This window comes from Corynebacterium sp. HMSC064E10, from assembly GCF_001812505.1.
Classification (GTDB): Bacteria; Actinomycetota; Actinomycetes; order Mycobacteriales; family Mycobacteriaceae; genus Corynebacterium; species Corynebacterium amycolatum.
The window spans coordinates 1,273,434-1,387,414 of the sequence record NZ_KV809173.1; the positions used below are offsets into that span (position 1 = coordinate 1,273,434).

The window sequence follows — 113,981 nt, forward strand, 5'->3', positions numbered from 1 at the left end:
GCCACCTCCACAGCTGGCACGAGGTGACATGGCTGTCGTGAAGTGCGAAAAGGTAGAAGCCTAGCCCCACCCCCAGCCCTCAGCCGCTAATTCCCCACCGCACGGCCACCATTGGCGTAGTAGCGGCCCATGAACTCATCGCGGTACTCGAAGAACCGGTCCTCCAGGATCGCCTCTCGGATGTTCTCCACCAGCTGCACCATGAAATACAGGTTGTGAATCGTGCACAGCGTGCCGGCCAGGTACTCCTTGGCCTTCAACAGATGATGCAGGTAGGCCCGGGAATAATTCAGCGAAGTGTAGGAGGGCACCTCCGCGTCCACGGGGCGGAAGTCGTTCTTGAAGCGGGCATTCGTCAAGGTCATTCGGCCATCGAGCGTGTACACACCACCGCGGCGGGCGAGCCTCGTCGGAGCCACGCAGTCAAAGGTGTCAGCACCGGCCTCGACAGCGGCAAAAATATCGTCCGGCTCAGAGATTCCCAGCAGGTGACGGGCGCGGTCGTCGGGAAGCTCGTCGTTGACCCAACCGCAGATCAGGCCCAGATTCTGCTTCTCAATCGCCCCACCAATGCCATAGCCGTGGAAGCCGAGCTGGCCCGCGTCCTCGAACTCGCGGGAGAGCTCCACCAGCCCGCGGGCGGCCTTGCGACGCAGGTCTTCGTACTGCGCACCCTGCACGACACCGAATAACTGCTGGATGGGCAACTGGCCGTCGTCAAGCGAATGGACGTGCGCGTCGACCTGACCGCGCGAAACTGTCAGCTCGTTGTGCGCCTCCAGGCAGCGGCGCGCCCAGCGGTGCGTGCGCTCGACGGATGCCTCCTGGTAGCCGCGGGTGTTCATCAGCGTGGTGAGCTCGTCAAACGCCATCATGATGTCAGCGCCCAGCGCGTGCTGAATACGCATGGATACTTCCGGCGTGAAGCGGTGCTCGGAGCCATCGATGTGCGAGCGGAAAGTCACGCCGTCCTCGTCGACGAACGCGTTGCGCTCCTTGCCCTCGGCGACGATGTCGTCTTTCTGCATGCCGGTGACATCCATCGCGAGGGTCTTCTTAAAGCCCGCGCCGAGGCTGAGCACCTGGAATCCGCCGGAGTCGGTGAACGTCGGGCCGTTCCAGCTGGAGAACTTGGCCAACCCGCCGGCCTGGTCGACGATTTCCTCGCCGGGCTGCAAGTACAGATGGTACGCATTCGACAACATCGCCTGCGCGCCGGTGGACCGCACCTGTTCGGGCGTGAGTGTCTTCACGGTCGCCTTCGTACCGACCGGAATGAACGCCGGCGTAGCAATATCGCCATGCGGGGTGTGGATTGTGCCAGCACGTCCGCGGGCGCCTTCGATTTGCTTTACGACGTCAAAGCCCGTCGTCCTCGACTGCGACATGAAGCTCCTTGGTTGTGGTCCAATGCTAATGCCTTGAGGTTACCTGGGGTGACCTTCGGTGTTAGTCAGCGCTGTCGGTTTCCTCGGGCTGGGTAGCGTTTTCCGGATCCCACACGGCACGGCTACGACGTGGCGCTTCCTCACCGAGGCCTTCGCGCTTCATCAGTTCCGCAACCGTAATCTTCTTCCGCTTGCGAGCCGGGCCGTAGTACGGGCGGACCTCGATGTCCTTGGCATTTTCCGGGTTCGGCTGGGCGTCGGTTGGTTCAGCGGGCGCGGACTGCGTGGGCTGTTCGGTTGGCTCAGCCTGCTCAGGCTGCTCAGTCGGTTCGGTTGGTTCGGTCCACTCAACTGTCTCAACCTGGTCAGCGGGCTGGGCACTCGGCTGCTCAGCCTGGTCAGCAGGATCGATTTCCTCCAGCTTTGTCTTCTTCCGCTTCGGAATCCAGCGGTTACGCTTCTTGGTCGCAACAGCCACCGCAGTGCCACCTGCTGCACCCGCCGCAGCCGCCGCACCCGCTGCAGCGGCTGCGCCCTCTGTACCGGCACCGGCTTCACCATCGGCACTGTCTGCTTCGTCCTCGTCCGCGTCCGTGTCGCCAAAGCCACGCCCGGCGCCTTCGCTTTCGGGCAACAGGGACTCACCTCGAGCCATACGCTCGCGGCGGCCCTTCTCCACCAGCTCCTCGGAAATCTCTTCCAGGGCAGAACCTTCGACATCCACAGACGGCAACACCTTGTCCAGCCACTTCGGCATGTACCAAGTAGCGCGGCCAAGCAGGAACATAGATGCCGGGATGAACGTCATGCGAATAACGAAGGCGTCGAAAAGCACTGCGGCACCCAGCGCGAAGCCGAATACCTTAATAATCGCCAGGGGCTGCCCGGCGAAAGCTGCGAAGACGGAAATCATAATAATCGCAGCGGCAGTGACCACACGAGCGCCGAGAGTAAAGCCCTCAACGACCGATTCTTCGACCGCGTTGTACTTCGACTCTGGTGAGGATTCACCCTTGTTGTGGGTGTAGTGCTCGCGCATTCGAGAGACTAGGAAGACCTGATAGTCCATGGCCAGGCCGAATGTCACGCCGATGAGGAAGATCGGCACGAAGCTGACCAGCGGACCCGGCGTGCTAATCACACCCCAGAGGCCGTCTTGGAAAAATGTCACGGTGACACCGAATGCTGCAGCGACAGAGAGCAAGAAGCCCACACCGGCAGTTACCGGCACCATCAGGGAACGGAAAATCATCAGCAGCAGAATCACGGCGAGGCCCACGACAACACTCAGGTACAAAGGCATTGCGCCCTGGAGGCGGTCGGTGATGTCAATTTCAATAGGAACCAGGCCAGTGACACCGGTGAATAGGCCGGTGGTTTGCTCAATCTGCTTCTGCTGATCGCGCACCGCGTTCATCAGCTGCTTGGTCGCGGGATCGAGCGGACCCGACTTCGGGGTCATAATCATCTTGACCGCAGTGCCGTCGTGATTCATGCCAATCATCTGGATGTGCTCGACACCGATGTTGGACTTGAACTGGTCGACAGCGTAACTATAAGAAGCTTTGCGGGCAGCCTCGATGTCAGAGAGTTCCGGGTTGGTCTGCCTCAGGGACTCGATAAGTGGTTTGAGCACCGGTGCATCGGGCTTCACATCGTCCGACTTGGCAATAATGATGAGCTGAGAATTACGTCCCGCACCGAAGCCCTCTTCAATCATGGTGATGGCCTTGCGGTTCGTGCTGTCCTTAGCCGCAGTAGAGTCGGACGGCAGCGCCAGCTTCAAGTGCATGGCCGGGTAGGCCAATGCCAACAACAGGACGATACAGCCGACCAAGAACAACCCTGGGGCCTTGTGCACGAAAGTGACCCAACGTCGCCCCATCGTCATCTCACCGAAGAAGGAAGAGCGGCGTTCCTTGCGCGGATTACGCGAGGGGTTGCCAGCAACACCGGGCACGCGACCAGCGAAGACCCTGTCCCCCAGCAGAGACATAACTGCCGGCAGCAGGGTCAGAGAGACCAGCACTGTGAAGGCCACCGTGATTGCCGCCGAGATACCCATAAGGGACATGAACGGCACCTTGGCAACCGTCAGCGCTGCCAACGCGACAATCACGGTGAGGCCAGCGAAAACCACGGCGGAGCCCGCCGTACCGGTAGCCATGCCGATGGCATCTTCGTTGGTCATCCCTCGGGCTCTTTCGGCTCTGTAGCGAGAGAGGATGAACAGCGCGTAGTCAATACCGACTGCCAGTCCGAACATCACGGCCAGCACCGGGGTAATCGAGTTGACGTCAGTAAATGCGGTCATCAGCGTCACGCTGAAGACACCGATGATGATGCCCACTACCGCCGTCACAATGGGCAGGAACGAAGCCACCAAAGAACCGAAGGTGACAACCAGCACGATAAACGCCACGGTCACACCGATGATCTCTGAGGTCGGGGCTACTTCAATCGGGGGCTGCATGCCCGGGCCAGAGGCCTCGACCTTGATACCGGCGTCACGACCGGCCTGCATGGCGTCGAGAAGCGCCTGCATATTCTCCGGTTCGATGTCCTGCGGCATCTTGGCGTCGAAAACGAAGGTGGAAATGCCGTAGCGACCGTCCTCGGACACGGTACGCAGGGCATTGGCGTCGGCCTCGGCAACATCCTTGGGCAGGCCGGCAGCCATGCCCTGTTCCTTGACCATCGCCTGCATCTTCGGATTGAGGTCTACCGGGTTGTGGAGTTGCAAATCATCGGAGATTTGGCCGACATTGTCGCGAATGCCATTAATAACCTGGTCAACAGCTTCTTTATTTTGTGGGTCATCGAGCCTCTGCCCCTCGGGAGCCTCGAAGGCGACATAGACACGCTGCTCTCGAATTGGGTTCGGAACATCGGGGAACTTTTCCTCAATCACGTGAGAAGCCGTTGCCGACGGCATGCCGGGGATCGAGAACTGGTCGATGAACCCCTTCTGGAATGCGGCAACTGCACCGCCCAGCCCCGCCAAAATCAGCAACCACGCGATGATCACAGTCCATTTATGCAGGTAGGAGAACCTGCCGAGTTTGAACAAGGCCTTTGCCATGTCAAGTTTCCCTTACGTCTAATATTCGCCTGGACCGCCCCAACTGCCGCTTCCCCCGAGTTCGCGCTAACCAAGCACTCCCTCGGACTTCACCTGCAGTTCGAAGCCTCTTCGCTACTCCGATGCTAGCGACCACCCCGGATTGACCGACGTCAACTCTGGCGCTGGCGTAGTCACTGGGGGCGGGCACGACATAAAAACCGGAAATACTTTTGCTAAGAGTAGCGGACTTCCCGGATAAACGTGAACAATGGGGTGCGTGTTACTGATGTTATTTTTGTGATTTCGGCGCTCCAGGTCAGACGCCTCGCCATTTACCGCTTTACGACGGACACCTCCTGCACCCCCGCCACACCCAGGCAATCTGGGCCGATTAAATGCAAAACCCCCGGGGCTCCTACTTAAAGGAACCACCGGGGGTCTCATTGGCGGTGACGGAGGGATTTGAACCCTCGGTACGGGGTTACCGCACAAAGCATTTCGAGTGCTTCACCTTCGGCCGCTCGGACACGTCACCGCTAGAAAACGTTACAGGTAGCCCCTTTATCTACCAAATCCCCAGGTCAAAAGGCTCAGCTGTCCGCACAGTCGACACCGCCGGTCCTTCGCCAAGCCGTTCACACAGAACCACAACCCCCGCCACCCCAAATCACTCCATCTACTGCACTATCCACTTAAATCACCGCGCTATTCGGGGCAGCCAAAGCCGGCTGAGATATGAAGGAATAGTCTGTAGCTTGAAATCTAGAAACTGAATACACAAGTACAGCCTCACAGAAAGGGTTCTCCCTCATGATTCGTTCCGCCATCATCGGCTACGGCAACTTGGGCCGTAGCGTCGAAAAGGTTATCGCTGATCAGCCGGACATGGAGCTCGTCGGTGTCTTCTCCCGCCGCGATTCGCTGGACACGGAGGCCCGCGTACTCCCGGCGGCGGATGTCGAAAAGTACAAGGACGAGGTAGATGTCCTGTTCGTGTGCCTCGGCTCGGCCACCGATGTCCCGGAGCAGGCCCCTGAGCTGGCAAAGAGCTTTACGACGGTCGACACTTACGACAACCACCACGAGATTCCGAAGCACCGTGCGGCCATGGACGCCGCCGCGCGCGAAGGTGACAACATCGCGATGATTTCGACTGGTTGGGACCCGGGCCTGTTCTCCCTGAACCGCGTCCTGGGCGCTGCCATCCTGCCGGGAGCAGACCAGATGACCTTCTGGGGACCGGGCCTGTCACAGGGCCACTCCGACGCCGTGCGTCGCGTGCCGGGAGTGAAAAAGGGTGTCCAGTACACCAAGCCAAACCCGGAAGCCATCGAGGCCGTAAAGAAGGGCGAGGGTGCAGACCTGAAGGGTAACGAGTGCCACCTGCGCCACTGCTTCGTCGTCGCTGAGGAAACCGGCGACGCCGACGAGGATGCCAAGCTCAAGGAGCAGATTCGCGAAACTATCGTGACCATGCCGGATTACTTTGCCCCATACGAGACCATCGTGGACTTCATCTCTGAAGAGGAGTTCGACCGCGACCACCAGGGCATGCCGCACGGCGGCCAGGTCATTACCCGTGGCCAGGCCGGTACCTCCGGTCACGTCATCGAGTTCGGTCTCGAACTGGAGCGCAACCCCGACTTCACCGCTGCCGTCCAGGTTGCCTACGGTCGCGCTGCCTACCGCCTGAAGCAAGCTGGCGAGACTGGTGCCCGCACCGTCTTCGAGATTGCCCCGTACCTTCTGTCCGCCGAACCACTGGATGACCTGGTAGCTCAGAAGCTGTAGCCAGCCCCAACGCTGACAGCCGGCCAGCGAAACACAAAGAACCCCAACCATCTCCGCATATCAGAAGCGGAAATGGTTGGGGTTATCTCTTCCCGAGAGCTAAAAGCTTTACTTGTCGGTCAGCTTGCCCAGGGCCTCAGTAGCCTTGTCCTTCAGGTCCTCAGCACCCTGCTTGACCTTCGAAGCAGTCTGCTCGCCCTTGCCCTGGTTCTCCAGGTCCTCGTTGCCAACGGCGTCGCCAGCAGCTTCCTTAACCTTGCCGCCCAACTCGTCGGCCTTGTTCTGCAGCTCGCTCATAATGTAAGCCTCCTATGTAAACGACTTAATCTATTTCTATAGAGCCACCGTCTAGCAGCTCCACTGGTTTCGACAGTACGTGAAAATGAAGGTCCGGCACGGCCACAGCGGGAATTGTGACCTAACTGTGATTCCGTTCACTCATCCAACTGCCGTTGCCTTTCGAAGAATTCCCGCAGGTAAACAGAGCATTCGTCGGCAAGCACACCCCCGCGCACCTGTGGCGTGAATGCGTGGGCGGGATCGCGGATGACATCGGCGATAGAGCCGCACGCGCCGGTTTTGGGCGACCACGCGCCGAAGACCACACGCCCCACGCGCCCCATGACGCACGCGCCGGCACACATCACGCACGGCTCGAGCGTGACGACCAACGTGCACTGCTCCAGACGCCAGCCGTCACCGACGGCACGGGTGGCCTCGCGCAGTGCGATGACTTCGGCGTGGGCAAGCGGGTCACCATCCGCTTCCCGACGGTTCGAGCCCCGACCCACAACCCTGCCCTCGGCATCCACGACCACTGCTCCCACAGGTACATCCCCGGGTGCCGTGTGAGCAGCTTCAGCGATAGCCAGGCGCATCCACTCCTCGTCGAGAATGTCCTGTTCGCGGCGGGGAAGAGCACTTGGCCGACCAGCTGGTTGGCCGGCCGCAAGGTCGGTTGGTCGCTCGGTCAGATGACCTTTCTCAGAGTTAGTCGTCATAGGGGTCGTAGTCGTCGTCATCGCCGTCATAATCCAGGTCGGCGACATCGGCGAGCTCCTCGGCACACCCCAGTTCCTCGGCAATGGCCAAGATCTGCTCGGACGCCCACAGCGACTGATCGTCACAGATGGACTCCAGGGCTTCCTCCGAACAGCCCAGGTCAGCGAGGATATCCATATCTCCTTCGGCCCAGGCGTCGACATCGTCGAGCTCGTCCTCGTCGAGGTCGGGGATATCCAGATCCAGCTCGTCGAACACATCTGCCGCAATGTCGTCGGTGACGGCGGCGGTGGCGTCGGAAAGCACAACGCGCAGCGACCCAACGCCCTGGCGCACGAGAATAAAGTAATCGTCGTCGATATTGAGCATTCCGACAGCGGCGCGTTCCGAACGCAGATTGCGCAGCGCCTGTGCAGCGTCGGCGAGGGAATCGGTGGCGTCGTCCCCAAGATCGACGACGCGCCAACCGCGCTCCCCCATAGTTACGGCAACCGCGAAGGAGCGGTCGTCATCGGAGGTGTACCCTCCGGAAAAGGTCGTGCTCATAACCCACAACGCTAGTCGCTGTATGTCATGCTTGTCAGGTGAGCAATTTCGAGTCCCCCTCCCCTGCTTCGTCCTCCCTGTCAGCTGCACAACTACCCGCGGTATGCATCCTCGGTTTGGGCCTCATCGGTGGCTCCATGATGCGCGATCTGCGGGCCCATAACGTCGAATGCTTCGGTTGGAATCGCTCGTCTGCAACGGTCGAGGAAGCCACGAAGGAGGGATTCGATGCCAGCACGGATTTTCAGGCCACTCTCGAACGCGCTGAGGCCAGCGGCGCACTCATCGTGATCGGCACCCCCATGACGGTCGTCGGCGCGATGCTGGATGCCATCAACGAGCACGCCCCCAGCTGTGGCATCACGGATGTGGTCTCCGTGAAGGCCGCCGTCGCCGCCGAGGTCGCCGCGCGTGGCATGGAGGAACGCTTCGTCGGCGCGCACCCGATGGCGGGTTCTGCGCAGGCGGGCTGGTCCGCCACGCTCGAAGGGCTTTTCGACGGCGCCCCCTGGGTCATCACCTACGACCTGGCAGCTGCTACCGATGCTGCGGGCGAGCCCGTCCCGGAGCGCTGGATTGAAGTCTTTTCGCAGGTCGCCAACTTGGGAGCAGCTCTTGGCAGTCAACTCATTCCAGCGCTGAGCGATCACCACGATGCCAGCGTCGCCCGCATCTCCCACATGCCACACCTAGCGGCCTACGCAATTGCCGCCGCCGGTGAAGCCGGTGGCCCCCTGGCCATTTCGCTTGCAGCCGGCTCTTTCCGCGACTGCACCCGCGTCGCCGCCGCTGCTCCTGACATGGTCATGTCCTGGTGTGAGAACAACACCGAACCCGTGCTCACCGCGCTTGACGACGTCATCGAGCGCCTCACCGCCGCGCGCACCCAGTTGGCCACCGAGGGAACCGCTATGGACCTGGCCAAAACCGGTCAGATTGCCCGTGTCCGCTACGAGGCCCGCCCTGCTCACCGCCCGATTTTCCGACTGCGCGTCGGCGAGGGCGGCTGGATCAACCAGTTGAAGTTGGCCGAAAGCGTCGGCGGGCAGATAGATGTGTTCTAGTGTGGAACTATGTTTTCCCCCGAGCTGCACACCAGCCTCGCAGGCATCACTGTCGTCAACTTCGCCATTAACGTACCGGGACCACTGGCCGCTCAGCACTTGGGCCAGCTAGGCGCCCGGGTGATTAAGGTCGAACCACCCACAGGCGACCCGCTCGGTTCCTTCGGCCGCTCCTGGTATGAAGCTATGTCCGCAGGTCACGAGATTATCCAGGCGGATCTGAAGAGCGATGAGGGTCGCGCACAGCTGAGCTCGCTGATCGATGAGGCCGATGTGGTCATCACCTCGGTTCGCCCCTCCGCGCTGGAACGCATGGGGCTGGCGGGCCTCCACGAGCGCCCGAATGGGCCGGTACATATCGACATTGTCGGTGATACCGAAGCTCCAGAAACGCCTGGCCATGACCTGACCTACCAGGCGGAGGCCGGAACCCTCACGCCTCCGGCCATGCCCCCGGTGCTGTTGGGCGACATTCTGGGCGCACACTTTGCGGTCACCGCTGCCCTTGCCGGGTTGATTAAGCGGGCAGGTGCTGGGGCGGACGTCGTAAAGCAGTCTGGACTGCACTGCCGCATCGGCCTGAAGCAGGCTGGTGAGACCGGTACCGCGCCGCTGAAGTACGGCATGACGGCGCCCGGCGGACTACTCGGTGGCGGCCTGTGGACGTACGGCCTCTACCCCAGCGCCGATGGCTACGCGGCCGTGGCAGCGCTGGAGCCGCACTTTGCCGCCGCCCTGACCGAGGCCACTGGCGCGAGCAACCGCGAGGAACTCGCAGCCTTCCTCAGCGAGCGCACCAATGCCGAAATAATGCAGTTTGCCAGCGAAAAAGCGCTACCGCTGGCTGTGGTGGAGTAAGCGGAAAGCTAAAGCCCCGCGCCTCGAGGCGCCGGGGGCCTGGAGCCTTACGCGGTCAACCCCGCGGCCTCCGCGGTGAGCTCTACCGAACGCAGTCGGTCAGGAACCTTCAACGACTGATGAGCCACGATTAGCTCATCCGCCGTCGAGTACTCACCGAACTGCGCAATCTGCTCACGCACCTGCGCCACCGTGCCGACTGCCGTATGACGGAACATATTCTGCACCTGGCGCCCCTGCGGAGTATCCATCAGAATCTCCGCCTCATCGTCAGTGAGATGATGCCCACCGCGGCTGAGGAAACGCCTGACCATGTTCCTGCGGGTAGCGAAGTACTGCTGCTGCGCATCCTCTTCGCTTTCCGACGCAATCACATTCATAGCCGCAAAAGCGTACGGCTTATCCAGCTGCTCAGAAGGCTGGAACTGCTCGCGGTAGACCGCGATGGCATCGCGAAGCGCGTCCGGCGCGAAGTGCGAAGCAAATGCGTACGGCAAGCCGAGCGCCGCCGCGAGCTGAGCACCAAAGAGCGAGGAGCCCAGGATGTACAGCGGCACATGGGTGCCGCGGCCCGGAATCGCGTTGATGCCCTTGATCAGCGACTCGTCGGAAAGGTAACCGCGCAGCTCCTGCACATCCTGCGGGAAGGAATCGGAAGAGCGCGGGTCACGACGCAGCGCACGCATAGTGGCCTGGTCAGTGCCCGGCGCGCGGCCAAGCCCCAGCTCGATGCGATCCGGGTACAGGTTCGCGAGCGTGCCGAACTGCTCCGCGACCGTCAGCGGTGCATGATTCGGCAGCATGACGCCGCCGGAGCCGAGGGTGATGCTCTCAGTTTTTGCAGCCACGGCTGCGATAAGAACGGCCGGCGACGAGGATGCGATGGAGTTCATATTGTGGTGCTCTGCGTACCAAATACGCTGATAACCGGCCTTTTCCGCTGTCTGCGCCAAATCGATGGAGCCCTGTAGGGCGTCGGCGTGGGACTGCCCCGAGGCTACGGTAGCAAGGTCAAGAATGGACTCAGTACGAATCATGGTTCCACAGTCTAGACCGTTAGGCAGATATTGCGAGTTTGAGATGTTTCGAATACTGAGGCGCTGGGGTTTGGGGGTTTGGGGGTTTGGGGTGGCTCGTGGGTGGACGGGCACATGGGTGCGGGTGGCGGTGGCGGTTTGCGGGCACATGGGTGCGGGTGCGGATGGCGGGTGGCGGTGGCAGTTTGCGGGTGCGGGTGCGGATGGCGGGTGGCGGGTGCGGTTTGCGGATGCAGGTGGGCGGAAATGCGAACTTCGTGTCGACTTCACTTACGAAAAAGGCACGAATATTCTAGTTCCCTGCTTGATTCTCCGCTCCGCCCCTCACCTGTCAATTCCGCCCCTCACCTGTCGATGAGATATTCACATATCGATGAGCTATAGCCTGGCCACAAGTGAATAGCTCATCGACATGAGCGCAGGCAGAGCCAATACCGCGCGCATAAGTGCCCGAAAACCATCGACAAGTCGGGCAGACAAAAAGACCCGCACCTTATCGGTGCGGGTCTGCTTTGTGCGCCCGAAGGGATTCGAACCCCTAACCTTCTGATCCGTAGTCAGATGCTCTATCCGTTGAGCTACGGGCGCATTTTGTTGTTATTCAGCGGCTCTGGGGTAATTCCCTCGGCCCCTGCAACGAATAGATACTTTACTCATCCTGCGAAGTTTTACAAAATCGCCTGTTCACGCAACCTTTTTGGGCACTTATTCAAGTACATATTCGTTGCACATTAACAACAGGTTTCGTTGCGGTTACCCCGGTCTAACCGGCCCCCGGAGGCCAGCACCGGCGCGAACCGGAGAAACCGAGGAACTACTCGCCGCGGACCCAGCGGACAGCGTTGCCGAAGATATCCTGCTCACCGATGCCCGGAATGTTGCGCATCAGGCCCTCGCGGAAACGCTCCGGGTGGCCCATCTTGCCCAGAATCCTGCCGTCAGCACTGACAATGCCCTCAATGGCGTAAGAAGAACCGTTCGGGTTGGCTGGCGCTGCCATCGTCGGCACGCCCTCGGCACCACCGTCGGCATCGCCATCAGTATCGACGTACTGGAAAGCGACCTGACCGGCCTCAAACAGTCGGCGAGCCTCGTCCTCGGAAACCACGAAACGGCCCTCACCGTGAGAAACCGGCATGAGGTGGGTCTGGCCCGGCTCGAAACCGCGCAGCCACGGGGAATTCACGGTTGCCACGCGGGTGGTGGCGATGCGGGAAACGTGGCGCAGCTGGCGGTTGTGGGCCAGGGTCGGCGAGTCCTCGCGGAGCTGCGCCGGGTCACCATACGGCAGGAAACCGGACTTGACCAGCGCCTGGAAACCGTTACAAATACCGAGCACGAGACCGTTTCCGGCCACGAACTCCTTGACGGCGGCTGCGACATCGTCGGAACGCAGGAACGCGGCGATGAACTTAGCCGATCCGTCCGGCTCATCACCCAGGGAGAAGCCACCGGAGAACGCCAGGATGTCAGCGTCCTTGAGCTTCTCGATGAACGCCTTCGTGTCCTCCGCCAGCATTGCCGGGGTCAGGTTGCGGATCACGTGGAACTCGTAGGTAGCGCCAGCTGCGACGAATGCCTCGGCCATGTCGTATTCGGAGTTGGTACCCGGGAAGACCGGCAGCAGTACGTGGACATCCTTCTTGCCCGGGCTCTGCAGGTCGGTCTCGGTCTCGTTGACCTGGTTGGCGAACTCCGGCAGGGGCTCGCCCTCGTACTCATTGAGCGGGAAGACCTCGCGGTAACCGGACTCCATCGCCTCCAGGGCCTCCGAAACAGTGAAGGACTCCGCACCGAAGCGCAGCGTGCCCGACTCGTCGGTGGCACCGATCTTCACGGCCCCCGCACCAGCCCCCGCACCAGCACCCTCAACAGCCTGACCAGCCGGAACAGTCACAACGATGGAACCCAGCGGAGCCTCCGTCAGCGATACCTCAAGGCCCACGCCATTGCCCACAGCCATGTTGACCAGAGTCGCGGCCAGATCCGCGTTGGTAACAGCCGAGGCCGCAGCCGGACGCAGCTCACGCACAGCAGCAAACAGTTCATTGAGCTGCTCGTAGTTCGGTTCCCCGGACTCGAGCGGCTTGTGCGCAAACAGGTAGAGGTCGAAGTTACCGGCCGGGATTGCAGCGGACACAGCGTCGGTTTCGTCCATTGCAGCGACCGCAAAGGTCACCAGTGTCGCCGGCACGTGCAGGTCCTCGCCGTAGGTGCCGGACATGGAGTCCTTACCGCCAATGGCCGCAACCTGGAAGCCATCCTGAGCCTCGAGCAGACCGAGCAGAGCCTGCGCAACTTCGCCCCAGCGCTGCGGATCCTGGTCCAGGCGCTGGAAGTACTCCTGCACACTCAGCCAGGCGCCGCGCGGATCGCCACCGGCCGCTGCGAGCTTAGCCAGTGCCTCCACGACGGAGTAGGAGCCCATGAGGTACGGGGACTCGTCGGCAAGCGATGGCGAGTAACCCCAAGTCATGACGGACGCGGTGCTCGTGCCGCCATCGACCGGCAGCGTCTGGATCGACGCCTGCTCGTCGGTTTTCTGCGTCGCACCACCGTATGGCATGAGCACGGTGGAGCGGCCGACGGTCGAGTCGAACTGCTCGATCATGCCCTCCTGGGAGCCCGCCGTCGCCGCACGCAGCGACTCCAGCACGCTCGCCGGTGCCTGCTTTACGACGCCGCCCTCCGCAGCAACCATCTCGACGTTCTGGGCGCGGTCAGCGCCGTTGGTGTCGATGAACTCACGGGAGAGGTCGAAGACAACCTCGTCGCCCATGAACATGCGCAGACGGCCGGTGTCGGTGATATCTGCCAGCGCGACTGCCTCGATGTTCTCTTCGGCAGCGGCGGCGATGATGAAGTCGGCGTCCTCCGGGCGCACGACCAGCGCCATGCGCTCCTGGGACTCGGAAATTGCAATCTCGCGAGCATTCAGACCGGCGTACTTCAGTGGCACGCGCTCGAGGTGAATGTCAATGGAGTCAGCCAGCTCACCGACCGCAACGGACACGCCACCAGCGCCGAAGTCATTACAGCGGACAATCTTGGTAGCGACATCCTCGCGGCGGAACAGGCGCTGAATCTTGCGCTCGTTGACCGGGTTACCCTTCTGCACCTCGGCGCCGGAGCGGCCCAGCGAGTCCTCATCGTGGGCCTTCGACGAGCCGGTCGCACCGCCGACGCCGTCACGGCCGGTGCGGCCACCGAGCATGATCACCACATCGCCCGGCGCAGGCTCAAGGCGCTTGACGTTGTCTGCCGGGGCAGCGGCGACGACGGCACCGAGTTCCATTCGCTTAGCGACGTATCCCGGGTGGACCAGCTCGCGCACACCAGTGGTGGCCAGACCGATCTGGTTGCCGTAAGAGGAGTAGCCGGCTGCGGCACGAGAGGAAATATCGCGCTGTGGCAGCTTGCCCTCGAGGGTCTGCTCGCGCGGGGTGTTGATGTCACCTGCGCCGGACAGACGCATGGCCTGATAGACCCAGGAACGGCCTGACAGCGGGTCACGGATCGCGCCGCCGAGACAGGTGGAGGCACCACCGAACGGCTCGATCTCGGTCGGGTGGTTGTGGGTCTCGTTCTTGAACATGAGGAGCCACTTGCGGTCATCGCCCTCGACGTCGACATAGACGGAGCAGGCGTTGATTTCCTCGGAAACTTCCTGGTCATCCATAACGCCCGTGCGACGCAGTTCGCGGCCCATGATGGTGCCCATATCCATCAGGGTGCGTGGCTTGTGAGTGCGGCCGTTGAGTTCACGCAGCTCGTCGTAGCGACGCAGCGCGCGATCCAACTGCGCGGCAAAGCGCGGCTCGTTGTTCTCGATGGAGGTCAGCTCGGTGTTGAAGGTGGTGTGGCGGCAGTGGTCTGACCAGTAGGTATCCAGTGCGGACAGCTCCACCTCGGTCGGAGTGCGGCCCTCGGAGCGGAAGTAGTCCTGGATGGTCTTCAGATCGGCCAGCGACATGGCCATGCCGTCGGCTGCGAGCAGCTCGGCCAGGCCTTCGTCATCCAGCTCTGTGAAGCCCGGGTACTCCTTCAGCGGCTCAATCTCGCCCATGCTCGGACGGCGCAGGACGCTCAGGTTCTTCTCCCCCGACTCGACCGGGTTAATGAGGAAGGAGCGTACGGCGTCATTCACCGGAGAGTCGAAAACATACAGCGTTGCCGAGGTGATCTGCGCGCGGGTTTCCGGGCGGAGTAGACGCAGGGCCTGCTCGGCGGCATCGGCACGCTGGTCGTACTGGCCAGGAAGAGGCTCGACAGCAAGGTAGTTCCCCAGCTCGGCGGGGGCCGGGAGCTCGACCAGCTCGTCGACACGCGAATCAGCAACTACCGACTCACGCAGCGCGACGAGGTCCTCCTCCGTCGCATCGAAAGCATCGTAGAGATAGTAGATTGCCACCTCACCGTCCTGGCCGATCGAGGACAGCAGCGTAGCTTCCTCATTGCGGAACTCGGGCTTACGGCGAACGGCTAGACGGGCGTCCATCAAGGCTCCTATCGAAATACGGGGAGGGCAACCGGGGTTCAAGTCTATTCCAACTGTTCAGGATAGGAAAATGTCCCTCGGTACGCGAGGCGGCGCGGGGCGGAAGCCCCGATTGACCAAGTACAAGGCCAGGCTAATCGGATTCGGCCAGGCAAAGGCTGCGCGGGGGTGTTGGAGGTACGGCCGTGGCGGCTCAGGGAGGTGGTGAGTCGGGCGGCAGGTCCGGGTTGGTGCCTGTTGCTGCGCGTTGCTGAAGCAAGGGAGCTGGTTCGTTGTCTTATCGATGCATAGTTCACCCATCGATTCGCTATAGCCTGGCCACAAGTGAACAGCGCATCGACAAGTGCACACGTAGCACCCACAGCGCGCGCATAAGTGGCGCAAAACCATCGACAGGTCACGAGAAACCATCGATAAGTGACCGAACCCTGGCCACAAGTGAAGGATCGCGCTGCCCCGCCCCGCAATGCCTCGGCTCGCGCTGCACTGCCAGGTAATAAAAACAAAAAGACCCGCACCTACAAGGTGCGGGTCTACATGGTGCGCCCGAAGGGATTCGAACCCCTAACCTTCTGATCCGTAGTCAGATGCTCTATCCGTTGAGCTACGGGCGCGTGTGGCGGAGGCGAGAGGATTCGAACCTCCGGCCCGTCGCAAGACAGGCAACTCCTTAGCAGGGAGCCCCATTCGGCCGCTCTGGCACGCCTCCAAAACCACTGGCATCGATCCCGCTTCAGCAAAGCTGTTCGCCATTGCGTTGACAAGACCAAATAACCGCAGCCAATCCTACAGAACACAAGAATTGAAAAGCAAAACACCCGCGAAGCCACCGAATACGGCACCACAAATAGCGACCACACCTTGGGATTTTGCGGGGATTTTGTACTGCCCAATCCGGACCATGTTCTACAGTTAGGCCTATGACCAACGATGCATCTTCAGTTCAGCCCAAAACCCGTGCCGACCTCGAACAGGTTCCGGCCTATGTTCCGGGCAAGACTGTGCCCGGCGCGCTGAAGATTGCGTCCAATGAAATGACCCAACCGCCGCTGCCCTCGGTGGTGGAGGCCATCTCGCAGACCATCTCTGACCCAACTACCAGTCCGAACCGCTACCCGGACATGGGCGCGGTTGACCTGCGCATTAAGCTCGGCGAACACCTGCGCCTGCCCATGGAGCAGGTCGCGGTCGGCTGCGGCTCCTCCGCTCTGTGCCTGCAGCTTGTGCAGGCCACCTGTGCGGATGGGGATGAGGTCGTGTTCCCGTGGCGCAGTTTCGAGGCCTACCCCATTCTCGCTCGCGTCGCCGGGGCTACTCCGGTGCCGGTGCCGCTGGATGCGCAGGGTCGCAATGACCTCTCAGCTATGGCTGCCGCTATCACCGACCGCACACGTCTGGTTTTCGTCTGTAACCCCAACAACCCAACGGGCACGACCGTCACTCGCGAGGCATTCGCGGAATTTATGGCGCAGGTTCCGGGCGATGTTGTGGTTGCTCTCGACGAGGCCTACATCGAGTTGGTGGACGAGGCCACTCACGCCGCTACCCCGTTGGCTCATGAGCTGCTGGATACCTACCCCAACCTGGTTGGCTTGCGCACATTCTCCAAGGTCTACGGCCTGGCCGGGCTCCGCGTGGGCTACATGTTCGGTCCGGAGAAGCTTGTGGAGGCCGTGAATAAGGTCGCTATCCCCTTCTCCGTAAACACTCTTGCGCAGATCGCCGCGCTCACCTCGCTAGACGCACAGGAAGAGCTCACCGCCCGCATCGCCGAGGTCCGCGCACAGCGCGTCGCTGTCACCGAGGCCATCAACGCCGCCACCGGCCGCGAGACGGTGCTGCCGAACTCGCAGGCCAACTTCATTTGGATTGCTGAGGATCGGATTGCCGATCTCTCTTTGCTTGACGACGTCTCGGTGGCCACCACCACGGATCTCGGTGACTTCTTGGCGCAGCGCAACATTCTCATCCGCTGCTTTGCCGGCGAAGGTGCTCGCATCACCATCACTACCGAGGAAGAGACCTCGCAGCTGCTGGCTGCGCTAGGAATTGAGCACTAGCAGCTATCGCTCAGCTAGCAGGTGCCGGCGCGGCCAGTGGTTGCGCCACCACTGCGCTCAATCGCCTTTGCGATGCGGTCGAGCATCTGCTGGCCGGTCTCATAGGTGCCGTCGTCAGGCTGGGCTGCGATAGCGACACCAACGAAGGTGCCCGGCTTCTTGCCCGGCAGATAGCCGAACTGCCGCACAAGGTAGACGCCTTCATCATCGGGGCCCCAACCGCCCTTGAAGTGGGCACCGCGGATGCGTCCGAGGCCGTAGGACTGCTCGTCGGCAATCTGCCCCATGAGGTCAGCAACCTTTGGGCCCTCCTCGATGCACTGCAAATTGGCGCCGAAAACGGCTTGGTCGCGCAAATCCCACTGCGTCTGTCCGAAGACGGTGTATTGCGCGCGGATGCGGTCAGTGCCCATGACGGTGCGGGTGTCGTGGCCCTCTCGAAGGATTTTATTGGTGGTCTCGCCTGCGGTCGCGTCATCTCCCAGGGAGTACCACATGGACTCAGCCGCGTCGTTGTCGGAAACCGTGATTGCAGATTCCACCTGCGCGTCCACGCCCAATTGGCGCACATAAGCCACTGCGATTGGCACCTTGGAGGTAGACCAGGCCGGACCAGTTTTGAAATCCCCCGTGGAAACCACTTCGGAATCTTTATCCGGCGTTGCCAGAGCGGCGCCGGCCAAACCACCGAATTCCTTTTGCGCGGACTTCACGGCCTCGACAACTTCGCGAGGCATCTCACCGGGCACAACTTTCCCGCCGGAGGATGCGCCTCCGGGGCCGTCGTCAAGCGAATTGGACAGCGTCGGCGAGGGCATCGACGAGTCGGAGTTGGTGCCGATGGTGCAGGCGCTAAGACCGAGCGTGACGACGGCGGTTGCGGCCAGAGCTACTCGGAGACGTTTAGACAATGTGCACCGTCGCATTCGTACCGCCGGTGCAGGTGACAACCTCACCGTTATCGCGGCAGGTCATGGTGTAAGTCTTGCCAGTTGTTGGGCTGCTAGCGGTGACAGTACCGTTGAGCTTCTTCGTAAGTTGGTACTGCTCAACGAAGGAATTGCGCACGTTGGTGGCAAACGGGCAGGTTGTCGTGTTACCTCCGACATTTTCTGCATATACCAAGTTCAAATCACCCGAATCACCCGAGCCGGAGCAGTGGCGCCAACTCGATGGCGGCTGGAATTCCTCAGCGCGACGCTTCTTCTCAGCGGTCGACGACGTGGAGGAATCCTCAGTTCTAGCGGACTGAACCGACTGGGATGAGTTGCTGCCGGCTGAATTCACTCCCTTCGAATCGGAGAAGTAGAAGAAGGCCATTGCGCCGGCGAGGAGGGAAACCGCAACGAGCGCCAGGACAATAACCGCGATGGTCAGCCCCTTATTGTCATTGCTCGGTGCAGCAGCCGGCCCAGCTTGCGGGCCAGGGACATAGGGGGCGGGGCGGTACGGCTCAGGCTGCTGGGACTGTTGATACTGCTGCAGATACTGCGCTTGCCCCTCAGCCTGCTCCCACTGTGCCCCATCCACAGCGCTCCACGCATTTGCCGGCGTATCTGCAGAGGGCTGATCATCTGACGCGTCCGGATTTATGCTCCACTCACCGAACGAGTCGTCCGAGTGGTTGCTCCGATTCGTTGCCATTGTTCGACCTTTTCCCTCAATACCGTCCGCCAGTTTGACGCTGGGTTTGTATTACAGCAAGACCGAGCTTACCGGTTTTGGCAAATTGCCCGTATTGTTTCAGGCCACAACGGTTTCGGGTCCATGTCATGCAGCTTTTCCACCGAGTGCCCCGGGTTGAAGTGGATTTCAGTTCCTGTATTCAACGAACCGTCGGCAATCGCGTCGGCGCCCCCTTGGCGATGGTGTCATTGACCACCAGTTCCTGAGCATGTGCGATACTGCCGAATCCCGCACATGTCCGCGCATGTCATACCTGCGGCCGGAGAGAATGCAGCAATGCGCGCAATACCGCGGTTACGTACGGTACGACTATCCGTCGCTGACCCCACCACATACGCCAATTTTGAAGACAAATGAAGAAACCCCCCAGTAGAACAACTACCGAGGGTTTCCATCTGCGGAAGCAGGGGGATTCTGCCCCTTTTCTGCGTTGCAGCTGGTCAGCGCATGTATTCAACCCGCCTACCGTGCGTCGTGACAAGGTTCGTGACAAGGCCATCATCACACAGCACGAAAACAGCAAAGGAAAAAGCATGTCCACCTACACCGCCCACGCACTCCGAGAACTACAAGAACTCACCGCAAGTATCGTGTGCCCCGAGCTTCCACTAACCGACGAGATCGACGACGGCACACCGCTCACCATTGAGCATGTGAACACCCTCACCGACGCGCTTAGCCGTATTGCAGGCCGTGACGTACACAAGGAAGTTCAGACCGCCCTTGAATCAGCTAGGGATAGGCACCAAGCCGCGCCTGGCGATACCAACAACAGCTAAGTCATTAAGCGACCGGCCCGGCCATGCTAAGTGTAAGAATCACCCGGTTTTACATAATCGCAGGCTAGGGCCGGTGCTGTAGAACGCCCTGTAAGCGATTAAGGGGTGTTAGGGTACGCGCTCCCGCCCTTTAACCGCTTAGAATCGATTTGCGAACAGGGGTTTTGCGCAGGTCAACGAGGATATGCCCCACGAGTGCACGGAAACTACGAGGTGGTGAACCACCACCCCGCGGCATTTCGAGCACGAAAGCTAACACGGAATCCCGTGTGTAAGCTACTGACAAAAGTTGCCAGCAGACAGACCCCATGCGAGCGCGGGTGGATATTTTACGCCGGCGTAAATTCCCGCAATCCCTCCCCTATGCGGAAGCCGTCTATTACGAACATCGTAACGGTTGGTGCGGACGGTAAGCCCACATTTGAGTAGACTATCCGTGGTCCCCCTGGCGTAAGTCAGTAGCCAAAGTGACACGCCCGGCTTGGCCGGTTTTGACTACTAGCGTTGGCCACTAGCTAGGCACCTAGCTACTCGAGATAGACCACCGCCTAAGGCGCTCACACCTAGAGCGTTAGGGGCGGTGGTTAACCCAGCTATTAAAAATACCCCCACATAGGGGAACGGCCTCCCGCCCAATTATTCGTCAATAGCCAAGGTCATCTCGTGGTTAGGGCTTTTGCGTCTTACAGTTGCAGAAGAATTGCGTCTTACAGTTGCAGAAGAATTAGGCGCGCCGTGTGAGAATGGTTCAAGGGTCAGCGTGGTTACTGGTTACGTAATCACCTAATGGACAAGGATTAAATCCCTTGCACATATCGGACCTCAGCACTATTCAGCGACGAAAAGGGAAGGACCGCAGATATGAGCGCGACTCTGTACAAGAACTCGTTCGACTGCGGCGAGATGCTGGCCTTTAGGGATGCAGCAGGTCGCATTTCTCACGTACACAAAGAAGACATGAACTCGGAGCTCGCAACGATTTACTCCAACCCGGAGGTGCTATCCGTAATGAACGACAGCATCGACGATTACCTCGACGGCCGATTCACCGACTTCGAGATCTAATATCCGAGCTATTTCATGGCCGATAAGCAGTACCGTTTTCAGATCGCTGTCAGCGCTCAACGCCAGTACGACAAGGCCATAAAAAAGCGCCCGGAGAAACGAGAAAAGGTACGCAAAGCCGTAAAGCTCATGGAGACTTATGGCCCGTCCTATCCATCGTTTAGAACTCACATGCTCGAGGGCGTTAAAGCGGAGAGTGAGCCGATTTACATCTCGTACATCGAAAACAACACGCCATCGGCTTGGCGTATCCACTGGTCTTGGTGGGGCGATAACAAAATTGTCGCCCTTTACGTAGGGCCCCACCCGTAGAAACCCCTCACCAAACGGCGAGGGGTTTTTCGTATTTCCACGCTAATAGGTACACCAAGCGGGGGTGTGGATCACCGAATCCGTTATGCCCAAATCCGGGCATTTACCAAATTGGTATTTCCTCCCCGGTCATTATTGACCGTGCACGCGCTCACCGCGTAACCCTATAATCCAGAATCCGGGATTATGCCCAAGGCTCACGGACCTCACCGAGATATTTACAAGTTGTAAACAACAGGCGATTGGGCCACTGCCACCAGCGCCGAATCTTAAAAGTTTTAAAATCCTAAACATTCACGGCTTCACGTGTCACATTTGTTACACCTGCCGGGGCCGCCGGATTTCCCACCGGCGGGAATTTCACCGAGACAAAAGCGCCCTACCACCAGCACGCGCGGGGAGGGAATGCGCCGCCAGCAGTAGGGCCAATGCCACAGTCTCACAGTCAAACTGGAGCACCGACAGAATAACCCGCTATACGGATTACCGCGCGCCAAGACACCTAGCCCCTATCAGCGCTTACCAAACGGGGATTTCTCCAATTCCTCAATCGCACGCGCCCGCTGCGCATACGCCGCCACAATCTCTTTCGCAGGCTTAGGCTCCATTGCTTCCAGCGACCGGATCAGCGCCGTAAGCTCATCAAACTGCAGTTGCCACTTACCAGCTTCCAACTTCATGCAAACACCTCACATACCCTTTACGTTTTGACACCGATAGTTTACGGCAACCCCCACCCTTAAAACAGCCCGCCACCTGCAGCAACCACCACCGAGCAGCAGCGACCCAACCCCCTGATTTTGGGCTCGTTCGACACCACCGGCCACCGGGGGAGGTACCGCAACAACGCAGTGCCCTTTAGCGCCATGGACACCGCCAGGGTTACCTCCCCACCCCACTAATTAGCACCACAAAACAAAAGGAGAGAGAGACAAGCAAGCACAGCGAACCGAGAGAGTCGCGGGCGAGCCACCGCCCTAAGATTTCCCGGGGGCCGCACACCTCAAGGACACATGCACCGATTACGGACTGCAGCACACGCCCGGATTATCTAGCACCGACTACCCTGCCCGACGCGCCGCCATTTCTTCTTTCACCCTCAGCACGTCGCTAGTCCTGTAGGTCCACTTTTTGCCGTTCCAGAATCCTTGTAGTTTTCCAGCGCGCCGCCAATTGCGGACCGAGGTAGCGGACACGCCGCACCAGGTTGCGACCTCTACCGTGCTGCCTGCTGGTGGGTGCTTTTCAGGTGGATTAATGGCGTTCTGCAGGGTATCGGCATACAGCTCTACCTCATCGAGCCAGGACACCCCATTGCTACCCGAGCGCAGGGACCACCAGGAAGCTGAGGTAACCCACTGCAGGGCTGCTAGTTGGCTGCTGTGGCCTGCTAGCCACCAAGCAAGTGCTTCACCGCTGCGATCGCGTGGAACGCCTGTAGAGCCGTCAGCGCGCGCCTGTGCCACACCGCACCGCAACACATCTTGTAACTCAACCCCGAATTGCAACCAGCTCAAATTACATGGCGGTTGTGACCGTGGATTACGCCGCCTGATTTCCCCGAACCGAGCGACACGGCCATGACCGCCGATTAAGTCATCAAGGTTTTCCGCCATGCGCGCAATAGTGGTTAGTACTGTGGTGAGTCTGGTTTCAATGGCCTGTTGTTCAGATGTGTTTGACGTGTGAACCATCATGTTTTCATACTAGTTCACTTCACAAACGTTTTCTCGTGGCGTTGAACCGCCTCACACTGCGATCTGCTGCCACTCACCGGAAAAATGCGAAAACGGTCAAACCCGTACACAAACAGCGCAGCAATGCCCTCCGGCCGACAAGGCAGACTGGGGAGGGGGCCATCCCCTGGGCCAGGAATCCCACGGCCAGGCTCAGCCCTAGCGCCATTGCCAACCGGGGGCCATGCGCCCCGAGGGAGGGGGTTGCCCCCTGGGGTATAAAACTCCAGACCTGTAACCGCCCCTCACACCTACGCCACCGGGGGCCGGGATTAATCTCACGGAGGGGATAGCCCCCAGGGGTCTTTAACCACAGAACCGCCAGGCGCGTCGGGCTGTTTATACCCCGTTCTCCAAAGCCCCAAAACCCCAATGCAGGTCAGGGCATGTTTTTGGGCCCCAAACTGGTGCCCCAAAACCCCAAAACCCTAACGGTAGATTCATTGAGTTTGGAGGATTGGGGTTTGATTTTGGGGGCGTAAAACCCCCGCTGACCAGGGTTGGGGCGTTGGGGGATTGGAGTCCCACCCTATCCAGCTACCGACCTAGCTTCCGGTACTGGTATTCCGGCAATCCGTCTTTGTCGCGTGCCTGATTCTTGCCGGTGCCGTCCATGAGTGGAACGCGCTCAAGTAGCTTGTCATGGTCAACGACGTAGTGCAGCGCGTCAGGGAACTGATCGCGCAATCTACTATCAGCACTATTGCGTGCAGCACCGCCGATAACCCAACCGTCAAAGAATCCGTGGCGAACTCTGCGGCGAACCCAATTGATTGCTGTCTGCCGCCGCGCGTCGTCACGGGCAACCTCGTCTTCAACAATGCGGCGTGTCTTGTCCCGTGATTGTGCTGCCTTGAGTGCGGTTTCACACCGCTGCCGTGCCTGATCTGACTTATCCATGACCAGCCCGGCAATGCGCCATTCATCGAGGGTTACCGCAATGCGACCGCTGCTGTCGCTGCCATTGAGGACGGCCAGCAGGCACGCAACTTTGATTCTGGTTAGGTTTCTGTGTGTATGAACCGAGCCATCATCTTTGAGTTGGTTCTGCTCGTAGAGCTCAACAGTCTCTTCCTCCACCTCCCCCGGCAGGTCAATGGTTACCGGCTTCGGGTGCTGCTGTGTTTTCGACTCCGGTGGGGCAAAGGACTTCGGCATCACCACAGTTAGCGGCCCGGCGGCCAGTTCCTTATCGGCCCGGCGCTCACGACCGGGGTAGCGTGCTACTTCCAGCCACAACCACCGCTGAGGAGTACCGCCTGCTAGCTCATGCTCATTGAGCAGTGCTGCCGACCGTTCCGGCTGGATTCCACACAGCAGGGTGGCCCGGTACGAATGGGCCGGGATATTGCGGGTAGTCTCCCGGCTTCCGTTGACGGCCCCGGGGTTTTCCCCAGACCACACCTGACGGAGCACCGTCATAATCGTTGCACCGCGTTGCTGAGTACTTGCTGCCAGCCCATCAATTTCGGTTGCGACGAACAGGGCCCGGTCAACCTGCAGCCGGTCCTCATCTTTGGCCGGTGGCTTAAATACCTGTGCGACACCTTGGCCGGTGCCTAGTGGAAACTCTTCAATATCAACATCTAAGCCGCCCCGGTCATACTGTTTGAACTCCATGAGTTCACGGGCTACAGCCTGCGACGCGCCTTTACCTGCGCCCGAGGAACCGACTAGACCAACCAAAAGATTCAGTGATCCGTAGCCGCCAAGAATCGGTGGGGTTTGAACAATTGGAGGAATCGCCGCACTGACATAGGCCAGCACGTTTGCTAGCACTCCCCACGGACTCATACGCCTAGCAATGCTTCTATGCCAGATTTTCCTCATCGCCTGCGACGATGTGAACACCTGATATTCCAGCGGTTCGACATTCTCTAGCTGGTCCAGTGTGTACCGTGTTGGCTGATTACTCATACTGCACCGCCTCCCGGCGCTTAATCACATCTGCCAGATCTTCAATCGCCCGGCGCTGCTGTGGCCCCGCCAGTTCCCAGAGCAATCGCAGTTCATGGACTGTCAGTGTTGACTCCCAGGCGCTCATATCCACGCTGCCGAATTGCTCAATCGTTGCGAGTTTTCCAGCGACTTCGCGGGCGCACTTCCGCATGTCTTTCGAGTAGCCAAAACATACGGCTAGCTGCTGATAGGTGATAAAGTTGGGAGTTGATTCTGCGAATACCCCGTACCTGCCAGGCGCGGGGTTTTTCTTTTCGTTCATCGAGTTATCGCCCCTCTTTACGTGTGGCTATTGCCACGTCACAAAGATTCTTTTGACCTGTGTTGTGAACATCGCCGAGCCGGAACGTAAAGTAGGCAACGACGGAACCCATACAAATTTCGTCGTTTCCCCCGTGCTGCAACACGGGGTTTTCTTTACGCTCACCCGCTTATCCATTAGGCACACCTCCCATACATGCCCGCCTGAATCTCACGGGCAATTGCGGAAAAATCTTCGGGAGTCATGTCACCCATTCGAATAATCTTCCGAAAACCGTTGCCCGCCGGTAGATCCACGACTAGACCTACAAGCTCCGTCACATCTGCCGGAACCTCACCAGTGACACCAACCCCTGTGAGAAAGTCCAACACCTTTGGGTCTGTCTTTGGACGGTAGGAATCAGTCATTGTTTTCACGCTCCTGTCTCTAGGCCGCGTTGCGTTCAATTAGAGCTTCCATCGACTCACGATTAACCCGGAGGGCGCGGGGTGTGATGTATGACGCTTCGATCTTTCCATCGTCAATAAGTCGGTAGACGGTCCGTGTTGACAGACCGTACTCTTCGGCGATTCGGGATACCGAAATCCATCGGGGTTTTGGTTGTGCTGACATTTTTTCTCCTTTTCGGGTCGGTGTCAGAACCTGTCATGGCACCCATTCGCGCGGTAGGCAATACGTGAACCAATGAGTGCATAAAGGACGTTACAACACTCTACCAATGGGTCACGTTACGACGGCGCTGACGGGCACGGTAACGATCACTAAACCCACTGTTCAGAGACTTTTCAACAGCAGTTATCCACAGAGTTATACACAGTCACATTAAGGAAAATAAGGAATATCCACAGGGGAATTCAGCACAATCACGTTAAGGAATACGACGAGAAAATACTTATCCGCCAGCTTCGCAAAATCTTTATGCGTCGCATTGTTTACATAGGGATAAAACAACGGGGCAATTTGCGTTATTTATGGGGAGCGGTCCGCATAATTGCACAAAAAAGTTCCCCCACCCGGAACCAACCGAGCAGGGGACAACAGCCAACAGGCTAAGCGTTACGCCGCCTCGTCATCGAGCTTCACCAGCGGCATAACGATCCGGTTGGCAACCTCAATATCGCGAGCCTGCGACGAGTGCTGATACTGCAGCGCCGCGTTCACAGTACTGTGACCAAGCCGCGCCATGATCTCCGCCAACGACCCACCAGCACGCGCGAATTCAGTTCCGCCGTAATGCCGCAAGATATGCGAATGAGTGTTCGTGTGCCCCAGCGTCTCCTCACACACCCGTTTCAACATCGTGTTGAATCTACGACGGTCCACCCGGCCCCCGTCTTTATTGGGAAACAGCAGACCCTCACGGCCCGGCTGCGAAAACGTCTCCATATGCTGCCGCAACGCCGGGACGCAACCATTTGGGATAGTCACCCACCGGCTCCGCTTGGATTTCAGATAATGCACCACTTCGTTAGTGTCCTCCCGGTATTGGCGTTGCACATGAATCTTCCACACGTTCCCATCGTGAAAAACATCTTTCCGCCTTAGCTCACACCACTCACCGACACGGAACGAGCAACCAGCAAAGATAAGCACCGGGGCTTTATAGCGCGCGGGAATCTTAGCGATAAACTTTGCAAACTCCGCCGGTGTCGGGATCTCCTGCTCTCTCTTCGCCGGTGGCCGCTTGCTAGCGCCCTCAATACTGACTGGGGATACTTCAATCAGCTCATCACGCACCGCCTGATTAAAGATCGTTGCCAGCAGCGCGTACACGTCCCGGTTGCGCTTATCCCGCCCCTTACGGGTTTTCAGCATGGAAAAGTACCAATCACGGACCTGATCGCGGGTAACAGACTGCAGGGACTTATCACCTAGCACCGGCTTAATGTCGTTTTTGAACATACTTCCGTAGGTGAGTTGGGTACTGCGTTCCCAACGGCGCTTTTCCGGAAGCGTCTTGTAAAACTCTGTGACGGTCATCTTCGCGAGCTTCTTCGCCCGCTCCCGCTGCTGCGGTGGTGTCCATTCATCGAACAAGAATAGGCGCTCTTCCGCTTCACGCCATGCTTCCGCCTGGGATTTGCGGGGGAAGGTCTTTGAGTACGACTTACCCTTATGGGTGTAGCGAACGCGCCACGAGCCGGACGGCAATTGCTTAGGGCTGCCGATTTTCTTTGCCATTGTCAGCGTCTCCTTTGACGTGCGTGCCTACCGCGCGTGACGAGATTCGTGACAAGTCGTGACAAGATTCGTGACAAATGAGAGTGTATCAGGTGGCGTACTAGTCATAACGTGACGTAGACTGATAAGCGCCTGACCAGCACAGACAACAGGGAAAACCCCCAGTAGAACAACTACCGGGGGCTTCTAACTGCGGAAGCAGGGGGATTTGAACCCCCGGAGGTGTGACCCTCGCTGGTTTTCAAGACCAGTGCATTCGGCCGCTCTGCCATACTTCCAACGACAACATCATAACCGCATACCGCCGTGAGGCAGCAAACGCCCTCATAACACCCCTTGCCAGCACCTTTCGCTAGTCTTCTCATCCCAAACCACACCCCAAGCATCCACCTCTACAGACATAACTATTTTTGCTAATTGCAAAAGAGCTTGAAATACCGCGTGCATAACCAGTTTTTGCATTACCTTTGAAGACTATGAAGGCAATCATTCAGACTGATCTTTCCAACCCCCGCGCCCTGGAATGGGCCGATGCTCCGGAACCGACTCTCGAGGATGGGCAGGTGCTGGTCAAGGTCAAGGCCGCTGGAGTAAACCGCGCTGACCTGCTGCAGGCCGCTGGCCACTACCCGCCACCGAAAGGCGTGACCGACACCCTCGGCCTGGAGTGCGCGGGTGTCATTGAAGAGGTCAAGGGCGACTCTCAGGGCTGGAAAGTCGGCGACGAGGTCTGCTGCCTTCTCTCCGGTGGCGCTTACGCCGAAAAGGTCGCAGTCCCGGCCGGCCAGATTCTCCCACTGCCACATGGCTACTCCTTCACCGAGGCCGCATCTATCGTCGAGGTTGCCTGCACGGTGTTCTCGAATGTCGTGATGATTGCCGGCCTAAAGGAAGGCGATCTACTACTGGTTCACGGTGGCGCGGGTGGCATCGGCACTTTCGCTATTCAGATGGCCAAGCAGCTGGGCGCTCGCGTCGCAGTCACCGCCGGGTCGGCGGAGAAGCTGGCTAAGTGCAAGGAGCTCGGCGCCGACATCCTCATCAACTACAAGGAAGACGACTTCGAGGAAATCGTCACAGCTGAGGGCGGTGCCAATGTCATTCTGGACATCATGGGCGCAAAGTACCTCGACCGAAACGTCAAGGCCCTGGCGAAGGACGGCCACCTGGTCATCATCGGCATGCAGGGCGGCGTAAAGGGCGAGCTCAACATCGGCCGCCTGCTGAGCAAGCGCGGCTCCATTACCGCCACCGGCCTGCGCTACCGCGATCTAGCTGACAAGGCTCGCATCGTCAACGCCACAGAGGACACCATCTGGCCAATGCTTGCCGACGGCACCGTCACCCCTCAAATTCATGAGGTCATGGATATGCGCGACGCGGCCAAGGCCCACGAACTGCTCGACAGTGGCGCGGTCAGCGGCAAGATTGTGCTGACCGTCTAGTTAGCTGACCGCCTAGTTAACCGAGCGAGGCAACTGCGCGCACAAGCTGGTCAATGTCGTGCGGTGTATTGAACGGCTGGAGGCCGACTCTCACGGCACCTCCAGCCTCAGCGATGCCCATGGCCTCCAGCAGTGGCGATTCGTATGCATCAACAATGCTGGTCACCAGGCCATTATCCAGCAGCCTATCCACGACCACCTTCGCCGACACCCCATCGACGAGGAAGCTAACGCGCGGAATGTGCTGTGCTCGCGACACACTCGCGAAAGAATCATCTTCGGTATCCATGCCGATGATGTACACCCGCGGCAGGGTCATCAGCGCCGCAATCAGGCGCTCCGACAACGTCGTCAAGTAGCGAGAAACCTGCGGCATCGCCGTTTCAATGCGGTGCCTACGCGACCCCCTCGCCGTGCTATCCAGCGATGCCAGGTGCAGCACCGATTCCGACACCCCACCGAGCAGTGCCGGCGACACCGGGGAAACCTCAATCCGCTCGACGCCGCGCGCATTCGGCACATAGCTTAACGACGTCATGCGCTCGAACATCTCGGGATCCTTGAACACCAAAGCTGCGACCTCAGGCCCGCCCAGCACGGAGGCGTCAACCAGCATGATGTCGGCGCCCAGCTTGCTCATCGACACGTCGCGGTAGGCAACAATATCCGAGACATCGACCAACACCCAGGCGTTGGAGTGCTCATGCACCCGCCGAGAAATGTCAGCTACCGGCGCAATGGTGCCAACGAATGGATCCGCGGCCGGGACGACAACAAGGCGAGTGCCCTCGTCTACAAGTTCGTCGAACTGCCAGGAGGGCAACGTACCCGAGGACAAGTCAGCCTCAGCAATGCGGACTTGAGCCCCGTAGAGATTGGCTGCCCGGCGTAGTGGTGCGTGTACGACCTGCGAACCGATGCGAGAAATCACCAGGTTAGAGCCGAGCGTCAAGCGTCGACTCATTGCGGAGGTGAACTGCTCCATGAGCACCTCACGCGAAGAACCCAACACCACACCGGCGACCGGACCGCCAGTGAGGTCTGCAAAAGCCCGGCGCGCACTGGCGGTTAGTTCCGCTGCAGCGGGCACCCCCGAGCTGCGCGACTGGCCATGAGCCCCCGCCCCAGTCTCACCTGGAAGGGACTTCTGCGCATTGCGAAATGCAGAAATCATCGCAGCCTGAACACGTTCGGGCACCTGGGTGCGTTGACCCGCATTGAGGTATGTCCACCCGTCGGAAAGCGACGAGTAAGCACCCCTGGTTGTAGGCACATCGAAGGCCATGAAAACCCTTTCCCGGTTTTGAATTCAAGCTGCGATATCTATTTCAGAATTAACCGTGCAATCACCCACGAATCGAGTGTCCATGCCTCGAACCGTGTATCGCTTGCACATCTTAGTTGGAGCCAATTCTATCGAAGCAACCCCCTATAGGATAATCTTTATCCCTTTTTAGTAGTTGCTTAAAATTGGCTGAACTTTTCCTGCCTGTAGCCATGCGCAAGCACTCCCGATGCGTGAATCATATGCACCAGCCGCAGACCATAAAGCAGTTACAGCGGCGATTGTATGTAAGTTTTCCAGAGTCACATAACCAATCACATAACCAGTTGTGAAACCAGCCTCAGAAGCACCACGTAACCACCAATGACAACCATCCCACGCGACCGTCGTTCGCCGTCATGACGTGGAATAATGGCTCGCCCGGCGCTGTCGGTATTCAATCTAATCCGCCCTTGCTAGTAGTTTGGAGACGTGACTAACGCAGAAAATGATTGCCAATCCGCAGACGCAGCCGACCAGTCTGCCGATACTGTGCGCAATGGCTCCGCTCTCCGCACGGAGGAAACCCTCCGCCGCGACATTGCGCGAATGGTTGACGCAACGGGTGAGGCACCGGCTTTCAAGTCGCGTTCCCGTACCATGGGCGCTGCCTGGCGGGATCTGGCTACCGGCTTTGGCCAGCGCGAACTGTGGCTGCAACTGGGCTGGCAGGACATCAAGCAGCGGTACCGTCGCTCCACGCTTGGCCCGCTGTGGATCACCATTGCCACCGGCGCAATGGCCCTGGCTCTCGGCCTGCTGTACTCGCTGCTGTTCCAGCAGGACCTGGCGTTCTTCCTGCCGCACGTGACCGTTGGTCTGATTATCTGGGGCTTCATCTCCGGCTGCGTGCGCGAGGGCGCAACCGTCTTCATTGAAAATGAAGGCCTCATCAAACAGTTGCCCAGTGCGCTGAGTGTTCACGTCTACAGGCTGGTGTGGCGTCAGTTGCTTTTCCTGGCCCACAACATGGTGATCTGGCTGATTCTCGTGCTGGTCTTCCGTCCGGATTTGGGCTGGAACTTCTTCCTGGTCATCCCCGCGATGGCGCTGCTGGTGGTCAACGGTGTGTGGGTGACGATGTTCTTCGGCATCATCGCTACGCGCTACCGCGACGTGGCACCACTGCTGGATTCCCTAATTCAGCTGGTGTTTTACATGACTCCGATTGTGTGGACCACCAAGACACTGGAGGAACAGGGCGGTGCCGTCGCCGAACGCGCACGCATCGCAGAGATCAATCCCCTGTTCCACTACCTGGAAATCATCCGCGCCCCACTGACCGGCCAGCCGGTGGATACCTACCACTGGTGGGTCGTCCTTGCCTGCACCGCAGTTGGCCTGCTGCTGGCACTCGGGGCCATGCGCCTGTGGCGCTCCCGCGTGAGCTACTGGGTTTAGGCCGCAAAGGCCGTCGTAAAGCGAATAGAACTAGCAAGGGATAAGCATGGTCAGCATTGATACTTACAACGCGTGCGTTGACTTCCCCATTTTCGACGCCAAATCGCGGTCGATGAAGAAGGCGTTCCTCGGCGCCGCGGGTGGTGCGATTGGCCGCAATGACTCCAATGTCGTGGTCATTGAGGCGCTGAAGGATATCAACATCCATCTGCGTGAGGGCGACCGCGTCGGCTTGGTAGGCCACAACGGAGCGGGTAAGTCCACGCTGCTGCGACTACTGTCGGGAATCTATGAGCCCACGCGCGGTGCCGCCGATGTGCGCGGGCGTGTGGCTCCGGTGTTCGACCTCGGTGTCGGCATGGACCCGGAGATCTCCGGCCTGGAAAACATCATCATCCGTGGCCTGTTCCTGGGGCAGACGCGCAAGCAGATGAAATCCAAGCTCGACGAAATCGCAGAATTCACCGAACTCGGCGATTACCTGCACATGCCGCTGCGCACTTACTCCACCGGTATGCGCGTGCGTTTGGCGCTCGGTGTGGTCACGTCCATTGAGCCGGAGATCCTGCTTCTCGACGAAGGCATCGGAGCCGTCGACGCCGCATTCATGGCGAAGGCCCGGACGAAGTTGACCGAATTGGTCGACCGCTCCGGTCTGCTGGTGTTTGCGTCGCACTCGAATGAATTCCTGGCGCAGCTGTGTGACACGGCACTGTGGATTGATCACGGTACGGTTCGACAGGCAGGGCTTGTCGACGAAGTGGTCGAAGCCTACGAAGGTAAAGAAGCCGCCGACCAGGTGCGCAACGTGCTCGCGCAGCGCCGGTAGTAGCTTCGCGGGGAGCTGGGCGCGGGTCCATAGTGGCCAAGCGGGCGGCTCGCGGGCAGATTGCGGGCGGCGCGGGTGGTTGGCGAATTGCTCACCCGGAGCAACATGGCAAGATAGACAGCAATAAAAACAGTAATAAACGGTACGTCCCCGATGGAGAACGAAGTGAGCGAAAACTCGGCTGACCACCCAAAGCACGATGAGGCAGCAACGGCCGCAATCGTGGTGACTCACAACCGCATCGAGGACCTGCGTCAATCGCTTCCCATCGTTGCCAGCCAGACCCACATGCCGAAATGGCTCATCATCGTCGACAACGGCAACGACCCGAAGGTCAAGGAGCTCGCTGAGCAGGTGGCGGCGCAGCAGTCGTCGGAAAGCGGATTGGCACCGGAAATTCACTACCTCGGCTCCAAGACGAACCTGGGCGGCGCTGGTGGTTTCGCACTGGGCATGCTGACTGCGCTGTCGCTGGGCGCGGAGTGGATTTGGTGCGCCGATGATGACGGGCGCCCGGAGGACTCCTACGTGCTGAAGGCGCTGCACAGCTGCGCGCGACGTCACCAGCTCGACGCTGTCTCGCCGGTGGTCTGCGACATTAAGGCCCCGAACAAGCTGGCATTCCCCCTGCGTCGCGGGCTGGTGTGGCGCCGTCATCGCGAAGAGCTTTTCGAAAGCGGCATCAACCCCAAACTCCCGGAAGTACGCGACTCCGAGGGCACGAAGTGGTTCACCAACTTCGCAGATCAGAAAGCTGCGACCGGGCTCGAACTGCCTAGCGACCTCGAGACCATCGACGGCAACCACGACCTCCTGCCCGGCATCGCATCCCTGTTCAACGGCGCGCTGTTTAGCGCCCGCTCGCTGGAACAGCTCGGCGTTCCCGACTACCGCCTATTCATCCGCGGCGACGAGGTCGAATTCCACCGCCGCCTGGTCCGCTCCGGCCTCCGGTTCGGCACATGCTTGACGACGGCCTACCTGCACCCCTCCGGCTCGGGTGAATTTGTGCCCATTCTCGGCGGCAAGATGCACACGCAGTACCCGACCAATGACTTCAAGCGCTACTTCACCTACCGCAACCGCGGCTACCTGATGAGCCAGCCCGGCATGCGCAAGCTCATGCCACAGGAGTTCCTGCGCTTCGGCTGGTTCTTCCTGGTCCAGCGTCGCGATGTACGCGGCTTCTACCGCTGGTTCAAGCTTTTAAAGCAGGGGCGCGCAGAGAACTTCGAGCGCTTCGATCCGAAGTCGAAGTAGTTCGGGCTGGGGCGCTGGGGAGGGCGCTGGGGCTGCTTGCTGGGGGGCTGGCTGGGGGGCTGGCTGGCGTTGCGGCGCTGGGGCTGGTGGGGCCGAGGTTGCGCTGGCCTGCATATTTGACCTCGCCCGGGTCATCTAGTCCGCATTTCGAGTGCTCAGCTCGCAAAAGCGTTACCTAACCCCTGGTTCCCTTCTACTCCACTGACATATCGATGAGGTATTCACTCATCGATGCGCTACAGCCTGCGCATAAGTGAATAGTCCTACGATAAGTGCGCGGGCCAGGACAACAGCGTGGCCATAAGTCCTGAAATGTCATCGACAAGTGGCGGGAAGTTGGCCATAAGTGAGCACGACGGCCAAAAAGCGTCGATGAGTCTTGAAAACCGTCGATGAGTGAAGTGAAACTGGCTATAAGTCGCTGGAAATCCGAGCCAGCCCGCTCGAAATCGTTCCAAGTCCGGTCAGCACAATTGCGACAGGTCAGCAACTGAACCTAGCTGGAGTCGCGAGAGGTCGGTGCATTTTCCAGAAGCTGCAAACGCTGCTTACGCTGCTGGATTCTGGACTCACGGAGCTGCCGATCTTTATACGGGACAGTGGCTTGACGAAAACGCCCAACTTCGGACGAAAATACCAACCCACCTGCCTGAATGCGCTGCCTCTGCCGAATAGCGAACTGTCGCAAGACCTCCACGCAGTCCCCATTAATGACCTGTGACCATTGGAAGCGGAGTACATCTAAGTGGAGGTTCCTCAGACGCTTCTCACGAGCTTGCTCCTCCAGAAGTACAGTCTCCGTAGCCGCTACCCCACCACCGGAATACTTAGTCAGCCCATCGAACTCAATGATCAAATTCAGATGAGGCACATAGAAATCGACGCGCCCAATGAATCCTTCACTGTCATAGAACTCGACTTGCTGCATGAGCACGCATTTTTCGTCGTAAAGCGTGGCAATTCCTGAGTCGATTATGCATTTCTTTGTGATTGACTCACCGATGGTTTCGCTGTGTTCACTGGCAGTTCCGAGTAGCTCACGGGCACGACGGGTTCCCGGCGAGCGTGGGTAATTTGTGAGGACCGTATGCAATTCTTCGAGCTCACACCACTGCCGTAGTGCGGTGTCAACGATGATTGGCCCGTTTTCGGACTCGGCGGAGCGGCAGATATCGATGACGGTTTTCGGCACATCGGTAACGTAGCGCCCACCAATGCGAACGATGTCTTGTTCGAGAATCTTGCCACCGACATGGCGCAATCCGCCGCCGGGTCGGCGCAGGCCGGAATTGGCAAGCGCGATTGTGGCATTTCGAACAAGCAACGGGATGCCATGCAGCGCAGCGGCTGCTTCGCCTGTGATAACTGTCCCGGAGCCCGGTTTGACCAGTGCCTTTATCTGCAGTTGAAAACGTTCGAATGCTGACAAAGCATTCCAGCGAGAGCAATCAATGTAGGTGCCATACGCCAGCCTGAGCAGGGATTTATCTCGAATATTTGTGCTTTCGACGTGCCCGTGCAGATTATCCAGCTCTGACTTGGCACTGACATATTCACAAGGATGCTTGATTTGCTTCTGCGCAGCGGCCTGAATAAGGCCATCGGAATCGTAAGTCCAGGTAGGCATTGGTTTGGACACACTCCCCGAGGTCGGCTACAGGCATTCACACATTGGAATTAGTGCCTTCATTTATGGCCGACTCCGTGAAAATTGGCAGCAGAAAAGCCGCCGAATTGCCCTTATCTGTGGACAATTTGGCGACTGTGGATAACTGCGTAGAAGCTAATTCAGGCTAATTCCGCGGCGCATTCTCGAGGACGATTCCAGAAGGAACTCCCGGGTCAGATGGCCAGTAGTATTCGTCATCGGCGAAGGTAATTGTTGTGCGCTCACCATCGTTGTGCAGAGCGGGATTAATCACGGCTGTCTTAATCTCGCGCGTATCCGGCCCGCCTTGCCCAGATAGCTTCGCCGTTACCTCGGTCGGTTGATCCAAAACCAAGATGGCATAGGGGCCTTTATCCTGCGCACCAGGATTTGGGTCCTGTCGCTGCTCATAGGCAAGAACCTCCGCTCTGGTCTGAAACACTTTCACGGTTCCCGTGAGCGAATTGGCTCCAGACGTTGTCGCCGAAGAATCCGAGTCCGAAGTCCCGGACGCTCGCGAATGAGACCCCGAATCAGACCCAGACCCCGAGGCCTGCTGCCCCGACGTCGGATTCGGGCCACCATCGTCCCCAACACTGCCGCCAGCACCGTTGTCATCAGCAGCCACGGCATTGCTTTCGCTTGACGACGACACACTGCCCTCGGCAACCCCCGCACCACTATTTCGATCCCTGGAGACCTGGAGGGAAAGGAACAGCGCCAACCCCAGGACAATTAGGACCAACAACACCAATATGGCGATGAGCTGTTTGCGCGTCTTGTCACCTGGGTTAGACGTGGGCGAAGGCATAGTCATGACCGTAAAGCTACTCGCCTTGGAAGAACTTTTCCCAGTTGTCTTCGCTGGTCAAAGATGGCACGGCAGCACGCCACTGCTTCGCCAGGTCGTCCCACTTGGAGGACAGTTCGCGCATGAGGCTGATGGTCTCGGCACGCATGGACTTTTCCTTATCCAGGTCGCGGACCAGGTGACGCACACCGTTCTGGGAAGCATCGGTGACCCAGACATCGTCGAAGGTGGAAATGTGCCACCAGAAGGCGTCCTCGAAGGCCACAGCCACCGGACCCGGGCGCTTCTTGCCCATCTGGGTGTACGCAAGCCGCTTTGCCATCGTCTTGTTTTCGCTGGAGATTTCGTGTGACGGTGGGCGAACCGGAGTCAGACCACCCGGCATCTCGTGCATCGGCAGCAGCTCGGTCTCCGGGAAGTTCTTTCGACCAGCAGAAATGCGTGCGAAGTCGCCCTGCGATGCGTTCTTCAGCACCTCCGGGCCACGCAGCAGGTCACGAACAGCTTCCATCTGCGTCCAGGCCAGGCCGTAGCGCATAGAGACCAGGTTCGAGAGGATTCGTCGTGAAGCGACGTTGACCATGTCCTTCGCGGTGACGTCGCCGTGCATGGTGGCGGCGATGAGGGAGTTGCGCAGGCCGAAGTACTGGGCGGCGTTTTCGATGTCCTTCCAATAGAAATCGGCGTGCCAGACGGCTGCGCCCGGAATGGTGTCGGTCGGGTAACCGGCCTTGGCAGCACGGAAACCGTAGTCGATGTCGTCGTACTGGAAGAACAGCGGCAGCGCCAGGCCAATCTTTTTAATGACCTCGGACGGCACCAGGCAGGTCCACCAGGCGTTGTAGTCAACACCCAGGCGACGCAGCTGGTGGTACTTGCGCACGTCCACGTCGGCGTAACCGAACTTGGGGTCGTTCTCCTCGACGGTCAGCGCCTTCCAGTTGTAGGTCTCGCCGGTGCGGAAGAGACTGGTCGGGTTGAACAGGAAGAGCATCTGCGCGCCGAGCAGCATCGGCTTTTCCGCGCACACGGCCAGAGCGGATAGGCGCAGGGTGGTTTCGGGTTCGGGCCGGATGTCGTCGTCGGTAAGCAGCACCATGCAGTCGCCCGCAGCGGTGGCATCGCGCATGCCGCGGGAGAAACCGCCGGCGCCGCCGAGGTTCGGCTGGTGGACGACGTTCAGGCGCTCGCCGAGGATCTCCTTGGCCCAGATGAAGTCAGCTTCGTCGGCTGGGTGCTGTTCGCCCTGGTCAACGACACGGATGGTGCGAACGCGCTCAAGGGCTGGCAGGTCCTCAGCCAGCGTGGCGACGGTTCGAGCACAGTCAACCGGTCGGTTGTAAGAACAAATGACCAGGTCAGTCGGAATATCACGCTTGATAGCCGACTTGGGCACAACATAGCGGACATCGGAAATCTTTGCGCCTGCGTCCTCGGTGTCGAAGCGCAGGTGAATGGCACCGCCATCGGCGAAGCGGTCCAGCGGGACGGTCAGGCGCACCTCTTCATTGGCAGAACCCGACATCGGCGAGTGTTCACCGGTCCAGTTGCCGTCGGCATCCGAGCCGCCCGCTGCCCAGGAGTCCTCCAAGCGGAGGTGGCCCCCAATATCCTCGGTGTAGGCCAGCACACGCGCGGAACCGACCACGCGCGCGCGGATTTCGACCTGCTTAATTGAGGTCCAGCGCTGCCAGTAAGAGGCTCTGAAGCGACCGAAGTAGGTGTCAGTGTGCACTACGGTGTGGCGACCGAGCGTGATCGAGTTACGGGTGGCCTGCACCGAGCTGTCGTAGGCGCCAACGCCTTCGACTCGGTAGTACAAATCCGGCTCCGCCCAGTCTGCGGGCGGAGCAAACAGCACGCGCTGAATAGTCAGCATGTCAACATCGGTTTCGGCGGTCAGCTGAGTGGATTCCTTATTAGAAGCAGTCGAAGTCACGTCCCCCAGCGTATCGCGCTATTTCACACGGAAGATGAATACACGCTGAATGATGAAGTTAATTACCGTCGCAACGCCCTGCGCGACAACGAATGCGCCGAACTGTGCCCACTGCGCGTTCCAGCCCCAGGATTCGACGAGCCAGGGCTGCAACACGTTGAAAATACCGACCTGCGTGGCGTAAGTGATCAGGTACAGCACCGCAACTGCCAGCACCTTCTTCGCCGAGGACTTCGCCTTGAAGGTCCAGCGGCTGTTAATGATGTACGCCGTAATCGTGCCGAAAACCCAGCCGACCGTCTTGCCCCAGAAGTTGGTCGCCCCGAAGACGTTGAGCATGATGAACGTCAGGCCGAAGTCCACCACCGCCGCGATGACGCCGGAGATGATAAAGCGCATCATCTGCACTTTCAGTCCGTGCTCGTCCTTGGTCTCCGTCGCCATCGGCACTGCGGCCGAGTCCTCTACGACAAAGCCATTTTCGTGGGAGCCGTTTCCGAGCTTGCCGTTTTCACGGTTCGTGTTTTCATTTGCTGTTTCATTCGCTGACACGCCTAGAAATTCTAGGCCACCGGCCAGCTAACAAACAGCCAGCGCGAACATGAAGAGGCAATAAAGAGGAGAAACGAACTAACGCCGCAGCGCCTCACGCAGCAGATCCAGCCGCTCCACTGGCGAGAGCGCATCCTCCCCAGCTAGGCCCAACGCACTCATCTCCGCCCAGCTAGCCGCCGCCAATTCCTCCACATCCTCGCCGGATAGCGGGATGCCCTCGTCGCTCTCCCAACCGAGGCGCTCCATGACATGCGCCGCCACATCATGCCGCAGCTCATCCGAGGTCAGCGCCGCCAAACACAGCAGCTCCACCAACGCCGCATCGTGCCCGGCTGGGTCTTTCTCGGCGTCCTCTATAGGCAATGCACGCAATCGCTTGACGACGCTCTCCCCCGCCTCCCCGGTCAATTCCAGCGCGGTTGATTCCGACCTCTGCAGGTCCAGAGCCTGTAACAGGGGCACGAATTCAAACACCCCCGACCTCTCGATGATGTCCACGACATCGGCACGAGCGGTGGCCAACGTATTTTGAATAGAGTCCCGTCCGGTCAATTCCCTATTGATTGCGGCAATATCTACCGGCTCCTCCGCGTCCACATCCCCCAGTGCGCGGATAGCACCCGAGCCACCGATGCACAGGGCATCCGGTGTGGCCTCATCGCGGGCAAAAGCTTCTCTGACCTGCAAGGTATGTTCCCACAGGCCCCACTGCCAGATAAGGGTATCGCCGGGACTTTGCAGCACCTCGGCAACTGTGGTGGATAAGGGAACATCGACGACTTCGCCCGCTGCGGGTCTGCCGCCAGTCACCAGCTGCGCCACAGACTCCACCGCAGAGCCGGGCAAATGGAACTTCGTCGGCACGCTTTCGTCGCCCCACCCAAAGATGACCGCTAACACGCGGGACAGGCTTCGCAGATCCATCTGGTCATTGACCCCGAAGACGCGGTGGGCACTGCACGGTTCTTCCTCTAAAGAGGCACCGATAATGAGCGTGGCCGGTTCCGTGGCCACGCGAACGCCTGGGAAGGCGACTACGTTATCGGTCTGTGCTGCCATACTTCACAGCGTACGCAGGAAAAACAAGGTGGCCTGGATAGCAAAAACTCGCTACAATGCGCGCGTTTTTACCAGCGGAATCTGGCGCGGCTCCGCGCCCCACGGCTCTGCCAAGTACTTGCGACGCAGGCGCTGCGACTCCACAGCCATCCACTGCGCCACCAGCTCTTCTACCCCGCGGGCAAGCCCCAGCACCGGTCCTGCGACTTTTTCGCCAACATGCGGAAAATCAATGACCTCCACGTCGTTGACCTTGGGAAACCGCGGCTCCGTCAGATTTCCCTTGCCGGGCTTGGCCTTCTCTTCCTTCGCGGCGGCGCGCAGCTGTCCGATGTGGTCACGAATACCGGCCACCGATGCTGGCAGGTCCACCACCGTGGCCCCCGCCTGCTCAATCGCCTGCGATAGCAGGTCCGCCCCCTCAGCCCCCTCAGCACTCTCAGCTGAAGCGTCACCGTCACCATCGCCCGCGGTCACAGTTGCAACAAAGCAACCGGTGAGCAGATTGGTGGCGGTCTCCAGGGCTCCGTCGTCAAGCGGATCCACCAGCCATGCACCCGACAACCTCTCGCCTGCAAAGGACGGCGAGAGCTCCACATGCCAAATGACAACGGGCGATGTGGAACTACATACGGCAAGGGTCTGCGGAGTAGCAGCGGGCGTGGACGTCATGAGGTTGATGGTATCGCGAGTGACGGATTCGAAGCGGGGTAGCCTGTATCGCATGTTCGACTTTTTTAAGAAGAAGCCGCGCGAAACCATCAACATGGCCGCCGAGTACACCAATACCCCGCTGTCGAACCAGATGGTCATGCTGTTCGCCGAGGAACTGCCCATCCTCGACAGCACAGAGCGCGCACAGGTCTACCGCGCACTCGAGGCCTACGACGGCCCGCAGATCACCTCGCAGGAAATGCTGCCGGAAGAGATCCGAAAAATTATGGATCTATAGCCCCTCCGTACATTTCGCTCGCTTTCCGACGGCCCGTGCGCGGCCTCAAGCGTGACCAACACCTCGGAGCGTCACGGGCGACGGAGCCGGTGCAAGGGGGTAGCCTAGCCTTGATGTCCACTAACACTAACGGCAAGTCCAGCACCGATGCTTCGAACGGTGCCTACGGAGCCGTACACACAGAAGCCAGGACCCTAACCGGTTGGGGTCGTACTGCCCCCGCTAAGTCCCAGGTGCTGTCGACGCCGGACTTGGATGAAATCGTTAACGCCGTCAAGGCTGTCGCAGACCAGAACTCCGACAAGCCTGCCCACCTGCGCCGCGGTGTGATTGCCCGCGGTATGGGCCGCTCCTACGGCGACCCCGCCCAGAACTCGGGCGGTCTTGTCATCGACATGCAGAAGCTCAACAAGATTCACTCCATTGATCAGGAGTCGGCGATTGTTGATGTCGACGGCGGTGTCACGCTGGATCAGCTGATGAAGGCTGCACTGCCCTACGGCCTGTGGGTACCGGTACTGCCGGGTACTCGCCAGGTGACCATCGGTGGTGCCATTGGTCCGGATATTCACGGTAAGAACCACCACTCCGCAGGTTCTTTCGGCAACCATGTGCTGTCGATGGAGCTGCTGGTCGCTGACGGCCGCATCCTGCACCTCGAGCCGGAGGGCTCCGCAGATGATCCGGACGGCAAGCTGTTCTGGGCAACTGTCGGCGGCATGGGCCTGACCGGCATTATTGTCCGCGCTCGGATCAAGATGACCAAGACCGAGACGGCCTACTTCATCGCCGATGGCGACATGACCCACACTCTGGACGAGACCATCGAGTTCCACTCCGATGGCTCCGAGGAGAACTTCACTTACTCCTCCGCGTGGTTCGATGCCATCTCGCCGGAGCCGAAGCTGGGACGCGCCGCAATCTCCCGCGGTTCGCTGGCAACCCTGGCTCAGCTGGAGGAATACGCCCCGAAGCTGGCCAAGGACCCGCTGAAGTTCAACGCTCCGCAGCTGGTGACCGTGCCGGATATCTTCCCGTCCTTCACCATGAACAAGCTGACCATGATCAGCATTGGTGAGCTGTGGTGGCTGAAGTCCGGTACCTACCGGAACCAGGTGCAGAACCTCACGCAGTTCTACCAGCCACTGGATCTCATCGGTGAGTGGAACCGCGGCTATGGCTCCAAGGGCTTCCTGCAGTACCAGTTCGTTGTTCCGCGCGAGGCCGTCGAGCCGTTCAAGGAGATTGTCCGCGATATCCAGCGCTCCGGCCACTACTCGGCACTGAATGTGTTCAAGCTGTTCGGCGAGGGTAACCGCGCTCCGCTGTCTTACCCGATGCCGGGTTGGAACGTCTGCGTGGACTTCCCAATCAAGCCGGGTCTCGGCCAGTTCCTGGACGACCTCGACCGTCGCGTCATGGAGTTCGGTGGCCGCCTCTACCTGGCCAAGGAGTCGCGCACTTCCGCCGCTAACTTCCACCAGATGTACCCCGAGATGCAGAGCTGGCTGGACACCCGCAATGAGATCGACCCGCACGGTGTCTTCGCCTCTGACATGTCTCATCGCCTGGAACTGCACTAAGACAACCGAGAGGATTTGAGCCCCAATGATTAATGCTGTAGGCGCTGCCCAGTCCATCCTGCTGCTCGGCGGCACCAGTGAAATCGGTCTGGCGATCACCGCCGAGTTCCTGAAGAAGGGCCCGGCCAAGGTCATCCTGGCTTCCCTGCCAAACGATCCGCTGCGCGAGGCCTCCGCTGAGAAGATGAAGGCCGCCGGCGCTTCCGAGGTGGTCACCCTCGACTTCGACGCAACGGACTTCGACTCCCACCCGGAGGTCGTCGATAAGGCATTTGCCGACGGCGACGTGGACATCTGCATCGTCGCGTTCGGCATGCTTGGCGACGCCGAGGAGCTCTGGCAGAACCAGCGCAAGGCTGTCCTGGCTGCGAACATCAACTACACCGGCGCGGTGTCGATGGGTGTTCTGGTTGGTCAGAAGTTCAAGGCACAGGGTCATGGCCAGTTCATTGCCATGTCCTCCGTTGCTGGTGAGCGCGTGCGTCGCTCCAACTTTGTCTACGGTTCCACCAAGGCCGGTCTGGATGGTTTCTACCTGAACCTGGGTGAGGCCCTGGAGGAGTACGGTGTCAAGACCCTGGTTATCCGCCCTGGTCAGGTCCGTACCCGTATGTCCGCTGACGTGGACGAGGCTCCGTTGACCGTGAACAAGGAAGATGTCGCCAAGCTCGCAGTGAAATCCGTCGAGGCCGGTAAGACCCTGGTCTGGGCTCCGCCGGCATTCCAGCTAGTGATGATGGTGCTGAAGCACATCCCGCGCCCGATCTTCAAGAAGCTGCCGATTTAAAAGTGGGGTTCGAGGGACTCGATAGAACTCGGCAGGGCTTGACGGGCTGACGTACCCACCTTTAGCTCCGCCGTTCGTCGGAGTCCGGTTCCTGTGCAAAACTTGAGGGCATGGTAGACAAGCAGGCCGAAACCTCGAGCGCTGACACCACGGGTGCCGACAACACTAGCGCCAACACAACGGGCGAACGATCCTATAGTGAGCTGGTTGACGAAGATCGCTACGAGATCTTCAATGATGACCAGCTCTCCCTCAAGGCTGCCCTCCTCTACCTGGTCGCAGCGCTTGTGGGCGGTTCGGTTATCGCTCTAGCGTCCTGGTTTGTGTTCCACCGCCTGTCACTGCCGGCCTTTGGCGGCTCGCAGCTGACCAGAGCGGTCGCAACAGCGCTGATTGTCATCACGCTGACGCTCACCACCGTCCTGCTGTATTTCTTCGCCACCAAGGGCAAAGACAATCGCCCCAGGTGGCTAACGTGGTTGACGTACCTGATGGCTTACATGTCACCGGCCATTCTGGTGGTCTCTGCCGTCGGCCTGCCGCTGGGCTCGACCAAGCTGTGGTTAGACGGTCTGTCTGTCGACCAGGAGTTCCGCACTGAATACCTCACCAGGATGGCCGCGGAGCCTGGCCTGCATGACATGTCGTACATCGACATCCCGTCTTTCTACCCCGCTGGTTGGTTCTTCCTGGGCGGACGCCTGGCCAATATCCTGGGCATTGCCGGCTGGGAGGTCTTCCAGCCCTGGGCGTTGATGACACTCGCCGCTGCTGGCTGTGTTTTGGTTCCGGTGTGGCAACGCCTGAGTGGCTCCCTGCCAGTAGCCACTGGCATTGCGCTGACAACCACGGCCGTCGCCCTGGCCACTGTCGCCGATGAGCCCTACGCCGCAGTCGTTGCTATGGGTCTTCCGGCGATGACCGTGATGGCCTGGCGCGGTCTCACCGGCGCTTGGTCCGCCATGTTTGGCGTGCTCGTCTTCCTGGGTATTTCTGCGACTTTCTACACTCTTTACACTGCCGTAGGCGCGCTTATTGTGGTCGTGTTGGCCGTGATCGCGTGGACGTCGTCAAGCTCGTGGATGCCTGTAGTGCGCCTGATCATAATGGGCGTGGGATCGATGCTGATTGCGGCGACGGTGTGGGGTCCGTACATGCTGGCGGTTGCGGCGGGGGCACCGCGCTCGGGCGCGACAGCGACGCATTACCTGCCGCCAGAGGGCGCGCAGCTGCCTTTGCCGATGCTCGCTGCCAGCGTGATCGGTGTGCTGTGTTTCATCGGTGTCGTGCGCATGCTGGTCAGCGCCACAGAACCGGATGCGCGCGCGCTCGGCCTGGGCACGCTGGTGCTCTACGGCTGGGTAGTGGCCTCGATGGTGGCGACACTGCTCGGACGCACGCTGCTGGGATTTCGCCTCACCGCACCGATTACGTTCATGTTGATCGCGGCTGGTGTGGTCGCGCTTGCCGACGCCCGTCTCAACGGCATCGAGAAGTACTGGCCGCAGACGGCACCAGCTCACATTGCCAAGCGTGTTTCCGCGGTAATGGCGGCAGTCTTGTTGCTGGCGGGCATTGGCTACGCACAGTCGATTCCGAATAAGTTGCATGGCTCCATCGACTTGGCGCATACCGACACCGACGGTAACGGCGAGCGCGCGGACCGATTCCCACCGAATGCCGGGGCGTGGTACTCAGCGGTGGACCAAACGCTGAAGGAGGCTGGGCTCGATCCGGCCCAGACAGTGGTGCTGACGGATGAGAAGAATTTCCAGGCACTCTATCCCTGGTACGGATTCCAGGCACTGACCAGCCACTACGCTAACCCTCTGGGTGAGTTTGACCGCCGTAATCAGGCGTTGGAGGAATGGTCGGAGATTCGCGACCCCGATGAGCTCGTGCAGGCAATGGACGAAACGCCGTGGCGCGGACCAGATGCCATTGTGCTGCGGGGCGAGGTTGAGACGCCTGATGGCGAGGATGCCGCTCCGCTGACGTTGGACATCGCGGATGATATCTATCCGAACAATCCGAATGTGGTCTTCCGAAGCCTGAATTTTGCCCGCTCTGCATTTGAGAAGCACTGGGAGCTAAACCAGGTCGGCCCGTTTGTAGTGGCGGTTCGCAAATAGGTATTGGCAAGTCGATATTGAGCGGCTATCCCCTGCCGCAAACGTGATTCCTGTTACTAATGTGGAAACTGTGATGTAACTTTCGCGTTGCAAACTCAAAGAAAAAGGCCAATTACCGTAGTATCTTTCCTTGTGACTGCCGAAACTAAAGAAATCAAAGAAAGTGTCGACGGTTCACCCGAAGTGACCATCGACCGCGTGGAGAGACCGCCTATGGACGGCCCCTCTCCTACGACACTGACTCGTTGGACAGCGATTATCGCTGGAATCGTCGGTTTCATTTGCTTTGTCATCACACCGTTCCTCCCGGTCGTGAATACTCAGTCCTCCGTGTCTTGGCCTCAGCGCGACACACTGAACTCAGTGGATGCGCCACTCATGGCGCAGGCACCGTTGGACCTGAGCGTCGATTTGCCTCTGTCGCTGACGGATGAACTTTCCGACAAGCGGACAACCCTATTGTCGACTATCCCGCCGACCGCGGATAAGCCGACCAAACGGGGCTTGATGGTGCGTTCGGGCAAGGACGGCCTCGACGTCATTCTGCGCGATAGCGTGGTGATGAGCCTGGATAAGAAGGAGCTTGCCAGCAACAAGAGCAAGATCCTGGAGATCCGCTCAAACGAGCATGAGACCACCGTCAACATCGACGGTGGTAAGAATGCCGATGGCGAGAAGCTCACCGCGGTCGTACACGGCGATTACCGTCCGCAGGTCACCGGTATCTACACTGACCTGCCCGCTGACGGCGACGCGGCCAAGGCCGTAGCCGATGGACTCGATGTCCACATGAACATCGACTCCCGCTACACCTCACACCCGACAGTGGTGAAGTACATCGTCATGTACTTGGGTCTGCTTCTGACGCTGGCTTCTCTGGTCGCGTTAGCTCGCATTGACCGTATCGACGGTTCCTCCTTCACTCCGCTGTTCAAGCGCGGTGCGTTGAAGCCGACTCCGCTGGACATCCTGGTTGGCACGATTTTGGTTGTTTGGCACTTCATCGGTGGCAACACTTCCGATGACGGTTACATCTTCACCATGGCGCGCGTCTCCGACGAGTCGGGCTACATGGCGAACTACTACCGTTGGTTCGGCGCTCCTGAGTCACCGTTCGGCAGCCCCTACTACGACCTGCTGTCGCTGATGGTGAAGGTGTCCACCTCATCTCTGTGGATGCGCCTGCCTGCGCTGCTGTCCGCACTGCTGGTGTGGTTCATTATCTCCCGCATGGTTATCCCGCGCCTCGGCGACCAGATTGCCCAGCGCCGGGTGGCCTACTGGTCTGCTGCCGGTGTGCTGCTGGCCTTCTGGCTGCCGTACAACAACGGACTGCGCCCGGAGCCGGTCATTGCTCTGGGTTCTTTGCTGACCTGGGTCTTCATCGAGCGCGCAATTCTGACTCGACGCCTACTGCCGGCTGCAGTTGCCGTGGTTATCGCCACGCTGGCCCTAGGCTCGGGCCCAACGGGCCTAATGGCAGTTGCTGCCCTGCTCGCAGGCATCCCGATGCTGGTGCGCATTGTCGTTGAGCGCCATAAGGCTCTCGGTGGTGGATGGCAGGCCCCACTGATGCAGATTGCACCATTCCTGGCCGCGGGCACCGCCATCTTGGTCGGTGTCTTCGGCGACCAGACTTTGGCCACGGTCCGCGAGTCCATTCGCGTCCGCAGCATCATCGGCCCGTCGGAGCCTTGGTACAACGAGTACGTCCGCTACTACTGGCTGGTGCTGCAGTCGGTCGACGGCGCCTTCCCACGTCGTTTCCCGGTTCTGATTGCACTGGCGTGCTTGAGCATCACGATTGCCGCGCTGCTTCGTCACCGCACCGTTCCGGGGGCTCTGGCCGGTCCGTCGGCACGCCTGGTGTTCATGTTCATCGGCACCATGTTCTTCCTGACCTTCACGCCGACAAAGTGGACGCACCACTTCGGCGTATACGCGGGCATCGCGGCTTCCCTGGCAGCACTTGCCGCCATGGCCATTAGCCATTGGGTAGCAGGTAACCCGCGCAACCAGCTGTTCTTTGCCGGTGGTTTCACCTTCATCCTCGCTTTCTCGCTGATGGGTATTAACGGCTGGTGGTATGTGTCGTCCTACGGTGTGCCGTGGTTCGACAAGACCATTCAGCTGCGCGGCCACCAGCTGGGTTCAGCAGTATTGGCTCTGGCCTTGCTACTGCTGCTGGCTGGTGCAGTAATGAACTTCGTCCAGGAGTTCCGTACCAAGTCGAAGTCGCAGGAAAAGTCGGCACGCGTGCGCCGCATCAATGCAGTTGCATCGTCCCCGATTGCGGTGACGACACTGTTGGTGACGATGTTCATGGTGGCTTCGCTGGGCAAGGGCGCAGTATCGCAGTACCCGGCCTACTCTGTCGCCGCGGGTAATATCCGCTCCTTGACTGGTCAGACATGTAATCTAGCGAGCGATGTGCTGATGGAAACCGATCCGAACGATGGCTTCCTAAATACCGTCGATGGCAAGCCGCTAGCGGAATCGCTGCGCGGTGGCGGCAAGAGCCGTGGCTTCGACCCGAACGGCGTCCCGTCAAACATGAAGGCCGAAGCTGTGGACACCAGCCAGAGCCAGGCAAGTACTGCCGACACTGATGATCAATCTTCTGATCCGGAAGCCACAGTTGAGGGCGGTTCCGCGTCGGGCACCGACGGCGGTAAGCGCGCCGACAAGGGTGTCAACGGCTCGCAGGTCGAGCTGCCATTTGGCTTGAATCCGGATAAGGTGCCGGTGCTTGGCTCCTACTCCGAGGACATTCAGCGTCCGGCAAGCCTGGAAACTTCCTGGTTCCAGCTGCCTGAGATTGACGAGGACCACCCGCTACTCGTCGTATCGGCGGCCGGCCGTATCTTCCACCACGACATCAACGGTGTGGCTCAGCCGGGTCGCAAGCTGGTGGCACAGTACGGTCGCAAGGGCGGCGACGAGGGCGGCTTCGAGGTCCTCTCCGAGTCGGAGCCGATTGATATCGGTCCTGCTCCGACCTGGCGTAACCTGCGCTTCCTGACCGAGGAGATCCCAGAGGGAGCCACCGCTGTGCGACTGGTCGCGGAGGACAATGATGTCTCCGAGGATCAGTGGCTGGCGCTGACCCCGCCTCGCCTGGCCGAACTGCAGTCGATGACTGATGTCATCTCACCGGAAACTGCGACTATCCCGGACTGGCCGGTTGCCTTCCAGTTCCCGTGCCAGCGTCCGTTCGACCACTACGCCGGTGTCGCGGAACTTCCGGAGTACCGCATCACTCCGGACCGTGGTCTGAAGGTCGTCGGCGCAGATGTCTGGCAGTCGGTCGATGGCGGTGGTCCGCTCGGATTCTCCGACGCTGTGAATGAGGCTACGTCTGTACCGACTTACCTCAAGAACGACTGGCGCCGCGACTGGGGTTCCGTCGAGAAGCTCTCGCCGCGTCCGAATAAGGACAAGGTCAAGCCGGATGTCGCCGAAATTGAGTATGAAGATATCACTCGCTCGGGTCTATACTCGCCCGGGAAGATGATTGTGAAGGATCCCTAGGCGAAAGAGCCTCGGCGCTTCCTTCACCTAAGGAGCCCGCGTGACTGCACAAACCCGTTCCATCGTTGTCGCCGCAATGGTTGTGACTGACCCGGTGGGGCGGGTTTTGTGCGTTCGTAAGCGGGGTACGGATACGTTCATGCTGCCCGGCGGCAAGTTCGAGCCGGGTGAGTCCGTCGATGCCCCGGAGGTCACCGCCGCTCGCGAGGTCTCCGAGGAACTCGGCGTGGACATCGACCTTTCGCTGTTGCGTCCGTGGAATATCGCCCGTGCAGCCGCCGCCAACGAGGCGGGCTTCGAGGTCGTCGGCCACCATGTGCGCTATGTCGGAGAGTTCACCGATGAACTGGCGAACGTTCAGCCCCATGCCGAGATTGAAGAGGTCCGCTGGCTCGACCCCTGGCTGCCGACCGGGAAAATCGCCCCTATGCTGGCCGAGACCACTCTGCCGAAGCTCCGTGAAGAGCTGCCGCAGCTTGCCGCTGGCCGTGAACAGCCACAGCGCGCACTGTCATCACTGACTGTTTTCTGCGGCTCCGGTTTCGGCAACGATCCCGCCTGGCGCGTCACCGCCGAACGCCTCGGCCAGACACTCGCGAAAAATCGAGTGGAGCTCGTCTACGGTGGCGCGGCGATTGGTCTTATGGGCACGGTTGCTAACGCAGCGCTTGACGACGGCGGCAGTGTCACCGGTGTCATCCCCGAGGTCCTGGTCAAGAAGGAAATCGCCCATCCGCGGCTGACTCACCTGGAAACTGTTGCGACTATGGCCGATCGAAAGTCGCGCATGTATGAGCTCGGCGATGCTTTTGTTGCGCTCCCCGGCGGTGCGGGCACACTGGAAGAGTTCTTCGAGGTGTGGACCCAGCAGCACCTGGGGATTCATGCCAAGCCGGTGGCGTTGCTGGGACCTTCGGGCTTCTGGGAGCCCCTGCTGGTGCTACTGCGCAATGTTGTGGATGCGGGCTTTGTGCGGCCGGAGCTTCTCGATGCGCTTATCGTCGTCGACGACGTCGACAAACTCCTGCCTGCGTTGATTGCGTGGCGTGCGGGGCGGACGAAGTTTTAGCCTGTTCCCAGCCCCCCACAACACATCACTAGTGAGCAGCAGCCAGCTGCTGCAGCTCGGCTTCGGTGCCGTTGAAGACATCCTCATCGACGATGGTCGGGATGCCATCGATGCGGCCGGTGGAGGAACGCTGCCAGAAGGTCATGCTCTCCCAACCGCCCGGCAGCGAGGTCGGAGCGCTGTCTTGGTAGGCGGCGAGCCACAACGGGTAGTCGGTGAAGTCGGTCGAGTTACCCATTGGGTTCTGCCAGAACCAACGGTAGGTGTAAATCATCGGGGTTTCGCCGGTCTTTTCCTCGACGCGCTCGAGGAAGTCCTTGGTCCACTTTTGCAGCTGGGTCGGGTTGAGGCCGTTGTCCAGCTCGATGTCCAGCACAGGTGGCAATGTCTTGTCCGTGGAGATTTGCTCATCGCGCTGCTGCAGTGCTTCCACATATTGATCGGCCTGCTCGGTTGCGGAGCGATCCGGATGCGCCTTGTGGTAGCTGCCCACGTACAGACCGGCCTTAGCTGCGGCGATGGAGTCCTCGAGGAAGTACTTCTGGTCGCCTTCGACACCATCAGTGGCCTTGATGAAAGCGAACTTCTGGCCGCTGGCTGCGACCTCGTCCCACTTCAGCGCGACACCACCTGGGCGCTGCCACTTGGAGACGTCCACACCAGTCGGCCCCATGTAGAAGCCGGTGCGCGCCGAGTTCGACGATGCGCTGGTGGCTGAACCGGTTGACGAACCGTTGGCATCAGAGCCCTGCGACTCCTGAACATCCGACGCAAGCGGCGCATCGGTGATGCTCGGTGATTCAGTCAAAAAGTCGAGCGACCCCTTGGAATCAGCAGCGGACGGGTTGGAGTGTGCAGATGCATCCTGGGGTTGCGCGTCAGCCGGTGCAATAACGCCCAAGGTCAGCGGCGCAACGGCCACGATACCCGCCAAAGTGGCGCGGCCCGGGCGTCGCTTCAGCACCGCGGTCGCGGAGAGTGGAAGAAAATTCATGGTTTGCACCTTACCCCTTAAATCACTTCAGCCCCATTCGTAAGCCTAAACTTATCTCACCCCTCCAGTCACAGACCCAATCCGCCCTTGCCCCTAGACTGGCGGCATGACGAATAGCACTAATACTGAGACCCAGTCCGCAACGTCCCAATTCTCAACGACTCCTCGCCCACAGGATGACCTCTACTTGGCCACCAACGGCGAGTGGATTAGCAATCACGTCATCCCGGCTGACCGCCCCATCGATGGCGCCTTTTACAAGCTGAGGGATGAGGCGGAGGAAAACGTCCGCGAGCTCATCACCACGGCCGCCGATGCGGATCCGAATTCCCGCGTCGCTCGCTTGTACAACTCTTTTATGGACGAAGCCGCTATTAATAACGCCGGCGCAGCCCCACTCGCGCAGGATTTAGAAATGATCGCCTCCGCCGAGAACGCGCATGAGCTGGCGTTGGCGCTCGGCCGCCTCGACCGCCTCGGTGTCGGTGGTGCGCTCGGGTACTGGGTAGAGAAGGATTCCGGCTCGGACCTGGATGCTCTTTATCTGTTGCAGTCGGGCCTCGGCCTCCCGGATGAGGCTTACTACCGCGAGCCTGGTCACGCCGACACCCTCGTCGCCTATGAGCAGCATATTGCCGCTATGTTGAAGCTCCTCTCCTCGCATGACGACGGCGCGGGGAACCTCTCCACCGCGCTTGCTGCATTCGAGTTGGTGAACCCGGCCGCTGCGGCGGCGCGCATCGTGGCTTTTGAAAAGCGAATTGCCGCTGGTCACTGGAATGTGGTCGATACCCGCGATGCACTGAAGACCTATAACAAGACGGCCATTGCTGACCTCCCCACCGGCTTCCCGGTCGCGGAGTGGCTCGCGGCCACCGGCGTGAATGAGACGAACCAGACTGCCATCGACACCATCGTGGTGATGATGCCGTCGTACTTCGAGCACTTGAGCAAGCTGTGGCAGGACACTGACCTGGCAGATCTGCGCCTGTGGGCACTGTGGCGCGTCCTCCACCAGCGCGCCGCCTACCTGTCGGATGACTTCTCTGCGGAGAGCTTTAACTTCTACGGCCGCACCTTGCAGGGTTCGACCGAGCAGCGTGCACGCTGGAAGCGTGGTGTTGCCTTTGCGGACGGGGCGGTTGGACACGACGTCGGCAAGCTGTATGTGGAAAAGCATTTCCCGCCGGAGTACAAAGAGCAGGTCCTGGAACTAGTGGACTACCTGCTGGCGGCATACCGGGAGCGCATTTCGGAGCTGCCGTGGATGACGAAGGCGACGCAGCAGCGGGCACTGGAGAAGCTGTCGCTGTTTAAGGCCAAGATTGGTTACCCGGAGCGTTGGCGTGATTACTCGGCGATGGAGCTCGGGGATTCCCTGATGGACAATGCTCGCGCTGCCAGCGCTTTTGCGCATGATTATGAGGTGGCAAAGCTGGGCACCCCGGCCAATCGTGATGAGTGGCATGGCACTCCGCAGACGGTCAATGCCTTCTACAATCCGGTGGTCAATGACATCACGTTCCCGGCTGCGATTTTGCAGTCGCCGTTCTTCTCACCAGACGCTTCCCCGGCGGAGAACTTCGGTGGCATCGGTGCGGTTATTGGTCACGAGATTGGGCATGGTTTTGATGACCAGGGCTCGCAGTATGACGGTCACGGCAACCTTCACCAGTGGTGGACCGATGAGGATCGCGCAGCTTTTGAGAAGCTGACCGCCGCGCTGGTGGACCAGTACGAGGGCCTGGTTCCGCAGGCCCTGCGCGAGCAGGCCGAGGAGGGAGAAGAGGGCTCTGACCTGCCTGGCGTCAATGGTCGCTTCACCCTGGGCGAGAACATCGGTGACTTGGGCGGGCTTGGTATTGCCGTCGTCGCTTTCCGACGTTTCCTCGCTGCCCGCGGTGAGGAGCTCGGATTGGAGGACACCCCAGAGACCTACCGCGACCTGTTCAAGCAGTGGGCACTGGTCTGGCGTTCCAAGATTCGTCCGGAGTTTGCACGCCAGCTGCTTGCCATCGACCCGCACTCGCCGGCGGAATTCCGCTGCAACGTCATTGCCAGCAACATCGATGAGTTCCATGAGGCCTTCGGCACTTCAGCGGGCGACGGCATGTGGCGTGAGCCGAATGAGCGCGTGAATATCTGGTAATTCTGCGGGCCCCAGCCTGCGCTGCGATACCCTACAACGTCTTCTGGGGCCCTCCGAGGTCTTCCGCAGCCTCCGGGGACAGCCAACGTCTCACCATTTACTACAAATGCAAAAGCTCGCTTTTTGTTTTTGCAAACGTGGAACTAAAATCACAGGTGAGGCGCACGCTTTCCCGATGATCAAGTCGGGCAGGGCCACAATCAAGCGAGGTTCCTGTTACAAGTGCGCTTGCTAAGTGCTCTTGTTGGAGGAGGCCGCTGTGGACAGTCGCGACATCCAGGCACTCACCGCCGTCAAACTCTATTACGGCGAGGGGCTCACACAGTCTCAGGTTGCAACCGAACTCGGGGTTTCCCGCCCAACGGTTTCTAAACTGCTCAACCTTGGCCGTGAGCGCGGTTACGTGCGCATTGAGATCCATGATCCGCGCGAGGAAGCCTCAGAGACCGCTACGCAGATGCGGGATCGCTACAAGTTGAACGATGTGCGGCTGGCGCAACCGGCTCGCGCTGGCAACGCAGTCTTGCTCCGCGAGTTGGGGCGCGTGGGCGCCGAGCTTCTCGACGAGCTGGTGGTCGACGGTACCCTTCTCGGAGTTTCGTGGGGTAAGACCATGTACTCCGTATCCACGCAACTGAAGTCCAAGGATGTCTCGGGCGTGGAAATTGTGCAGCTCAAGGGAGGAATGAGCCACTCCGATAAGTCCACGAACGACATCCGCACTATTGGCGCTTTCTGCCACGCTTTCCACGCCTATGCCCGCACACTGCCGCTGCCGGTGATTTTCGATTCGGTCGAGACCAAGCGCATCGTGGAACAGGATCGGTTCATTGCCAGCGTTTTGGCTCTTGGCCGGACGGTGGACATTGCAGTTTTCACCGTCGGCGCCGTCGACCATGATTCGCTGGCCTTGAACTTGGGACAGCTGTCGGCAACCGAAAAAGACTTGCTCGTGGAGCGCGCAGTGGGCGATGCCTGCTCACGCTTCTATCGCGCTGACGGTGGCATTGCGCTGCCAGAGGTCGATGCCCGCACGGTAGGTATCAGCCTCTCTGACCTGCGCCGGATCCCCACTCGGGTACTTGTGGCCGGTGGCGCACACAAGGCCGCGGCCATCGACGTGGCCCTTCGAACAAATTTGGCTACTCACCTGGTCATCGACGATGCCACCGCTGAACGCCTGCTTGCGCTGGACTCACCGGCTGCACCGGCTGCACCGGCTGCACCGGGCTCGCCAGACTCCCCTGATAGCTCCACCCCTTCCCCTGCCACGGAATAACCGTCCCGGAACGCATCAGTACAAAGAACTGACACCCGGGCCCGAGAAGCGTCTTTGTCCTCTTCGACCGATAGACTTAAGCGAGCGCACATGTCCGCATATATGTTGCAGCCGCTGTCCGGTCGGAGAGGACGATTGTTTAGGTGTCACCAGCACAGCAAATCAGGCACACACTCCAGGCCTACGAGTCGGCAGACGCATCTTTTGCTCAGTCCGCAAAGAAGTTGCCACCCGTGGGGTGGAAAGGAGCGCTCTACGCTCTCAAGCGTGCGGGTATTGAGTTTTTCTTGGAGCTCGGTTTCGACGCTGCCGCGAAGTTGACCTATTACACGGTGTTGACCTTCGCGCCTGCACTGCTTGCGATTTATTCAATTGCCACGCTGATGCTGGCCGGCTATACAGAAGACCTCAACCGTCTGACCGAGGATTTCATCCGCAGCTACATTCCGGCTGAGTATGCCGAACCGATCCGCAATGTCATTTCAACGATTATCGGCTCCGCCACGGGCGGTCTTGTCGCACTGACTATCGGTATTGTCTTTGCACTGATTTCGTCCTCGGCCTACACGCGCGCTTTTTCGCGTACGGCAAACTCCATCTACGGCGTTTCCGAAGGTCGCACGCTGATTCGCTACCACCTGCTCATGGTCGCCATTACGCTGCAGCTGTTAATCGGCACTGTGGTGCTACTTATTGCGATTATTGTCAATGACCAGCTAGTTATCACCATTGTCGAACCGGTTGCCCGCCCATTGGGTATTGAATCGACCACGCGACAGGTCATTGACTTCTGCATCTCCGTCTGGAGTTGGCTGCGCTGGCCGGTGATTATCGTCATGTCGATGATTCTGATTGGCTCGCTGTACTACTTCACGCCGAACGTGCGCATGCGCAAATTCCGCTGGCTCAGCACAGGTTCGGCACTGGCAATTATTAGCTCGCTGATCATCGGCAAGGCGCTCCAGCTGTACTTATTCAACTTTGCGGCTTCGAATCCCTATGGCGCCATGGGTGCGGTTATCGCGCTGATGACCGCACTCTGGAGCATTAATGTGGTCGTGGTCTTCGGCTTTAAGCTGGATGCCGAGGTTGAGAGGATGCGCCAACTGCGCGCTGGCCTGCCCTCAGAGCGATACATCCAGCTTCCGCCTCGGGCTACCGCTGCCGCCGAGGGCGAGCAGAAAATCCATCAGAATCTAGAAAAGCAGGCGGCCGAATTCCGAACTGAGGAAGAGCTATAGCGCAATCACACCCACGATTGCTGCGTTGAGCAGGTTGGTGCACAGACCCGCGATTAGCGCCAGTGGACCGTTCTTGGCAATCTCACCGCGGCGCTCCGGCGACAGCGCGCCGAAGGAACCAATCTGAATCGCAATGGACGACAGGTTAGCGAAGCCGGCCAGGGCGAAGGTCGCCAGCATGATGGACTTCGGATCCAGCGAGTCGACGTGCTCAGAGAACGAGGTGTAGCCGACGAACTCGTTCAGAATCGTCTTCTCACCAATGAAGCTACCGACCAGCCCTGCGTTCTCCCACGGCACACCAATCAGCCATGCAATTGGCGCAAAGATTAGGCCGAACAGTCCTTCCAGAGACCAGTTATCCTGACCGAACCAGCCGCCAATGCCGCCGATCATCGCCGACAGCATCGCAATCACAGCGATGAACGCAATCAACAGACATGCCACAACCACAGCAATACGACCGCCGGCCAGCGCACCCGATCCAAGCGCATCAATGACGTTCTTCGACTCGGTATCGCGGACATCCTTCACCGACGCATCCAGATCAGATTCCTCTGTCTCCGGCCAGAAAGTTTTCGCAATCAGCAGCGAGCCCGGCGCGTTCATTACCGATGCCGCCAGCAGGTATTCCAACGGCGCACCGAGCAGGGAGTACCCGATCAAGGTCGATCCGGCCACCGACGCAAAACCGCCCGACATACATGCGAACAGCTCCGACTTGGTCAGTTTCGGAATATACGGCTTAACGACGAGTGGAGCCTCCGACTGCCCGAGGAAAATCACCGTGGAAGCGAAGACGGACTCCACCTTCGAGGTACCCATAATGAACTTCAGTGCGGAGCCCACATATTCGACGAAGTACTGCACTACCCGCAGGTAGTAGAGGGCACCGAGGACTGCGCCCAGGAAGATGATCACTGGCAACACGTTAAGCACGAAGACGAAGTTCTTACCCGTGTCGTCGAAAAGATTACCGAACACAAAAGAGGTGCCCTCATTTGTAAAATCGATCATCTTCTCAATGGCACCGGCCACACTCTTCAGCGCCTGGAAGCCAGGTTCCCACTTCAGCACTACCAGCGCGAATACCGCTTGCAGCAGCAGGCCAACGCCGAGTGTGCGCCAGTTAATGGCTTTCCTGTTCTTTGAGATAGCAATGGCAAATCCGATGACGAGGATGATGCCCAGTAAGCCTTGCAGTCTATCCATGACTAAGGTCTTCTTTCTTGATAAAAGAGGCTGTGGTGATGATGCCTACAGGTCCTCGGGACCAAAGGAGTAAGGGAGAATTTTTTCGAAGTCAATGCTGGACGGAGCGCCCAAACCACCATTTTCCGGGCGCTCGGACTCCACTATGACGCGCTTGCACCCAAATTCGTGCAGGACTTGCCGACAGGCGCCACAGGGGTGGCACGGTGCCGCCTTTCGCCCGACGATGGCGCAGGCCGCAATCTTATGGTTGCCGCCGTGCTCCACGACCATGCGGAATACGGCTGTGCGCTCTGCGCAGTTGGTCAACCCATAGGATGCATTTTCTACGTTGCAGCCTGTGACCACCGTGCCGTCGTCAAGCAGAAGTGCGGCACCGACCGGAAAACCTGAATAGGGGACGTACGAGTTTTCCGTGGCTGCGTAGGCCTTAGCCAGCAGTTCTTCGTCTGAGATGTGGGACATTGTGCTCTCCCTCTCCGAACCTGTTCGAGGTATTTATGCAAACATACTTATGTGGGTACAAATGGAAAGTTACCTATTGACATTTGTTCTAGTGCTGATGATAATCGGAATCAGCAGAGTTCACAAGACCAATATCGCTAAGCACAATCGCCTATAAAAGGAGCGAACAATGGCTGAAAAGTTCGATGTAGTTGACGTCATCAAGGTAAAGCGTGATGGCGGTGAGCTCAATCCGGAGGAGATTTCCTGGATCATTGACGCCTACACCCGCGGCGTCGTGGGCGATGAGCAGATGGCGGCGCTGAACATGGCCATCTTCATCCGCGGCATGAACCGCCGCGAGATTGTGGATTGGACTCAGGCGATGATTGACTCGGGCGAGACCATGAGCTTCGCATCGCTGAGCAAGCCCACCACGGACAAGCACTCCACAGGTGGTGTCGGTGACAAGATCACGCTGCCGCTGGGCCCACTGGTGTCCTCCTACGGCGTGGCCGTCCCACAGCTGTCCGGTCGCGGCCTCGGACACACCGGCGGCACCTTGGACAAGCTGGAATCCATTCCAGGCTGGCAGGCGGATGTTCCGAATGATCGCTTGATGCAGATTCTGGAGAATTCCGGTGCGGTCGTCGCAGCAGCCGGTGCGGGCCTGGCACCTGCGGACAAGAAGATTTACGCGCTGCGTGACATCACCTCGACGGTGGACTGCATTCCGCTGATTGCCTCGTCAATCATGTCCAAGAAGATTGCGGAGGGCACTTCCAACTTGGTGCTGGATGTCAAGGTCGGTTCGGGCGCCTTCATGAAGGACCTGGATCAGGCTCGTGAGCTGGCTCGCACCATGGTTGACCTGGGCAACGACGCGGGTGTGAACACCCGCGCACTGCTGACGGACATGTCCACTCCGCTGGGTCTGACCATCGGCAATGCCCTCGAGGTCCGCGAATCGGTGGAAGTTCTCGCAGGTGGTGGCCCCGCAGATGTCGTGGAGCTGACCTGTGAGCTGGCCCGAAACATGCTGGAGCTGGCCGGCGTACACGATGCCGACGTGGAGAAGGCACTGAAGGACGGCCGCGCAATGGATTCGTGGAAGAAGATGATCCGCGCTCAGGGCGGCGATCCGGATGCCGCTTTGCCGGTGGCACCTCACACGCACGATGTGGTTGCGCAGGCTGACGGTTACCTGACCAAGCTGGATGCACTGGCTCTCGGCGTTGGTTCCTGGCGCTTGGGCGCGGGACGTGCTCGTAAGGATGATCCGGTGCAGGCCACTGCCGGTATTGAGATTTTTGCCAAGCCGGGAGACAAGGTGGTCAAGGGCCAGAAGCTGCTCACGCTGCACACTGAAACTCCGGATAAGTTCGAGCGCGCCCTCGAGTCCATCGAGCCGGGCATTGAAATCGGCGACACCGCGCCGACAGCCGAGCGCGAGATTATCCTCGATCGCGTGTCCTAGCCCGCCACCTCCCTACTTTTAAGCACCTACTTTTAAGCTCTCTCCCAAATTTCCGAAAGGACTTGATTTCTCCCATGACTTCCCGCGCTGATGTTGCCAAGATGATTGACCACACCCTACTCAAGCCAGAAGCCACCTCTGACCAGGTCAAGGCTCTTATCGCCGAGGCCGCCAAGCTCGGCACCTACTCCATCTGCATCTCCCCTTCGCAGCTCCCAGTCGAGGTGCCAGAGGGCCTGCATATCGCCACTGTCGTCGGTTTCCCCTCCGGCGCGGTAAAGGCCGAGGTCAAGGCTGCTGAAGCTGCTCGCGCTGTGGCCGATGGTGCTGAAGAAGTCGACATGGTCATCAACATCGCCTTCGCCAAGGAGCACCGCTTCGACGACCTCGAGGCCGAAATCAAGACTGTTCGCGATGCCATTCCGGGCAAGATCTTGAAGGTCATCATCGAGTCGGCCGCCCTGACCGATGAGGAAATCATCGCAGCCTGCAAGGCCTCCGAGTCCGCAGGCGCAGACTTCGTCAAGACCTCCACAGGCTTCCACCCGGCCGGCGGCGCTTCCGCTCACGCTGTGAAGCTCATGCGCGAAACCGTCGGCGACCGCCTGGGTGTCAAGGCTTCTGGCGGTATCCGCGATGCCGCTGCCGCCGAGGAAATGATTGCTGCGGGCGCCTCCCGCCTGGGCCTTTCCTCCTCCGCCGCTGTCCTCGATGGTCTGAAGTAGGCGAACACCGATGCTCTCCGAACAGCTACAAGCCACCATCACCGATTGGATCGCCCACGATCCGGACAAGGCCACCGCCGCCGAACTCTCCTCGCTTTACGACGAAGCCAAGGCCGCCAACCCCGATGCGATTGCCGAGCTGGAAAGCCGTTTTGCCGGGCCACTCGAATTCGGCACTGCAGGTCTTCGCGGTGTCGTTGCAGCTGGCCAGTCCCGCATGAACCGTGCCACGGTCATCCGTGCCACCGCTGGCTTGGTTGCGCATCTGAAGAACATTGTGGGCGATGACTTCACCGTGGTCATTGGTTGCGATGCCCGCCACGGCTCCGCTGACTTTCACCGCGATGCCGCAGCGGTTGTCGCCGCAGCCGGTGGCATGGCCCTGGCTCTGCCACAGCAGCTGCCCACACCGGTGACTGCCTTTGCCGTGCGCCACCTCAATGCCGATGCCGGCATCATGGTCACGGCCAGCCACAATCCACCAAAGGACAATGGCTACAAGGTTTACCTCGGTGGCCGCGCGGTGGAGTCGGATTCCCGCCGAGGCGTCCAGATTATCGCGCCCCATGACAAACAAATTGCGGAAGCCATTGCCGCTACTCCCCCGGCGAATGAGGTCCCGCGCGACTTCGATGCCGTCGAGCAGGTTGGTCCTGAACTGCTGGATGCCTATGTGAAACGGGCGGCTGCGCTCGCAACGACGTCGTCAAGCGAAGAGAAGCAGGCAGCGAAGATTGTCCTCACCCCGATGCATGGCGTCGGCGGCGAGACCATCGTGCGCACACTGAACGCGGCAGGTTTCTCGAATGTCAGCGTGGTCGAGAAGCAGTTCGCGCCGGATCCGGAGTTCCCGACGGTATCGTTCCCGAACCCGGAGGAAGCCGGTGCTTTGGATCTTGCGTTTGAGCTGGCTCGTGCCGAAGACGCGGATGTCATCATCGCGGCTGACCCGGATGCGGACCGTTGCTCGGTGGCTATTCCGGATAGCAGCGTCGACGGTGGCTGGCGACAGCTCTCCGGCGATGACATCGGTGCGTTTCTGGGTGAAGTCATCGGTGCGGACGCCGAGGCCCGTGGGACTGCGACCGTGACCAATGATGAGGGCGCGGAGTTTCCGGCCACGATGGCTAACTCGATTGTGTCTTCGCGCCTGCTGGGTAAGATTGCCGCAGGTCACGGACTGAATTATCGCGCTACTCTGACCGGCTTTAAGTGGATTGCTGGTGTGGATGGGCTCATCTTCGGCTACGAGGAGGCCATTGGCTACTGCACCGATCCGGCAGTCGTGCGAGACAAGGACGGCGTATCTGCGGCGGTGCGTGTCGCCGACGCGGTGGCGCGGTTGAAGGGCCAGGGGCTGGGCATTCAGGACCTGCTGGATGAGGTCGCCTGCGCCCACGGCCTCTACAAGACCGCCCCGTTGACCTTCCGAGTCGAGGACCGCTCGCTGATTACCAAGGGCATGGACACTCTACGCGCCAACCCGCCTGCACAGCTGGCCGGATCGGAGGTCACGCAGGTCACGGACATGAATGACGGCCTAGACATGGTCGACGCCAAGGGCGAGAGCTATCACATCCCGCCTACCGACGGCATTCTCATTCTCACCGAGGCCAACGACCGCGTCATTGCCCGGCCTTCCGGCACGGAGCCGAAGCTGAAGTGCTACTTGGAGGTCGTGCTGCCGGCCGCGCCGGCTGCGATTCCACACGCCGCCGCTGCCGAACGCCTCGACCAGATCAAGGCCGAGCTCAAGGAAATCCTGGGGATGTAGCCACTGAGCAGCTACTAGCTACACCTCGCAACAAACTGGGGTGCGCATGTGCAGCCCGGAGTCTTGGGCCGGCTCATGAGTTACTGACTAGGTTTATGACAAAAACAAGCAGAAATTAGTGCCGAAACTGCCATAAACTTAAGCAGTTTCTCGATGGCCGCGCCCTCATTTGAGGCTCACCACCTCATTTCGGGTCTAGCTAAACCCGCCCTTGCCGCATTTTGCGGACGACATGCGTCTCCTAATATGCTTTACAGTTTTCCCAGTAATACAATAAAAGACGTTAACCGTGTCCCCAGGGGGATGGAACACCATTCGCTACGCGGGTTAGGCCCATCACAGGGGGAACACTTCCTCCTCGCGATTGGTACGTCCAGCATGTCGTATAACGAGTTCCCCAGCTCAGACCCCAACTACAGTTCGAATCCTTCCACCGGCTCGTTCGGTCCCGTGTACCCAAACCAGGCGCCCCAACCCCAACCTCAACCGCAGCCCCAATTCGCTGCGCAACCAGCACCAACTTTCGCCTACGCAGCCCCGGCGTATCCGCAGCAGAACTCACGCACTTCCGGCGCCATGATTGCGCTCATCTCAGTGCTGTGTGTGGTGTTGTTAGGTCTGATTGGCGCGGTACTTTATGTCACCCTAGACAAAGATGACTCGGCGACTGCGGCCGACACACAGACGGCTGCCACTACACAGGTCGCTGCCGATGCTTCGAGCCAGCCCAACCCACCGGTCACGCAGACTGAGACCGTGGTCGTTCCAAACTCCGCGAACTCTGGTGGCTCTGCTGGGTCCTCGGGCTCGTCACGTGGCCTGGCTGGCGGCAACCTCTCCAGTGCGTGGAAGGGCACGTCCTCAACGAGCGATCCGTTCGTTCGAAATGTCCACAGAGCCTACGTCCGCTACCGCAATTCCACTGGTGCGGAATCCGGCACCATCACGGCCTACAGCCCAACGACTGGCCTGACCTACAACATGTGGTGCCGTCCTGCTGGCGGCAACATCAAGTGCACGGGCGGCCGTAACGCAGTGGTGTACATCGGCTAACGCACACCACCCGCAGCCACAGTCGCAACACTCCAGTTCGCGCCCTACGCCGCAACCTACGCCACCACGTCGTCCAGACCACCAGCTAGGTCGTGGAAGATCGCTCGGTTGAGACGAAATGCCTTCTTCGCCTCGTCGACCACGGCATCTTTATCGGCATCCGAAATGCCCAGCTCAGACAGACTCCGTCGGTAGCCGTCGCGGTAGGGCTTAATTTTTCCGATCGCGGAGAAGTCATAGAATCGGGTTCCCTCCGCACCGATGCCGTAGTGCTTGGCCAGCATGGACGCAATCACCTGACCACCAGAAAGATCACCCAAGTAGCGAACATAATGGTGCGCCAATGCGGCGTTGGCGTTGCCGTTGCTTTCGATTTCACGAAGCTCGGCCACGTAGTTCTTTGTCGCCTCCACAGGCGAGATCTTTTCCCGCCAATCAGGCCCCACCAAGTGCTCAAGGTCGGCTGCCAGTGCTTCCAGGCGCTCCAGCTGCGCATCGTAGACCGCGCTGACCTGCTCTGACTCCGCAGTGGACCGCACTGCCTGCTCCAACGCTTCGTACACAAAGTAGAGCTGACCGGTTAAATCGATGGCCGCCTGCGCATCCAGTTCACCCGCGAGCAGTCTCGACATGAAGTCGGAGTTTTCCGCTTCACTGTGGACACCGGAAGTCTCCACTTTGAGCCGCTCTGCCAAGGGCTGAGCAGCCAGCTTGTCACCTTCTTTAATCGCGTTTTCAACCATGGTTTTCTTCTTTCTCTGTGGGCTTTTCGGAGACTAGGGTGAGAGGTATTGTCCGCGCTGAGGCACCAGTACGGGGTTGCCCGCGGAGTCCTGAAGCACTTCCACACCGATGCCGTAGACTTCGCTGACGGTCTGTGCATCCAGGGTTTCCGCAGGCGGGCCTTGCTTTACGACGCGCCCCTGCGCCACCACCACAACGTGATCGGCATACGCCGCTGCGGCGGACAAATCGTGCAGGACCACGACCACGGCTTTGCCCGCCTCCGCGCGGGCGCGCATCATTCCCATGATTTTTTCGGCGTGGTGGAGGTCCAGGGCCGCGGTTGGTTCGTCGAGAAGCACGACGGGAGTGTCCTGGTAGAACACGCGCGCGCTGTGGACGCGGGCGCGCTCACCTCCGGAGAGGGTCGGGACTTCCCGGTCAAGGAGGTGCGCGACGTCGCATTCAGTGATGACTTCCGCGAGCAGCTCCTCGTTCGGGCAGCCCCAGGGGTTGCGTCCGAAGTCGATGACTTCGCGGCTGGTGAATGGCACGGACAGCTCTTGGCTCTGCACCAGGACAGCGCGGTAGCGGGCCAGGTCAGCGATGGAGAGCTCGGCAATGGAGTGCTCGCCGATCCGGACGTCGCCGCCGCTGAGCTCATGGTCGCCGGAAAGCGCTGCGAGCAGTGTCGACTTTCCGGCACCATTCGGGCCGACCAGCGCGGTGACTTTTCCGGGCTCGGCGACCACGGAAATATCGTTGAGGATGCGGTGACCATCCAGGGTGATGCTGACATTTTCGGCAGAAATGCCCAGACCAGAGTGGATTTCCATTAGTGCACCGCCCTCTTCGAACGCAGGAGCAGCCAGAAGAACAGCGGGCCACCGACAATCGAGGTGAGCATTCCCAGCGGCAAGTCCGCACCGGTAATCATGGTGCGAGCCGCGAGGTCGGCCAGCGTTGTGGCCAGCGCGCCGCCGAGGATGCATGCGGGAATCAACGTGCGATGCGCTGGTCCCAACAGCAGTCGTGCAGCATGCGGCACGACCAGACCGATGAAGACGATGATGCCGGAAAATGCCACTCCAGCCGCCACGACCAGGGACGTGCCAAAAATGATGGCGCGACGCAGCGTGACGACGTTAATACCCAGGTGACGGGCTTGCGCTTCACCAAGACTCAGAATGTCCAGCTTGCGGTAGCTGACCCACATGGCAATTACGGCTGGAACTGTCACCAGCGTAATGATGACAACCTGCGTCCAGGTGGCGCTGGCAAACGAGCCCATCTGCCAGAACACAATGCGGTCGCGGGCCGCCGTGGAGGCTACGAATGTCAGGAGCGACACCAGACCACCGCAGATGGAGTTCACAGCCACACCGACCAGAATGATTCGGGCGATGTCGCGGCCACCGTGCGCATTGGCGGCCACAATAGCCGTGGCCACCGCACCACCAATAAAAGCTGAGACCGCAATAGCCCAGCTGCTGGCGAAGACACTCAACACTCCGCCAAGCACCCCGGAAAGCCCGGCGGCGGTGCCCAAAACTGTGGCGGTAGCAGCGCCGACGGCAGCGCCGGAGGAAACACCGATGAGGCCGGGTTCAGCGAGCGGGTTGCCGAACACCGCTTGCAGCGCCACACCCGCGAGGGCTAGCCCCGCGCCTACGAGGCAGGCCAGCGCGATGCGCGGTAGTCGCACTTGCCACAGCACGGTGTCGATGGGCTCTGGCGCGTCACCGAGACCGCCATTGAACACTAGCCTCACCATTGAGCTCAGTGATTCGCCGATGGTGGCGCCGAACTGCCCCACGGAGGCCGACCAGCCTATTGCCAGCACCAGCGCTAGGGCGAGCCCGATGAAAACGGTCGCCTGTCTGAACGGAATAGTTTTGTTCGCGGTTGTCTGCATTGCTCAGCCAGTCACTTCCCCGCAGTCTTGTCTGCACTCGCATCAGCACTCGCATCAGAGCCTGCACCAGAACCAGAACCAGCACCGCCACCGTAGAGAGCATCCGCAATGGCGCGGATGGCACGCGGCGACTGCGAGTCAAAGGACAGCAGCTGCGAATCCGGCACATCCACAACGGACTCATTCTGGCCCGCCGGGGTCTGCGCGATGCCCGGGATCTCCTTCAGACCTTCAATCCCGCCGACGGACTCCAGGCCACCGGTCATCACCAAGATGGTGTCGGGAGCCGCAGCGATCAGGGACTCCGGAGTAATCGGCGTGAACGCGCCCTGAATACCAACGCCCTCGCCGGCATCAACACCGCCCAGACGAGTAATCAGAGAACGCCCACCCGAGTCCGGCCCTGCAATCATGGCCACACCGGTTCCGCGCACGTAGAGGATCATCATCTTGCGGCCATCGGCCTTGGCGTGCGCGTACTCGGTCGCAGCCGCCAGCTCCTTGTCCAGGTGCTCCTTCACTGGGCCAACTTGGTCAGCCAGGCCGACTGCGGCCGCAACTTCGTCGATAAGCGTGTTGATGGTCTCGGGAGTGCGCTCGTCCGACACATGGACGACGGTGATCCCCGCTTTTTCAAACGTGTCGAACACGCGGCTGGGGCCAATCGAGCCATCGGTAATGATGAGCTCCGGCTTTAGCTTCATCACCGACTCAGCATTGACCGCATGCCCGCCGATAGTGAGGTTTGGCAGATCCTTTACCGCCGGGAAATCGGAGGCAGAGTCGCGCCCCACCAAACGGTCTCCAAGACCAAGTGTGTAGACCGAACGACTGAGTGCTCCCGCCCGGTCAAGCGTGAGAATACGCTGGTAGTCCTTACCTTCTGCCGGCTTCGGATCCTTTAGCAGCACTTCGGGGTTTTCCGAAGGCAGGTTCGCATGCGCGCCACCGTGAGCGGAAATGTTGTCGGCGCGCGGTACCGTCGTCACGCCAGCGCTTGACGACGACGCCCCCTGCGGCGCGGCATCATCGGAACCACAGGCGACTAGTCCTGCGACCAGGACAACACTCAACAGTGTCCCGGCAAGGCTGCGAACGCGACAGGCAGGCACGGTGAACATATTCCCCCTCTGTGAGCTGACGCTGCACGGAGATAGACGACAAAAGAATGACTAAATAACGACTAACACTAGTAACAAAGAGCTTAGAAAGGACTTTGCTCTACTCACCCAAAGAATCTTAGGCTATCTTTTGGTTCTAGGTTAGCCTATCCTTAAAAAAAGATAGTAATTTCTAACAGTTTTTCGGAAGGACGTTACCTCCTATGACTACCCGTACGCTCCAGCGTCGCGCAGCTCTCCTGGCCATTCCGGCCGTCGCCGCACTTCCACTTCTCGCCGCCTGTGGCTCAGATGCCCCAGACGGTGCCGCGCAGGATGCTGCCAACGCCTCGGAAACCACCAGTTCGGCTGAGGCTCAAGAAACCGACGCCACCGCCGGTGAAGTAACCATGGAGGCCGAGCCGGTCAACGACCTGTCCGAGGGCGATGTCATCACCGTCGACCTCGCTGGCCTCGACCCCGACTACGGCTACTACGCCGCACTCTGCGCCGCAGAGAAGGCTCCAGGCAACCCCGTCCCGGACTGCACCGGTGACCGCAGTGCCGGCACCCAGTCGCAGCAGTGGATTACCAAGAAGTCCGGTGGCACCACCACCATCGCCGACGACAACACTGCGCACTTCGAGCTCAGCGTCGTCCCCACCGGTGAGGCCGTGGACTGTACTCAGCAGGAGTGCGTGCTGAAGCTCTTCGGCGACCACAGCGAGGGTTTCGAGGACATCACCGAAATCCCGGTTACTTTCGCAAAGTAGCCAAACCACACACGCGCAGGTGTCGCAGACCTAGGCTAAGAGCCATGGAAACCGACCAGCCTGCGACTGCCAAAGAGGCGGCACCGCGCCGCATCACACTCCTGCCCGGCGACGGCATCGGCCCCGAAATCACCGATGCCTGCCGAGGACTCATCACCGGCGTCTTCCCCCACTGGGAACTGAAAGAGGCACATATTGGCTGGTCACAATGGTGCGCGCACGGCAATCCCATCCCACAGGAGACCTGGGAAACACTAGAGCGCAGCGATGCCGCTCTCCTCGCGGCGATTACCTCCAAGCCCGCTCGCGAGGCCGAGGAAGAACTAGCACCGCATCTGAGCGGTACCGGCCTGACTTACCGCTCCCCTGTTCTCCAGCTGCGCCAGCGCCTCGATCTCTTCGCCAACATCCGCCCGGTCACCCTGCCCGGCGCGGCTGCCGACTTCACCATCGTCCGCGAAAACACCGAGGGCCTCTACAGTCACGACTATCTCCTTCCGCCTCACGACGCCCCGGCCGACTCCTCGCACCACCACCTGTGGGCAGAGGTGGTGGAGGACTCGACGGTGGCTCGCGCCGTCGATAAGCATGGCGAAGTTGCGGTTTCTTTGCGCGTGACGACGTCCTTTGCGTGGCACCGCCTTGCGCGACAGGCGGCTAAGTTGGCTCTCGCGCGGCAGGCGGCAAACCCCGATTCGGAGGCCACGCCGACGGTGACGGTGGCGGACAAGCCGAATATCCTGCGGGACTCTGCGCGTGTGATTCGCGGGGCGGTTGAGCAGGTTGCGGAGGAGTATCCGCAGGTCGCATTCGATTTTGCCAATGCGGATGCCGTGGCAATGCAGCTGGTGACCGACCCGGCGCGCTTTGATGTCATCATCGCGGAGAACCTTATCGGCGACATTCTCAGTGACATCGGCGCTGGGCTGATTGGCGGGCTGGGGCTGGCGGCGTCGGCGAATGTGGGCGATAACTTCGCGGTTTTCGAGCCGGTGCACGGTTCGGCACCTGACATTGCGGGTCGCGGCGTTGCTAACCCGGCTGCGTTTTTGCTCTCAGCGGCAATGTGCGCGGAACATCTTGGGCATCCGACCTCAGAGCTCGCACCGGCCGCCAAGCTGCGCCAGGCCGTCTACGCCGCGACTCGCACCGCGCCGACGCTGGATCTCGGCGGCACCGCAACTACCAGCGACTTTGTGGCTGCGGTGCGGGCGGAGCTGGGGTTGTAGGCATTGACTCAATTAAGAAGCGCAATTAAAGTGGTCGCTATCAATCCCAGCCGTTGACCCTCCGCCAATAAGGAGAGCGCCGATGACTGGGATTACTCATAGGGGGAGGGTCAAGAAGTATGAGTAAAAACAGGTATAACGCTGCGCAGGCTGTGCCTTTACGTGAAATCACTAACGAAGACGATCCTTTACACGTTAACTACACCGGAAAACAGGACCCTGAGGACGACGAAGAAGAGCTCTAGCTCCTACTGGAACTGGCTGAGGTCAATGCCTTCCAGCGGGTCGGACTCGCGGATGTCTTCCTCCGGTGGCAGCGGCACCTCGCAGAGCACAACTGCCGCGCCACACGGGTCCTGCACGGTTGCCAGCGGACCAAACTCGGTGGCCTGCGGGGCAACGAGCACGGAACCGCCCAGTTCCTCAGCCTTGGCGACAGCGGTGTCGATATTCTCCACGCCGAGGTAGGCCAGCCAGCCGACGAAGCTCTTATCGGCAGCATCGGTCTGCGCGGCAACCGAGCTGGCTACCAAACCTGCAAATGGTGCCCCGTCTTCCATCGCGACTGCGAAGGTGCCGTGCTCGTTCTTGTTGCGCACTGCGATTTCCCAGCCAAAGAAGTTGTGGTAGAAGTCCGCGACCTGCTCAAAGGTCTCCTCCGGGCCTGCAACCAGCTCGAACCACACCGGGGTGCCGGGCTCGCCCGCTGCAATGAAGGCCTGCTCACCCGGCTGTTCCAGCAGCCCAATGAGGCCGCCTGCGGGGTCGGAAACGACGGCCATCGTGGATCCGTCGACAAGCGGGGTCGGTTCCTGGAAGACCTCGGCGCCGAGCTCACGCGCCTTGTCGACGGCACCAGCGGCGGAGTCGACATGGAAGTTCACGCGCCACTGGTTGACGAAGGCATCCTCCGCGTCCTTATCGGCCTCAAGCAGTACCGACACCGGCATTCCGGACAGCATGGCAACACGGCGACCAGCGGAGGCCTCGCGGGCATCCTCATGGATTGGTGCGGTGTTGCGGTAGGCCCACCCGAGAACGCCGCGGTAGAAGCGCTCGGTCTTACGCGGTGCGGCGGAGAGCAGATCTACGCGCAGGGGCATGCCAAATTCGGCGGGAAATGCGGGCATGAGTTACAGGTTCCTCCACTTTTCAGGATCAAAGTCATCATCGGCGGTGGCCTCATCAAAGTAGTCATCATCGACTTCATCGGTGGTGGCCACGCGTGCCGACATACCGGCAACAGAGACGACGTCCCCTGGACGCAGCACCTTGCCACGGCGAGTGTCGACCTCACCGTTCACGCTGACCTGGCCCTCAGCAATGAGTTCCTTGGCCAGACCGCCCGTTTCCACCAGGTTTGCCAACTTCAGGAATTGCCCGAGACGGATGGACTCATCCCGGATTGCGACATCGATAGGCTCCATGCCCTTAAGTGTGTCATATCCGGTAATAATCTCGAACCGCTACGGAGATGAGGCAGCGCACCCTAACATCTTTCTCATGTCTAATTCACGGTCTCCGAAGCGGCCCCGAATCGCCAGCGAAGCGCCACCCCGCCCTCCGTTGCGCCATATTGTCGCCGCCTCAGTAGCTGTGAGTTTGCCGCTTATGACAATGGCACTCATCTCAAACTCCATTTCCGACCTGCTGTTTTTGCCCCCTATTGGGGCCGCCATGGCCCTTATCGTCGGCGCACCGAACTTGCCCCTGGCACAACCGCGAAATGTTGTAGTTGGACACCTGATCGGCTGCATTACTGGCATCCTAATGTCGCGCCTTCTAGGAGTCTCCATCATCACCGCGGCAATCGCCGCCGGTATCGCCTTCGCACTTATGCTCATCGCTCGGGCAGCTCACTCCCCAGCGACCGCTACCGCGATTGTCACCGCGCTGATGCCGCACGGCCCCGACATCAGCAACAACTTCCGTCTCCTTGGCTTCGTTTTCGCCTCTTCAATCATGATTGTGGTGCTGGGGATCCTCGCCAACCGACTGCGCGGCCTTCGGTATCCGACGTACTGGTGGTAGGCGGATTCTGGGGCACGCACTCCGGCTAAATACGGGTATCAGTGGGATAATGACACTCATGCCAAAGCAGTGGATTAACAACACGACGACCGAAAAGATTGTCATCGTCGGCGCTGGTGGTTTTGGACGAAACGTGGTCAGCTTCATCAAGGACATCAACGACTACGCCGTGGAAAACGGAATGCCAAAGCAGTGGGAAATCCTAGGCATTATCGATGATGGCACCCCAGATATGACCTTTTTCCACAAAATGGGCGTGCAACTCTTGGGCAAAACTGAGGTCCTTGCGGACTTGCCCGAGGGGGGCTACTACACAGTCGCAATCGGCAGCGGCGCTGCTCGACGTTCGATTGCGCAACGCGCAGATGCCGCGGGGCTCGTGCCCGCGACCCTGGTCCACCCAGACACCAGCATTGGCGCGCTGGTCACACTCGGCGAGGGCACGGTCATCTGCCCCGGAACACGCCTGACCTGCAATATTGAGGTAGGCAAGCACGCCCAAATCAATATGAATGTCACAATCGGCCACGATGCGGTGCTGCGGGACTACTGCACAATCTTCCCGCTCAATGCCGTGTCGGGCTTTGTCACGCTTGGCGAAGCCTGCACCCTAGGCGCCAACTCCGTAATCAACCCCGGCCTCACCGTCGGCGAGGGAGCGTACATCGGATCCGGAGCCGCAGTTACCAGAGACGTCGATGACTACTCCGTTGTCGCCGGTGTTCCCGCAAGTGTGATTAAGAATCTTCGTTAGCGGAGACGTCCTTATCCGACGACCCCTTGTCCGACGAACCGGTGAACTCAGTCATGGTCGCTTGGCCCTCTTCTGAGATGCCTTCGCGCCTCAGCACCACCAAGATCGTGTCGAGCAGGATCTTTGCATCGAGCAGTAGCGACCAATTATCCACGTACTGCACGTCGTACTCGAAACGTTCTTCCCAGGTGATGCCATTGCGGCCCGAGACCTGGGCAAGCCCCGTAATTCCCGGTGGCACCTCATGGCGGCGTGCTTGGCGCGGCGAATAGCGCTCCAGATACTTCATGCGCAGCGGACGCGGACCAACGAGGCTCATATCGCCACGCAGAACATTGATGAGCTCCGGAAGCTCATCCAAGCTTGTGGAACGAAGGAATTTTCCTACCTCCGTGAGGCGGGACGCATCGTCGACAAGCCCCTTTGCCGGATTGACGTGGTGCATCGTCCGGAACTTGAGGATATTAAACGGCTCACCATCCTGGCCCGGGCGTTCCTGGCGGAATAGGACTGGCTTCCCCATGGAAAGCCGTACTGCCAGCGCCGTAGCACCCATAACTGGCGACAGCACAATCAGGCCTGCTGCAGATGCCGCGATGTCGACGCCACGCTTAATTACCCGTTGCGCGCGGATGCTCAGTGATTCCATTGGTCATCTCCTACTTTTCGTTGAACATTTCGCGCAGAAGCTTTTCGGCACGCGCATCGACTTCCGCATTTGAACGGTTTCTGACCAACCAACCGATCGCACCCGCTGCACCAGCCGCAGCAAACGACGCTGCCGCAACGCGCAGTTTCTTGTTGTCATTCTTGTTGTCAGGCGCACTTTGCTTGACGACGTCCACCGCTGGCTCCAGCTCCGGCACAACCGGCTCCGCGGTATCGGTGACCATGACTGGTTCGGGCTCGGCTGCGGGTTCTGGTTGCGGCTCCAGCCCTGGTTCTACCGATGCTGTGTCCTGCGCGCGGCACCGTAGGCTCAGCATTGCAAATGCTGCTGCAAAGCCAAATAGCCATAGCGAACGGGAATCGTAGTAGTAGCCGGAAAAAACCTGTGCCACAAGAACGGCTAACGCTACAGCTGCGGTCAGACCAGCTTGAAGAAACTTGAATAGGTGGCGACAGGCGATTGCCAACACAACCAGCACAATCACAAACAGACCGATTCCTATGACACCCGCTTCAGATCCGACTGTGTAGAAGATATTGTGCGGATGCTCCAGTGGACGTGAAGACCTCGGTGTCGACAGCACAACGAAGCTGTGCAGACCACCACCAAAGATGCGGTGTTCACCCATGATTCGGAAAGCTTCATCGTGAAGATAACTACGCCCAGAATCATGTTCTTTTTCGAAGGTCAACTGGATAAAGCGCGTCTTAAAGTACTCTTCAATCTCGGTACCTGCGATGAATCGCGAGTATCCATACGCGACCGCTGCGGCGACAGCGACGTAAAAAACAGTCGCCCACTTCCAACCCCAGTGAAAAAACACAGCTATTGCGGTAAAGAGGACTACCACGGTGGTAGCAACCAGTACACCGCGGCTTCCCGACGCAACGAGACCGTAAGCAAATGGTGCAGCGAACAAGAGAGCTGCCCACATGAACTTACGCCACAGCATAAAAAACACAGCTGCCGCGATGCCGTACAGCATGAAACGGGCAAAGACATTCGGGCCACCGCCGAACGCAGTCATACGTCCGACATATTTCGGACCAGTAATGCCGCCGTAGAGAAAAATAAGCGAGCAAATGGCTATTGCTAACCACAGCCACACCAGTGCCTGAGGATGCAAATAGAACAGTATCGCTGACACCGTGGCGATGAGTCCGAGCGTTATCAACGCAGTAACGACGGGAGCGACTTCGGCAGCTTCAGGAGCCCATAGTCCGGACAGCATCATCCATAACAGCCAGACATAGAACGCCACTAATGCCCACGCTGCAATCGGCCACTGTTTTACATTGCCAGCGCCTTTCATCGCGTTCAACCAACTCTGGCGCTGAGATTGAGGCGTGCCAACGGCGGTAAGGATTGCAACGATCACCAAAATCGGCAATGCCAAAGATAAATCAGGAAGCGCTGCGGAGACATCCTTCATCGTCGTGTCGCCAACGTAGAGAACACCAGCAAACATTCCTGCGGCCACCACAATAAATAGCGACTGCAGTATTGGTTTTCGCTGTTTTACAGCTTCTCCAGCTACCTCAGTAGAAGTCATCCCAGCACTTCCTTCAAAACACCTATCACCCGCGCGACGTCGTCATCGTCCAGCGCCGGACCACTAGGAAGAGTAATGCCGCGGGAGAAAAGATTCTCAGCGGTACCGTTGATGGTCGCTCGCGCGCCCTCATACACCGGCTGCAGGTGCATCGGCTTCCACAGGTGACGAGCCTCGATGTTGGACTCACCCAGCGCCGCAATCACGCTGTCCGGGCTCAGCACGCCCTTATCGACGGCATCCTGTGGCAGCACAATCGAGGTCAGCCAGCAGTTCTCGGTGAACCGCTCGTCGGAGTCAGAGAGCAAGCGGGCACCTTTACCAGGGGCATCGTCGTCAAGCGAGGCGAGCAAATCTAGGTACGCGTCGCGAATCTGGCGACGGCGAGCAATCATGTCGTCCAGACGCGAGTGCTGCGCCCGCCCCAGCGCGGCAAGCAGATTGGAAAGACGGTAGTTGTAGCCGATTTCGGTGTGTTCGTACCAAGCGACGGGCTGACGCGCCTGCGTGGACAGGTAGCGCGCGCGGGCGATGAGATCAGCATCGTTGGACAGCAGCATGCCACCGCCGGAGGTGGTCATGATTTTGTTGCCGTTGAAAGACAGCGCGGCGGCACGACCAAAGCTGCCGGCCGGCTGACCATCGACGCTAGCACCGAGCGCCTCGGCGGCGTCCTCGATGAGCGCGATGCCGAGTTCTTCCAGGCGTGGCGCGAAGGCCGGGTAGTCGGCGCAGCGGCCGAAGAGGTCCACAATCATCACGGCGGGAACGCTCTTGCCCTCGGCAAGCAGTTCATCGACGGTGCAGAGCAGCAGCTCCGGGTCGATGTTGCCGTCCTCTGCGGCATCGATAAACACCGGCGTAGCGCCGACGTAAGCGATGGCGTTGGTCGTGGCCGCGAAGGTCATGGTGGAAACCGGGATGTAGTCACCTTCACCAATCCCCAGCGCGAGCAGCGCCAAGTGCAGGCCAGCAGTACCAGACGACAGTGCGAGCGCGTGCTCAACACCGCAGCGCTTGGCAATCTCCGCTTCAAACGCGTCTACCTCGGGGCCCAACGGAGCCACCCAACCAGAGTGGAGTGCACGAACGACGGCCTGTTCTTCTGCTTCGGTGACTGTCGCGAGCGAAAGAAAGATCCGCTCATTGGGCTTGTTAGCGTCGGCGTTAGTCATTACTTCTGAACCTTTCGGACGCGGTTGAGTACCTCGATGAGCTGGTTGTACAGGCTGTCACGAGCAAAACGCTTCTCACCCAGTTCGCGGTTTCGCTGTCCCGCTGCGCGCATCTCATCGCGGTCGGAGATGATTTCAGCGAATCGCTTGGCCGCGGTCGGAATATCGCGCGAGAGACGCCAACCGGCATCGTGCTCGGTTGCGGCTTCCTCCAGCCAGCCACCGTGGTTGAACACCACCGGACGCGATGCGGCCATGGCATCGAAGACCTTGTTCAGGGAGTTGCCCTCCAGGCAGGGGTCATCACGCAGCGGCGATAGCGCGATATCGGCGGCAGACACGTACTTGGCGACATCTTCCTTCGGCTGACGGCCGAGGAACATCGCATCGGCATCGAGGCCAGCGTTCTCAGCGCGCTGGTACAACGCATCCGAGTCGCTTCCCTGCCCCAGCAGGACAAAGCACACATTCTCCACGCCATCACGACGCAGCTGCGCCGCCAAATCCACAAGCCACTCCAGCTGGTAGGACATGCCAAAACCACCAGCGTAGACCGCCACCACGTCATCGCCCCAGCCCTGCTCCTTGCGGAAAGCTGCACGCTGCTCGGCCGGGACATCAAAACGCTCAAAGTCCGACGCATTCGGAATAACGGTCACGCGCTTCTTCGGAGCTACCTCTTTGACGCCATCGGCCATCGACGGCGACAGCGCCACGACCTCGCTCGATGCCGCATAAAATGCCTTCTCGAGTTGCTTGGCCAGGAAAATCGCCACCGGATTATTGAGGTAGCCCAACTTGATTGGCACCTCTGGCCACAGATCACGGATCTCCGCCACCAACGGCGCACGCTGGGTAAACTTCGCCACAATTCCCGGAACCGCCACAGTCAGCGGAGTCGAGGACGCGTAAATCACGTCGGCAGGCACACGAGCAGCAACCGCGGAGGCGCGCACCAGGAAGTTGAAGAAACTGACGATGCGCTCGCGCTTCGACATTTCATTGCGGTACGGAATCGCTAGACGACGCACGTGGATGCCATCAACAGTTTTATCCATGGCCTCATCGCGACCACAGATCATTGTCACCTCGTGGCCTGCAGCGGCCATTCGGCGGGCAAACTCGTAGGGTCGAGAACCACCCGGCTCACCGGGGAGAACAAAGTGCTGGTGGATATAAGTGATTCGCATTGTTTAGCTTTCCTCGATTACGTCGACGGGGAGTTCTTCGGTGGTAGTTGATGGATTCTTCTGGCCTCCGGTTGGCCGCATTAGCGCCACTGCCGCAACCACGGCTGCTGCAAAATAGACAACTGCGCTAGTCCACGCGAGGCCGAGGGCGTCTCCGAGAAGAATGCCAATCGGGTAACAAATGACAGCGATAACGGCGGAAATGAGCTCCACTCGGCCAATTCGACGGGGATTGTCGCTGCCGAGAATTTCACCGCACAGGTGTCGGTAGCAGCCGAGCACCACGGCCGCGATAGTCAGTGGCAGCACCAACTCCCGGGCAGGCTCAAACTCATGGCCGAATACCGGCACGATGAGGAAGTAGAGTGCCACACCACCGAGCGCACCAAGCGCGCCGTACGCTGCAGTGACTATGCCAAGGTGTCGGAGCACACGAGACGGGGTGAGTTCGCGCCCCCTCTGGTCGCTGGTGCGCTGATCGGCGACCGACTGCGCGACCCAATACAGCGGCTCTGTCGCCGTCGCCACGACCACGAAAAGGCCTAACGACGCCGGTGAGGCCAGCGCCGGCAGTAAAACGCGCCCCAAGCGTGTCGTCGTCAGCGGTCCCAGGCCCGATGCGATGAATGGGGCATTTGTTCGAGCCGTCTCTACCACTCCGCCAACACGGGAATCGGTGTGTTTGCGTGACTTCGCTAGCGACCAGATTGCCAGGGGCAGCGCCGGGAAGATATAGGCCGCAGCCCACCAGCGCCAGTCCTCGACTCCTGCAAAATACAATGCAGTGCTAATCAGCAGTACTGAGCCCTGGAAACCGACGAATACTGCGACAAAGAAAGACACTCGATGGCGGCTGATAGCCATCGCACGAACCATGGAAAATGACACGGTAACCAAGGCGACAACGCCGGCCATTGCCGTCCACGGTCCGTAGACGACACCTGCGATGGCACAGGCAATCAGAGCGACCACAGTCATGGCGAAACCACTCGGAATGAGACCGTGGTCGTAATCATCGCGGCGCAGCAAAAGCCGATCGGCCCCAAAGCCGACGAAGGGCGCCACAATATAGGCGAACTGCAAAACGGTAGCGACCTCGCCTCGACCGGCGGGCCCCAGCACTCGCGCGGAAAGAATACTGACCACAAAGGCGACGACTGCGGCGAGCGCTGAAGCTGCCGAAATCGTCGCAACTGTTCGAACTCTTTGTGCCAGCTGCCCGGAGTTAGAGGAGCTGGTGATTGTCACGGTGGGGAGTCATCCTAACTATTTTGCCTTCGAGCTAGCGGTTGCAAGTGATTGTGCACCAGCGGTATACGCCGCAATACTGCTTTGCGCCCCACCGTGCTCTACAAGCCAACGACGTGCAGCATCGTGATTATGTGTGCACGGGAGAATCCGCGAATTCAGCCGTTCCGGCTCAACACGTACCTCAGTAATCAGCGGATGACGATCACCAATCTTGGGAACCTCGCGGTCATCAACCAAGTCCTCGGAGATCTTCTCACCTTCGCGAAGACCCGTGTAGACAATCTCTACGTCTGCGTCATGGAGCCTGATAAGATTCTCCGCCAGCTCAGCAATCTTGACCGGCTTACCCATCTCCAGCACCAGAGTCTCACCGGACTCTGCAATAACGGTAGCCTGCAGCACCAGCTGCGATGCCTCCGGAATGGTCATGAAGTAGCGCTGAACGTCAGGGTGCGTCACCGTAACCGGGCCGCCCTCTTCAATCTGACGCTGGAAAGTCGTAATGACCGAGCCACGCGAGCCAAACACGTTACCGAAGCGGACAGATGCCCAGACACCTTCGTGAGTTTGCCCCATGTGCGCAGTCAGACGTTCTGCGGCGCGCTTGGATTCACCCAGAATCGAGGCTGGGTTCGCAGCCTTGTCCGTGGAAATATTAATAACGGTTGAAACATTGGCTGCAGCGGCTGCATCCAGGACGTTCTGGGTTCCGATGACATTGGTTTGCACTGCTTCTGCAGGGTAGCTCTCCAGCAGCGGCAGGTGCTTGAGAGCTGCAGCATGGTAGACAACATCGGGCTTGCGCTCGGTGAAAATCTGCGTCAGCATTTCCGCGTCACGGATATCAGCCAAGACGGTATCGGAGCCGTCGAGAAGCGCCGAACCTGTCAGCGACAGCTGAGTGGCATGCAAGCCGCCCTCATCGCGATCCAGCATGATAAGTTCTGCCGGCTCAAAGCGGTGAACCTGTCGGCAGATCTCGGAACCGATAGAACCGCCAGCGCCTGTGACCAGCACCTTCTTACCGCGGATTATCGAAGCGACCTTGGATTCATCCAGGTGCAGCGGCTGGCGGCCGATGAGGTCGGCGATGTTAATTTCGCGCACCTGCGAGGTAGCGACAGCGCCACGGTGGCGCGAGTACTCCTCCACCGGCGGCAGAATAAGCAGGCGCAGGGACGATTCCTCACAAATGTGGTTGAGGACATTGATGCACTCAGTGGACAGTGGCTCATTAGTCGCAATGATGACCGACTGCGCCGAAGTGCGCGATGCGACTTCGCCCAACTGATCAATGCCACGAATCACGCGGAGACCATGGATACGAGAAATATGGTTCTCACCGCTTTCTTCGGGATCGACGATTCCAACCAAGTGGAAGCGGTTCTCACGGGAAATACCGGAACCCGTAAGGCTGTTAATAAAAAACTTGGCTCGACGGCCTGCACCGAGAACAATCAAGCGATCATCCGTCTGGCGGGTGCCAAAGTTATCGGTAATCCAGCGAGCGAGAGTTCGGGTATAGATACTTGCCAAAGTTGCGACACAGCCACCGGCGAACGGAACGTACCACGCAATTTCCGGGAAGGTCTTCAGAATTTGAGCCAAACCAGTGGCTGCGGTAGCGCCGCCCATGCTGATGCTCAGCAGAACAATATCTTCAGTTCGACTGCCGGGCCATACGCGTTGCGGGTTGGTGTACTCCCCGAGCAGCAGGCCAAGCAGGACGATGACTACCACGGCGACAGCGACAACCAAAAAATTAGTGCCTGATATTTCAGAGAAAGATACCAATTCACCGCGGACGATTCCATTAGCGGCGGACAGCGCAACCAGCCAGGCGAGTACATCAAATACACACCAGGCGAGCTGCTTCCAGTCTCGGATAAACATTCTTATGCCTTTTATTGCTGGTTAAATTTTCCTACGCACAATGCGTTCCACAGGCTTGGCATACTATGCGATATGAACTACATTTACAGCTCCTACCCCAAAGGGCTACCCCATCGTTCGGGTGGCCAAAAAGCCACCCTTTCCATCCATCATTCCCCCTGGTAAAACAATGTTTCGCCAACTATTTACCGAAGCTTCAATCTGTTTACATTCATATAACTAGCTGTACAAACTAACTTCTAACGTAACCACTTCCCGACGATTCCAATTAATGCAAAATCGCCTCTTTATTGAGATGCTTATTCACGGAAGTATTTGCGTGAATACTCAAATAATCGTTTTTGACAAAAGGGTTACACTTCCCCCGTGAGCACATCATCAACGCGTCGGGCTCACGCTTTCATCATCCGGAAGCCCTTCCTTGCTGCATTGATTACTGCCGTTTCAGTTCTAACGGTGATGACGCTATTGCTTGCTACCCTGATGCTGATTCAAAACCGGATGAGTCAGACACAGCAGACCACACAGTTCTGGCAGGCCTACAAAAACGGCGAAGACCTGCCCAAATAAAAGCACTCTTACATGTACCCCTATTAAATGCGCAACCAGTATGCGTATTATTGATATATGTCGTCGCCCGCCACACCAGAGCCCCAAGCCCCCACAACCAAACCCCCTTCTAAACCTGGCAAGAGTCACCGCATGTCCTGGCATCGCAAGGCCGGTATGCCGGTGCGCTGGTGGTTCGCTGCCATCATTGTGGCCGCATTAGTCCACCCATTTGTCACCGATGGGCGCTGGCTGTTGGTGCACCTCTTTACCCTCGGCGCCGTCACTAACTCCATCCTTATCTGGGGCCGCCACTTCACCGAGAAACTACTGAAAATCGATGTGCCCGATGGCAATCGGCACATTCAGTTAGCAAACATTTACCTGCTCAACGCGGGCATTGTCGCAACGGTCGTCGGCAAGCTGGGCGATTGGTGGCCAGTGACCACGGCCGGCGCGGCGGTCGTCGGCGTCGCCGTCGCATGGCATGCGATTTCCCTCGGACGCGACCTGGTAGCGAAGCGCGATCGACCATTCGCCATCTCTGTTGCGTACTACGTCGCGTCGGCATGCCTACTGCCGATCGGCGCCACGCTCGGCGCCATCCTCGCATCTCCGAAGGGCGAAGCGCTTCACGACGACCTCCTACTGGCACATGAAGCCATCAACATTATTGGCTTCCTCGGGCTCGCGGCCTGCGGCACGCTCATCACCATGTTCCCAGCGCTGTGGCGAACCCAGATGTCGCCGCATTCCCGCCCGAAGCTGGCACTAGCAGTACAGCTCATAGGTATCGCGACTACCACAATCGGTGCGCTGACCAGCTTCAACTGGTTCGCCTCCGTCGGCCTTGGCATCATCACTATCGGCTGGGTCATAGCCGCCATTCCGTGGGCGCACAACGTCATGACTGTCGCTAAAGACCCCCGCGACCGCCTCAGCTACCCGGCGCTGTCTGTTGCGGCTGCGGCCGTCTGGCTGATCGGCACACTCACAGTTGCCACAGTCAAGGCGCTTGACGGCAGCTTCGTAATCTCATCCCTTACGCTGCCGCTGGTAATCGGTTTCGGCGCACAATTGCTTATCGGCATGATGAGCCAACTCTTGCCCGCCACCATCGGCGGAGGTGCTGGCCCAGTCTCTGCCGGTATGAAGGAACTTGACCGCGCGGGCGCATTCCGCTGGTCGATCATCAATATTGGTCTGGCACTGTGGCTAATGCCGCTGCCTTCCTGGACCAAAGTGGCGGTCTCCGCAATGGTCTCCCTTGCCTTGGTGTCTTATCTGCCACTTGTCGGCCGTGCCGCGAAGGCTCAGATTGGTGCGCTGAAAGAAAGTCAGAAGGCACGGGCCAACAAAGAAGCAACGCCGAAGCCGGTCGAACTGCACGCAACTGCACGTCGACTCGGTGCTCAAACTACCGCCGCTCTGGCTGTATTGGGCCTGGTAGTGACTATTGGTGTTGCGCTGAGCGGTGGCGGCGGAACGGGCAGCATTGAAACCACCGGCGATATCGCACCCACCGGCGAGACCGTCGAGGTCACGGTTACCGCCAACGATATGACGTACACCCCAAACATCATCGAGGTCAACCCCGGTGACCGCCTGGTCATCACCATGGTCAACGCTGATTCCCAGGTCCACGATCTGCGCTTGGCCACCGGCGAGGACACCGGACGTGTCGCCCCTGGCAACTCCGCCACCATTGAAGTGCCGGTTGTTCCCGGTGACATTGACGGCTGGTGCACCATTGCTGGTCACCGCCAGATGGGCATGACGCTCACGGTCAATACAGGTAGCACTGATCATTCACACCACACCGGACGTGGCAACCACGCTGACCATGCCACTCCCGGTGCGCTCGGGAATGTCGGCGAGCAACCCGGCCCAGACTCCCCTACTATTAATCCAATATTGGCGCCCGCCGAGGACACTACAGTCCACCACGTCACCCTGAGAGCCAGCGAGTTCACCGGCTACGCTGCCCCTGGCGTCGAGCAGCAGCATTGGGTATTCAACGGCAAACCGCTGGGGCCAACCCTGCGCGGCAAGGTGGGCGACGAGTTCGTCGTCACGCTCATTAACGATGGCACGATGAGTCACTCCATCGACTTCCACGCGGGCATTGTCTCGCCGGATGAGCCGATGCGAGACATTGCCCCTGGCGAGAAGCTTGAGTACCGCTTCCGCGCCGACCGGGCGGGCATCTGGATGTACCACTGCGCAACCATGCCCATGTCCATGCACATCGCTGCCGGCATGCACGGTGCGGTCATCATTGACCCGCCGAGCCTCGCAGAAGTCGACCACGAAGTTCTTCTGGTGCAGTCCGAAAGCTACTGGGGCGAAGCCGGCCCCGATGCCGACAAGGTCATGGCCGAGGATCCGGATATCTACAAGTTCAACGGTTACCCCGACCAGTATCTCACCCACCCCATCCGCATTCGCGCAGGTGAGACGGTACGTTTCTGGTTACTGGCCGCAGGCCCCAACAAGGGCACGAGCTTCCACATCGTCGGTACGCAGTTCCATCGCGTGTACAAAGAGGGAACGCTTTTGCTTGACGACGGCGTGGGCGGCGCCCAAGCCCTTGACCTCGGTGCCGCGCAGGGTGGTTATGTTGAGGCCGAATTCCCGGAGCCGGGCACGTACCGCTTTGTTGACCACCAGATGGTGCATGCCGAAATGGGAGCACGCGGCGACATAGTGGTGAACTAAACCAGGGTTTACAACTTAATTGGAGCATCCTCCGGCTCCACCGCGCGAGGCAAGTTGGACTCACCCATCAGGTACTGGTCCACGGCCTCGGCGCAGGCGCGGCCTTCGGCGATGGCCCACACGATCAAACTGGCACCGCGGCCATTGTCACCGGCCACGAACACCGGACCGTCGAAGTTCTGCTCGATGTCGCTGCGCACGGCGAGGTAGTCGTCATCACGCATCATCACACCGCGATCGTTGAACTGAATCCCCAGCTCATACGGCAGGCCCCCGCGCTCCGGACCGGAGAAGCCCAGAGCAATGAGAACTAGGTCGGCATCGAGCTCGAAATCCGTGTCCTCCATGGGCACGCGCTTCCCATCGATGACCTCGACCTCGTTGGCGGACAGACCGGTCACGTGACCGTCCTCGCCGTGGAAGGAGACGGTGTTGACGTTGAAGACGCGCTTGCCCAGCGTCTCACCGGTGACGCGAGCGTTAAGGCCGAGTGCCTCGGTAACCTCTGGCGGCTCGGAACCGGTGATGGTGTACTCACCTTCTTCGTGGGCAGTAGCTACGCGCCAGACCAGCGGATACATCGGCCACGGAGTCGACGCCGCACGGGACTTCGGAGCCCGCGGACGGATATCGAACTGCGTGACGGACACCGCTCCCTGGCGCAGCGCGGTACCGAAGCAGTCAATGCCGGTGTCGCCACCACCGATGACGACAACCTTCTTGCCCTTGGCATCAATTGGCGGGGTGTCGAGCTCGCCTACGGCAACGCGGTTGGCGCCCGGCAAGTACTCCATAGCCTGGTGAATGCCCTCGAGGTCACGACCATCGACAGGTAGGTCACGGGCAAGTGACGCACCGGTAGCTAGAACAACCGCGTCGAATTCGGCCAGGTCAGCGGCGGTCGGTGAGACGTTGGTGCGGAACTCAGTGCCCTCAATCTCCATCTGCTCAAGGCGACGGTCGAGGAAGCGCTGCTCCATCTTGTAGTCCGGTACACCGTAGCGCATCAGACCACCGATCTTGTCGTCACGCTCGAAGACCGTGACATCATGCCCGGCGCGAGTCAGCTGCTGTGCTGCAGCAAGGCCCGCCGGACCGGAGCCGATAACAGCGATGTGCTGACCGGTGTCGAAAGTCGGCACAATCGGCTGCACCCAGCCCTCATCGAAGCCGCGTTCAACGATGGCCAGCTCAATACTCTTAATGGTCACCGCATCGTCGTTGATGCCGAGCACACAACCGCCCTCGCACGGAGCCGGACACAGGCGACCGGTCCACTCGGGAAAGTTATTGGTGGCGTGCAAGCGCTCGAAAGCCTCGTGCCAGCGGTTCTGACGAACCAGGTCATTCCACTCCGGAATGATGTTGCCCAGCGGGCAGGTCGAGTGACAAAACGGCACGCCACAGTCCATACAGCGGGTCGCCTGCTGTTGCACCTGCCCGTTGCTAGCCTCCTCATAGACCTCTTTCCAGTCCATCAGACGCAGCGGAACCGGGCGATGAGCAGGCTCTTCGCGCTGGAATTTCATGAAACCCTTCGGATCAGCCATTGCTTACTGCCTCCATGATTGCCTCGTTGATGTCAGCGTCGTTGTCCTTTGCCTTCGCGACTACGTCGAGAATTCGGGCATAATCACGCGGCATGATCTTGATGAACTGTGCAGCCGGGAACCGAGTCTTGGAACCCGTGAGCTTGCGGTGCTTCGACAGCGTGGCCTCCAGCCAGCTGATGTCCTCATCACCCAGCGGCACGATGTCGACCAGCTCGGTGTTGATGTTCGCCCGCGTCGCCTCGTTATCCAGCAGATAGGCGATACCGCCACTCATACCGGCGCCGAAGTTGTGACCGACCGGACCCGCCACTACGACGCGGCCACCGGTCATGTACTCACAACCGTGGTTACCGATGCCCTCGACCACGGCCGTAGCACCGGAGTTACGCACGCAGAAGCGCTCACCGACAGTGCCGCGGACGAAGATCTCACCACTGGTGGCACCGAAACCAATGACGTTGCCGGCAATGGTGTCGGTAGCCACATCCGCGGTCGGCGGAGCCGAACGTGAAGGTCGAACCACAATCTTGCCGCCGCACAGTCCCTTGCCGACGAAGTCGTTAGCATCGCCCTCCAGCTTGATGGTCACACCGGCTGGCACGAAAGCGCCCAGTGAGTTACCGGCGGAACCGAGCAGGTTGACGACGATGGAGTCGTCGGCAAGCCCCTGCTTACCTGCGACTTTCGTGACTTCGTACCCCAGGCGCGTGCCCACGGAACGATTCACATTGCTGATGGCGTGGTGCAGCGCCACTGGCGTCGGCGCCAACCCATTCGCGCGCGCCGTGCGCAGTGCGGGCTGCGCTTCGTCGATGAGACGCTCGTCCAACGCACCCTCGAGGCCGTGGTCCTGCGCTTTGGTGCAGTAGGAATCCTGGTCCGCAAAGAAGGGGCTTTCGGCAACGTGCAGGATTCGCTCCAGGTCAAGCTTTGCGACGCGCGGAAGGTTGCCCAGATCCTTGCGCGGACGCAGGCACTCGGCATGTCCGACCGCCTCATCGATGGTACGGAAACCCAGTTCAGCGAGGTATTCACGGACCTGCTGGGCGATAAAGGTGAAGAAGTTGACCACGTGCTCGGCACGGCCGGTGAACTTGCTCCGCAACGTCGGATTCTGGGTGGCAATACCGACTGGGCAGGTGTCCAGGTGGCAGACGCGCATCATGACGCAGCCCTCCACCACCAGCGGAGCGGTGGCGAAACCGAACTCCTCAGCGCCCAACAGCATCGCGACCACGACATCGCGACCGGTCTTGAGTTGACCGTCGCACTGCACGCGGATGCGGTCGCGCAGCCCGTTGAGCATCAGGGTCTGCTGGGTTTCAGCGAGCCCCAGCTCCCACGGACCACCGGCGTGCTTGAGGCTGGTCAGCGGCGAGGCACCAGTGCCGCCATCGTGGCCGGAGATCAACACGACGTCGGCATGCGCCTTCGAAACACCAGCGGCGACGGTACCCACGCCCTGCTCGGAGACGAGCTTCACGTGAATGCGGGCGCGCGGATTGGCGTTCTTGAGATCGTAGATGAGCTGCGCCAAATCCTCGATCGAGTAGATGTCGTGGTGCGGCGGCGGCGAAATCAGGCCCACGCCCGGGGTGGTGATGCGGACTTCCGCAATCCACGGGTAGACCTTGTTCGGTGGCAGCTGGCCACCTTCGCCGGGCTTTGCGCCTTGGGCCATCTTAATCTGGATGTCGGTGCAGTTGGACAGGTAGTGGCTGGTCACGCCGAAGCGACCCGATGCGACCTGCTTGATGGCAGAGCGCTTCCAGTCGCCGTTGGCCTCCATCTCGAAGCGGTCCGGGTCCTCGCCGCCCTCGCCGGAGTTGGACATGCCACCCAGGCGATTCATGGCAATAGCCAGCGTCTCGTGCGCCTCCGCGGAGATGGAACCGTAGCTCATCGCGCCGGTGGAGAAACGCTTGACGATGCTGGAGACCGGTTCAACCTCTCCAATGTCGATCGGCTCGCGATCCGAGACGAACTCGAGCATGCCGCGCAGAGTTGCCAGCTGCTTGGTCTGCTCATCGACCTTGTTGGTGTAATCTCGGAAGACCGCGTACTGACCAGTGCGGGTCGCATGCTGCAGCGTGTAGATGGTCTCCGGGTTGAATAGGTGGTACTCGCCTTCGCGGCGCCACTTGTACTCGCCGCCGAGATCCAGCTCGCGGTGTGCTTGCTCTTCCGGACGCGGCAGGAATGCGCTGCGGTGGCGAGCGGCAACATCTTCTGCGACCTCGTCGAGGCCAATGCCCTCCAGCGGAGAAACAGCGCCGGTGAAGTACTCGTCCAAGAACTCCTGCGACAGACCGACGGTGTCAGCCAACTGAGCACCACGGTAGGACTGCAGCGAGGCGATACCCATCTTGGACATGACCTTCAGCACGCCCTTGGAGGCGGCCTTACAGTAGTTCGAGCAGGCCTGATCCAGCGTCAGATCACCGAGCTGGTCCTTCATGCGCAGCTCATCGATGGTTTCGAAAGCCATGTATGGGTTAATGGCATCGGCACCAAAGCCCAGCAGCATGGCCATGTGGTGCACCTCGCGGGCGTCGCCAGCCTCAATGATGAGGCTGGCACGCGTCCGAGTGCGTTCCTCCACCAGGTGGTGGTGGACCGCGGAGGTCAGCAGCAGCGAGGGGATCGGCGCAAAGCGCTCGTTGGACTCACGGTCAGACAGCACAATCAGTCGGGCACCACGGTCAATGGCTTCAGAGACCTCACGGCGGACACGACGAATAGCGTTGCGCAGGCCACGGCCACCGCGGGCGACCGGGTACAGGCCGGAGATGACCTCGGCGCGGAACTCGGAGTACTCCTCGTTCTTGCCCGCCTGACACAGGGTGACAAAGTCGTGGTTGTCCAGGATTGGATGCTCTAGCCGGATACGACGGGCGGCATCGGCAGTGGGCTCCAAGATGTTGGTCTCTGCCCCCAGCAACGTATTCATGCTGGTGATGGACTTTTCGCGCAGCGAGTCCAGCGGCGGGTTGGTCACCTGTGCAAACCGCTGCGAGAAGAAGTCGAACAGCATGCGAGGTCGGTTGGACAGCGCCGCAATCGGCGTGTCCGAGCCCATCGAACCCAGGCCCTCCGCGCCGGTGAGTGCCATCGGGCGGATGATTAGGTCAACGTCTTCTTCGGTGATGCCGAAGACGCGCTGTCGTAACACCGCGCGGGCATGCGGCATGTACTGGTAGCGCTCTCGTGGCAAATCGGCGATGTCGACCAGGCCTTCTTTGATCCATTCCTCGTAGGGCCCAGTGGCGGCCAGCGTGGACTTAATCTCCTTGTCCTCAATAATGCGACCGGCCTTCATGTCCACTAGGAACATACGCCCCGGCTGTACGCGCGTGCGCTGCACAATCTGCTCCGGCGGGATATCCAAGACACCAGCTTCGGAGGCCATCACCACCAGGCCCTCGTCAGTCACCCAAATGCGTCCCGGCCGCAGGCCATTGCGATCCAAGATGGCACCGATGACCTGGCCGTCGGTAAAGCAGATAGCGGCGGGGCCGTCCCACGGCTCCATCAGGCAGGCGTGGTACTCGTAGAACGCGCGAACCTGCGGGCTGAGGTTGTCATCGTGCTCCCAGGCCTGCGGAACCATCATCATGACCGCATGCGGGAGACTGCGACCACCGAGATGCAGGAGCTCCAGGGCCTCGTCGAAACGCGCAGTGTCAGAACCGTTGGGGTCGCACACCGGCAGCGCGCGGTCGATATTGCCCAGCTTGCCAGAGCGAATCAGCGACTCGCGGGCGCGCATCCAGTTTTCGTTGCCGCGCACGGTGTTGATCTCACCATTGTGAGCGACGTAGCGGTACGGGTGTGCCAGCGGCCAGGACGGGAAAGTGTTCGTGGAAAAGCGCGAGTGCACGATGGCCAGCGCGGAAGTAACTTCCTTCTGCTGCAGGTCAAGGTAGAAATCCTTCAGCTGCGGGGTAGTGAGCATACCCTTGTAGACAATTGTGCGGCTGGACAGCGACGGGAAGTACACGGTGTCGCCGCCAGAGCCCTCGCCGGCGCCCCGTTCGCCCAGCTCACGCTCGCAGCGCTTACGCAGGAAGAACATCTTGCGGTCGAGATCAATATCGCTGAGCTGGCGCCCCTCGTAGTTCTTCGCGGTAACGAAGAGCTGACGGAGCACTGGCATAGCCTGACGGGCCATCTGGCCGAGCCCTTCAGCGTCGATCGGTACATCGCGCCATGCCAGGATCTCGATGCCCTCTTCAGCGCAGATGTCCTCAATAGCCCGAATGGCATCGAGGGTGGCCATGCGCGACTGCGGCAGGAAGGCGATACCAGTGGCGTAGGTTCCCGCCGGCGGTAAAATAACGCCTTCCTTGCTCAGCTCAGCGCGGTAGTAGGCATCCGGAACCTGAATGAGAATGCCGGCACCGTCGCCAGTGGTCTTCTCTGCACCGGCGGCCCCGCGGTGGTCGAGATTGACCAGTGCCTGAATGCCCTTTTCCACAATGTCATGGGTCTGGCGACCGTAAATGTCGGCGACAAAGGCCACGCCACACGCATCGTGTTCGTTCGACGGGTGGTAGAGACCTTCCCTCTGAGGACCACGAGGCAATGTGGCCGCTGTTTCGGTCAGAGTCATGGCTGTCTTAGCTGTCATGGCTGTTTTCCCCTTATAGGTGCAATGTGCCAATTGGGGGACACGGGTTATCTATATTTCCAACTGTTTTAACAATGCACTTTCATCTAGGCGTATTGCAATACGTATTTAGGGAATTAACTGTATTTGCCCACCCCCGAAGGGGCTAGACCAGCCTGCCAGCCCGAATAAAACCGGGCTTTTACTACCCGTTTTAATCTCATAACCCCCTAATCGAGCTACCACCCCCACTATCCACGCACAGTTGTTCGATTCTTTAGCAAACCCCCTCCATACCCAATCCCCTCCTACCGCTATGGTTAGCTCCATGCTCGCCAACCGTCGTTTCCGCTCGCCATTACAGGGCCTCGCCCTCCTTATCGGCGCAGCGACAATCCTCAGCGGCTGCACGGATCCCATAGACCCCACTCCAGAGAGCCAGTCGCATAGCCCGGCCCCGGCACCCGCTTTTACGCCCGAGCCAGCGGAACCCGCGCCCGAGATTCCTGAAGCGCCCCACACCCCAGACTCCCCCGGCACCCCAGCGCCCGGCACATCGCCTATCGACGGCATCCGTAGCGCCCTCAACCAGCTGGAGATAAAAGGGCGCGCACCGAAAACCGGCTATGCGCGCGACGAATTCGGGCAACGTTGGAGCGATGACATCTCTGCCGAGTTTGGCCACAACGGATGTGACACACGGAACGACATTTTGAATCGTGACCTTATTAATAAGGAGTACAAACCAAATACCCGCGATTGCGTCGTACTTTCGGGGCAACTACTGGATCCCTACACTGGCACGATGATTGAGTTTCAGCGCGGCCGCGACACCTCTTCCGCCGTGCAAATCGACCATGTTGTGGCCTTGAGCGACGCCTGGCAAAAGGGAGCACAGCAGCTCTCACCTGAGGTTCGGCAGGACTTTGCCAATGACCCCCTCAACCTCTTGGCCGTCGATGGTCCCGCTAATCAGCAAAAGCGAGATAGCGATGCCGCATCCTGGGTACCCGCCAACAAACCATTTCGCTGCCAGTATGTCGCTCGCCAGGTGGCGGTAAAACAGAAATACAACCTGTGGGTCACGCAGGCGGAGTCCGATGCCATCGACCATTGGCTCTCCACCTGCACACCAGAGGATGAGCCCGCGCTTGCCGCTCTAACCCTGAATTAGGGCAACCGTTTCCGACACACACCGACACCACACTTCTAGGCTCAAGCCGGCGAATATGTCACCTATTTAGCTACGCGCTCGCAACCCCCGCCCCTCCTAGTCGCGAACGTTTCTGTTTTTCTGAAGAATCCTAGCCCCTAATTTCTGGGGGCGACCGCCATTCACTCACGGCCCACTCCCCTCAAACAAACCAACCGAAAACCCCTGGGTTCATAGAGTTATATAGGTCAATATCGGAATTGATATCGTTACCACAGTGTTATCATTTCGTTACGTTTGCCACTTTCCATCGGTTTATAACCGTTTGATAACACTGTATCCTCGAGTCCGTTCGCGAAAAGGTATCCGTCGTAAAGCACTGTGCACACTACTTGCACATCTTTCACGTTTCTTCTTCGAAACTACTTTTTGACGCGGCACAGGTTTGTTAAAGTCTGGTTGTTACAAAATCGCACTATCGTGGTTGATGGTGTCAATGTGACTGGAGAGTCGCTTGGCGCTATTAGTCGCTTGTCCATCATCTTGGAGGATTCTCACCCATGGCAGCTGAAATGAAGGCTCCGGAAGTACCACTTGGGCTCCAAATCAAGGCTTTTGCCCAGTCGATTCCACCACTCCTGCGTACCGGCGCCCTGTACATGACTCCGAAGACGGCGCCGAAGATCCTCGATTACCTGCGTCGCTTGAAGTTCTCCGTCGCCAGCCTTATTTCCATGAGTGCGCTGCGCTACCCGGATCGCCTCGCCCTTGTCGACGATGACGGTGAACTCACCTATTCTCAGCTGCTCGACAACTCTCACGCCCTGGCTCGCGCCTTGATAGACCGTGGCATGACCCAGAAGTCCAGCTTCGGCGTTATCGCACGTAACGGCCGCGGCATCATCCTGCCGATGGCCATCAAGGGATTCATCGGCTCCGAAATTATGCTGATGAATATCGGCTCTGGCCCGACTCAGATCCGCGGCGTCGTTGACCAGAATAAGGCCAAGTTCCTGTTCGTCGATGACGAGTTCCTGGGCAATCTGCCGGAAGACCTCGACGATGTCACCGTCGTTATTACCTCCGTGACCAAGCCGGAGACCCGCAAGAACGCAGGCAAGAACTTCCTGTTCATGGAAGACCTCATTGAAGAAGGTCGTACATCGAACGCCAAGTTAGATCCGAAGCCGGAGCAGGGACGCATCATCATCATGTCCTCCGGCACGACCGGCATCCCGAAGGGTGTCCTGCGCAATGAGCCGAAGACACCGGCAACTGTGGGTGCAATCGCCGAGCGTATTCCGTGGCGCCGCAACATGGTCATTCACCAGTCCGCATCCATGTTCCACGCCTGGGGCTGGGCAAATGTGCTGATTGGCATGGCTACCGGCTCCACCATTGTCACCATGCGTGTCTTCGACCCGAAGAAGGCTGTTGACCAGTGTGAGCAGTACGGCTGTAACGGCATGATTTCCGCGGCCTTCTTCCTGCGCCAGATTAAGGACGTTCTGGATGAGGAGCCGAACCGCAAGATTGGACCGTTCCGCTTCATCGTCTCCTCTGGTAACGCCATCCCGGGCTGGCTCGTCTCCGCGCTGACTCACCGCTTCGGTCCGGTTATCTGTAACTTCTACGGCTCCACCGAGGCCGGCCTGTGCTCCATCGCATCCGGCGCGGACCTCGCAGCTCGCCCGGACTCCGCAGGTCGACCGGCAATTGGCGCCAAGGTTCGCATCCTGGGTGACGACGGCAAGGAAGTCGAGCCGGGTGAGGTTGGCATGATCCACACCGCTCAGGAGCTCTCCTTCATCGGTTACCTGAACAAGAAGGACAAGTTCACCACCGTCGATGGCCTGTTCCAGATCGGTGACCTCGGCCGTATCGACCAGGACGGCTACCTGTACATCTGTGGTCGCTCCGACGACATGGTGATCAAGGGCGGCGAGAACGTCTTCCCACGCGAGGTCGAAGAAATTCTCGGCCCGGTGCCGGGCATCGCCGACGTCTTCTGCCACGGCAGCAACGAAAACGACGAGATTTTCGCTGACCTGTTCCTCTACGTTGTCCGCGAGGACAATGAGGCCGGCAAGAACCTCACCGAGGACATGCTGCGCGAGTACGTCCGCGAAACTCTGGCCGAGCACTCCACTCCGGACCGCGTCTTCTTCGTCGACTCCCTGCCGCGCAACGCCATCGGCAAGGTTGTCCCGCGCGAAGTCAAGGCAATGCACGAGCGCCTGAACCTGGACGCTCAGTAAGAAGCCTGTACACGAAAGTGTGCCCACCGGCTATCCGCGCGGGCGCACCTGGATTTCATCCACGTTGGCATCCGCTCCGGTATCAACGGCCAGACGTACTGCGGCTGCGATCGATTCAGGCCGCATGAACTTCGTGCCGTCGTAACGCCAATCCGCATCATCGCGGTGCCAATTCGACTGCAGCTGAACCTGCATATCGGTATCGACGCGCCCGGGGTGCACGGAGCTGACTCGTACCGCGCCACGCTCTTCCTCGCGCAGCGCATCGGTGAAGGCCCGTAGCGCGAACTTCGACGCCGCATACGGCGAAGTACCAGCTGAAGCGCGGAATCCCGAGCCCGAGTTGATGGTCACCAGCGTGCCCTCCGCCTTGCGCAGCGCCGGCAGCAGCTGGCGGGTCAGGTCGGCGACGGCGACGACGTTGATGTCCATGATCCGCGACCAGTCCGCACGCGAAACCTCCGCCACGTCCCCATCGACGTACACACCCGCCGAGTGCACGAGCACATCCAGCCCGCGCCCACCGAGCGCCTCCAACAGCTTTGCCACTTCCGCGTTTACGGCGTCGGCATCACCCAGATCAGCAACGAATACGCTTGCCGACGGCAACTGCGACGCCACCTTCTCAGCAGACTCAGCACTGGTAGCGCCCACAATGACGTGGTGATCACGGGAGAGATCCTTAGCGACCGCCAGGCCAATACCACGGCTTGCGCCCGTGACCAGGGCAATCTTGGTATCAGCGGCAATATCGATGCTCATATACGGCTCCTCTATGTAGTCGGTTTACTTCTTCGGCTTCGCGCCGCCCACCTGGTCGATGGGGGTCACCTGCAGGAAGTCGATGTTGACGCGATTCGGGCGGGTGGCCGCGAACACAATGATGTCGGCAACATCATCGGCGGTCAGCGACTCAACGCCGTCGTAGACCGCTGCGGCCTTGGTCTCGTCGCCGTCGAAACGCACGAGTGAGAAGTCGGTGTGGACGCGCCCCGGATCGATTTCGGTGACGCGCACGCCATCGACAGCAACCTCTTGACGCAGGACTTCCACCAGGGCGCGCTCAGCGTGCTTGGCGGCGTTGTAGCCGGCACCGCCGGTGTAGACCTGGCGACCGGCAATCGAGCCGACGGTGAGCACAATGCCGCTGGTGGTCTTCAGTGCGGGCAGCAGTGCGCGGGTGACGCGCAGGGTGCCCAGCACGTTGACGTCGTACATCCAACGCCATTTTTCCTCGACAGCGCCTTCAACCGACTCCATGCCCCAGGCACCACCGGCGTTGTTTACCAGCACGTCGACACGCGGTTCAGCCTTAGCCAGCGCCGCCACATCGTCGTCAGAGGTGACGTCAACCTTGTAGACTGTCGCTTCACCACCGGCAGCGCGGATCTCCTCCGCGACAGCCTCGAGCTTGTCCTCGCGGCGGGCTCCCAACACAACGCGAAAACCTTCAGCTGCGAACTGCTTGGCAGTGGCTGCACCAATACCGGAAGAAGCACCGGTAACTACAGCTACTTTCCTGCCATTAGTTGAAGTTTCAGAGGTCATGAGGGCTCAACTCCTTGCTACATGCGTCTACTGATATCCCCGACTGTAGTCATAGGACACCTTCCTCCGCCGAAGACTGCGTGTGCTTTACACCTGATGTTCCACGTGAAACGTATATAAAACTGTGCAAAAATTTTTCCGATTCACCGCATGCACAGCCGTTAAAACCGCGATACTGGTTGCATGTCTGACCAGCCTCACTTCTCACATCTTCTCTCCCCTCTCGACGTCGGTCCTCTAACTCTGCGCAATCGCATCATCATGGGTTCAATGCACTCCGGTCTGGAAGATCGCACCCGTGATATCCCCAAGCTGGCTGCCTATCTGGGTCGGCGTGCCGAAGGTGGCGTGGGACTCATCGTCACCGGCGGTTATGCTCCCAACATCGAGGGTTGGCTGACTCCGGCCGGTTCGATGATGGCGTCGAAGCGCATGGCGGACAATCACCGCCGCGTTACTGACCTCGTGCACTCCCACGGCAGCCACATCGTGCTGCAGGTGCTGCACGCCGGTCGTTACAGCTACAGCCCGCTGGCTCGCTCCGCCAATACCGGTCAGTCACCGATTAGCCCGTTTAAGGCTCATCGCCTCACCGGCTTTGATGTCTCACGCACCATTGGCGCTTATGTTCGCGCCGCGAAGCTCGCGAAACGCGCTGGTTACGACGGCATTGAGGTTATGGGCTCCGAGGGTTACCTGCTCAACCAATTCCTGGCCGAGCGCACTAACCACCGCTCGGACAACTGGGGCGGCAGCGCCGAGGCTCGCATGCGTCTGCCCATCGAAATTGTTCGCCGCATTCGCGCCGAAGTGGGCGAGGACTTCCTGCTTCAGTACCGCATTTCGCTGCTTGACCTGGTGGAAGACGGCCAGACCTGGTCCGAGACCACTGAACTCGCGCAGCGTCTGGTCGAGGCTGGCGTCGATGTCTTCAACACCGGCATCGGCTGGCACGAAGCACGCGTCCCCACCATCGTTACGTCCGTGCCGCGCGCCGCATTCACGGATCTGACTGGTCGTCTCCGTTCGCTTGTCGACGTCCCGATCGCAGCCTCCAACCGAATCAACCGCCCTGAGGTTGCGGAGAAGATCCTCGCTGACGGCAATGCGGACCTGATTTCCATGGCCCGCCCACTGCTGGCTGACCCGGACTTTGCCATCAAGGCGGGCGATGGTCGAGCTGACCAGATCAACACCTGTATCGCCTGTAACCAGGCCTGCCTGGACCACACCTTCGCGGCCAAGCGCTCCACCTGTTTGGTCAACCCGAAGGCGGCTTACGAAACCGAGCTGGTATCCGTGCCGGTTGCGAAGGACAAGGCCAAGCGCGTCGCCGTCATCGGCGCTGGTGTGGCTGGACTCGCTTTCGCGGAAGCCGCAGCTCAGCGCGGTCACCAGCCGGAGATTTTCGAGGCCGCCGATCAGATTGGTGGCCAGTTCAACCTCGCCGCACAGATTCCGGGCAAGGAGGACTACGGCGAGACGCTGAAGTACTTCTCACGTCGCCTGGAGGTGCTCGAAGTTCCGGTTCACCTGAACACGCGTGCCGACGTCGACGAGCTCAAGACCAAGTTTGACCACGTGATTGTGGCCACGGGTGTCACCCCACGAATCCCGGGCATTGACGGTATCGACCACGAGAAGGTCATTCGCTACGACGAGCTGCTCTCGGGTGCGAAGCAGGCCGGTAACAAGGTGGCCGTCATCGGTGCTGGTGGTATCGGTGTGGACGTGTGTGAGTACCTCACGCGCAAGCCGAACCAGACCATCGAGGCCTGGAAGGACGCCTGGGGCGTCGGTGACCCAGCGGAGTTCCGCGCGGGTCTGACCAAGCCGGGCACGGTCTCCGGCGCGGCTGAGGAGTTTGAGGTCGAGCGCGAGGTGCACCTGCTGCAGCGCAAGACCTCCCGCATCGGCAAGGGCCTGGGCAAGACCACTGGTTGGGTTCACCGTGCGGAGATTAAGAAGGCCGGTGTCAAGCAGTACACCGGCGTCACCTACAACCGTATCGATGACGAGGGTCTACACATCACCATCGATGAAAAGTCACAGGTCATCGCAGTTGACAACGTGATTGTCTGTACTGGCCAGGTATCCAATCTGGACTGCCTGGGCGACAAGGATCGCGAAAGCGTCACCGGCGATAACTCCAATGTCACCATCATCGGTGGCGCAGACGTGGCCGCTGAACTGGACGCAAAGCGTGCCATCCGCCAGGCCGTCGAAGTAGCGCTCGCGCTGTAGGGCCGCTACCCCTCGTAGCGGTCGGTGTAGGCGCGCTGCTCGAACTCGAAACGGCCCGGGTGAGCCGGGAACTCACCCGGGACACCGATGGCCAGCAACAGCGCTACCGCCACATCGGTGTCACCGGCACCGATAGCTTCCTTGACCTTCTGCTCACTAAAGCCCGTCATCGGGGAGCTAGCCCAACCAAAGGCGCTGGCAGTGACCATAGCGAAAGAAGCGGCAATCATGGCGTCGCGGATTGCGAACTCGCGGGAGAGACCCTTTTTCTCGCGGGCCTCGTGGAAGGAGGTCATCGAGGCCTCCCGCTCAGCGGCGGCAACTTCGTCCCACAGGCCAGTGGCCTTGTTGGTCTCAACCAGGCGCGGAATACCGCGCTTCCAGCCAGTCGGCTCACCAATGAAAGCGAGTAGCAGCGGCGCATTGGCAACCTGCTTCTGACCACCGGCAGCTTCCACTACCTTCTGACGCACCTCAGGGTCCTCGATACGCACAATCGCGCGGGACTGAATGTTAAAGGCGCTGGGAGCTTCCAAAGATAGCTCCAGGAGGCGGCGCACGTCAGCGTCGTCAAGAGGTTCGTCCGCATAGACGCGTGTGGCACGACGGTTGCGGACGATGTTCTCAAATTCGGTGGCGAACTGGTCGCGCGGAGAATGTGAAGTCATGCATTAGAGATTAGCGGGTGGCCAACCTTCGAGTTCGAGTAGCCAGCGCTTCATTTCGCGGCCACCGGCATAGGCACCGAAAGATCCCGCTCCCCCACTGGCGGGCACCACGCGGTGACAGGGAATCAGAATACCCAGCGGATTGGTGGCACAGGCCGACCCGGCAGCCCTGGCGGCACGGGGTGAGCCGGCCATCTCGGCAAGCTCGCCATAGGTCACAACCTGGCCATACGGCACATCGCGCAGTGCGGTCAGAGCACGAGCGCGGAAAGAATCCTGCGTGAATACGTCGCAGTCCAGCGGCAGCGCAAACTCACGGCGCTGCCCGGCAAAATACTCGCGGAACTGCTGCGCCGCCAGTTCCGCCACCGCCTGCGCTTCGGGGTCGGCGGCGCTGGGGTCGTCGTCAAGCACGGGACCTAAGAGATTGACTTCGACGACCCCGCGAGCGGAGGTGGCGATTCCAAGCGCACCGAAGGGCGTTTCCACCTTGGCAATCACCATGAAACCTCCTACTTAGTCCTTGTTGGTCTGGAACCAGTCCAGCAGCTCGTCCCACTCCTTCTCGTGACCGGAGCGGAAGTAACCACCGTACCCCACACCCTTGCCGCCAGCCGGCTGAGCCTGACGCTTTTCAATCTTTTCAGCAGAGCTCATCACATTGGTAATCAGGTCTGCCGAGGACTCCTCAGTCCAGTAATCATCCGGAACGCGGATGGACAGGAACGGCTGCGGAGCCTTGGAGAAGCGATTAGCGAAGTCAAACTCGGAATCGTCGAAGAAGTAGCCTTCCTTGCGAGCCCAGCGCGCCCACTGACGCATGACACCGTTCGGCGGCTCAATAGCCAGACGCCACGCCGACGCCGGAATGTGGCCAGTAATGAAACCGCTTATCGGGCCCAGAATGTTAAAGATGAAGAATGCGCGGACCTTGCCCGCCACGGACGGCACCTTGGAAATACGCATACCGCGGCAGTTGACCAGTGCTGCTGCGTCATAGGTGCCCTCGGAGCCGGCGTAGGCGATGCCGTGACCACCAACCGCGTGGCCGACAGCGAAGTGCGGCACGTCCGGGTAGGTCTCCTTGGCCCACTCGATCACACCCGGAATATCCTTGGTAATCCAGTCCGACATCCGGATGTCTTCATTGTTCTGGTCAGTCTTCAGAGCGGACTGGCCAATTCCGCGGTAGTCATAGGTGATAACGCCGTAGCCCTTTTCTGCCACGGTCTCAGCGAAACGGTGGTAGAAACCCTGCGGCACACCGGTACCGGAGTGAACGGTGATGATGCCGTTGGGAATGTTCTCTGGGTTCTCCTTCGGGCGGAACATGGTTCCGCGCAGCAGGACGCGGTCATTAGCCGGGATAATGATGTCCTGCCGAGGGCACGGCTCCGGCAACTTCGGGCTCTTCGCGGAAAAACGGCTAATTCCAGTGGAAGTGGTTGAGGCTTCGGAGGTCATTTATGCAGTTCCTTCGAGTGGACTTAACAAGTGCATGATTTTGTATACACAATCTTAAAGTGTAAGGCTCATCACTTTCAGCGCTTTCGTGGAATTTGGCTCACTTTGGGTACTGCGCGTTCTTTTAGCCTCTAACGAGCTGCCTCACGCGCGTTACAACTGCACATCCCCATAGGCGCGTTCGTCCTCGATCGGCTCCAGATGCGAGGAAATATGCACACCCGGGAAGCGCTCCCGCAGCTCATCCTCCATCGCAGTGAGCACATCGTGGCCGCGCTCGACGCTCCACGCGCCCGGCACCAGCACATGGAACTCAATGAACTGCTGATGCCCCGACACACGAGTGCGAATCTCGTGAACGTCAATGCCCCGACTCCGATTGCGGTGCGAGGCCAAAATCTCGTCCACCGCCACGCGGTCCTCGCCCTCCATGGCCTTGTCCATCAGGCCGTTACCGGAATCGCGCAGCAGCTTGAAACCGGTGACCAGGATGTTTACGGCCACCGCCAGCGCGATAATCGGGTCGAGCCACCACAGGCCAGTAATCCACACCAGAGCCACACCCGCCAGAACACCGGCGGAGGTCCACACATCGGTCATAAGATGCTTGCCGTCGGCGGTCAGCGCCAGGGAGTTATGCTGACGCCCGGCCCTAAGCAGAATCAGCGCCACCGCACCATTAACCACCGAGGCAATCACGGTCACGATGAGGCCCAGGCCGATCTGCTCAATCGGCTGCGGGTGCACCAAACGCTCGATAGAGACATAAATAATCGCCGCCGCCGCCACAAAGATCATGGCACCTTCCAGCCCGGCCGAGAAGTACTCTGCCTTGGAATGGCCGAACTCATGGTCGCGGTCCGCGGGCCGCGCGATAACCTTGAGCACAATAATTGCGACAACTGCCGCAACCAGATTGACAATCGACTCCGTCGCGTCGGAAAGCAGGCCCACCGATCCGGTTAGAGTGTAGCCCCAAAACTTCAGCGCGATGGTGACGACCGCCGCCCCCACTGAAAGCCAACCAAAACGAGATAAGTCCTGCATATGCGGGCACTTTACCCGCCTGTCCGGAGTTACTACCAGTTCTATGAGCACCGATTTCCAGTTCAATTTGCAGAACATTTCTGCAGGCCTGCCGTTCGCGTCGCAGCTCGCCTCGCTTGCCGACGCCGTGCGCGACCACGACGTAGTAGTCCAGGCCCCACCGGGTACCGGCAAGACCACTTTGGTTCCACCGGCGGTGGCCAACACCCTAGGCGGACGCATTGTAGTCACGGCTCCCCGGCGCGTGGCGGTGCGCTCGGCGGCGCGGCGGTTGGCCCAACTGTCGGGCACGAAGCTCGGTGGGGAAGTTGGTTACTCGGTGCGTGGCGACGCCAAAGTTTCCCACGCCACCCGCGTGGAGTTTGTCACTCCCGGTGTGCTGCTGCGTCGACTGCTGCGCGACGGCGACGTGGATGCCAGCGCGGTGCTCATCGACGAGGTGCACGAGCGCGGCTTGGACACCGACCTGGTGTTGGCGATGGTGCGCGACTTGCGGGATATCCGCGATGACCTGCGCCTTGTCGCTATGTCTGCGACGGTGGACGCACCGAAGTTCGCGGCCTTGCTCGGTGGCTCCACCCCGGCTCCCATTGTGGCGGCGGAGGCGGCAATCCACCCGCTGGATATTCGCTACTCGCCCTTCCCACAGCGGCTGGATGCGCGCGGTGTGACCGACGATTTCCTGCAGCACGTGGCAGCGCAGACCAGGACACTGGTGGAGGAAGCCGCCGGTGATGTGCTGGTTTTCCTCCCCGGGATCCGCGAGGTGGAACGCTGCGCAGGCTATATCGCCGACGCCTCAGATGCGACAGTGCTAACGCTGCATGGCCAGCAGAGCTCCGAAGAGCAGGACCGCGTGTTCCGTCGACAAGCGGACGGTAGGCGCGTGATTGTGTCCACCGCGATTGCGGAATCATCCGTGACCGTGCCGGGCGTGCGCGCCGTTGTCGACGCCTGCCTCACGCGCGGGCCGCGACTCGACATCGCGCGTGGCTTCTCCGGCCTGGTCACCAGCTCGTGTGCGCAGTCCTCCGCGAACCAGCGCGCGGGCCGTGCGGGACGTGAGGGCCCGGGCATCGTGGTGCGCTGCGTCTCTCAGTCGGAGTTCGCGTCCTTTCCCGCCTGGCCCGCGCCGGAAATCGAGGTCGCCGACCTGACCCAAGCGCTCCTCGACGCCGCCGCGTGGGGCACGCCAGGGATGCAGGGACTCAAGCTTCTCGACGCCCCACCACCCCACCACACGGAGGCTGCAAACCGCATTCTCGCTGGCCTGGGTGCTGTTGATGAGGCCGGTGACATCACGGAGCTCGGACGCACCCTGGCTACCCTGCCGGTGCATCCACGCATGGGACGCGCGCTGCTGACCGCCACGGCCATGATGCCGGAGCACGCCGGCGCGGTCGCACGCGCGGTGGAGAAACTCACCGATGCCCGCGGCTTGGCCAAGCAGGTGCGCCGCATTGAGCTGGATACTGAAGCCCCCGCCAACCTGCTGTCCTCGGACATCCCCGCGCTGGTCACGGCCCTGGCCTGGCCGGATTTCATCGGGCGACGGCGCAGTGCGAACTCCGACGAATACCTCTTCACCGGCGGCACCGCAGCGGAACTCGCCCGCGGTTCTGACTTGCACGGCCACGAGTGGATCGCGGCCGCCGACATCTCGCGGCTCTCCCACGGCGGCGCGCTAATCCGCGACGGCGAGGCGATCGACCTGGAAATTGCCATGCTCACCGCCGGCCACCTCGCCCGCACAGAGACCACGGCGCGCGTCGAACAGGGCCGCGTTCGCGCCCGTGAGCGCGACCTGCTCGGCGCCATCGAGCTGTCCTCCCGCCAGGTCTCCCCGACGCCCGAGCAGTGCATTGCCGCCAACTCCACCTGGCTTGCCGGCACGCTTGCCGACGCCAGCCCCAACCTCGACCGCGACACCGAACAGCTCCGCCGCCGCATGGCCTTTCTCCACACTCATCGCGGTGCCCCATGGCCGGATGTCTCCCCCGCAGGGCTTGCGGCCCAGGCCGAGCTCCTCTTCGCTGGCGAGCTGGACCGCCCGACCCCTCCGACTTTGGATGCCGAGCACCTCCGCCGCCTGCTGCCCTGGCCGGAGGCCACGGACTTCGACCGGCTGGTGCCCGAACGCCTGGAGGTCCCATCCGGTTCTAAGATTCGCCTGGAGTACCCGGAGGACCCCACCGACGAAGAGGCGCAGATTGTCCTGGCTGTGAAGTTGCAGGAGTGCTTTGGCCTGGCGGAGACCCCGCAGGTATTGGAAAAGCCGGTGACAATGCACTTACTGTCACCGGCTCAGCGACCACTCGCGGTCACTGGAGACTTGGAAAGTTTCTGGAATGGCGCCTACGCACAGGTTCGCTCCGAGATGCGGGGCCGTTACCCCAAGCATCCGTGGCCGGAGAACCCGTGGGAGGAGCAGGCTACTGCGAGAACGAAGCGCCGTCGTTAAGCAGGCTCGTCGTTAAGCAGGCTCGTCGTTAAGCAGCTGCCTGCGCCCGCACGCGACTGGGTTTGTACCAGAGGTAGATTGCGTAGCCCAGGCAGGTGAAGAAGAGCACGCCGCCCATGATTCCCTGCATGTTGCCGTAGAACCACTGCCCCACGCCCGCAGCATGGCCGAAGTCGTTGCCCACGAAGACCTTGTACGGCGCCCACCAATGGGCGATCATGAACAAGGTGCCGACAACGATGTTCCCGATCTCGCGGACGAAGAGCACCAGCGGCACAAAGACCATGACAATCGACCAGTGGTGGCTGACCGCGTACGGTCCAGCAAAGCTGACCGCCAGCGCGACGAAACCGAGGGCTGCGACCTCATAGCCATCGCGATGGTAGACCCACGCCACGAAAGCGGCAGCGATGGCGCCAAAGAGGAAGAAACCGTAGATGCCAATATCGAGCGCAGTGCCCTCCACCCCGGCGCGGGCGAGCAGACCACTGAACGCCTGGTTGGCCTCGTAAGCCGGGGCGCCACCGCGGTTGCCGGCGAAGAACTCATCGGTCCAGAAGTAAATCGACTCTTTAAAGCGCACGGCGAAACCAATGGCGACGGTCACCAGGAACCAGCAGAAGCTCTTGGCCACGGCCGCAAAGTCACGGCGCATGAGGAACACCAGCGCATATGCCGCAGGGGTGATCTTGATACCCGCCGCGATACCCACGCCCAATCCACGTAGCTTCTTGGGCAAAAAGCCCAACACATCGGAGACCACCAGCAGCGCGAGGAAGACGTTGATCTGCCCGAAGAGCACGTTAGCGCGCAGCGGGTCGAGCAGCATCACCACCCCGAGCAGGCAGGTAGCCATCAGCTTCGGACACTCAGAGCCGAGACGAGTGAAGACCATCCACAGCATCGCCCACACCGCCGCCAGCGTGGCGAACGTCCAGATGATTTGCAGGGTAACCGGCCCCGCCCAGGTCAGCGGGTAAAACAGCAGCGCTGCAAACGGTGGGTAGATGAAGCGGAAACCCGATCTGGTGGGAAACTCTGGGGAGTAGAGATCCTGGTCTCGTCGTAGCGCCCAGCCGGCGTCTTGGAAGACCTCGAGGTCCATCATGTAGGCAGTTGCCGCAAGATAGATGAAGTCGATGACAACGACCAGCGACACCAGCCCAAATACAATTGCCAAGATCCGTCTCTGCATGACGGAAAGCGTCGAGAGTCTGTCCATGAGCATGATTCGACACTACCGCACAGTTCTTCCTACTCAGGCCTTAGAGTGGGAGGTATGTTCGTGGAAAACTATCGCAAGGTTCGCTCCGAGATCGACGACGCTTGCCGACGAGCCGGGCGTCAGCCCTCCGAGGTCCGTCTGCTGCCCGTCAGCAAGACTGTGCCTGTCGACGCCCTGGTGGAATCCTGGCCGGAGCTCGCGGCAGCCGGCTGCGCTGGCCTGGCGGAAAACCGCGTCCAGGAAGCGGTGGCCAAGGCGGAGGTATTCCGGGAGGCCTTCGGCGAGAAAGCACCACATATGGCCATCATTGGTCCACTGCAGACGAATAAGGCAGGCCATTTAGTCAGCTGTGCTGATGAGTTTCAGGCGCTGGACCGACCGAAGGTGGCCGGAGCGCTGCAGCGCCACTTGGCTGATTCCGAGCGCACACTTGATGTGCTGATTCAGGTCAATGTCTCCCGCGAGCCGCAGAAGTCGGGCCTGGCGCCGAGCCACGCAGCGGAGTTTGTCCGCATGTTCGGCCCCGATGGCGAGTACCCGAACCTGCGCCTGCGCGGGTTTATGACCATCGCGGCCCAGAATGACCCGAATGTCCGCGAGACCTTCGCGGAGCTGCGCGATCTGCGCGACAGTCTGCTCGGGGATTTGCCGGAGGGCGTCAGCCTCGACGAACTGTCGATGGGTATGTCCGGCGACTACCGCGAAGCCATCGCCGAGGGAGCGACCACCGTGCGTGTGGGACGCGCTATCTTCGGTGAACGCTCGTATAAAAATAAAGGTAATCAAATGAAGGTAATCTCAGTGCCATGAGTTCTGATGTCTCCCCGTGCTCCCGTCGTCGTTTCCTCCTGGGAACTGCCGCCACTGCAGCTGGCGCACTCGTAGCCGCTTGTGCACCAAAGTCTGCGGTGGAGAAAGTTGACGCTGCCGACATTCCGGTTGGCGGCGGTGTGGTTATCGGCAATTACGTCGTCACGCAGCCGGAGGAGGGCAAGTTCGCCGCTTTCTCCAGTTCGTGCCCGCACCAGAATGGTCGCATCACTGAGGTCAGCAATGGTGTGATGATTTGCCCGAACCACAACTCCCACTTTGATATTGCTACTGGTCAGGTTGTTTCTGGCCCCTCACGTAAGCCCGCTGGCCAGGCTCCGCTGTCGGCCGATGGCACTGAGCTGATTGTGGGTCAGAAGTAGATTCCGGAAGCAGATTCATGGTCGGCGGGTTCAAGGCCTAAGAGATCTAGTCCCGCCGGTGCCAGCTGGAATCGCAGCGGGCGGCGGCTCGTGGGCATTGCCAATCCTGCCGCCTCTAACTCGGCGAGATACTTTCGCGCTGTCCGCTTTTCCTTGCCGACGGTGTCAGCGACGTGTTCGAGCTTGATTCCATATTCGGGCCCGAACAACCGAACCTGTGCCAGGACGTATAGCGTGCCAATCTCGTTTCCTGTAAGCGACACAGGCAGCACCCGCTCGGGCGAGTTAGATAGCTCAGCTATCCGCTGTTCAAGCCTTTCGCACTGGTAAGACTTCATCTGCAGCTCTTCCAGCAAATACTGCTGTGCATTCAGAATGACATCAGCCATCGCCTCGACGAAGAAAGTGACTTCTCCCCGGTTCATTGGGTCTTCCGTAGTGGTAAAAGCCTTGTAATACTTCGCTTTATCCTCAGCGAGTTGGCGGGAAATAGTCAGCGCAGTTGAGGTCGAGAGTGCCTCCCGCAAAGCCACGGACAGTAGAAAACGTCCCATCCGGCCGTTGCCGTCATAAAACGGGTGAACGAATTCGAACATGAAATGGCTTGCCAAGATTCGAATCAGCCGATTGTCCTCTGCGGAATTCACCGTTGCCAGGAACTCATTGAGGAGTTGGTGAATGGCAGCTTCGCTTTCAACACCTCGATGAACCTGTTGTTGCCCATCGGTAATCGTGACCGTTGCTGCCCTGAAGAGTTCACCGTCTAACTCATCTTCGGCGGCAATCTCATCGCCGAGAAGCTGATCGTACTGCTGACGGATTTCTGTGAGCGTTGTCGGAAACTCAATCCGCTCATCGTTGGCCAACCGGAAATAGAGCTGACTGAATTCATGGAAGCGCTTGTGCTGGGTTCCCGAAGTGTTGTCCAACGCCTCCGCGACTTCTCGCCGTGTGGAGTGAATTCCCTCAATTTCATTGGTGGCTACCACCTCGGTCAGGAGCAGATTGAAAAGATAGTGAGTCCGCGCGGCATCCGGCAGGCGATTCCACAACTGTGAGATCTGTAGCTCTAGAGACAGAATCTTTTCAATCTTGGCCGCGAGATCGCTTGTAATGCAGCAAAAGAGCGGCCACTGCCCCAGCGGAAAGTGCCACTGAATCGTCGACGGGGAGTCTTTGCGTGACTGGTATTCGCCTTCCAATGTCTGTTCCGCATCATGTGCGGACATGTGGAAGATCCTCTTAAGCGGATAGTGCTTCACGGCGAGCTCCCTTCTTTCCCCGGCGTTCTTTACATGATGCTTTTTACATATAGTGCCCTAAAAACTAACCCTTAATGTAAAAAATCACTGTTTTTTACATTAAGGGTTCTTTACGCGGTGCCTAAATGCGCTATGTTGCCGATATTGCCCCTACCGCCGCGGCTTCAGCCCCGCCACAGCACACGCGCCCGCGACGAAGGACAGCGCCACCAGCCACGGAATCAGCCCTGCCCACTCAAAGCGGCTGAACACCATCCCGGATACCCAACCGACAATGGACGAACCCGCATAGTAGCTGAACAGGTACATCGATGACGCCTCGGCGCGGTCGCGCTGCGCCACCAGCCCCACGCCGGACGAGGACAGCGAGTGCGCCACGAAGAACGATGCCGTGAATACAAGCACGCCCACAACCAATGTGGGCAGCCACGGCAGCAGCGCCAGCCCCAAGCCCACGCACGCGGCCAGAGTCGCAATGGCGATGAGGCGACGGCGGCTCACCGTCTTCGCCCACACGCCCGCGCGTGCCGACGACCACGTGCCCGACAGGTAGAGAATAAATACGAACCCTGCCAGTGCCGGGGAGAGCCCGAACTTATCGCCCAGTCGGAAGCCCAGGTAGTTGTACAGAGAGACAAACGACCCCATAAACAGGAACGCCAGGGCGCACAGCGCGAGAATGCGCGGGTCGCGCAAGTGCCGCGCTATGGCCTGCCCCTCCCCTGCAAACGACAGCTGCTTCGGCTGGAACCTACGCTGTTGCGGCAGGAAGTACCAGGTCAGAATGGCGAAAACAAACGCCACCGTCGCTGAGACCGCAATCGCCATCCGCCAAGAGGCGAACTCCAGCACAATGGACGGAATAATACGGCCGAGCAGACCACCGACCGTCGTGCCCGAGATATACAGCCCCATCACGCGACTGACGTGGTCGGCGTGGACTTCCTCACTGACATAGGCCATAGCCACTGCGGGAACACCGGCAATGACAATGCCCTGCAGCAGGCGCAGCGCAATCATCGAACCGATGCCCGGCGCGATTGACACCACGAGCCCCAGCAGCGTTGCCACAAATGCGCTGATGACGATCACGCGCCTGCGTCCAAAGCGTTCGGACAATATGGACACCGGGATAATCGCACAGGCCAGACCACCGGTGGTGGCGGATACCGTCAGTGCGGCGGTGGCTGGGTCGACCGATAGCTCGTCGGAAAGCGTGGGCAGTAGCGCCTGCGTTGCGTAGAGCGCTTGGAACGATGCCAGGCCGGCGAAAAGCACAGCGATAAGCGCGCGGCGGAATCCGGGATCTTCTGGCCGCAGTCCTTCGATCTGTTCGGGGTTTTCGTTAGCGCTAGTCACTTGTCCTACGTTAGCCCTCCCTCCAAACCCCTCGCTGAATACACCAAACCAAAAAACCTTTTTAATTCGCCCGCGGTATCGCTTTCGTTTTATTAGTTTCGTAGGCATGACTACTTCTTCCGCACAGCCACAGGGTCGCAATCACGACCGCGAGTACGACATTGTCGTCTACGGTGCCACGGGTTTCGTGGGCCGCTTGATTGTGGACTATCTGGCTAAACACGCCGGTCAGACAAAGGTGGCGCTCGCAGGTAGGAATGCTCAGAAGCTTGCCGACGTCGCGGAGAACGCAGGCGTATCGGACTGGCCGGTCATTGTTGCGGATGCCGCCGACCAGCAGGCGGTGGCACAGCTTGCTGCCAGCACAAAGGTGGTGTTGACCCTTGTTGGACCGTACGCAAAGTACGGCCGCACCCTGGTGGCCGAGTGTGCCAAGGCCGGTACTCACTACGTCGACCTGTGTGGCGAGGTGCTGTTCGTCCACGACTCCATTGCAAACAACCACGAGGTGGCGCAGCAGACCGGAGCTAAAATTGTTCACTCCTGTGGCTTCGACTCAATTCCCTCCGACGTCGCTGTCCGCGAGCTCCACGAAGCAGCTCACACCAAGCTCGGTGAGACAACCCTGCTGTTCAAGCACGTCAAGGGTGGCGTCTCCGGCGGCACTATCGATTCGGTCCGCGTTCAGCTTGAACAGGCCAAGAAGGATCCCAAGCTGCGTCGCATCATCGCCGATCAGTACGCGCTGGCTGAGCCGGGACCCGACCAGGGTAAGTTCGGCGTCGACCTGCGCCCGGCGCGCTTCCGCAGCCACTGGCGAGCCCCCTTCTTCATGTCGCCTTTCAACACCCGCATTGTTCAGCGCTCAGCGATGCTGGCGGATTACGGTGATTCCTTCCGCTACCGCGAACTACTCAATGTCGGCCGCGGTCCGAGGGCTTTCGTGCGCGCGAATGCTTTCGCAGCTGTCTGCAGGTTGGCGCTGGCGGCGATGGCATTTGGGCCGACGGCCAAGCTCATTGATAAAAAACTACCGAAGCCGGGCGAGGGCCCGAGCGCTGAAGCACAGGCCGAAGGCCGCTTCACCATCGAGGCCTACACCGTCGATACCTCCGGCATTCACTGGCGTTCCAAGGTGTCCCTTGAGGAAGACCCAGGGTACACAGGCACCGCGATTATGATTTCCAGCGCCGCCCTCGCGCTCGTCCACGACGATCTGCCGGACACCACTGGCGTGCTCACTCCTACTGTCGCGCTTGGCGACGCCCTGTCCCGCCGTCTCCGCGCTGGCGGCATGACCATTGAGACGGTGCAGGCTCGATGATTGGTGGCCTGACCGGTGCTTTTGTGAATCTCACCCACGGACCGAAGCTGCCGAGTGTAGGTGGTGGCCGTGCGTTAGTGACCGGCGCTTCCTCCGGCATCGGCTGGGCATGCGCGGAGGCGCTGGTCAAGGCCGGTTTCGAGGTCGTTGGCACGTCCCGCAGAGGCGCCGATGCGCCACACCCCGAGGGAGTGCAGATGGTGGCGCTCGACATGTCCAGCGCTGACGATATCGCCGCCGTGGTCGCTCACGGGCCTTACGACGTCGTCGTCGCCAACGCCGGTGAGAGCCAGTCGGGCGCTTTCGAGGAGCTACCCCGCGAGGCGCTTGAGCGTCTCTTCCAGGTCAATGTTCTGGGGCAGGTGGAGCTGTTACAGCAGCTGCTGCCCGGCATGCGTGAGGCTGGTCGTGGCCGAATTGTGCTGGTTGGTTCGATGCTCGGCGGGTTACCGCTGTCCTATCGTTCTTCCTATGTGGCGACCAAGGCCGCTATCCGCGGCTTTGGGCTTTCGTTGCGGGGTGAAGTCGCGCAGTTCGGTATCGGCGTGACCGTTGTCGAGCCGGGTGCCATAAACACCGGTATTTCTGCACGTCGGACGACATATAGCGATGAGGGTTCCGTTTACGCTGCTGATGTCCACCGCATGCTGACGAAGTTGAATGCCAACGAGGAAGGGGGCATTCCCGCTTCCGAGATTGCGGAGGTAGTGATGCGCGAGGTGGCCGCCGAACGACCCTTGGCCCTGGTGGCGCGGGGGTCGTCGGCAAGCGTGGCGGTGCCCTTCATGCGGCGGATCCCGACGCAAGCGATGTTGACCATCATGCGCCGGGTGCACGGGCTGCGGTGAGTTAATCGGCGTGCTATTCAGCGATAGCGCGCATCTCGACGGCCTGCGCACACGCCTCCGCGGCTTCGTGGGCTAGGTTGATGGCCTCTTGCTCATCTGCGACTTGGACAATCCAAAAAGCCGACGGGAACGTCATCGCGTTGTAATACGGCAAATCGCTATGTGAACCATCCGGCAGCACCGTCATGGCATCCTCTGGCGGAACCAGCCCGCCGGACATAACCCAGTGGCCTTCGTCCTGCAGCTTCTGATTGAAGCGTCCGATTCGTTCAAAGGCAGCGTGCATTTCCTCATCAGAGTCATACGCGTTGATATCTCTGCGGCCATGGACCGTGAAAAAGTACTGCACACCAAGCTCCTGAGTTTCGTTTTGCTAAGTGTACCAGATTGGATGGGGTTGGCATTGGGGAATTTTTGGGGAATTTTGGCTTTGGTCGCTGGTTACCCTTTGACCGGAGTGGTACTACAGGTGGTACTATCAAAGATGTGGGGGACAAAATAGAAAAAATTCTTACATCTATGCGCGCTTCAAACGCCAACGTTTCTTACCAAGATCTGAAGAAGGTCTGCGACTTTTACTTCGAACGACGCCCTTCGCGCGGGGGCGATCATGAAACATACAAAACACCGTGGCGCGGCGACCCTCGAGTCAACATTCAAAACCGAAATGGGAAAGCTAAGCCCTACCAGGTCAATCAAGTACTAGCCGCCGTCGACAAACTTCTACTCGAAGGAAAATAACAATGTCTTATCCTGCTGAAAAGTACACCTACCAGGTCTTCTGGTCAGAACCTGATCAAGAATATGTGGCGACGGTACTGGAGTTTCCTTCACTGTCGTGGGTAGCTGAAAACTCGTCGGAAGCGGAACAAAAACTTCGAGACCTCGTTACTGAGGTTCTTATGGATATGGAAGCCTCCGATGAAGCAGTCCCAGAGCCCTTCGGTCACCGTTCCTACTCGGGGCGATTCAACGTCCGAATCCCCAGTTCACTGCACCGGAAACTGGCAATGGCAGCTGCCCGCGAAGGAGTCTCGCTCAATACTTACGTAGCGCAGACACTCGCAGGCGCTGCATAGGTTTTGATCGGGCGTTTTGCGGGCAGGGCCTAGTTTTGTTCTTTCGCCAATTCCTGTTTCGCAGTGGCGGCTCGCTGTGCCCTGATCTCCGCTACCTGCTGCTTGCGGGTATTGAACCCCATGCGCCACGGGGCGGCTAGACCTGACTCGGGGGCATGCGGGTTATCGCGCCAAGATTTGCCCTCGTTGTAGGCCTGCGCGCCCTCGCGGTATGCGGCAGATTGCTCGGCAAAGGTTGGGTACAGCTGTTCAGCAGCCTGTCTGGCCTGCGCACCGACAGCCTTCATTTTCGCGCGCAGATCCTTGATTTTGTCCTGAATCTTTTTGTTGTAGCGTTCCTGCTGCTCTGCAATATCGACGAGTGCCTGCTGCTCGGTGATGGGGTCGAACGGGGCTTGGCCTGCCTTGTCGTAGGCTTCCTTAGCACGCGGGGTGCGCTCCCAATCACGCAAAGACGGGTTATAAACGCACCAATCTTCCTGGCCGTCGTCTTTGTAGATACTGCCGTTGTGATCCCAGTACTTCGTCATGCGTTTACCCTTCTGAGTGTTTCTGTGGGTCTTACTACGCCGTTAGGTACAGGGAACCCGAGGGCGACAGAACCTACGCTAACCTCTCCGGAGCTTCCGCCAGGCCCAATCAATAATCACGAAGCCAACGAGCGTCACACCGAACAGTGGTGCAACTACCGAGTAGGCAATCAACAGCGCCACAACAGCCGCTGCGACACCCGGGCGAATGTCCCGCCAGCGCGTTGGCGCCGGGAGCCTACCAGGACGACCACCGCGACCGCGCCCAAACCACATGGCGTACCCGCGCACAATCATTGCCAGCAGAGCAACACCGATAAGCGCCAGGACCAGCTGATTCACCCACCCGAACAGGATTCCCATGTGCGCGTTAATCAGCCATTCGGTCAGCTTTGCCGGCAGCGGCCAGTCCGCAAAATGAATCCGGTCAACCATCGCTCCGGTCGACCCGTCAACGGTGACGGTCTCAATGCCCATCCGCCATTCCTCGCGGGCTTCCTTGGCCATCCACACCGTGCCAGCTTCCGGTGGTGTCAGTTCGACTTTCCCGGACAGCCCCTCGGCACGTGCGAGGTTCATAACACTATCCGCCTCTGACCAGTCATAATTCGCTGGAGCAGTCGCAGTCACAGCTGGTTTCGGCGCGTACCAGTCCATCGTCTCACGTAGCTTTGCGATGCCGGTTCCAGCCACCCACGACCACGTCAGGCCGGTGACGGTCAGGAACAAAAGTCCAACGCTGACCGCCACACCAACATTCGCGTGACGACGCATATGATGCGCCCTCTTACTTGTTCCCTGTGTCCGCTTGCGGCGCGAACGGTCCCACCAGAGCCAGAGGCCACCAATAGCCAGTGCGCCCATCCAGGATGCTGCTGTCTCAGAGTAGAGGCGACCAAAGTTGCTATCAATCCAGAGCCTGCGGTGCCCTTCCGAGATCCAGGCCCGCAGTGGCAGCGCCGCCGAGGAACCGTATTGCACCAGGTCACCCTTGATGCTCAAGTCGCCTGGGTCGACGAACACCGCATGTCGGTAGGACTCCGACTTCAACTGCTCATCATTGAACATGACTCGCGTTGTCTGCCCCGGCTTTTCCGGGACCTGCACTGCGGTCACCGGCAGCTCAGGATGCACGCGCTGCGCGACCTCAACCTGCTTTTCCAGAGGCTGTGCGGGAAGGCTTGAAGTTGCAGTTAGTTCTTCGTGGTAAACCACCTTTTCTATGCTCGGAGCGAGGGCATATGCCACGCCTGTGATAGCTGCAATAACGAGTAGCGGCGCAACGAGGATGCCTGCAACGACATGGATTCGGTGCAGTAATGCTCGTGGTCCACCATTTTTCTGAGTCTGTGCGACGGGGTTTGCGGCTGGCGTTCCAGCGGCATCGCCTGTGGCTATTGAAGTCATGCTCTATTAGTCGGACGAACCGCCTCACTTGTTCCCCAGCAAGCTCATTTTTATTAACTTCCAGGGGTAACCATTTGGCCACGCGCCCCGTTGAAGGCCACCTCGTGCGCAACTATTCGTCGTAAAGCCCGCGTACCCTCGAACACATGGCTTATCCAGACGTGTACCACGCCAATGACAACCGCTATGAAACGATGCCGTACAACCGCTCCGGCGACACGGGGCTAAAGCTTCCAGCCATTACGCTGGGACTTTGGCATAACTTTGGTGATGACCGGCCGCTCGAGACGCAGCGTGAAATCCTGCGCACCGCGTTCGACCACGGCGTCACGCACTTCGATCTCGCCAACAATTACGGCCCACCACAGGGCTCTGCGGAGGCGAATTTCGGTCGCATCATGGCCAAGGATTTCGCTCCCTACCGCGATGAAATGATCATTTCCTCCAAGGCCGGTTGGTACATGCAAGATGGCCCCTACGGCTTCGGCGGCTCGCGGAAATACCTCGTGGCCAGCTGCGATGCCTCGCTGAAGCGCATGGGCCTGGATTATGTGGACATTTTCTACCACCACCGGCCCGACCCGGATACGCCTATCGAGGAAACCGTCGCCGCCCTCGACTTCCTCGTCCGCTCGGGACGCGCGCTCTACGTCGGCGTGAGCTCCTACTCCCCCGAGCTCACTCGCCGCGCACAGAAAATCGCCCGTGAGCTGGGCACTCCGCTGACTATTCACCAGCCGAGCTACTCCATGTTCAACCGCTGGATCGAGGACGAACTGCTGGCAACCTGCGCCGACGAAGGCATGGGCGTCATCGCCTTTTCCGCGCTTGCGCAGGGGCTTCTCACCGACCGCTATCTAGATGGCGTGCCGGAGGCCTCGCGTCTCGGCGCGCACAAGATGAACTCGGGGTTCCTCAACGACGACACGCTCACCGCCATCCGTGAGCTCAACGCCATTGCTTTACGACGAGGCCAGTCCCTGGCACAGATGGCCATCTCGTGGGTTCTTCGCCGTGACGAAGTGACCTCCGCCCTAATTGGGGCATCGTCGGTGGAGCAGCTGAAAAACAGCCTCGGAGCCCTGGACGCTGCGCCGTTTAGCGATGAAGAACTCGCGGAGATCGACAAGTGGGCCGTCGACCGCGGGATTAACCAGTGGCAGGGCGCTACGGAGTCTGTATAGCCGGCAGCACATACTCAATCAGCTCGTCAATCTGCTCTTCCGCATCGCGTTTAGAGGTGCGGAAGTTGATGCTGACGTGATTGATGCCGAGCTGTCGCTGGGAGTGCAGCAGTTCGATGAGCTTGTTGCGGCCAAGGCGGCACCCGAAGTGGCCGCCCTGCGCGGGTGCGTCGGGGTCTTCATGCAGGTCAATCCACAATGATTCCAGGAAGGGTTTGAAGACACCCTCACCGCACTCCTGGGCTACCGCCTCCTGCCAGTTGGCGATGTTTTTCTTCTGCATCTCCAGGCCTTTGTGATACATGAACCACCCGTCGGTATGAGCGGCTTTCCACTCCAGGCTCTGCTGGCATGAGCCGGTGGCCAACAGCGGAACTCGGCGTGCCAGCGGCTTGGGCACCACATCGGATCCGCCCATCTTCCCCTCGGACCACCGGATAGGCCGGTCACTGGTGCTGAGGGCCTTTTCATAGACCTCGATATGCTCGCGGAAACGCTCACCGCGCTTGCCTTTGTCCTGGTTAAAGGCGGGGAACTCCTCGGGTCGATCGCCGGTGGCAACGCCGAAGAGGAAACGGCCGTCGGAAAGCCTGTCCAGCGTGGCCGCGCGCTTAGCCATCACCAGCGGATGCTGAAAAGGCACGACGATTGCACCCGTGCCGAGTGCGATGTCGCTGGTGTGTGCGGCGATGTAGCTGAGGTACATCCAGGGGTCGTAGACCTGGCCGACGTCGCCGAATGTTTCCACACGCAGCGGGATGTCGCGCGCCCACACTGCCGCGATGCCTGCGCGTTCGGCTTTCCGAATCAGCCGAATCTGATTGCTCAGCGCGTCCTTGGGTTCGGCTTCGGCGTCCTGCTCGATGGGCAGACTGAGCCCCACAGTTAGCCTGCCCGGCGCGAATGTGCGCTGGTAACCGGGTAGTTCGTCGATGGGCTTGTCCGAAAGATCAAACAGCGAGCTCATGGTGTTTAACGGTAGTACAGCTTGAGCCACGGCACCCGCAGTTAAGCTGGAACCATGCTTGAGGATGCCATCATCGTCGGAGGCGGCCAAGCTGCCCTCGCTACCGCCTACTACCTGCACAAACACGACATTGATCCGCTCGTTCTGGACAATCAGCCGGCTCCCGGCGGCTCCTGGCGCAATGTCTGGCCCTCAATGACGCTCTTTTCCACCCCGGGTTTCTCCAACCTTCCGGGCATCCAGATGCCCGATTATGACGGCTTCCCGCCCGCTTCCCATGTGATTGATTACCTCAGCTCCTACGAAAAGCGCTACGAACTGCGCGTTCAGCGCCCGGTTAACGTTACCCACGTCACCCACGACGGCACCTTCCACCTCACCAGCGATGCCGGAGACTTCGAGTCCCACCAACTCATCGCCGCCACCGGCAACCGCCCCTTCGTCCCCCACTACCCCGGCACGACCTCCGCAAAACAGTGGCATTCGGCCAATTACCCAGGCCCCGAGCCATTCGAAGGCTCCCGCGTTGCCGTTGTCGGCGCGGCGAACTCCGGCGCCCAAATCGCCGCTGAACTGATACTTTCCGGTATCGACACCACCTGGTTCACCCGCCACGAACCGCGCTGGATGCCCGACGACGTCGACGGTCGCGTCCTGTTCGAACGCAACCGTCAGCGAGCACTCGCCATCGCACGTGGCGAACCCGACCCCGGCCCCTCCGACAGTATCGGCGACATCGTTGTCCTGCCGTCCGTCCGCAAAGCCCGCGACTCCGGTGCCCTCACCTGGACACCCATGTTCTCTTCGCTTGACGACGTCCACGCGGACCACCTCATTTGGTGCACCGGTTTCCGCCCCGCGCTCAGCCCCTTCCGCAGCGTCGACTCCGACCTCATCGAGTTCGTCGGCTACGGCGACTGGGTTGGCCCCGGTGCAGCCACGATTATGGGTGTTGGCCCCTTCGCTAAGCGCGCGGCTGAGCGGGTGGCTGCTCGACTGTCAGCATGATCTGCATCAACATCATGTCCAACCAACGCCCGTTCTTTGTCCCTACCTGAGGCAATAGCCCAACACGCTGGAAACCATACTTTTCGTGCAGCGCAATCGACCCCTC

General features: G+C 59.9%; 97 protein-coding genes and 5 tRNA genes (2 of these 102 cut by a window edge). 42 read left to right on the forward strand and 60 right to left on the reverse strand.

Features of this window, described 5'->3' with window-relative positions:
- Positions 1-86: 86 nt before the first annotated feature.
- From tgt to HMPREF2860_RS07455, 3 genes are all read right to left on the reverse strand, one after another.
- Positions 87-1,388, reverse strand: a complete 1,302-nt coding sequence (gene tgt / locus HMPREF2860_RS07445; protein WP_070628723.1) for a tRNA guanosine(34) transglycosylase Tgt — start codon at positions 1,386-1,388, stop codon at positions 87-89.
- 61 nt (positions 1,389-1,449) lie between these two features.
- Positions 1,450-4,470: an MMPL family transporter gene (locus HMPREF2860_RS07450; RefSeq protein WP_070628724.1), complete on the reverse strand. Its 3,021-nt coding sequence runs from the start codon at positions 4,468-4,470 to the stop codon at positions 1,450-1,452.
- Between the two features lie 426 nt (positions 4,471-4,896).
- A tRNA-Ser gene (locus HMPREF2860_RS07455) sits at positions 4,897-4,987 on the reverse strand.
- A 275-nt stretch (positions 4,988-5,262) separates the two neighbouring features.
- On the opposite strand from HMPREF2860_RS07455, the gene HMPREF2860_RS07460 reads away from it, so the two are divergent.
- Entirely contained in the window at positions 5,263-6,243 is a 981-nt protein-coding gene (locus HMPREF2860_RS07460; protein ID WP_070429202.1) for a diaminopimelate dehydrogenase, read from the forward strand.
- Positions 6,244-6,351: 108 nt separating this feature from the next.
- Here the strand turns inward: HMPREF2860_RS07460 and HMPREF2860_RS07465 are convergent, their stop codons facing one another.
- The 3 genes from HMPREF2860_RS07465 to HMPREF2860_RS07475 all read right to left on the reverse strand — a co-directional run bounded on the left by HMPREF2860_RS07465 (position 6,352) and on the right by HMPREF2860_RS07475 (position 7,791).
- A complete protein-coding gene (locus HMPREF2860_RS07465) occupies positions 6,352-6,540 on the reverse strand; it encodes a CsbD family protein (RefSeq protein WP_048759178.1) in 189 nt (62 codons plus the stop codon).
- Positions 6,541-6,677: 137 nt separating this feature from the next.
- A complete protein-coding gene (locus HMPREF2860_RS07470; protein ID WP_048759248.1) occupies positions 6,678-7,121 on the reverse strand; it encodes a nucleoside deaminase in 444 nt (147 codons plus the stop codon).
- Between the two features lie 112 nt (positions 7,122-7,233).
- Complete coding sequence (locus HMPREF2860_RS07475) at positions 7,234-7,791, reverse strand: tRNA adenosine deaminase-associated protein (RefSeq protein ID WP_049172449.1); 558 nt, start codon at positions 7,789-7,791, stop codon at positions 7,234-7,236.
- A gap of 38 nt (positions 7,792-7,829) precedes the next feature.
- Here HMPREF2860_RS07475 and HMPREF2860_RS07480 point away from each other — a divergent pair, with 38 nt between their 5' ends.
- Together HMPREF2860_RS07480 and HMPREF2860_RS07485 are read left to right on the forward strand one after the other, a co-directional pair.
- A complete protein-coding gene (locus HMPREF2860_RS07480; protein ID WP_038627304.1) occupies positions 7,830-8,855 on the forward strand; it encodes a prephenate dehydrogenase in 1,026 nt (341 codons plus the stop codon).
- A gap of 9 nt (positions 8,856-8,864) precedes the next feature.
- A complete protein-coding gene (locus tag HMPREF2860_RS07485; RefSeq protein ID WP_070628725.1) occupies positions 8,865-9,713 on the forward strand; it encodes a CoA transferase in 849 nt (282 codons plus the stop codon).
- Between the two features lie 47 nt (positions 9,714-9,760).
- Here the strand turns inward: HMPREF2860_RS07485 and HMPREF2860_RS07490 are convergent, their stop codons facing one another.
- From HMPREF2860_RS07490 to HMPREF2860_RS07510, 5 genes are all read right to left on the reverse strand, one after another.
- A complete protein-coding gene (locus tag HMPREF2860_RS07490; RefSeq protein WP_070601690.1) occupies positions 9,761-10,750 on the reverse strand; it encodes an LLM class flavin-dependent oxidoreductase in 990 nt (329 codons plus the stop codon).
- Between the two features lie 515 nt (positions 10,751-11,265).
- Positions 11,266-11,338, reverse strand: a tRNA-Arg gene (locus HMPREF2860_RS07495).
- Positions 11,339-11,564: 226 nt separating this feature from the next.
- Entirely contained in the window at positions 11,565-15,248 is a 3,684-nt protein-coding gene (locus HMPREF2860_RS07500; protein WP_070628726.1) for a phosphoribosylformylglycinamidine synthase, read from the reverse strand.
- 538 nt (positions 15,249-15,786) lie between these two features.
- Positions 15,787-15,862: transfer RNA gene (locus HMPREF2860_RS07505), tRNA-Arg, on the reverse strand.
- Between the two features lie 3 nt (positions 15,863-15,865).
- Positions 15,866-15,957, reverse strand: a tRNA-Ser gene (locus tag HMPREF2860_RS07510).
- 211 nt (positions 15,958-16,168) lie between these two features.
- On the opposite strand from HMPREF2860_RS07510, the gene HMPREF2860_RS07515 reads away from it, so the two are divergent.
- Positions 16,169-17,308, forward strand: coding sequence for a histidinol-phosphate transaminase (locus tag HMPREF2860_RS07515; RefSeq protein WP_070628727.1), 1,140 nt, complete (start codon positions 16,169-16,171; stop codon positions 17,306-17,308).
- Between the two features lie 14 nt (positions 17,309-17,322).
- Here the strand turns inward: HMPREF2860_RS07515 and HMPREF2860_RS07520 are convergent, their stop codons facing one another.
- Together HMPREF2860_RS07520 and HMPREF2860_RS07525 are read right to left on the reverse strand one after the other, a co-directional pair.
- Positions 17,323-18,219, reverse strand: coding sequence for a hypothetical protein (locus HMPREF2860_RS07520; RefSeq protein WP_038627288.1), 897 nt, complete (start codon positions 18,217-18,219; stop codon positions 17,323-17,325).
- Complete coding sequence (locus HMPREF2860_RS07525; RefSeq protein ID WP_070628728.1) at positions 18,212-18,952, reverse strand: hypothetical protein; 741 nt, start codon at positions 18,950-18,952, stop codon at positions 18,212-18,214. The genes HMPREF2860_RS07520 and HMPREF2860_RS07525 overlap by 8 nt, the downstream gene beginning before the upstream one ends.
- Before the next feature lie 575 nt (positions 18,953-19,527).
- Here HMPREF2860_RS07525 and HMPREF2860_RS11070 point away from each other — a divergent pair.
- The 3 genes from HMPREF2860_RS11070 to HMPREF2860_RS07540 all read left to right on the forward strand — a co-directional run bounded on the left by HMPREF2860_RS11070 (position 19,528) and on the right by HMPREF2860_RS07540 (position 21,150).
- Positions 19,528-19,773, forward strand: a complete 246-nt coding sequence (locus tag HMPREF2860_RS11070; RefSeq protein ID WP_141752985.1) for a hypothetical protein — start codon at positions 19,528-19,530, stop codon at positions 19,771-19,773.
- Positions 19,774-20,634: 861 nt separating this feature from the next.
- Entirely contained in the window at positions 20,635-20,838 is a 204-nt protein-coding gene (locus HMPREF2860_RS07535) for a hypothetical protein (RefSeq protein ID WP_070628730.1), read from the forward strand.
- A 15-nt stretch (positions 20,839-20,853) separates the two neighbouring features.
- Positions 20,854-21,150, forward strand: coding sequence for a hypothetical protein (locus tag HMPREF2860_RS07540; protein WP_070628731.1), 297 nt, complete (start codon positions 20,854-20,856; stop codon positions 21,148-21,150).
- Between the two features lie 512 nt (positions 21,151-21,662).
- Here HMPREF2860_RS07540 and HMPREF2860_RS11160 read toward each other — a convergent pair.
- The 8 genes from HMPREF2860_RS11160 to HMPREF2860_RS07565 all read right to left on the reverse strand — a co-directional run bounded on the left by HMPREF2860_RS11160 (position 21,663) and on the right by HMPREF2860_RS07565 (position 27,566).
- On the reverse strand, positions 21,663-21,830 hold the full coding sequence (locus HMPREF2860_RS11160) for a hypothetical protein (RefSeq protein WP_168164999.1): 168 nt from the start codon (positions 21,828-21,830) through the stop codon (positions 21,663-21,665).
- Between the two features lie 381 nt (positions 21,831-22,211).
- The gene (locus tag HMPREF2860_RS11165) at positions 22,212-22,616 is read right to left on the reverse strand and encodes a helix-turn-helix domain-containing protein (RefSeq protein WP_168165000.1); all 405 of its coding nucleotides are present in this window, start codon (positions 22,614-22,616) and stop codon (positions 22,212-22,214) included.
- An 807-nt stretch (positions 22,617-23,423) separates the two neighbouring features.
- Positions 23,424-24,680, reverse strand: coding sequence for a hypothetical protein (locus tag HMPREF2860_RS07545; RefSeq protein WP_070628732.1), 1,257 nt, complete (start codon positions 24,678-24,680; stop codon positions 23,424-23,426).
- Positions 24,681-24,795: 115 nt separating this feature from the next.
- Complete coding sequence (locus tag HMPREF2860_RS07550; RefSeq protein WP_070628733.1) at positions 24,796-25,107, reverse strand: hypothetical protein; 312 nt, start codon at positions 25,105-25,107, stop codon at positions 24,796-24,798.
- A 176-nt stretch (positions 25,108-25,283) separates the two neighbouring features.
- Complete coding sequence (locus HMPREF2860_RS07555; protein ID WP_070628734.1) at positions 25,284-25,514, reverse strand: hypothetical protein; 231 nt, start codon at positions 25,512-25,514, stop codon at positions 25,284-25,286.
- A gap of 19 nt (positions 25,515-25,533) precedes the next feature.
- The gene (locus HMPREF2860_RS10920; protein WP_083309515.1) at positions 25,534-25,719 is read right to left on the reverse strand and encodes a helix-turn-helix transcriptional regulator; all 186 of its coding nucleotides are present in this window, start codon (positions 25,717-25,719) and stop codon (positions 25,534-25,536) included.
- 444 nt (positions 25,720-26,163) lie between these two features.
- On the reverse strand, positions 26,164-27,288 hold the full coding sequence (locus HMPREF2860_RS07560) for a tyrosine-type recombinase/integrase (RefSeq protein WP_070628735.1): 1,125 nt from the start codon (positions 27,286-27,288) through the stop codon (positions 26,164-26,166).
- A gap of 193 nt (positions 27,289-27,481) precedes the next feature.
- Positions 27,482-27,566 (reverse strand) — tRNA-Ser (locus tag HMPREF2860_RS07565).
- Between the two features lie 198 nt (positions 27,567-27,764).
- Between HMPREF2860_RS07565 and HMPREF2860_RS07570 the strand changes: the two genes are divergently transcribed.
- Positions 27,765-28,733, forward strand: coding sequence for an NAD(P)H-quinone oxidoreductase (locus HMPREF2860_RS07570; protein WP_070628736.1), 969 nt, complete (start codon positions 27,765-27,767; stop codon positions 28,731-28,733).
- Between the two features lie 16 nt (positions 28,734-28,749).
- Here HMPREF2860_RS07570 and HMPREF2860_RS07575 read toward each other — a convergent pair whose 3' ends face one another.
- Positions 28,750-30,018: an aminotransferase class V-fold PLP-dependent enzyme gene (locus HMPREF2860_RS07575; RefSeq protein ID WP_038627283.1), complete on the reverse strand. Its 1,269-nt coding sequence runs from the start codon at positions 30,016-30,018 to the stop codon at positions 28,750-28,752.
- A 471-nt stretch (positions 30,019-30,489) separates the two neighbouring features.
- Here HMPREF2860_RS07575 and HMPREF2860_RS07580 point away from each other — a divergent pair, with 471 nt between their 5' ends.
- The 3 genes from HMPREF2860_RS07580 (at position 30,490) to HMPREF2860_RS07590 (ending at position 33,547) form a co-directional block, all read left to right on the forward strand.
- Positions 30,490-31,458 carry a galactan export ABC transporter permease subunit Wzm/RfbD gene (locus HMPREF2860_RS07580; protein WP_038627281.1) on the forward strand — a complete coding sequence of 323 codons (969 nt, stop codon included), beginning with the start codon at positions 30,490-30,492 and terminating at the stop codon, positions 31,456-31,458.
- Between the two features lie 46 nt (positions 31,459-31,504).
- Complete coding sequence (locus tag HMPREF2860_RS07585) at positions 31,505-32,287, forward strand: galactan export ABC transporter ATP-binding subunit Wzt/RfbE (protein ID WP_038627279.1); 783 nt, start codon at positions 31,505-31,507, stop codon at positions 32,285-32,287.
- A 153-nt stretch (positions 32,288-32,440) separates the two neighbouring features.
- Complete coding sequence (locus tag HMPREF2860_RS07590; protein WP_070628737.1) at positions 32,441-33,547, forward strand: glycosyltransferase; 1,107 nt, start codon at positions 32,441-32,443, stop codon at positions 33,545-33,547.
- 496 nt (positions 33,548-34,043) lie between these two features.
- On the opposite strand, the gene HMPREF2860_RS07595 is transcribed toward HMPREF2860_RS07590, so the two are convergent.
- From HMPREF2860_RS07595 to HMPREF2860_RS07620, 6 genes are all read right to left on the reverse strand, one after another.
- On the reverse strand, positions 34,044-35,174 hold the full coding sequence (locus HMPREF2860_RS07595; RefSeq protein ID WP_038627277.1) for a PDDEXK family nuclease: 1,131 nt from the start codon (positions 35,172-35,174) through the stop codon (positions 34,044-34,046).
- Positions 35,175-35,340: 166 nt separating this feature from the next.
- Positions 35,341-36,006 carry a hypothetical protein gene (locus HMPREF2860_RS07600; protein WP_141737462.1) on the reverse strand — a complete coding sequence of 222 codons (666 nt, stop codon included), beginning with the start codon at positions 36,004-36,006 and terminating at the stop codon, positions 35,341-35,343.
- Between the two features lie 16 nt (positions 36,007-36,022).
- Complete coding sequence (locus HMPREF2860_RS07605) at positions 36,023-37,945, reverse strand: glycosyltransferase (protein ID WP_070628738.1); 1,923 nt, start codon at positions 37,943-37,945, stop codon at positions 36,023-36,025.
- 18 nt (positions 37,946-37,963) lie between these two features.
- Positions 37,964-38,497, reverse strand: a complete 534-nt coding sequence (locus HMPREF2860_RS07610; RefSeq protein WP_038627272.1) for a GtrA family protein — start codon at positions 38,495-38,497, stop codon at positions 37,964-37,966.
- 78 nt (positions 38,498-38,575) lie between these two features.
- Positions 38,576-39,559: a plasmid pRiA4b ORF-3 family protein gene (locus HMPREF2860_RS07615; protein WP_038627270.1), complete on the reverse strand. Its 984-nt coding sequence runs from the start codon at positions 39,557-39,559 to the stop codon at positions 38,576-38,578.
- A gap of 51 nt (positions 39,560-39,610) precedes the next feature.
- Complete coding sequence (locus HMPREF2860_RS07620; RefSeq protein ID WP_235191222.1) at positions 39,611-40,231, reverse strand: hypothetical protein; 621 nt, start codon at positions 40,229-40,231, stop codon at positions 39,611-39,613.
- A 52-nt stretch (positions 40,232-40,283) separates the two neighbouring features.
- Here HMPREF2860_RS07620 and HMPREF2860_RS07625 point away from each other — a divergent pair, with 52 nt between their 5' ends.
- The 6 genes from HMPREF2860_RS07625 to HMPREF2860_RS07650 all read left to right on the forward strand — a co-directional run bounded on the left by HMPREF2860_RS07625 (position 40,284) and on the right by HMPREF2860_RS07650 (position 49,613).
- Positions 40,284-40,511: a hypothetical protein gene (locus HMPREF2860_RS07625; RefSeq protein WP_038627265.1), complete on the forward strand. Its 228-nt coding sequence runs from the start codon at positions 40,284-40,286 to the stop codon at positions 40,509-40,511.
- Positions 40,512-40,624: 113 nt separating this feature from the next.
- Positions 40,625-42,094 carry a decaprenylphosphoryl-beta-D-ribose oxidase gene (locus HMPREF2860_RS07630; protein WP_070628739.1) on the forward strand — a complete coding sequence of 490 codons (1,470 nt, stop codon included), beginning with the start codon at positions 40,625-40,627 and terminating at the stop codon, positions 42,092-42,094.
- 25 nt (positions 42,095-42,119) lie between these two features.
- Positions 42,120-42,881 (forward strand): decaprenylphospho-beta-D-erythro-pentofuranosid-2-ulose 2-reductase, encoded by a 762-nt coding sequence (locus HMPREF2860_RS07635; protein ID WP_005510898.1) that lies wholly within the window; start codon positions 42,120-42,122, stop codon positions 42,879-42,881.
- A 110-nt stretch (positions 42,882-42,991) separates the two neighbouring features.
- Positions 42,992-45,013, forward strand: coding sequence for a galactan 5-O-arabinofuranosyltransferase (locus tag HMPREF2860_RS07640; protein WP_070559995.1), 2,022 nt, complete (start codon positions 42,992-42,994; stop codon positions 45,011-45,013).
- Between the two features lie 132 nt (positions 45,014-45,145).
- Positions 45,146-48,544 (forward strand): arabinosyltransferase domain-containing protein, encoded by a 3,399-nt coding sequence (locus HMPREF2860_RS07645; RefSeq protein WP_070559993.1) that lies wholly within the window; start codon positions 45,146-45,148, stop codon positions 48,542-48,544.
- A 40-nt stretch (positions 48,545-48,584) separates the two neighbouring features.
- Positions 48,585-49,613 (forward strand): TIGR00730 family Rossman fold protein, encoded by a 1,029-nt coding sequence (locus HMPREF2860_RS07650; protein ID WP_070559991.1) that lies wholly within the window; start codon positions 48,585-48,587, stop codon positions 49,611-49,613.
- Positions 49,614-49,641: 28 nt separating this feature from the next.
- On the opposite strand, the gene HMPREF2860_RS07655 is transcribed toward HMPREF2860_RS07650, so the two are convergent.
- Entirely contained in the window at positions 49,642-50,607 is a 966-nt protein-coding gene (locus HMPREF2860_RS07655; protein WP_070559988.1) for a glycoside hydrolase family 25 protein, read from the reverse strand.
- A 106-nt stretch (positions 50,608-50,713) separates the two neighbouring features.
- Between HMPREF2860_RS07655 and HMPREF2860_RS07660 the strand changes: the two genes are divergently transcribed.
- The 3 genes from HMPREF2860_RS07660 to HMPREF2860_RS07670 all read left to right on the forward strand — a co-directional run bounded on the left by HMPREF2860_RS07660 (position 50,714) and on the right by HMPREF2860_RS07670 (position 55,276).
- The gene (locus HMPREF2860_RS07660) at positions 50,714-52,756 is read left to right on the forward strand and encodes a M13 family metallopeptidase (protein WP_070628740.1); all 2,043 of its coding nucleotides are present in this window, start codon (positions 50,714-50,716) and stop codon (positions 52,754-52,756) included.
- A 259-nt stretch (positions 52,757-53,015) separates the two neighbouring features.
- Positions 53,016-54,035, forward strand: a complete 1,020-nt coding sequence (locus HMPREF2860_RS07665) for a sugar-binding transcriptional regulator (protein WP_070559984.1) — start codon at positions 53,016-53,018, stop codon at positions 54,033-54,035.
- Between the two features lie 233 nt (positions 54,036-54,268).
- Positions 54,269-55,276, forward strand: a complete 1,008-nt coding sequence (locus HMPREF2860_RS07670) for a YihY/virulence factor BrkB family protein (protein ID WP_224786663.1) — start codon at positions 54,269-54,271, stop codon at positions 55,274-55,276.
- On the opposite strand, the gene HMPREF2860_RS07675 is transcribed toward HMPREF2860_RS07670, so the two are convergent.
- On the reverse strand, positions 55,271-56,488 hold the full coding sequence (locus HMPREF2860_RS07675; RefSeq protein WP_038627249.1) for a NupC/NupG family nucleoside CNT transporter: 1,218 nt from the start codon (positions 56,486-56,488) through the stop codon (positions 55,271-55,273). The genes HMPREF2860_RS07670 and HMPREF2860_RS07675 overlap by 6 nt on opposite strands.
- Positions 56,489-56,533: 45 nt before the next feature.
- Positions 56,534-56,953, reverse strand: a complete 420-nt coding sequence (locus HMPREF2860_RS07680) for a cytidine deaminase (protein ID WP_070559982.1) — start codon at positions 56,951-56,953, stop codon at positions 56,534-56,536.
- Positions 56,954-57,122: 169 nt separating this feature from the next.
- Between HMPREF2860_RS07680 and HMPREF2860_RS07685 the strand changes: the two genes are divergently transcribed.
- From HMPREF2860_RS07685 to HMPREF2860_RS07700, 4 genes are all read left to right on the forward strand, one after another.
- Positions 57,123-58,409 carry a thymidine phosphorylase gene (locus HMPREF2860_RS07685; RefSeq protein ID WP_070628741.1) on the forward strand — a complete coding sequence of 429 codons (1,287 nt, stop codon included), beginning with the start codon at positions 57,123-57,125 and terminating at the stop codon, positions 58,407-58,409.
- Between the two features lie 74 nt (positions 58,410-58,483).
- Complete coding sequence (gene deoC, locus HMPREF2860_RS07690) at positions 58,484-59,134, forward strand: deoxyribose-phosphate aldolase (RefSeq protein ID WP_049172494.1); 651 nt, start codon at positions 58,484-58,486, stop codon at positions 59,132-59,134.
- Between the two features lie 10 nt (positions 59,135-59,144).
- Positions 59,145-60,908, forward strand: a complete 1,764-nt coding sequence (locus tag HMPREF2860_RS07695) for a phospho-sugar mutase (protein WP_070559980.1) — start codon at positions 59,145-59,147, stop codon at positions 60,906-60,908.
- A gap of 378 nt (positions 60,909-61,286) precedes the next feature.
- Positions 61,287-61,961, forward strand: a complete 675-nt coding sequence (locus tag HMPREF2860_RS07700) for a hypothetical protein (RefSeq protein ID WP_224786662.1) — start codon at positions 61,287-61,289, stop codon at positions 61,959-61,961.
- Between the two features lie 56 nt (positions 61,962-62,017).
- Here the strand turns inward: HMPREF2860_RS07700 and HMPREF2860_RS07705 are convergent, their stop codons facing one another.
- Genes HMPREF2860_RS07705 through HMPREF2860_RS07720 form a run of 4 tightly spaced genes read right to left on the reverse strand, consistent with a single transcriptional unit; the run spans position 62,018 to position 65,720 of the window.
- Positions 62,018-62,704, reverse strand: coding sequence for a biliverdin-producing heme oxygenase (locus tag HMPREF2860_RS07705; protein ID WP_038627236.1), 687 nt, complete (start codon positions 62,702-62,704; stop codon positions 62,018-62,020).
- Between the two features lie 33 nt (positions 62,705-62,737).
- Positions 62,738-63,520, reverse strand: a complete 783-nt coding sequence (locus HMPREF2860_RS07710) for a heme ABC transporter ATP-binding protein (protein ID WP_070559976.1) — start codon at positions 63,518-63,520, stop codon at positions 62,738-62,740.
- Positions 63,520-64,599 (reverse strand): FecCD family ABC transporter permease, encoded by a 1,080-nt coding sequence (locus tag HMPREF2860_RS07715; protein ID WP_049181259.1) that lies wholly within the window; start codon positions 64,597-64,599, stop codon positions 63,520-63,522. Before HMPREF2860_RS07715 ends, HMPREF2860_RS07710 begins: the two co-directional genes overlap by 1 nt.
- 11 nt (positions 64,600-64,610) lie before the next feature.
- Positions 64,611-65,720 carry a heme/hemin ABC transporter substrate-binding protein gene (locus HMPREF2860_RS07720; protein ID WP_070431868.1) on the reverse strand — a complete coding sequence of 370 codons (1,110 nt, stop codon included), beginning with the start codon at positions 65,718-65,720 and terminating at the stop codon, positions 64,611-64,613.
- 203 nt (positions 65,721-65,923) lie between these two features.
- Between HMPREF2860_RS07720 and HMPREF2860_RS07725 the strand changes: the two genes are divergently transcribed.
- From HMPREF2860_RS07725 to HMPREF2860_RS11335, 3 genes are all read left to right on the forward strand, one after another.
- Positions 65,924-66,472, forward strand: a complete 549-nt coding sequence (locus HMPREF2860_RS07725) for a neocarzinostatin apoprotein domain-containing protein (RefSeq protein WP_070628742.1) — start codon at positions 65,924-65,926, stop codon at positions 66,470-66,472.
- 44 nt (positions 66,473-66,516) lie between these two features.
- On the forward strand, positions 66,517-67,701 hold the full coding sequence (locus HMPREF2860_RS07730) for an isocitrate/isopropylmalate family dehydrogenase (protein WP_049181253.1): 1,185 nt from the start codon (positions 66,517-66,519) through the stop codon (positions 67,699-67,701).
- A 119-nt stretch (positions 67,702-67,820) separates the two neighbouring features.
- Positions 67,821-67,946 (forward strand): hypothetical protein, encoded by a 126-nt coding sequence (locus HMPREF2860_RS11335; protein ID WP_255463551.1) that lies wholly within the window; start codon positions 67,821-67,823, stop codon positions 67,944-67,946.
- A gap of 3 nt (positions 67,947-67,949) precedes the next feature.
- Here HMPREF2860_RS11335 and HMPREF2860_RS07735 read toward each other — a convergent pair whose 3' ends face one another.
- Together HMPREF2860_RS07735 and HMPREF2860_RS07740 are read right to left on the reverse strand one after the other, a co-directional pair.
- The gene (locus HMPREF2860_RS07735) at positions 67,950-68,831 is read right to left on the reverse strand and encodes a VOC family protein (protein WP_038627226.1); all 882 of its coding nucleotides are present in this window, start codon (positions 68,829-68,831) and stop codon (positions 67,950-67,952) included.
- A 3-nt stretch (positions 68,832-68,834) separates the two neighbouring features.
- A complete protein-coding gene (locus tag HMPREF2860_RS07740) occupies positions 68,835-69,128 on the reverse strand; it encodes an RNA-binding S4 domain-containing protein (protein WP_070431866.1) in 294 nt (97 codons plus the stop codon).
- Positions 69,129-69,204: 76 nt separating this feature from the next.
- Between HMPREF2860_RS07740 and HMPREF2860_RS07745 the strand changes: the two genes are divergently transcribed.
- Together HMPREF2860_RS07745 and HMPREF2860_RS07750 are read left to right on the forward strand one after the other, a co-directional pair.
- Positions 69,205-69,732: an HPP family protein gene (locus tag HMPREF2860_RS07745; protein ID WP_070431865.1), complete on the forward strand. Its 528-nt coding sequence runs from the start codon at positions 69,205-69,207 to the stop codon at positions 69,730-69,732.
- A gap of 58 nt (positions 69,733-69,790) precedes the next feature.
- Positions 69,791-70,486 carry a NeuD/PglB/VioB family sugar acetyltransferase gene (locus HMPREF2860_RS07750; protein WP_049181272.1) on the forward strand — a complete coding sequence of 232 codons (696 nt, stop codon included), beginning with the start codon at positions 69,791-69,793 and terminating at the stop codon, positions 70,484-70,486.
- Here HMPREF2860_RS07750 and HMPREF2860_RS07755 read toward each other — a convergent pair.
- The 6 genes from HMPREF2860_RS07755 to HMPREF2860_RS07780 are packed head-to-tail and all read right to left on the reverse strand — an operon-like array spanning position 70,470 to position 78,217.
- Entirely contained in the window at positions 70,470-71,135 is a 666-nt protein-coding gene (locus HMPREF2860_RS07755; RefSeq protein ID WP_049181242.1) for a sugar transferase, read from the reverse strand. The two genes, HMPREF2860_RS07750 and HMPREF2860_RS07755, sit on opposite strands and share 17 nt — an antisense overlap.
- Before the next feature lie 10 nt (positions 71,136-71,145).
- Positions 71,146-72,708, reverse strand: coding sequence for an O-antigen ligase family protein (locus HMPREF2860_RS07760; RefSeq protein WP_070628743.1), 1,563 nt, complete (start codon positions 72,706-72,708; stop codon positions 71,146-71,148).
- Entirely contained in the window at positions 72,705-73,883 is a 1,179-nt protein-coding gene (locus tag HMPREF2860_RS07765) for a DegT/DnrJ/EryC1/StrS family aminotransferase (protein WP_070431863.1), read from the reverse strand. Before HMPREF2860_RS07765 ends, HMPREF2860_RS07760 begins: the two co-directional genes overlap by 4 nt.
- Positions 73,883-75,073, reverse strand: a complete 1,191-nt coding sequence (locus HMPREF2860_RS07770; protein ID WP_049181239.1) for a glycosyltransferase family 4 protein — start codon at positions 75,071-75,073, stop codon at positions 73,883-73,885. Before HMPREF2860_RS07770 ends, HMPREF2860_RS07765 begins: the two co-directional genes overlap by 1 nt.
- Positions 75,074-75,076: 3 nt before the next feature.
- Positions 75,077-76,321, reverse strand: a complete 1,245-nt coding sequence (locus HMPREF2860_RS07775; protein WP_049181237.1) for a lipopolysaccharide biosynthesis protein — start codon at positions 76,319-76,321, stop codon at positions 75,077-75,079.
- Between the two features lie 18 nt (positions 76,322-76,339).
- Positions 76,340-78,217, reverse strand: coding sequence for a polysaccharide biosynthesis protein (locus tag HMPREF2860_RS07780; RefSeq protein ID WP_049181235.1), 1,878 nt, complete (start codon positions 78,215-78,217; stop codon positions 76,340-76,342).
- Positions 78,218-78,583: 366 nt separating this feature from the next.
- Here HMPREF2860_RS07780 and HMPREF2860_RS07785 point away from each other — a divergent pair, with 366 nt between their 5' ends.
- Positions 78,584-78,787 (forward strand): hypothetical protein, encoded by a 204-nt coding sequence (locus HMPREF2860_RS07785; protein WP_049181234.1) that lies wholly within the window; start codon positions 78,584-78,586, stop codon positions 78,785-78,787.
- 132 nt (positions 78,788-78,919) lie between these two features.
- On the forward strand, positions 78,920-81,484 hold the full coding sequence (locus HMPREF2860_RS07790) for a multicopper oxidase domain-containing protein (protein WP_065422979.1): 2,565 nt from the start codon (positions 78,920-78,922) through the stop codon (positions 81,482-81,484).
- 8 nt (positions 81,485-81,492) lie between these two features.
- Here the strand turns inward: HMPREF2860_RS07790 and HMPREF2860_RS07795 are convergent, their stop codons facing one another.
- Positions 81,493-83,034 carry a glutamate synthase subunit beta gene (locus HMPREF2860_RS07795; protein WP_070431861.1) on the reverse strand — a complete coding sequence of 514 codons (1,542 nt, stop codon included), beginning with the start codon at positions 83,032-83,034 and terminating at the stop codon, positions 81,493-81,495.
- Entirely contained in the window at positions 83,027-87,649 is a 4,623-nt protein-coding gene (gene gltB / locus HMPREF2860_RS07800; protein ID WP_070628806.1) for a glutamate synthase large subunit, read from the reverse strand. The genes HMPREF2860_RS07795 and gltB overlap by 8 nt, the downstream gene beginning before the upstream one ends.
- A 313-nt stretch (positions 87,650-87,962) precedes the next feature.
- Here gltB and HMPREF2860_RS07805 point away from each other — a divergent pair, with 313 nt between their 5' ends.
- The gene (locus HMPREF2860_RS07805) at positions 87,963-88,820 is read left to right on the forward strand and encodes an HNH endonuclease family protein (protein WP_053088409.1); all 858 of its coding nucleotides are present in this window, start codon (positions 87,963-87,965) and stop codon (positions 88,818-88,820) included.
- A gap of 539 nt (positions 88,821-89,359) precedes the next feature.
- Positions 89,360-91,057, forward strand: a complete 1,698-nt coding sequence (locus HMPREF2860_RS07810; RefSeq protein ID WP_038627201.1) for an AMP-binding protein — start codon at positions 89,360-89,362, stop codon at positions 91,055-91,057.
- A gap of 30 nt (positions 91,058-91,087) precedes the next feature.
- On the opposite strand, the gene HMPREF2860_RS07815 is transcribed toward HMPREF2860_RS07810, so the two are convergent.
- Complete coding sequence (locus tag HMPREF2860_RS07815) at positions 91,088-91,819, reverse strand: SDR family oxidoreductase (RefSeq protein WP_038627199.1); 732 nt, start codon at positions 91,817-91,819, stop codon at positions 91,088-91,090.
- A 24-nt stretch (positions 91,820-91,843) separates the two neighbouring features.
- On the reverse strand, positions 91,844-92,605 hold the full coding sequence (locus HMPREF2860_RS07820; protein ID WP_070431859.1) for an SDR family oxidoreductase: 762 nt from the start codon (positions 92,603-92,605) through the stop codon (positions 91,844-91,846).
- Between the two features lie 183 nt (positions 92,606-92,788).
- On the opposite strand from HMPREF2860_RS07820, the gene HMPREF2860_RS07825 reads away from it, so the two are divergent.
- Positions 92,789-94,849 (forward strand): NADPH-dependent 2,4-dienoyl-CoA reductase, encoded by a 2,061-nt coding sequence (locus HMPREF2860_RS07825; protein WP_070628744.1) that lies wholly within the window; start codon positions 92,789-92,791, stop codon positions 94,847-94,849.
- Positions 94,850-94,854: 5 nt separating this feature from the next.
- Here HMPREF2860_RS07825 and HMPREF2860_RS07830 read toward each other — a convergent pair whose 3' ends face one another.
- The 4 genes from HMPREF2860_RS07830 to HMPREF2860_RS07845 all read right to left on the reverse strand — a co-directional run bounded on the left by HMPREF2860_RS07830 (position 94,855) and on the right by HMPREF2860_RS07845 (position 98,028).
- Positions 94,855-95,517: a nitroreductase family protein gene (locus tag HMPREF2860_RS07830; RefSeq protein WP_070628745.1), complete on the reverse strand. Its 663-nt coding sequence runs from the start codon at positions 95,515-95,517 to the stop codon at positions 94,855-94,857.
- Positions 95,518-95,520: 3 nt separating this feature from the next.
- Positions 95,521-96,021: a methylated-DNA--[protein]-cysteine S-methyltransferase gene (locus HMPREF2860_RS07835; RefSeq protein WP_038627189.1), complete on the reverse strand. Its 501-nt coding sequence runs from the start codon at positions 96,019-96,021 to the stop codon at positions 95,521-95,523.
- A gap of 12 nt (positions 96,022-96,033) precedes the next feature.
- On the reverse strand, positions 96,034-96,981 hold the full coding sequence (locus HMPREF2860_RS07840; protein ID WP_070628746.1) for an alpha/beta hydrolase family protein: 948 nt from the start codon (positions 96,979-96,981) through the stop codon (positions 96,034-96,036).
- A 153-nt stretch (positions 96,982-97,134) separates the two neighbouring features.
- Positions 97,135-98,028: a cation diffusion facilitator family transporter gene (locus tag HMPREF2860_RS07845; protein WP_016421781.1), complete on the reverse strand. Its 894-nt coding sequence runs from the start codon at positions 98,026-98,028 to the stop codon at positions 97,135-97,137.
- A gap of 43 nt (positions 98,029-98,071) precedes the next feature.
- On the opposite strand from HMPREF2860_RS07845, the gene HMPREF2860_RS07850 reads away from it, so the two are divergent.
- Positions 98,072-100,489: an ATP-dependent RNA helicase gene (locus HMPREF2860_RS07850; protein ID WP_070628747.1), complete on the forward strand. Its 2,418-nt coding sequence runs from the start codon at positions 98,072-98,074 to the stop codon at positions 100,487-100,489.
- 28 nt (positions 100,490-100,517) lie between these two features.
- Here the strand turns inward: HMPREF2860_RS07850 and HMPREF2860_RS07855 are convergent, their stop codons facing one another.
- Positions 100,518-101,684 carry a glycosyltransferase 87 family protein gene (locus tag HMPREF2860_RS07855; RefSeq protein ID WP_224792251.1) on the reverse strand — a complete coding sequence of 389 codons (1,167 nt, stop codon included), beginning with the start codon at positions 101,682-101,684 and terminating at the stop codon, positions 100,518-100,520.
- Between the two features lie 84 nt (positions 101,685-101,768).
- Here HMPREF2860_RS07855 and HMPREF2860_RS07860 point away from each other — a divergent pair, with 84 nt between their 5' ends.
- A complete protein-coding gene (locus HMPREF2860_RS07860; RefSeq protein ID WP_070628748.1) occupies positions 101,769-102,524 on the forward strand; it encodes a YggS family pyridoxal phosphate-dependent enzyme in 756 nt (251 codons plus the stop codon).
- Positions 102,521-102,907: a Rieske (2Fe-2S) protein gene (locus HMPREF2860_RS07865; RefSeq protein ID WP_016421777.1), complete on the forward strand. Its 387-nt coding sequence runs from the start codon at positions 102,521-102,523 to the stop codon at positions 102,905-102,907. Before HMPREF2860_RS07860 ends, HMPREF2860_RS07865 begins: the two co-directional genes overlap by 4 nt.
- On the opposite strand, the gene HMPREF2860_RS07870 is transcribed toward HMPREF2860_RS07865, so the two are convergent.
- On the reverse strand, positions 102,898-104,136 hold the full coding sequence (locus HMPREF2860_RS07870) for a Fic family protein (protein WP_239393049.1): 1,239 nt from the start codon (positions 104,134-104,136) through the stop codon (positions 102,898-102,900). The genes HMPREF2860_RS07865 and HMPREF2860_RS07870 overlap by 10 nt on opposite strands.
- Positions 104,137-104,319: 183 nt before the next feature.
- Positions 104,320-105,528, reverse strand: a complete 1,209-nt coding sequence (locus HMPREF2860_RS07875) for an MFS transporter (protein WP_049181226.1) — start codon at positions 105,526-105,528, stop codon at positions 104,320-104,322.
- Positions 105,529-105,634: 106 nt separating this feature from the next.
- Between HMPREF2860_RS07875 and HMPREF2860_RS07880 the strand changes: the two genes are divergently transcribed.
- On the forward strand, positions 105,635-106,852 hold the full coding sequence (locus HMPREF2860_RS07880; RefSeq protein ID WP_038627174.1) for a saccharopine dehydrogenase family protein: 1,218 nt from the start codon (positions 105,635-105,637) through the stop codon (positions 106,850-106,852).
- Positions 106,849-107,700 (forward strand): SDR family NAD(P)-dependent oxidoreductase, encoded by an 852-nt coding sequence (locus tag HMPREF2860_RS07885; RefSeq protein WP_070628749.1) that lies wholly within the window; start codon positions 106,849-106,851, stop codon positions 107,698-107,700. The genes HMPREF2860_RS07880 and HMPREF2860_RS07885 overlap by 4 nt, the downstream gene beginning before the upstream one ends.
- A gap of 13 nt (positions 107,701-107,713) precedes the next feature.
- Here the strand turns inward: HMPREF2860_RS07885 and HMPREF2860_RS07890 are convergent, their stop codons facing one another.
- A complete protein-coding gene (locus HMPREF2860_RS07890) occupies positions 107,714-108,049 on the reverse strand; it encodes a YciI family protein (protein WP_038627170.1) in 336 nt (111 codons plus the stop codon).
- Positions 108,050-108,443: 394 nt separating this feature from the next.
- On the opposite strand from HMPREF2860_RS07890, the gene HMPREF2860_RS07900 reads away from it, so the two are divergent.
- Positions 108,444-108,779 (forward strand): type II toxin-antitoxin system HicB family antitoxin, encoded by a 336-nt coding sequence (locus HMPREF2860_RS07900; protein ID WP_038627166.1) that lies wholly within the window; start codon positions 108,444-108,446, stop codon positions 108,777-108,779.
- Positions 108,780-108,808: 29 nt separating this feature from the next.
- Here the strand turns inward: HMPREF2860_RS07900 and HMPREF2860_RS07905 are convergent, their stop codons facing one another.
- Positions 108,809-109,309 carry a hypothetical protein gene (locus HMPREF2860_RS07905; RefSeq protein WP_070431850.1) on the reverse strand — a complete coding sequence of 167 codons (501 nt, stop codon included), beginning with the start codon at positions 109,307-109,309 and terminating at the stop codon, positions 108,809-108,811.
- Positions 109,310-109,387: 78 nt separating this feature from the next.
- Positions 109,388-110,716 carry a PepSY-associated TM helix domain-containing protein gene (locus HMPREF2860_RS07910; RefSeq protein ID WP_070559954.1) on the reverse strand — a complete coding sequence of 443 codons (1,329 nt, stop codon included), beginning with the start codon at positions 110,714-110,716 and terminating at the stop codon, positions 109,388-109,390.
- A 146-nt stretch (positions 110,717-110,862) separates the two neighbouring features.
- Between HMPREF2860_RS07910 and HMPREF2860_RS07915 the strand changes: the two genes are divergently transcribed.
- A complete protein-coding gene (locus HMPREF2860_RS07915) occupies positions 110,863-111,900 on the forward strand; it encodes an aldo/keto reductase (RefSeq protein ID WP_038627154.1) in 1,038 nt (345 codons plus the stop codon).
- On the opposite strand, the gene HMPREF2860_RS07920 is transcribed toward HMPREF2860_RS07915, so the two are convergent.
- Positions 111,884-112,867, reverse strand: a complete 984-nt coding sequence (locus HMPREF2860_RS07920) for an LLM class oxidoreductase (RefSeq protein WP_070628750.1) — start codon at positions 112,865-112,867, stop codon at positions 111,884-111,886. The genes HMPREF2860_RS07915 and HMPREF2860_RS07920 overlap by 17 nt on opposite strands.
- Before the next feature lie 54 nt (positions 112,868-112,921).
- Between HMPREF2860_RS07920 and HMPREF2860_RS07925 the strand changes: the two genes are divergently transcribed.
- On the forward strand, positions 112,922-113,875 hold the full coding sequence (locus tag HMPREF2860_RS07925) for an NAD(P)-binding domain-containing protein (protein WP_038627150.1): 954 nt from the start codon (positions 112,922-112,924) through the stop codon (positions 113,873-113,875).
- Here the strand turns inward: HMPREF2860_RS07925 and HMPREF2860_RS11415 are convergent.
- Positions 113,832-113,981, reverse strand: partial view of a GNAT family N-acetyltransferase gene (locus HMPREF2860_RS11415; RefSeq protein ID WP_311199636.1) — the 3' portion only. Its footprint extends 15 nt past the window's final position; 150 of the gene's 165 nt are visible here — the last part of the coding sequence; its start codon lies off the right edge, out of view; its stop codon occupies positions 113,832-113,834. The genes HMPREF2860_RS07925 and HMPREF2860_RS11415 overlap by 44 nt on opposite strands.
- Positions 113,918-113,981: the end of a GNAT family N-acetyltransferase gene (locus HMPREF2860_RS07930; protein ID WP_311199634.1), read on the reverse strand. 371 nt of this gene lie beyond the right edge of the window; 64 of the gene's 435 nt are visible here — the last part of the coding sequence; the start codon falls outside the window, past its right edge; it ends in the stop codon at positions 113,918-113,920. Before HMPREF2860_RS07930 ends, HMPREF2860_RS11415 begins: the two co-directional genes overlap by 79 nt.

What these genes read in the sequence shown, in the direction of transcription:
- tgt (WP_070628723.1), bottom strand. Translation starts at nt 1,388, where the DNA reads ATGTCGCAGTCGAGGACGACGGGCTTTGACGTCGTAAAGCAAATCGAA.
- HMPREF2860_RS07450 (WP_070628724.1), bottom strand. Translation starts at nt 4,470, where the DNA reads ATGGCAAAGGCCTTGTTCAAACTCGGCAGGTTCTCCTACCTGCATAAA.
- HMPREF2860_RS07460 (WP_070429202.1), top strand. Translation starts at nt 5,263, where the DNA reads ATGATTCGTTCCGCCATCATCGGCTACGGCAACTTGGGCCGTAGCGTC.
- HMPREF2860_RS07465 (WP_048759178.1), bottom strand. Translation starts at nt 6,540, where the DNA reads ATGAGCGAGCTGCAGAACAAGGCCGACGAGTTGGGCGGCAAGGTTAAG.
- HMPREF2860_RS07470 (WP_048759248.1), bottom strand. Translation starts at nt 7,121, where the DNA reads ATGCGCCTGGCTATCGCTGAAGCTGCTCACACGGCACCCGGGGATGTA.
- HMPREF2860_RS07475 (WP_049172449.1), bottom strand. Translation starts at nt 7,791, where the DNA reads ATGAGCACGACCTTTTCCGGAGGGTACACCTCCGATGACGACCGCTCC.
- HMPREF2860_RS07485 (WP_070628725.1), top strand. Translation starts at nt 8,865, where the DNA reads ATGTTTTCCCCCGAGCTGCACACCAGCCTCGCAGGCATCACTGTCGTC.
- HMPREF2860_RS07490 (WP_070601690.1), bottom strand. Translation starts at nt 10,750, where the DNA reads ATGATTCGTACTGAGTCCATTCTTGACCTTGCTACCGTAGCCTCGGGG.
- HMPREF2860_RS07500 (WP_070628726.1), bottom strand. Translation starts at nt 15,248, where the DNA reads ATGGACGCCCGTCTAGCCGTTCGCCGTAAGCCCGAGTTCCGCAATGAG.
- HMPREF2860_RS07515 (WP_070628727.1), top strand. Translation starts at nt 16,169, where the DNA reads ATGACCAACGATGCATCTTCAGTTCAGCCCAAAACCCGTGCCGACCTC.
- HMPREF2860_RS07525 (WP_070628728.1), bottom strand. Translation starts at nt 18,952, where the DNA reads ATGGCAACGAATCGGAGCAACCACTCGGACGACTCGTTCGGTGAGTGG.
- HMPREF2860_RS11070 (WP_141752985.1), top strand. Translation starts at nt 19,528, where the DNA reads ATGTCCACCTACACCGCCCACGCACTCCGAGAACTACAAGAACTCACC.
- HMPREF2860_RS07535 (WP_070628730.1), top strand. Translation starts at nt 20,635, where the DNA reads ATGAGCGCGACTCTGTACAAGAACTCGTTCGACTGCGGCGAGATGCTG.
- HMPREF2860_RS07540 (WP_070628731.1), top strand. Translation starts at nt 20,854, where the DNA reads ATGGCCGATAAGCAGTACCGTTTTCAGATCGCTGTCAGCGCTCAACGC.
- HMPREF2860_RS11160 (WP_168164999.1), bottom strand. Translation starts at nt 21,830, where the DNA reads ATGAAGTTGGAAGCTGGTAAGTGGCAACTGCAGTTTGATGAGCTTACG.
- HMPREF2860_RS07545 (WP_070628732.1), bottom strand. Translation starts at nt 24,680, where the DNA reads ATGAGTCCGTGGGGAGTGCTAGCAAACGTGCTGGCCTATGTCAGTGCG.
- HMPREF2860_RS07550 (WP_070628733.1), bottom strand. Translation starts at nt 25,107, where the DNA reads ATGAACGAAAAGAAAAACCCCGCGCCTGGCAGGTACGGGGTATTCGCA.
- HMPREF2860_RS07555 (WP_070628734.1), bottom strand. Translation starts at nt 25,514, where the DNA reads ATGACTGATTCCTACCGTCCAAAGACAGACCCAAAGGTGTTGGACTTT.
- HMPREF2860_RS10920 (WP_083309515.1), bottom strand. Translation starts at nt 25,719, where the DNA reads ATGTCAGCACAACCAAAACCCCGATGGATTTCGGTATCCCGAATCGCC.
- HMPREF2860_RS07560 (WP_070628735.1), bottom strand. Translation starts at nt 27,288, where the DNA reads ATGGCAAAGAAAATCGGCAGCCCTAAGCAATTGCCGTCCGGCTCGTGG.
- HMPREF2860_RS07570 (WP_070628736.1), top strand. Translation starts at nt 27,765, where the DNA reads ATGAAGGCAATCATTCAGACTGATCTTTCCAACCCCCGCGCCCTGGAA.
- HMPREF2860_RS07575 (WP_038627283.1), bottom strand. Translation starts at nt 30,018, where the DNA reads ATGGCCTTCGATGTGCCTACAACCAGGGGTGCTTACTCGTCGCTTTCC.
- HMPREF2860_RS07585 (WP_038627279.1), top strand. Translation starts at nt 31,505, where the DNA reads ATGGTCAGCATTGATACTTACAACGCGTGCGTTGACTTCCCCATTTTC.
- HMPREF2860_RS07590 (WP_070628737.1), top strand. Translation starts at nt 32,441, where the DNA reads ATGGAGAACGAAGTGAGCGAAAACTCGGCTGACCACCCAAAGCACGAT.
- HMPREF2860_RS07595 (WP_038627277.1), bottom strand. Translation starts at nt 35,174, where the DNA reads ATGCCTACCTGGACTTACGATTCCGATGGCCTTATTCAGGCCGCTGCG.
- HMPREF2860_RS07600 (WP_141737462.1), bottom strand. Translation starts at nt 36,006, where the DNA reads ATGCCTTCGCCCACGTCTAACCCAGGTGACAAGACGCGCAAACAGCTC.
- HMPREF2860_RS07615 (WP_038627270.1), bottom strand. Translation starts at nt 39,559, where the DNA reads ATGGCAGCACAGACCGATAACGTAGTCGCCTTCCCAGGCGTTCGCGTG.
- HMPREF2860_RS07620 (WP_235191222.1), bottom strand. Translation starts at nt 40,231, where the DNA reads ATGACGTCCACGCCCGCTGCTACTCCGCAGACCCTTGCCGTATGTAGT.
- HMPREF2860_RS07625 (WP_038627265.1), top strand. Translation starts at nt 40,284, where the DNA reads ATGTTCGACTTTTTTAAGAAGAAGCCGCGCGAAACCATCAACATGGCC.
- HMPREF2860_RS07630 (WP_070628739.1), top strand. Translation starts at nt 40,625, where the DNA reads ATGTCCACTAACACTAACGGCAAGTCCAGCACCGATGCTTCGAACGGT.
- HMPREF2860_RS07635 (WP_005510898.1), top strand. Translation starts at nt 42,120, where the DNA reads ATGATTAATGCTGTAGGCGCTGCCCAGTCCATCCTGCTGCTCGGCGGC.
- HMPREF2860_RS07640 (WP_070559995.1), top strand. Translation starts at nt 42,992, where the DNA reads ATGGTAGACAAGCAGGCCGAAACCTCGAGCGCTGACACCACGGGTGCC.
- HMPREF2860_RS07655 (WP_070559988.1), bottom strand. Translation starts at nt 50,607, where the DNA reads ATGAATTTTCTTCCACTCTCCGCGACCGCGGTGCTGAAGCGACGCCCG.
- HMPREF2860_RS07660 (WP_070628740.1), top strand. Translation starts at nt 50,714, where the DNA reads ATGACGAATAGCACTAATACTGAGACCCAGTCCGCAACGTCCCAATTC.
- HMPREF2860_RS07675 (WP_038627249.1), bottom strand. Translation starts at nt 56,488, where the DNA reads ATGGATAGACTGCAAGGCTTACTGGGCATCATCCTCGTCATCGGATTT.
- HMPREF2860_RS07680 (WP_070559982.1), bottom strand. Translation starts at nt 56,953, where the DNA reads ATGTCCCACATCTCAGACGAAGAACTGCTGGCTAAGGCCTACGCAGCC.
- HMPREF2860_RS07685 (WP_070628741.1), top strand. Translation starts at nt 57,123, where the DNA reads ATGGCTGAAAAGTTCGATGTAGTTGACGTCATCAAGGTAAAGCGTGAT.
- deoC (WP_049172494.1), top strand. Translation starts at nt 58,484, where the DNA reads ATGACTTCCCGCGCTGATGTTGCCAAGATGATTGACCACACCCTACTC.
- HMPREF2860_RS07695 (WP_070559980.1), top strand. Translation starts at nt 59,145, where the DNA reads ATGCTCTCCGAACAGCTACAAGCCACCATCACCGATTGGATCGCCCAC.
- HMPREF2860_RS07700 (WP_224786662.1), top strand. Translation starts at nt 61,287, where the DNA reads ATGTCGTATAACGAGTTCCCCAGCTCAGACCCCAACTACAGTTCGAAT.
- HMPREF2860_RS07705 (WP_038627236.1), bottom strand. Translation starts at nt 62,704, where the DNA reads ATGGTTGAAAACGCGATTAAAGAAGGTGACAAGCTGGCTGCTCAGCCC.
- HMPREF2860_RS07710 (WP_070559976.1), bottom strand. Translation starts at nt 63,520, where the DNA reads ATGGAAATCCACTCTGGTCTGGGCATTTCTGCCGAAAATGTCAGCATC.
- HMPREF2860_RS07715 (WP_049181259.1), bottom strand. Translation starts at nt 64,599, where the DNA reads ATGCAGACAACCGCGAACAAAACTATTCCGTTCAGACAGGCGACCGTT.
- HMPREF2860_RS07720 (WP_070431868.1), bottom strand. Translation starts at nt 65,720, where the DNA reads ATGTTCACCGTGCCTGCCTGTCGCGTTCGCAGCCTTGCCGGGACACTG.
- HMPREF2860_RS07725 (WP_070628742.1), top strand. Translation starts at nt 65,924, where the DNA reads ATGACTACCCGTACGCTCCAGCGTCGCGCAGCTCTCCTGGCCATTCCG.
- HMPREF2860_RS07730 (WP_049181253.1), top strand. Translation starts at nt 66,517, where the DNA reads ATGGAAACCGACCAGCCTGCGACTGCCAAAGAGGCGGCACCGCGCCGC.
- HMPREF2860_RS11335 (WP_255463551.1), top strand. Translation starts at nt 67,821, where the DNA reads ATGAGTAAAAACAGGTATAACGCTGCGCAGGCTGTGCCTTTACGTGAA.
- HMPREF2860_RS07735 (WP_038627226.1), bottom strand. Translation starts at nt 68,831, where the DNA reads ATGCCCGCATTTCCCGCCGAATTTGGCATGCCCCTGCGCGTAGATCTG.
- HMPREF2860_RS07740 (WP_070431866.1), bottom strand. Translation starts at nt 69,128, where the DNA reads ATGGAGCCTATCGATGTCGCAATCCGGGATGAGTCCATCCGTCTCGGG.
- HMPREF2860_RS07745 (WP_070431865.1), top strand. Translation starts at nt 69,205, where the DNA reads ATGTCTAATTCACGGTCTCCGAAGCGGCCCCGAATCGCCAGCGAAGCG.
- HMPREF2860_RS07750 (WP_049181272.1), top strand. Translation starts at nt 69,791, where the DNA reads ATGCCAAAGCAGTGGATTAACAACACGACGACCGAAAAGATTGTCATC.
- HMPREF2860_RS07755 (WP_049181242.1), bottom strand. Translation starts at nt 71,135, where the DNA reads ATGGAATCACTGAGCATCCGCGCGCAACGGGTAATTAAGCGTGGCGTC.
- HMPREF2860_RS07760 (WP_070628743.1), bottom strand. Translation starts at nt 72,708, where the DNA reads ATGACTTCTACTGAGGTAGCTGGAGAAGCTGTAAAACAGCGAAAACCA.
- HMPREF2860_RS07765 (WP_070431863.1), bottom strand. Translation starts at nt 73,883, where the DNA reads ATGACTAACGCCGACGCTAACAAGCCCAATGAGCGGATCTTTCTTTCG.
- HMPREF2860_RS07770 (WP_049181239.1), bottom strand. Translation starts at nt 75,073, where the DNA reads ATGCGAATCACTTATATCCACCAGCACTTTGTTCTCCCCGGTGAGCCG.
- HMPREF2860_RS07780 (WP_049181235.1), bottom strand. Translation starts at nt 78,217, where the DNA reads ATGTTTATCCGAGACTGGAAGCAGCTCGCCTGGTGTGTATTTGATGTA.
- HMPREF2860_RS07790 (WP_065422979.1), top strand. Translation starts at nt 78,920, where the DNA reads ATGTCCTGGCATCGCAAGGCCGGTATGCCGGTGCGCTGGTGGTTCGCT.
- HMPREF2860_RS07795 (WP_070431861.1), bottom strand. Translation starts at nt 83,034, where the DNA reads ATGGCTGATCCGAAGGGTTTCATGAAATTCCAGCGCGAAGAGCCTGCT.
- gltB (WP_070628806.1), bottom strand. Translation starts at nt 87,649, where the DNA reads ATGACTCTGACCGAAACAGCGGCCACATTGCCTCGTGGTCCTCAGAGG.
- HMPREF2860_RS07805 (WP_053088409.1), top strand. Translation starts at nt 87,963, where the DNA reads ATGGTTAGCTCCATGCTCGCCAACCGTCGTTTCCGCTCGCCATTACAG.
- HMPREF2860_RS07810 (WP_038627201.1), top strand. Translation starts at nt 89,360, where the DNA reads ATGGCAGCTGAAATGAAGGCTCCGGAAGTACCACTTGGGCTCCAAATC.
- HMPREF2860_RS07815 (WP_038627199.1), bottom strand. Translation starts at nt 91,819, where the DNA reads ATGAGCATCGATATTGCCGCTGATACCAAGATTGCCCTGGTCACGGGC.
- HMPREF2860_RS07820 (WP_070431859.1), bottom strand. Translation starts at nt 92,605, where the DNA reads ATGACCTCTGAAACTTCAACTAATGGCAGGAAAGTAGCTGTAGTTACC.
- HMPREF2860_RS07825 (WP_070628744.1), top strand. Translation starts at nt 92,789, where the DNA reads ATGTCTGACCAGCCTCACTTCTCACATCTTCTCTCCCCTCTCGACGTC.
- HMPREF2860_RS07830 (WP_070628745.1), bottom strand. Translation starts at nt 95,517, where the DNA reads ATGACTTCACATTCTCCGCGCGACCAGTTCGCCACCGAATTTGAGAAC.
- HMPREF2860_RS07835 (WP_038627189.1), bottom strand. Translation starts at nt 96,021, where the DNA reads ATGGTGATTGCCAAGGTGGAAACGCCCTTCGGTGCGCTTGGAATCGCC.
- HMPREF2860_RS07840 (WP_070628746.1), bottom strand. Translation starts at nt 96,981, where the DNA reads ATGACCTCCGAAGCCTCAACCACTTCCACTGGAATTAGCCGTTTTTCC.
- HMPREF2860_RS07845 (WP_016421781.1), bottom strand. Translation starts at nt 98,028, where the DNA reads ATGCAGGACTTATCTCGTTTTGGTTGGCTTTCAGTGGGGGCGGCGGTC.
- HMPREF2860_RS07850 (WP_070628747.1), top strand. Translation starts at nt 98,072, where the DNA reads ATGAGCACCGATTTCCAGTTCAATTTGCAGAACATTTCTGCAGGCCTG.
- HMPREF2860_RS07855 (WP_224792251.1), bottom strand. Translation starts at nt 101,684, where the DNA reads ATGCAGAGACGGATCTTGGCAATTGTATTTGGGCTGGTGTCGCTGGTC.
- HMPREF2860_RS07860 (WP_070628748.1), top strand. Translation starts at nt 101,769, where the DNA reads ATGTTCGTGGAAAACTATCGCAAGGTTCGCTCCGAGATCGACGACGCT.
- HMPREF2860_RS07865 (WP_016421777.1), top strand. Translation starts at nt 102,521, where the DNA reads ATGAGTTCTGATGTCTCCCCGTGCTCCCGTCGTCGTTTCCTCCTGGGA.
- HMPREF2860_RS07870 (WP_239393049.1), bottom strand. Translation starts at nt 104,136, where the DNA reads ATGTCCGCACATGATGCGGAACAGACATTGGAAGGCGAATACCAGTCA.
- HMPREF2860_RS07880 (WP_038627174.1), top strand. Translation starts at nt 105,635, where the DNA reads ATGACTACTTCTTCCGCACAGCCACAGGGTCGCAATCACGACCGCGAG.
- HMPREF2860_RS07885 (WP_070628749.1), top strand. Translation starts at nt 106,849, where the DNA reads ATGATTGGTGGCCTGACCGGTGCTTTTGTGAATCTCACCCACGGACCG.
- HMPREF2860_RS07900 (WP_038627166.1), top strand. Translation starts at nt 108,444, where the DNA reads ATGTCTTATCCTGCTGAAAAGTACACCTACCAGGTCTTCTGGTCAGAA.
- HMPREF2860_RS07905 (WP_070431850.1), bottom strand. Translation starts at nt 109,309, where the DNA reads ATGACGAAGTACTGGGATCACAACGGCAGTATCTACAAAGACGACGGC.
- HMPREF2860_RS07910 (WP_070559954.1), bottom strand. Translation starts at nt 110,716, where the DNA reads ATGACTTCAATAGCCACAGGCGATGCCGCTGGAACGCCAGCCGCAAAC.
- HMPREF2860_RS07915 (WP_038627154.1), top strand. Translation starts at nt 110,863, where the DNA reads ATGGCTTATCCAGACGTGTACCACGCCAATGACAACCGCTATGAAACG.
- HMPREF2860_RS07920 (WP_070628750.1), bottom strand. Translation starts at nt 112,867, where the DNA reads ATGAGCTCGCTGTTTGATCTTTCGGACAAGCCCATCGACGAACTACCC.
- HMPREF2860_RS07925 (WP_038627150.1), top strand. Translation starts at nt 112,922, where the DNA reads ATGCTTGAGGATGCCATCATCGTCGGAGGCGGCCAAGCTGCCCTCGCT.